The following is a 110,733-nucleotide window of genomic DNA, read 5'->3' as shown; positions in this document are numbered from 1 at the left end:
CACGTCGGCCAAGCCGTACACCACCGCGTGCCCCCTCCCGTTCCAGGCCGACTCGGTCAAGACGGCAAGAGACGTCACCCGCTCCACCCTCGCCCGCTGGGGCCTGTCCGAGCTGGGCGACGACGCCGCCCTGGTGGTCTCCGAGCTTGTCACGAACGCCGTCAGGTACGGCATGTACGCGCACGGCAGCAACGAGATCACCCTGCTGCTGATGAGGGTGGCGCCGCACGTGCTGCTGGCGGTCGCCGACCCCAGCGACGACGTGCCGCGGCGCAAGGAGCCCGACTTCATCTCGGAGAACGGCCGCGGGCTCTACATCGTGGAGACGTACAGCCAGTGCTGGGGCTGGGACCCGCTGAGGCGCGGCGGCAAGGCCGTCTGGGCGCTCTTCCACGCCGGCCCCTGACAGACCGGCCCTAGGAGCCGCGGCGGTCCAGGAAGAACCACGCGCCCAGGCAGAGCAGCGCCATCACGCAGAGGAACGCCACCAGCCCTCGCCCTTCCACGACGAAGGCGGTCACCACGAACACCGCGGCCGCGCCGGCGGCCAAGGAGGAAGTGCGTATCACAGGGGCATTGTGCCGCACCGGGCGAACCATGCGACTCCGGACCGGCCTCTCAGGCCACGGCGGACGAGCACACCACCCGACCTCCTACGACCCGGGCCAGGCGTCCCGGCACAGGGTCGTCCGAGAACCTGTGACGGCCGGCTCCGCCGGTCGCTCCCGGTCTCAGGAAGCGGCTTTCAGGCTGGTCGGGGCGACAGGATTTGAACCTGCGACTTCTTGCTCCCAAAGCAAGCGCGCTGCCAAGCTGCGCCACGCCCCGTGGCGCCGGGGTACGCACGCGCTCCGGGACTCCGGTACGCTTACGCCCTGACGACCGGATGCAGTCTAGACCAGACTTCGACCGGTTCGCGCGGACGTAGCTCAATGGTAGAGCCCTAGTCTTCCAAACTAGCTACGCGGGTTCGATTCCCGTCGTCCGCTCCGCATGCGAAGGCCCAGGCCAGGGAGACGATCCCGCCGCCTGGGCCTTGCTGTTGTCTGATGGAACCCCGGGTCGCCTATGATCAGCACGACGGCAGGAGGCCCCGTGATCTTCCATCCGTACGCGCTCTGCGCCCTCGTCATCATGCTCGGCGGAGTCGCCCTGTTCGTCGTGATGAGCATCCATCTCTGGAAGCTGTTCTGCGGAAGCGCCCCCGGCGGGGACACTCGGCTCTCGGACGATCGCGAAGACTCCGGGTAGTCAGTGGCCGGGGTGAAGCCAGTGCGATCTATCACAAGGCACTCGGTGAGGCCCGCCGTCCTGGAGCGGGCGGCTCGTAGGCTCGGGTGATGGGTGTACGACCGATCTCGGCCGAGGGGCTGGCCGAGGAGCTCGCCGACAGGGTCGCGGGGTGGCCGCGCGAGGCGTGGGTGCGGGTGGTGGTCGACGGGGCGCCGGCGGCCGGGCCGGGCGAGCTGGCCGATCGGCTCGCGGGGCCGTTGCGGGTGCGCGGGCGGGAGGTGCTGCGGGTGTCCGCGGACGACTTCCTGCGGCCCGCGTCGCTGCGGCTGGAGTTCGGGCGCACGGATCCGGACGTGTTCTACGACGAGTGGCTCGACACCGGGGCGCTGCTGCGCGAGGTGCTGGAGCCGCTGGGGCCGGGGCGCTCGGGGAGGGTGCTGCCCGCGCTGTGGGACAGCGGGGCCGACCGCGCCTACCGCGTGCCGTACCGGACGCTGCCGCCCGGCGGGGTGCTGCTGCTCGACGGCACGCTGCTGCTGGGCCGGGGGCTGCCGGTCGAGCTGGCCGTGCACGTGTGGCTGTCCAGGGGCGCGCTGGAGCGCCGCACGCCCGCGGAGGAGCGGTGGCGGTTGCCGGCGTACGAGCGGTACGAGCGCGAGGTGCGGCCGCAGGAGGCCGCGGATGTGGTGGTACGGGCGGACCATCCGGATCGGCTGGCGATCCGGGCCGTGAACGGGTAGGTGACGGTTATGGCTGATTATGGACGTCCGCTGGAGTTCGGCTACTTCCTGGTGCCCTATGCCGATGATCCGCTGGTCGAGTACGCGCGGCTGGCCGACGGACTGGGGCTGGACCTGATCGGTGTGCAGGATCACCCGTACCAGCGGCGCTACGTGGAGACCTGGACGCTGCTGAGCGTGATCGCCACGGCCACCGAGCGGGTGCGGGTGTTCCCTGACGTGGCCAGCCTGCCGATGCGGCAGCCGGCCGTGCTCGCCAAGGCGGCGGCCAGCCTCGACCTGCTCAGCGGCGGCCGGGTGGAGCTGGGGCTGGGCGCCGGGGCGTTCTGGGACGCGATCGAGGCGTACGGAGGAGCGCGGCGCACGCCCGGGCAGGCGATCGGCGCGCTGGAGGAGGCCGTCGCGGTCGTCAGGGCGATCTGGAGCGGCGAGCGCAACCGGCGGTTCGACGGCGAGCACTACCGGCTCAGCGGCGCCCAGGCGGGGCCTGAGCCCGCGCACCCGATGGAGATCTGGCTCGGCGTCGGCGGGCCGCGGGCGCTCGCGCTCACCGGCAGGGCAGCCGACGGGTGGCTGCCGTCCTCGTCGTGGGCGCCGCCGGAGCGGCTGCCCGAGCTGCAGGAGCGCATCGACGAGGCCGCGGAGAAGGCGGATCGCCGGCCGCGGGACGTGCGCAGGCTCTACAACGTCAACGGCACCATCACCGGAGGCCCGAGCGAGGGCTTCCTCAAGGGCCCGGCCGGGCAGTGGGTGGACGAGCTGACCGACCTGGCGGTGGCCTACGGGATGGACACGTTCATCCTGTGGCCGGAGGGCGACCAGCGGGAGCAGCTGACCAGGTTCGCCGAGGAGGTCGTGCCGGAGGTGCGCCGCCAGGTCGACGCGGAGCGACGCGCCTGACGGGACTGGATCGTGACCGGCGGCGGGAGCAGACTGGGACGATGATCCCCAGCAACTGGTACAACATCGTTCCCGATCTGCCCGTCCCGCCTCCCCCGCCGCTGCACCCGGCGACCAGGCAGCCGATCGGTCCCGATGACCTGGCGCCGCTGTTCCCGATGGAGCTCATCCGTCAGGAGGTCGGCCAGGAGCGGTACGTGCCCATTCCCCAGGAAGTGCTCGACGTCTACCGGCTGTGGCGGCCGACCCCGCTGATGCGGGCCCGCAACCTGGAGAAGTCGCTGGGCACGCCGGCGCGCATCTACTACAAGTACGAGGGCGTCTCCCCGGCCGGCTCGCACAAGCCGAACACGGCCGTCCCGCAGGCGTTCTACAACGCCCAGGAGGGCGTGCGCAGGCTCACCACCGAGACGGGCGCCGGGCAGTGGGGCAGCTCGCTGGCCTTCGCCTGCGCCCAGTTCGGCCTCGACTGCGAGATCTGGATGGTGCGCGCCTCCTACGACCAGAAGCCGTACCGTTCGGCGCTGATGCGCGTGTACGGGGCGAGCGTGCACGCCAGCCCGTCGCCCGTGACGCAGGCCGGCAGCAAGGTGCTGGCCGAGTACCCCGGCTCCCCCGGCAGCCTGGGCATCGCGATCAGCGAGGCGGTCGAGGTCGCCGCGTCGGCCGACGACACCCGGTACGCGCTCGGGTCGGTGCTCAACCACGTGCTCATGCACCAGACGGTGATCGGCGAGGAGGCGCTGGGGCAGCTGGAGGAGATGCCGGACGTCATCGTCGGCTGCACCGGCGGCGGGTCGAACTTCGGCGGCCTGGTCTTCCCGTTCCTGCGCGAGAAGCTGGCCGGGAAGATCGACCCGGTCATCCGGGCCGTCGAGCCGGAGGCGTGCCCGTCGTTCACGCGCGGCCGCTACGCCTACGACTTCGGCGACACGGCGGGCCTGACCCCGCTGATGAAGATGCACACGCTGGGCCACGACTTCGTGCCCGACCCCATCCACGCGGGCGGGCTGCGCTACCACGGCATGTCGCCGCTGCTGTCGCACATGTACGAGCTGGGGATGTTCGAGGCGGTCACCCGCTCGCAGAGGGAGTGTTTCGAGGCGGGGGTGCGCTTCGCCAGGACGGAGGGCATCCTGCCCGCGCCGGAGCCGACGCACGCGCTGGCCGAGACCATCGCGGAGGCGCTGCGCTGCAAGGAGAGCGGGGAGGAGAAGGTGATCCTGACCGCGCTGTGCGGGCACGGCCACTTCGACCTGGCCGCCTACGAGCGCTACCTGTCGGGCGAGATGGAGGACTTCGCGCTGCCGCAGGAGCGCATCGACGAGGCGCTGAGCGGGCTGCCGGCGTGAACGAGGACCCGCCGCCCGCCGGGCGGGCGGCGGTGTCCGTCAGCGCGCGGTGGGGCGCTTGCCGTGGTTGGCCTTCTTCTTCTTGCGTGCCTTGCCTTTGCGTGCGCGCCTGGCCATATGGTCACCTCCCGGTGGTCGGGGTACGGGATCCGACCCAACGTCCCTCTTCACCGGCTTCCCGGCAAGGCCTGGGGTTACCTAACATTCCCCAACATATTCGTGTCATAATTTGGTGGAATCTGTTGGAAGGAGCGGGGGCGTGCTCGCACAGCAGCGCCAGCAGGCGATCCTCGAACGCGTGCGCAGCAAGGGCGGTGTCCGGGTGGCCGACCTCGTGCGCGAGCTCGGCGTCTCCGACATGACCATCCGCCGGGACCTGGAGGTGCTCGCCGACCGGGGGCTGCTGGAGAAGGTCCACGGCGGCGCCACCGCGGTCGGCCCCGGCTCCACCGAGGAGCCCGGCTTCACCGCCAAGTCGGCCAGGCAGCAGCAGGAGAAGGAGGCCATCGCGCGCCGCGCGGCCCAGCTCGTGCGCCCCGGCACCGCGGTCGCCCTGTCCGCCGGCACCACCACCTGGGCGCTGGCCCACCATCTGATCGGCGTGCCCGAGCTCACCGTGATCACCAACTCGATCCCGGTGGCCGACGTCTTCCACCGCAACGCCCGCGCCGACCGCACGGTCGTGCTCACCGGCGGCGTGCGCACCCCCTCCGACGCGCTCGTCGGCCCGGTCGCGGTGGCCGCGATCCGCCGCCTGCACGTCGACACGCTCTTCCTCGGGGTGCACGGGATGAGCCTGCGCGCCGGGTTCACCACTCCCAACCTGCTGGAGTCCGAGACCGACCGTGAGCTGGTCAGCGCCGCGCACCGGCTCGTGGTGCCGGCCGACCACACCAAGTGGAACACGGTCGGCATCAGCACCATCGCCGAGCTGACGGAGGCCGACGTGGTCATCAGCGACGCGGGGCTGCCCGAGGAGGCACGCAGGGAGCTGGCCGACAGGGCCGGAGAGTTGATCATCGCAGAGGGGGCGGCGTGAAGCGCACCATCACCGAGCTGGCCGACGGCCGGGAGCTCATCTACTTCGACCGGAGCGACGGCGCCGACCGCAGCGCGATCGACCGGCGGCCGCTGGACCCGCGGCCGGTGGCGTCGGAGCTGCGCTACGACCCGCTGACCGAGGAGTGGATCGCGATGGCGGGCCACCGGCAGACCCGGACGTTCCTGCCGCCGCCCGACGAGTGCCCGCTGTGCCCGTCGTCCGACACGCGGGCGTCGGAGATCCCGGCGTACGACTACGACGTGGTCGTGTTCGAGAACCGCTTCCCCTCCTTCTCCGGCAATCTCGGGACTTATCAGGATGTCGGGGGGCTGAGCGAGGTCCGGCCGGGCATGGGGCGGTGCGAGGTTGTGTGCTTCACCTCGACGCACGACTCGTCCTTCTCCCAGCTCTCCGACGACCGGGTGGAGCTGGTCATGGAGGCCTGGGCCGACCGTACGGCCGAGCTGTCCGCGCTGGAGGGCGTCGAGCAGGTCTTCTGCTTCGAGAACCGGGGCGAGGAGATCGGCATCACGCTCTTCCACCCGCACGGGCAGATCTACGCGTACCCGTACGTGACGCCGCGCACCAAGCTGCAGCTCGGGGCGGCCCGGCGGTACGCGGAGCGGCGACAGGGCCGCAACCTGTACGCGGACGTGCTGGCCGCCGAGCGGGTGGCCGGGGTCCGGGTGGTGGCGGCCAACGAGCTGTGGACGGCGTTCGTGCCGGCGGCCGCGCGCTGGCCGTTCGAGGTGCACCTCTACCCGCACCGGCAGGTGCCCGACCTGGCGGCGCTGTCGGAGGCCGAGCGGTCCGCGTTCGCCCCGCTCTACACCTCGGTGCTGCGCGCGCTGGACGGGCTGTTCGGGGTGCCGATGCCGTACATCTCGGCCTGGCACCAGGCGCCGGTCCGGCAGGACCGCGAGCTGGGCTACCTGCACCTGGAGCTGTTCTCCATCAGGCGGGCCCCGGGCAAGCTGAAGTATCTGGCAGGATCCGAGTCGGCCATGGGCGCGTTCGTCAACGACGTGCTCCCCGAAGAAGCCGCACGCATGCTTCGATCACAGGTAGATCACTAAGAGATTTCCGTTTGACTCGCATTACTTGTGATCTACCACTACTATCCCTTCCAGCACGACCGTAAAGCGCCGTGTGAACATGCCTAATCCTGGGCGAGTTGCCCAGGAGCCGGGGACCCAATCGCACTTGGGGTGAATCCACTTCGGTGGTAGGGAGCGCTCCCGTACCCGAACCCGTCAGCTAACCCGGCCGGCAGAGGGAGAGGACCCATCACGTGGCGGCAGCGTCCCCCGCGCATCTTGCCATCGGTTTCGTCACCGCCGCGGCGGTGCTTTTCACCCCGGCCCTTACCACGTCCGCGGCGGCGGACCCCAAGCCCGGCGAGCAGCAGCTCCGCAGGGAGCTGAAGCAGCTCAACGCCAAGGTCGACAAGCTGATCGAGCGCTACAACCTCAAGCGCGTCGAGCTGGCCGAGGCCCGCAAGGCGGCGGAGGAGGCCGACAAACGGCTGGCCACCGCCGAGCAGACCCTGAGCTCCGCCGAGGACCGGGTCGCCGAGCTGGCCCTGCTGCAATACCAGAGCGGTGGCATGCAGCTGCCGAGCCTGATCCAGTTGCCCGACGGCCGCAACGCCGCCCTGCTGGCGCAGCTCACGGCCGAGCAGCAGGCGCTGGTCGACAAGGTGGCCGAGGCCCGCGACGAGACGAAGAAGGCGGCCGACGAGGCCACGGCGCTGACCAAGGAGATCGAGTCCGACGCCGCCGAGGTGGCCGGCCAGCGCGAAGAGGCCGAGGGCGTCATCAAGGACATCGAGAAGAAGCTGGAAGATCTGGTGCCGATCGCCACCGGCCGCCGTTCCGACGGCACCTGGGCGCCGCAGCTCCCGTCGGGCGCCGACAACATCACGCCCCGCACCCGGCTGATGAAGACCGAGATCGCGAAGAACTTCGCCCTGCCGTTCAGCGTGGGCTGCTTCCGCTCCGGGTCGAGCGGCGAGCATCCGCTGGGCCGGGCCTGCGACTTCATGATGAGCACCGGCGGCTCGATGCCGTCAGGGACCAACACGGCCCTCGGCGACCGCATCGCCGAATGGGCCGTGCAGAACCGCGGCAAGCTGGGCGTGAAGTACGTGATCTGGAAGCAGCGGATCAACCACGGCTCGGGCTGGAGCGGCATGTCCGACCGGGGCAGCATCACCGAGAACCACTTCGACCACGTGCACATCTCGATGCACTGAGAAGGGGGTCTCCAGCGTCATCGCGGGACGAGCAGCCCTCGGTTGAACGCCTCGGTGACGGCGGCGGCGCGGTCCCCCACGCCCAGCTTGGCGTAGATGTTCAGGAGGTGACTCTTGACCGTGGCCTCGGTGATGAACAGCCGGGCGGCCGCCTCACGGTTGGTGTTCCCGGCCGCCACGAGTTCGAGGACCTCGAGCTCACGACGGCTGAGCAGCTGCGGCGCGGGGGTCCTGACCCGGTTCATCAGCCGTGCCGCCACCGAGGGGGACAGCACGCTCTCTCCCTTGGCGGCGGCCCGCGCGCCTCGCAGCAACTCCTCCCGGGGGGAGTCCTTGAGCAGGTAGCCGGTCGCACCCGCCTCGATCGCCGGGAGGACGTGGGTGTCGGTGTCGTAGGTCGTCAGGACCAGCACGCGCGCGGTGACGCCCAGCCTGGTCAGCTCGTTGATCGCGGTCAGCCCGTCCATGCCCGGCATGCGCAGGTCCATCAGGATCACGTCGGGCCGGAGCTCCTGGGCGAGCCGTACGGCCGCGGCGCCGTCCGCCGCCTCGCCCAGCACCTCGAATCCCGGCGCGGAGGCGAACATGCTGCTCAGCCCGTCCCTGACGACGGGATGGTCGTCCGCGATCAACAACCGGACCGTGGCCGCGTGATCGGTCATGCGTGGCTCCCGGCCGGCAGGGTGGGGACGCAGGCCGAGATCCCGGTGCCGGCGCCGGGCTCGGACTCGATCCGCAGCGTGCCGGACAGTCCTTCGACGCGCTGACGCATGATGGTCAGGCCGAATCCGCCGCCGCGGGGCGGCGGTGACCCGTCGTCCGTGTCGAGACCCGCGGGGTCGAAGCCCCTGCCGTCGTCACGTACGTCCAGCGCGACCTCGTGGTCCAGGTAGGACAGGGTCACGCCGACCCTGGTCGCGTGCGCGTGCTTGGCCACGTTGGCCAGTGCCTCCTGGGCCGTGCGCAGCAGCGCGAACTCGGCCTCCGGTGTCATCGGCAGCGCCGTGCCGGTCGTCGTGACGTGAACGGCGAGCCCGTGCAGCCTCGACCACCGGCCGGCGACGTCGGCGAGGGCGTCGCTCAGGCGCGCGGTCCGCAGCGGCTCGGGCCGGAGCGCGTCGACCGAGCGCCGCGCCTCGGCCAGGCTCTCCCTCGCCAGGTTCTTGACGGCGTCGAAGGGCCGGCGCCACGGCGCCGGGACCTCGTGCATCTGCTCGGCCGCCTGGAGCTGCGCGATGATGCCGGTGAGCCCCTGCGCCAGGGTGTCATGGATCTCGCGGGCCATCCGCCGACGCTCGTCGAGCACGCCCGCCTCCCTGGCCTGGGCGAGCAGCTGGGCGTGCAGGCCGGCGTTCTCGGCGAGCGACGCCTCCAGCAGCCGGTTCGTCCGGCTCAGCTCTCCGAGGGTCTGCTCGCGCCGCTCCTCCTCCTTCTCGGCGAGCCACAGGCCCCAGGCGCAGGCGCACATCATGGCGATGTTGAAGGCGATGACGATCACGGCCAGCGTCAGGCCGAGGACGTCGGTCGTGGGGATGTTGGACGCCTGCGCCGTACCGGCCAGGACCGCCGTGGCGGCCACCCCCAGCAGCCGCCACGGCCAGCGCAGGACCGTGAAGGAGTAGATGTAGGCGGCGGGGGTGAAGAGCCCGAAGAGGGGATGACGGATCACCAGGACCGCGGTGATCACGAGCAGCCCCGCGACGAACACCCCCATGGTCCGTGGCCGGCCCCACCAGCCGGGACGCAGGGTGAACATGCCGAGCATCCACGCGGCGGCCAGGGCGCACAGGCCGAGGTCGACGAGCAAGGAGCCCGTCCAGTCCTCCACGACCAGCAGGATCGCGACGAGGAGCGCCAGCAGCGCGTAGGGCACCACGTTGACCAGAAGCAACGGCGGCTGTGGCGAAGTCTTCAAGGCTCCCTCTCCCTTGCGGGATTCTATTCCGGGCGGCTATTCCCAGCGGAACCAGCGGATCGCGACGGACGCGCACACCACCGCGTAGGCCGCCAGGGTCAGCAGCGGCACGGCGGACGGGAAGTGACCCTGGTACGCGTCCTGGAACGCCCCCATGCCCGCGCCGAGCGGGGTGTAGTGGGCGATGTCCCGCAGCAGCGGCGGCATCTGCGAGATCGGCACCCACAGTCCGGCGAAGAACATCATCGGGAAGAACAGCACCGTGCCGATCGCCGTGGCCGGGCCGCGCCCGGGCGCGAGTGCGGTGATCAACAGGCCGATCGCGAGCAGCGCGGCCGCCGCGAGCAGCCAGGCGAGGGCGAAACCGGGAAGGTGCTCCGGCAGGCCGACGCCGAAGCCGAACCCGGCCACCGCGAGGAACAGGACCATCGCGACGACCGCGATGGCGAAGTTGGCCACGAGCTGGGCGGCGAGCACGCGGGCCGGGCCGACCGGCGTGGTGCGCATGCGCCGCAGCACGCCGTTCTCCCGGTATCCCGCGAGCGTGGTCGGCAGGGAGGCCGTGGCCAGGATGGCCAGGTTGAACAGAACCAGAACAGGGACGTAAAGGTCGAAGTACGTCAGGCCGCCGCCGCCTTCCACGGGCGTCCGCAGATCGGAGACGCTGCCGAGGATGACCAGCAGGATCAGCGGGAAGCCGATGCCCCACAGGGGGCCGACCTTGTCCCGGACGCACAGCGTGCTCTCGGCCTTGATGAGCCGCCAGGTCGCGGAACCCCGCTCGGCGGTCTTCGATGCTGACATGGGCATGGGGGCCTCTCTCTGATGTGTCACCGGGGGCCGGGGCGCTTGCCGGTCAGCCGGACGAACGCGTCCTCCAGGCTCGCCTGCTCGACGCGCAGTTGATGGGCCACGATCCGGTTACGGGCCAGCACGGTGGTGACGGCGTTGAGCGCGTTGTCGTTGCCGTTGACGATGACCAGGTCTCCCCGGCGGGTGACGCCGGAGACGTCGGGCAGGCTCGTCAGCAGGCGGTCGTCCATCGGCCTGGACGGGCGGAACTGGATCCGCTGCCCGGCGCACGCCCGCTCGGTCAGACCGGCCGGGGTGTCCACCATGACGACGCGGCCGGCGTCGATCAGCGCGAGCCGGTCGCACAGCCGCTCGGCCTCCTCCATGAAGTGGGTGACCAGCACGATCGTCACCCCGCGAGAGCGCACGCCCTCGATCAGGTCCCAGGTGTCGCGCCGGGCCTGCGGGTCGAGGCCGGTGGTGAGCTCGTCGAGGATCGCCACCCTGGGGCTGCCGACGAGCGCCAGCGCGATCGAGAGCCGTTGTTTCTGGCCGCCGGACAGCTTGGCGTACCTGGTCTTCGCCTTGTCCGCCAGGCCGAGGCCGTCCAGCAGTCCGCGCCAGTCGGCGGGCTCGGGATAGAAGGAGCTGTAGAGCTCCAGGGCCTCGGCGACCTGGAGCCGCTCGGGGAGGTGGCCGGCCTGCAACTGGACGCCGAGCCGGCGGGTCAGCTCGGCGCGGTCACGGAGAGGGTCCAGCCCGAGCACCTTGATCTCACCGCGGTCCGGGGTGCGGAGGCCCTCGACGCACTCCACGGTCGTCGTCTTGCCGGCGCCGTTCGGGCCGAGGATCCCGAAGATCTCACCCTCCTGGACGGTGAGTGAGACGTCATCGACCGCGATCTTGTCGTCATAGCGTTTGTGGAGGTCGCGTACCTCGATCACTGGTGGCATGCGCGCGTCCCTTCGGTGGTTGGCGCATTCAGCCTGCTACGACCGGCACTTCCGCCGACACCGACCAGGAGACGGGACCTGGCCGCCGGACGGCGGAGGCGGCGATCCACCGATCGGTGGATCGCCGCCCGGACGTAGCCCAGTGCCCTGCGGGTCAGGACGGGAACGGCGGCGCTGTCGGCGCTGCCGGCGCGCCCGGCAACCGGGAACCCGCGGGCAGCAGTGGCTCGCACGCTTCGACCGCCGCCCCGTACTTCCCCGACAGGACGTCGACGCGCTCACCCTTGATGTCGAGGTTGACCAGCCCGTCCGAGGAGAGCGCGACCTCGGGGAAGCCGGGCAGCCCGTGAGCGCGCATGCAGGCGGTGAACTGCTCGCCGTCCCTGACGGGCTCCTCTTCCGAGCCGGCCATCCAGCCCACGCCGGCGGCCAGGACGACGGCGGCCAGGACGAACCTGCTGATCTTCGAGCCGAACATGATGTCTCCGTTTCGGTCGGCCGTGTGTGCCTCCAGGAAAGGCGGGGGCCGGTTACAGGGTCGGAACGGTGACGGTTACCCCGCTGTAACCGGCGATGGGGGCATTCTGGGGATCATGAGGGTGTTGGTGGTCGAAGACCATGAGGAGCTGGCCCTGACGGTCGCGGCGGGGCTGCGCCGCGAGGGCATGGCCGTCGACGTGGTCCTGGACGGCCGGAGCGCGCTCGACCGCACCTCGGTGACCCGTTACGACGTGATCGTGCTCGACCGGGACCTGCCCGGCCTGCACGGTGACGAGGTGTGCGGGTCGCTGGCCGGCGCCGGCTATCCGGCGCGGGTGCTGATGCTCACCGCCGCCGGGACGATCGACGACAGGGTGACGGGGCTCGGCGCGGGCGCCGACGACTACCTGCCCAAGCCGTTCGCCTTCGCCGAGCTGGTCGCCCGGATCAGGGCGCTGGCCAGGCGGTCGCACCGCGCTCTCCCGCCGGTGCTCGTCCACGGCGACCTGCGGCTCGACCCGTCCACCCGGATCGCCGTCCGCGACGGGCGCCGGCTGCCGCTGAGTCCCAAGGAGTTCGCCGTCCTGGAACTGCTGCTGACCGCCGGAGGCGCGGTGGTCTCCGCCGAGGAGTTGCTGGAGCGCGGCTGGGACGAGTTCGCCGACCCGTTCACCCACACCGTGAAGGTCACGATCAGCCGGCTGCGCCGCAAGCTCGGCGATCCGCCGCTGATCGAGACGGTCCCGCAGGCGGGATACCGCATATGAGGCGGACCGTACGGCTTCGCCTGACCCTGCTCTACGGTGGCCTGTTCGCGCTGGCCGGGGTCGTGCTGGTCGCGCTCATCTACCTGCTGGTCCAGTACTCGCCCTTCCCTGCACCGCCCGCCGCGCCCGCGCCGCCCGGCGGGTTCGACGTGTCCGTCCGGACGCCCGCGGTGGAGCGGGTGGCGGACCCGCTCCGGCTGCTGGTCAACTCCCTGATCGCGCTGGCCTTCATGACCTGCGCGGCGATGTTCCTCGGCTGGCTCATGGCCGGGCGGGTGCTGCGGCCGCTGGGCGAGATGACGGACACCGTCCGGCGCATCACGGCCGACCGGCTCGACCGGCGGCTCGCCGCCTCCGGGCCCGACGACGAGCTGAAAAGGCTGGCCGACACCTTCGACGCGCTGCTGGACCGGCTGGAGGCGGCCTTCACCGCGCAGCGGCGCTTCGTCGCCAACGCCTCCCACGAGCTGCGCACGCCGCTGACGCTGCAACGGGCCATGGCCGAGGTCGCGCTCGCCGACCCCGAGGCCCACGCCCGGGCTCTGCGGGCCGTGCTGGAACGCGTCGTCGCCGCGGGGAAGCATCAGGAACGGCTCATCGAGGCCCTGCTCGTGCTGGCCCGCAGCCAGCAAGGGCTGGACCACCGCCGCCCCCTCGACCTGGCCGCGATCACCGGACAGGCACTCGGGCGATACGAGGACGCGGAGATCCGCGTCGACTCCTCCCTCCGCCCGGCGCCCGCCTCCGGTGACCCCGCCCTGATCGAGCGCCTGGTCACGAACCTGCTGGACAACGCCGTACGCTACAACGTGCCCGATGGGTGGATCACGGTGGAGACGGCCGGGCGTTCCGGCCGCTCCGTCCTCCGGATCTCCAACAGCGGCCCGCTGATCCCGCCCGAACGGGCGCACCTGCTCACGCGGCCCTTCCAGCGCCTGGAGACCGGCAGGAAGGCCGGCGGCGACGGGTCGGGGCTCGGGTTGTCGATCGTGGCCGCCGTCGTCGAGGCCCACCGCGGCACGCTGGAGGTCCGGCCGCTGCCGGACGGCGGGCTCGACGTGACCGTCACCTTGGTGACACCCGGCCCAGCATGAGGGCCGCCGTCAGGGCAGGCGGGCGAGGAGCGACTTGGGCGCCGTCTGCCGGTAGGCGTCGGTGACGAGTTCGGCGATCTCGTCCCAGTCGACGCCCTCGACGTCCAGGTAGACGCCCAGCCAGCCGCGGTGTCCCACGTACGGCGGGCGGAAGAAGCGGGCCGGGTCGTGCGCCACCAGCTCCTCCTGGGCGCCGGGCGGGGCCGCGCACCAGAAGGCCAGCCGGTCGTCGTGGTGGTGGTCGGCGTACATGACGAACGTCTTCTTGCCGCGCACGAACCAGGTGGGCTCGCCGTGGCTGAGCCGCTCGGTGACCTCGGGCAGGGCCAGGCAGACGGCGCGCAGCCGCTCCAGGGGGTCCATGCGGGTCAGCCGGTGAGGCGCAGCGGGTTGATCAGGTCGGCGTAGACGAGCAGCCCGGCCATGACGATCATGACGATGGCCAGCGCGTACGTCAGCGGCAGCACCTTGGCGATGTCGACGTAGGACGGCTCGGGGCGGCGCAGGATGCGCGCCCAGGCGCGCTTGAGGCCCTCCCACAGCCCGCCGGCGATGTGGCCGCCGTCGAGCGGCAGCAGCGGGATCAGGTTGAACATGCCGATCGCCAGGTTGAAGCCGGCCAGCAGGTTGACGAAGACGAACAGCTTCTGCACGCCGGTCAGGTCGGAGGCGAGGATCTCGCCGCCCATGCGGCCCGCGCCGACGACGCCCACCGGGCCCTCGGGATCGCGTTCGGCTCCGGAGAACGCGGCGTCCCAGACGCCGACCATCTTCTCCGGCAGGTTGACCAGCGAGACCGCGACGCGGCCGGTCAGTTCGGCCATGTAGGGGAAGACCGCGCCGAAGCTCTGCTGCTGCATGACCTCGGTCGGCAGCACGCCGAGGAAGCCGACGTTCTTCTCGATCACGTCGGGCTCGCCGGGCTTGGGCCGGTCCTGGGCGATGAGCGTGGTCTGCAGCGTCATGGGCCGGCCGTCGCGGATGATGGCCAGCTCGGCGGGGCCGGCGCCGTGGGAGCGGATGACCCGGGTGGCGTCCTCCCACGTCTCGATCTTGTGGCCGTCGAGGGCGACGAGCTTGTCACCGGCCTTGAGCCCGGCCTGCGAGGCGGGCGTCGGCTGGTCACCGGGGCGGCACTCGGTGCGGTGCTCGCTGATCGGGATGACGCAGGTGTTGGTTTCGGGCGAGACCACCGGCGCGTAGGTGGGCACGCCGATGCCGACCAGCAGGAGGGCGTAGAGGATGAAGGCCAGCACGAAGTTCATCGCGGGGCCGCCGGACATGACGATGACCTTCTGCCACCACTTCTTGCGGTAGAAGACGCGGTTCTCGTCGCCGGGCCTGACCTCCTCCAGGGCCACCTCCCTGGCCTGCTCGATCAGGGCCTGGAACGGCCCGGTGGAGCCGCCGCGCAGCTTGCCGGGATCCTCGCCCGGCTTGGGCGGCAGCATGCCGATCATCCGGATGTAGCCGCCGAGCGGGATCCACTTGACGCCGTACTCGGTCTCGCCCTTGCGGCGGGACCACATCGTGGGCCCGAAGCCGACCATGTACTGGGTCACCTTGATGCCGAAGAGCTTGGCGGGCACCAGGTGGCCGATCTCGTGCAACCCGATGGACGCCATCAGCCCGATGAAGAAGATGGCGATCCCCAGGAGGAAGAGCCAGTCCATATACGCGCGCTCCAGACCGGACGATTCGACGTCCCAAGCGTAGTCGAACTCGACGGGCCCGGACGCTTACGTGACATACGGGGTATGCGAAGGACGGCTACGGGCGCCAGATCAGCACCAGCGCGCAGTCGTCGCTGTGGCCCGAGGCCATGGCGTTGACCAGGGCGCGCGCCCCGTCGCGGAACCCGGAGGGCAGCAGCCGCTCGGCCTCGCCGAGCAGCCGGTCGAGCCCGGCGTCGATGTCGCGCCCCGGCTGCTCGATCAGGCCGTCGGTGTAGAGCAGCAGCGCGTCGCCCTTGTGGAGGGTGCCGGTCTCGGGCTCGCAGTGGAGGTCGGGCACCACGCCGAGGACCACGCCCTTGGCGGAGGCGACCTCCCAGTTGCCGGTGCCGGCGTCGAACTTCACGACCGGCGGGTGGCCGGCGGAGGTGATGGTGTAGTCGCCGGTGGCCAGGTCGAGCCGGACGTGCACGGCGGTGACGAACCCCTCGTCGCCGCGCTGGCGGTGGAGGTAGGCGTTGCAGGCGGGCAGGAAGTCGTCGACGGAGCCGAGCAGCCCGCCGAACGTGCCCGACAGCAGCAGCGCTCTGGTGCCGGCGTCGACGCCCTTGCCCGAGACGTCGACCAGCGCGATGTCGACCCGGTCGCCGTCGCGCATGGACACCAGGAAGTCGCCGCCGAAGGAGGAGCCGCCGGCCTGCTTGAGCACGACCTTGCCGCCCCAGTCCTTGGGCAGCGGGGGCAGCTCGCCCTGGCTCTTGAGCCGGTCGCGCAGCTCCAGCAGCATGGCGTCGCCGCGCAGCCCCTGGACGCCGAGCTTGCCGCGGGTGCGGGCCATGAGCAGCGCCAGCACGGCGGTGAACCCGATCGTCACGGCGAGGCCGACGCCGACCCTGCCCGCGCCGAGCGTGACGGCGATGTAGCCCAGCGAGACGGCCACCGCGACCAGCAGCGTGACCAGGCTGCGCACCCGCAGCTGCAGGCCGCCGACCAGGGTGACGAGGATGAGCAGCGAGGGCGAGAACCACTCGGTGGACACCTGGGCCGCGAGCAGCCCGACGACGAGCGTGACCACGGTCAGCGCGACCAGCAGGTTGCGGTCCCTGGCCGCCCCGCGCCTGAGGAACCGGACGAGCTGCACCAGGAACGGCACCCGCACCAGGATCGCGCGGAGCCGTGGCGGGATCAGCGGCGCCGGTCGGGTACTCATGATGCGCTCGACTGTATCGGTCCGGCTCGCGTTTGGGCAGCCGACTTGACCAGAGCCTTGATCGTTTACCAGGGATATTCGGTGGCCCCGGCGAGGGCTCGCTCGTACCGTGGACGGATGACGTATCCGATCCGTCCGATTGCCGAGAGCGAATGGCCGGCGTTCGCCGGCGTGCTCTCCGAGGGCTTCAACTGGACGCCGCATCCGCGGCAGACCGAGCGGTGGAAGGCGCAGACGGAGTTCGACCGCACACTCGCCGTCTTCGACGGTGACACGATGGTGGCCTCCACGTCGGTGCACAGCTTCACCATGACGGTGCCGGGCGGGCGGCTTCCCGTCGCGGGCGTGACGGCCGTCGCCGTGCTCTCCTCGCATCGCCGCCGCGGCATCCTGTCGTCGCTGATGCGCAGGCAGCTCGCCGACGTGCGCGAGCGCGGGGAGCCTGTGGCGGCGCTGTACGCGTCCGAGGCGCCGATCTACGGCCGGTTCGGTTACGGGCGCGCGGCGGGGCAGATGTCGTTCACGATCGCCAGGCACGGCGCGGCGTTCGTCCCCGGCGCCCCGGTGGACCCGTCGCTGCGGCTGCGGGTGGTCAAGCCGGCCGAGGTCCGCGGCGAGTACGAGCGGCTGTTCGGCTCCGTCGCCGGCTCGCGGCCCGGCCTGTACGACCGGAACGCGGCGTTCTGGGACGCCATCCTGGCCGACGAGGAGTTCGACCAGAACGGCGCGGGCCCGCTGCGGTCGCTGCTGGCCGAGGACGACGACGGGGTGCGCGGTTACGCGCTGTTCCGGATCAAGAGCGGCTGGGACGGCGACGGCATGCCCGACGGCGAGGTGCGGCTGCAGGAGCTGTTCGCCGCCGATCCGGCCGCGTACGCGCTGCTGTGGCGCGGGGTGCTCGACCGTGACCTGGTGACGCGGATCGTGGCCCACGCCAGGCCGGTGGACGACCCGCTGTTCGCGCTGATGGCCAACCCCCGCCAGCTCCGCCCCAGCTGGTCGGACGAGCTGTGGGTACGCCTCGTGGAGGTCGACAGGGCGCTGGAGTCGCGCGCCTACGCGGCGCCGGTGGACCTGGTGCTGGAGGTCGCCGACGAGGTGTGCCCGTGGAACGCGGGCCGCCGGCGCCTGCGCGCCGACACCGCGGGGGCGGAGTGCAAGCGGGTGGACGAGGAGCCGGACGTCACGCTGGACGTGGCGGCGCTGGGCTCGGCCTACCTCGGCGACGGCGATCTGGGCGCGCTGCACGCGGCCGGGATGCTGGGCGAGCGGACGCCCGGCGCGGTGCGGGCGCTGGCGACGGCCATGGCCTGGCAGCCGAAGCCGTTCGCCGGTCTCGTCTTCTGACGTACAGTCGCCGTATGGCCCTGCAGAGCTTGCAGATCACCGCGATCACGGCGATGCGCGCGCGTGACGTGTCGCGCCCGTCGAAGGAACAGCAGGAGACCGCCGACCGGCGGCCCCTGCGTGACGAGACGCCCAGGCGCGAGGGCAAACGGCGGGGTTAGCCCGGGAGCGAGGGCAGCTGCCCTATGGTCTCGTAGGCCTCGACCTGGGCGATGCGGCGGCTGTGGCGCTCGCTGCCGGAGAACGCGGTGGTGAGGAAGACCTCGACGAACCTCGTCGCGTCCTCGGTGGAGTGCATGCGCGCGCCGATGGAGACGACGTTGGCGTTGTTGTGCTCGCGGGCCAGGGAGGCGGTCTCCTCGCTCCAGGCCAGCGCGGCCCGGATGCCGCGCACCTTGTTGGCGGCCATCTGCTCGCCGTTGCCGGAGCCGCCGATGACCACGCCGAGGCTGCCGGGGTCACCCGCGACGCCCTCGGCGGCGCGCAGGCAGAAGACGGGATAGTCGTCCTCGGCGTCGTAGACGAAGGGACCGCAGTCGGTCACCTCATGACCGTGGTCCTTCAGCCACGACGCCAGGTGGTTCTTCAGCTCATAGCCGGCATGGTCGGCACCGATGTAGACACGCACCTCACCAGTCTTCCACAGCGGGGCAGAGGCGGCTCCGACCGCGGCCCTGATCGCTAGAGTAAGGAACTCCTTTGGCCACTGGTCCTTACTGAGAGGGGAGCCCTCATGCGCGAGATCCGCGTGCTCGGCGATCCGGTCCTGCGCACGCCCGCCGAGCCCGTCGGGAGCTTCGACCGCGAGCTGCGCCGGCTGATCGACGAGATGTTCGAGGCGATGTACGCGGTCGGCGGGGTGGGCCTGGCGGGCCCGCAGATCGGGGTCGCGCGGCGGCTGTTCGTCTACGACATCAGCGGGCGCAAGGGCCACGTGGTCAACCCGGTGCTGACCGTCGACGACCCCGCGGAGGTCGTCGACGAGGAGGGCTGCCTGTCGGTGCCCGACCGGCGGACGAAGCTGCCGGCCTACGCGCCGGTGGCCCGCGCCGCGGGGGTGACGGTCACGGGCGTCGACCGGCTGGAGCGGCCCGTACGGATCAGCGCGCGCGGCTCGCTGGCCCGCTGCTTCCAGCACGAGACCGACCACCTCGACGGCCGGCTGTTCGTGGACCGGCTGCCGAAGAACGACGCGCGCGAGATCATGCTCCGAACCTAGGCTGGGCGCATGACTGTGCTTTCCGGAAAGGGCGCTCTGGTGACCGGGGGCTCGCGCGGCATCGGCAGAGCCGTGGTGGAGCGGCTGACGTCCGACGGGGCCGAGGTGGTCTTCAGCTACCGGCAGGACGCGGCGGCCGCCGAGCGGGTCGCCAAGGAGACGGGCGCCCTCGCCGTGCGCTGCGACCAGGGCAGCGAGGACGACCTCGCCCGGCTGCTCGCCACGGCCGAGGACCGGCTGCCGGGCGTCGACATCCTGGTCAACAACGCCGCCGAGACCGGGCCGGCGCTGATCGCCGACGTGACGCCGGAGCTGTACGAGCGGATGTTCGCGGTCAACACCCGGGCCGTCTTCCTGGCCGTCCAGTGGGCGGGCAGGGTGATGCGCGACGGCGGCCGGATCATCAACGTCTCGACGCTCAACACCGAGGTCCCCGCGCCCGCCATCGCGCTGTACGCCGCCACCAAGGCCGCCGTGGAGCAGTTCGCCAAGGTGGCGGCGCGGGAGCTGGGCGGGCGCGGCATCACGGCCAACAACGTGCTGCCGGGCGCGACCGACACCGACATGCTGCGCGCCGCCAACCCGCCGGAGGCGCTGGAGCAGGCACCGCAGTTCACCGCGCTGCGACGGCTGGGCACGCCCGGCGACGTGGCGGCCGTGGTGGCGTTCCTGGCCGGCCCCGACGGGCGATGGATCACCGGGCAGAGCATCCGGGCCACCGGCGGGATGGTGCTGTAGCGGCTAGAGCTGCAGCGCCTTGATCTCGAAGAACTCCTCCAGCCCGTACTCCCCCAGCTCGCGGCCGATGCCGGAGCGCTTGTAGCCGCCGAAGGGGGCCATCGGGTTGAAGTTGCCGCCGTTGACGGCGACCTGCCCGGTGCGCAGCCTGCGCGCCACCGCGACGGCGCGCTCCTCGGTGGCCGCCCACACCGCGCCCGCGAGCCCGTACGGGGTGCCGTTGGCGATCTCGACGGCCTGGTCCTCGGTGGTGTAGGGGATGATCGACAGCACCGGGCCGAAGATCTCCTCCTGCTCGATCACCATGCCGGGCTCGACCCCGGCGAAGACGGTCGGCTCGACGTAGTAGCCGCGCGGCAGCGGCCGGTCGGTGCCGCCGGCCACGAGCCTGGCGCCCTCCTCCTGGCCGCGGTTGATGTAGCGGACCACCCGGTCGCGCTGCGCCGCCGACACCAGCGGGCCGACCCTGGTCGTCTCGTCGAACGGGTCGCCGACGGTGTACTTGGCGGTCGCCTCGACGGCCAGGCGGACGGCCTCGTCGTAGCGGTCGCGGTGCACGATCATGCGGGTCAGCGCCGAGCAGGTCTGGCCGGCGTTGATGAAGCAGTTGGCGACGCCCACCTTGACGGCCGCGCCGAGGTCGGCGTCGGGCAGGATGACGTTCGCGGACTTGCCGCCGAGCTCCAGCGCGACCCGCTTGACGCCGTCGGAGGCCAGGGCTGCGACCCGCCGCCCGGCGACGGTGGAGCCGGTGAAGGAGACCAGGTCGACGTCGGGGTGGCCGGCCATGGCCTCGCCGACGACCGGGCCGCGCCCGCTGACCAGGTTGAACACCCCGGCGGGCAGGCCCACCTCGTGGAAGATCTCGGCCAGCGCGTACGCGGCCAGCGGCGCCACCTCGCTGGGCTTGAGCACGACCGTGCAGCCGGCGGCCAGCGCGGGGGCCACCTTGGCGACGATCTGGTGCAGCGGGTAGTTCCACGGCGTGATCGCGGCCACCACGCCCACCGGCTCCTTGACCACCAGCGAGTTGCCCACGCGGGTCTCGAGCGGATGGCTGTCGGCAAGCTGGGCGTAGGAGGCCAGCACCCCGGCGGGCATGAGCGTCTGCACCTTCAGCGCGAACCCGAGCGGCGAGCCCATGTCGGTGGCGATCGTCCTGGCCACCTCGTCGGCCCGCTGCTTCAGCAGCTCGGCGGCGGCGGCCAGCAGCTTGCCCCGCTCGGCGGGCGGCATGGCCGACCAGCCGGGGAAGGCGCGCCGCGCGGCCGCCACCGCGGCCTGGACGTCGGCCGGCGCACCCGCCGGCACCCGGTCGATGATCTCCTCGGTGGCCGGATTGACGACATCGATGGCCTCTCCCGAGGCGGAGGCGGCCCACGAACCGCCGATGTATAGCTGACGCATAGCTTCATCCTGGCGTGCCGCGGGTCACATGGCGAGACCGCGGCTCACCACGGAGTGAGCTGTATCAACCGGCTTGTCACGTTCTCCTACCGAGTGGAGTCGAAAATCAGTCGAAGCGGGGCTCGCTCGTACGGGAGCGCTTGAGCTCGAAGAACTCGTCGAAGCCGGTGACGAGCAGGACGCCGTCCCACATGCGTCCGGCGTCCTCGCCGCGCGGGATGGAGGTGATGACGGGGCCGAAGAACGCGTTGTCGCCGACGCGGATGACGGGCGTGCCGACCTCCTGGCCGACGAGGCCGATGCCCTCGTCGTGGGAGCGGCGCACGGCCTCGTCGTGTTCGGTGGAGTCCATGGCGTCGGCGAGGGCGGTGTCGAGGCCGGCGGCGGCGAGAGCGTCCTGGACCGTGTCGCGCAGGTCGCCGAGGCGCCTGATCGCGCGCTGGTTGTGGAAGCGGGTGCCGAGCTCGGTGTAGAGGGGGCCGACGACGTGGTCGCCGTACTTGGCGGCGGCCGCGGCCACCACCCGGACCGGGCCGATGGCGCGGACGATCTGCTCGCGGTAGGCCTCGGGGATGTCCTTGCCCTCGTTGAGCACGTTGAGGCTCATGATGTGCCAGCGCGGCTCGATGGGGCGAACCTTCTCCACTTCGAGAAGCCATCGTGACGTCACCCAGGCGAACGGGCAGAAAGGATCGAACCACAAATCCACAGGAGTCTTCTCGCTCATGTGGGCCATAACCTGGGGAGGCTCGAATCCTATTCCAGGGATCCGGCTGACCCCGACGAAGTGGTTGAAAAGGAGCGCAACTTGGCAGGCAACCTGACCCGGGACGAGGCACGCGAGCGGGCCCGCCTGTTGAAGGTCGAATCTTACGCGGTGGCGCTCGACCTGACAGCGGGCGAGGAGCGCTTCGACAGCGTGACCACGGTGCGTTTCGCCTGTACCAGGCCGGGCGCCGACACGTTCATCGACCTGCACGGCGCGCGCGTGCGCAAGGTGACGCTCAACGGCGCGGACCTCGACGTGTCCGCCTACGACGCCGACCAGGGCCGCTTCCCGCTGCCCTCGCTGGCCGAGTCCAACGAGCTGGTCGTCGACGCCGACTGCGTCTACATGCGCACCGGCGAGGGCCTGCACCGTTTCGTCGACCCGGTCGACCAGAAGGTCTACCTGCACAGCCAGTTCGAGACGGCCGACGCCCACCGCATGTACGCCTGCTTCGACCAGCCGGACCTCAAGGCGGCCTTCCAGCTGACGGTGCTCGCGCCGGGCGACTGGGAGGTGGTCTCCAACGCGGCGGCCTCCGCCGTGGACGAGCAGGGCGCCACCAAGCGGTGGACGTTCCCGCCCACAGCGGTGATGTCCACCTACATCACCGCCCTGGTGGCCGGGCCGTACCACAAGGTGACGTCCGAGCACGACGGCATCCCGCTGGGCGTCTACTGCCGGGCCTCGCTGGCCGAGCACCTCGACGCGGACAACATCCTGGAGGTCACCCGCCAGGGGTTCGACTTCTTCCACAAGGTGTTCGGGGTCCGTTACCCGTTCGGCAAGTACGACCAGCTGTTCGTGCCGGAGTTCAACGCGGGCGCGATGGAGAACGCGGGCTGCGTGACGTTCCTGGAGGACTACGTCTTCCGGTCCCGGGTCACCGACGCGGTGGTGGAGCGGCGCGCCGAGACGATCCTGCACGAGATGGCCCACATGTGGTTCGGCGATTTGGTCACCATGCGCTGGTGGGACGACCTGTGGCTGAACGAGTCGTTCGCCACCTACATGTCCGTGCTCGCCCAGGCCGAGGCCACCCGGTGGGGCAAGGGCGCGTGGACCACGTTCGCGAACGTCGAGAAGGCCTGGGCCTACCGGCAGGACCAGCTCCCGTCCACCCACCCGATCGCCGCCGACATCCCCGACATGCAGGCGGTCGAGGTCAACTTCGACGGCATCACGTACGCCAAGGGCGCCTCGGTGCTCAAGCAGCTCGTCGCCTACGTCGGGCTGGACAACTTCCTGGCGGGCGTGCGCGACTACTTCAACGAGCACGCCTGGGGCAACACCGAGCTGAAGGACCTGCTCACCGCCCTGGAGCGGACCTCGGGGCGTGACCTGTCCGCGTGGTCGAAGGAGTGGCTGGAGACCGCCTGGGTCAACACGCTGCGGCCGTCGTTCGAGGTGGCCGACGGCAGGTTCACCCGGTTCGAGGTGCTCCAGGAAGCGCCGGCCGACTACCCGACGCTGCGCTCCCACCGGGTCGCGATCGGCCTCTACTCGCTGGCCGGCGGGGAGCTGACCCGGACCGAGCGGGTCGAGCTGGACGTGGTGGGCGCCCGCACCGTCGTGGCCGAGCTGGCCGGCGAGGAGCAGCCCGACCTCGTGCTGATCAACGACGACGATCTCACGTACGCGAAGATCCGGCTGGACGAGCGGTCGCTGCGCACGCTCGTCGACGGCGGCATCGCGAAATTCACCGAGTCGCTGCCGCGGGCGCTGTGCTGGTCGGCGGCGTGGGACATGACGCGCGACGGCGAGATGTCCACCCGCGACTACGTCAAGCTGGTGGCCTCCGGCGTGGGCACGGTCAAGGACCTGACCGTCCTCCAGACCGTGCTGCGGCAGGCGCGGCAGGCCGTCCAGCAGTACGCCGACCCGGCGTGGCGGCCCGAGGGGATGGCGCTGCTGGCCCGCGAGCTGCGCGCGCTGCTGGCGGCGGCCGAGCCCGGCTCCGACCACCAGCTCGCCTACCTGCAGGCGTTCGCGCCCGTCGCTACCTCGGCCGAGGACCTGGCCGTGCTGCGGGCCATCCTCGACGGCACCGACGTGCCCGACGGGCTGAGCGTCGACGCCGACCTGCGCTGGACCCTCACCTCCGCGCTGGTCAGCGGCGGCGAGCTGGGCCCGGACGACATCGAGGCCGAGCTGCGGCGCGACCCGACGGCGACCGGCGAGCGGTCGGCGGCGCTGTGCCGGGCCGTCGTCCCCACGGCCGAGGCCAAGGCCGCGGCGTGGGAGCGGATCGTCGGCGGCGAGCTGCCCAACCACATCGCCCGCACCACGATCACCGGGTTCCAGGACCCGCACCACCCCGAGCTCCTGGCGCCCTACCGGGAGAAGTACTTCGCCGAGGTGGGGCGGATCTACCGGGAGTGGACGTTCGACCAGGCCTCCACGTTCGCGGTCGGGTGCTTCCCGTCGCTGCTGATCGAGGAGGAGACGGTCCGGGCGGCGCAGGCGTACCTGGACGCGGAGCAGCCTCCGCAGGCGCTGCGCCGGCTCATCCTGGAGGGCGCCGACGGCGTGAGCCGCGCGCTGCGCAACCGCGCGCGCGACGCGGCCTAGCGACCCTCCGTAACGGCCCTCTCCCCCACCGGGAGGGGGCCGTTACACGTGCGCCCAGCCCCTCCCGGCGAGTGGCTGGGCCTTACATGTCTCGCCCCTTTCCCTGATGGGAGAGGGGCTTTTCGTGTTTCCGGGGGTTGACAGGGGTGTTGCGCGGGGCTCATATTTTCAGCACTAACTTTATTGCTGAAGAAAGTGAGCTCATGGCCGGTAGCGACCGCGGAGATCTCACCCGTACGGCGATCCTCGCCCTGCTCGGCACGGTGGGGCCGCTCAGCCGCAGCGAGATCGCCCGCGAGCTGGACGTCAGCCCGGCGACCGTCACGCAGCTGACGCGCGAGCTGATGGGGCACGGCATGGTCGAGGAGCTCGACCTCAAGCCGTCGCGCGGCGGACGGCCCGCCCAGCGGCTGGGGCTCGTCGGCGGCGCCGGGCACGCGCTGGGCGTGAAGGTGACCGCCGACCACCTCGTGCTGGTGGACGTGCGGCTGGACGGCGAGGTGCTCGGGTCGTGGGTGCGGCCGTTCGACCCCGGCGCGGCGGACGCGCCCGGCGACCTGGCGGACGCCATCGAGTCGGTGCTGTCGGCGATCACCGACGGGCCGCCGCTGCTCGGGGTGGGCGTCGGGGTGCCCGGCGGGGTGGACGACCAGGGCGTGGGCACGGTCAACGCGCCCACGCTGGGATGGCAGGCCATGCCCGTCGGGGAGCGGCTGCGGCGGCGGCTCAACCTGCCGGTGCTGGTGGAGAACGACGTGAACGCGCTGGCGGCGGCCCAGCGGCTGTACGGCAGGGGGCGTACGCACCGGGACTTCCTCGTCCTGACCATCGGGCGCGGGGTCGGCGCGGCGATCGTGGCCGACGGGCGGGTGTACCGGGGGGCGCGCGGCGGCGCGGGCGAGTTCGGCCACCTGTGCGTGGACCCGCGGGGGCCGGCGTGCGGGTGCGGGGCCCGCGGGTGCCTGGAGGCGTTCGTGGGCTCCGCGGGGCTGCTGGCGGCGGCCCGCTCCAGGTCGGGCGACGCGCCGGCCCCGGACGGCGTGGCGGATCCGCTGGGGGCCGTGGCCGCGCTGGGGCGGGCGGCCGTGGGCGGTGACCCGGTGGCATGCGAGGTGTTCGCCGAGGCCGGGGAGATCCTGGGACGGGCCACCGCCGGGCTGGTCAACGTGGTGGATCCGGAGGTCGTGGTGGTGCTCGGCGAGGGCACCGCCGACTGGCCGTTCTGGCAGGTGGGGTTCGACCGGGCGCTGCGGGCCCAGCTCTACCCGGGGCGGCGCGACATCTCGGTCGAGGTCGAGAGCTGGGACGAGACGAGCTGGGCGCAGGGGGCGGCGGCACTGGTGCTGGCCACCCCGTTCGACGCGGCGGGGGCGGCCGGTGAGCAGGGCCGCCTGGTCCGCGCCCGCCTGATCGGGACGACACCGTGACCGCAAGGTCCCCCGCCACGGGCGTGACGCTGACGGCGAGCCCGCCGGAGGTGGAGACACGGCGGGAGCCGCGGCGGCGGTGGCGGTACGCCGCGACCGTGGCCGTGTTCCTGCTGCCCAGCCTGGTCCCGCTGACGCTCTACACGCTGGTGCCGATGGTCGCGTCGCTGTGGACGAGCCTGCACGAGTGGGACCTGATCACCGAGATGCGCTGGGTCGGCCTGGACAACTACGCCGAGCTGCTGGGCGACCCGGGGACGAGGGCGGCGTTCGGCCACACCCTGTACTTCATCGCGGGCTACCTGCCGCTCGTCTACGCGGGCGGTCTCGGCCTGGCGCTGCTGCTCAACAGGGCCATGCCCGCCAGGAGCCTGCTGCGCGGCGTCTACTTCCTGCCGGTGATCACGAGCTGGGTCGTGGTCGCGCTGATGTGGAAGTGGCTGCTCAACCCGGCCTCCGGCATCGTCAACTGGGCGCTCGGGCTGGTCGGGGTCAGCGGGCCCGGCTGGTGGACCGACCCGGACTGGGCGATGCCGTCGATCATCCTCGCCTCGGCCTGGAAGGACCTGGGCTTCGTGATGATCATCCTGCTGGCGGGCCTGCAGGCGATCCCCCGCGAGTACCAGGAGGCCGCCATGGTCGACGGGGCGGGGGCGGTGCGCCGGTTCCGGCACATCACGCTGCCGCTGCTGTCGCCCTCGACGTTCTTCGTCGTGGTGATCTCGCTGATCAACGGCTTCCAGGTGTTCGACCAGGTGCAGATCATGACCGGCGGCGGGCCCGGCGGGGCTACTCAGGTGGTGGTGTCGCAGATCTACGACCTGACGTTCCGTTACGGGCGCGCGGGGGCGGCCTCGGCGCTGTCGTGGCTGCTGTTCGCGCTGGTCCTGCTGGTGACGATCGTCCAGATCCGCGGCCAGAAGCGGTGGGTGACCTATGGGTAAGGCACTGCGTCACCTGGTGGTGGGGCTGGGCGCGGTGGTGATGCTGTTCCCGTTCGCGTGGGCGGTGATCACCTCGCTCACGCCCGGCGACGCGGTGCTGGCCGTGCCGCCCGACCTCACCCCCGAAGGGGCGAGCCTGGACGCGTACGGGAAGCTGCTGGAGACGCTGCCGTTCTGGCGGATCGTGGCCAACAGCGCGTGGATCGGCGCCGCGTCCACGACGATGCAGCTGGTCACCAGCGCGATGGCCGCCTACGCGTTCGCGCGGCTGCCGTTCCCCGGCCGGGGCGCGCTGTTCGCCGTCTATCTCGCGACGCTGATGATGCCGCTGCCCGTGCTGGTGGTGCCGCTCTTCATCGAGATGCGGATGTTCAACCTGGTCGACACCTACTTCGCGCTGCTGGCGCCGACGATCGCCTCGGCGTTCGGGGTGTTCCTGCTGCGGCAGGCGATCAACCAGGTGCCGAAGGAGTTCGACGAGGCCGCCGTCCTGGACGGCGCCGGACATTTCAGGATTTTTCTGTACGTGGTGCTCCCGCTGATCAGGCCGGCCCTCGCCACCTTCGCCATCTTCGGCTTCATGGCCAGCTGGAACAGCTACCTGTGGCCGCTGATCATCATCCGCTCCCCCGAGTTCATGACGCTCCCGCTGGGCCTGGCCACGCTGCACGGCCAGTTCACCACCGAGTGGGACGTCGTCATGGCGGGCTCGGTGATCAGCGTCGTCCCGATCCTCATCCTCTACGTCTTCGCACAGAAACACGTGATCGCCAGCGTCGCGCAAAGCGGGCTCAAGTAAAGGAATCCCCCCATGCTCAGTAGAACCAAGGTCGCCGCCCTCCTCGCGACCGCGCTGCTCGCCTCCGCCTGCTCCCAGGGCTCGGCCACCCGGGCCCCCGCCGCCGGGGACGACAGGACGACGCTGCGGTACTTCACGTTCTCGGCGGCGCCGGACCACGTGAAGGACCTGGACGCCATCGTGGCCGCGTTCGAGAAGGAGAACCCGAAGGTCGACGTGGTGGTGGAGACCGCGCCGTTCGACGAGTACTTCACCAAGCTGCAGACCGGCATCGCGGGCGGCACCGCGCCCGACACCTTCGAGCTGAACTACGAGAACTTCGTCACGTACGCGAGCGCCGGGTCGCTGCTCGATCTCGGCACGGTCGCGGGCGACGGCGACACCTCGGTGTACGCCGGGGAGTCGCTCGCCGCCTTCCAGCGCGACGGCAAGCAGTACGCGCTGCCGGCCTCGTTCTCGACCGTGGTGCTCTTCTACAACAAGGACCTGTTCGAGGCGGCCGGGGTCGAGCCGCCCACGAGCGACTGGACGTGGGCCGACGAGAAGGCGGCCGCGGCCAAGCTGACGGACCGGAAGAAGGGCGTGTTCGGCGACTTCCAGCCGGTGCAGTTCTTCGAGTTCTACAAGACGCTCAAGCAGGCGGGCGGCGAGTTCCTGTCGGCGGACGGCAAGAAAGCCGCGTTCGACAGCCCCGAGGGCGCGCGGGCGGCCGAGTGGCTGGTGTCCAAGGTGGGCGAGGTCATGCCGACCGAGGCCGAGATCGGCGGCACCGCCGACTACGACACGAACCTGTTCAAGTCCGGCAAGCTCGCCATGTGGCACAACGGCATCTGGCAGTTCGCGGGCATGAAGGACGCGCCGTTCCAGTGGGACGTGGTCGTCGAACCCGGTGACAAGGCCAAGGCCAGCGCCGTCTTCCACAACGCGGTCGCGGTCTCGGCCGGCGCCAAGGCGGGCAAGGAGGCGTACGCCTGGGCAAGGTTCCTGTCGTCGTCCGACGTCGCGGCGCGGACCCGTATCGAGAGCTCGTGGGAGCTCCCGCCGGTGTCCGACCAGCAGCTCCTGTCCGGCTACCTGCAGGACCCGGTGCCGGCCAACCGGCAGGCGGTGTTCGACTCGCTGGAGTCGATCGCGCTGCCGCCGGTCATCGAGCGCCAGCAGGAGATGCAGGACGCGGTGACCAAGGAGCTGACCGAGGCCGCGTCCGGCCGCAAGTCGGTGGCGGACGCGCTCAAGGCGGCCGCCGCCGAGGTCGACGCCCTGCTCGGCTGAACCACTCAACATCCAGGAGACAGATCCCGTGACGCTCGTGTCGCACAGCCTCGACCTCATCCGCCGGCTGCAGGCTCCCACCGGGGCCTACCCGGCCTCGCCCACCTTCTCCGCCTACCGGGGCTACTCCTGGCTGCGCGACGGCGCGTTCATCGCCGAAGGGGTGAGCAGGCACGGGGACGCGTCCGGCGCGGACGCCTTCCACGCGTGGTGCGCCCGCGTGGTGGGCGACCGGGCCGGGCAGGTGGACGCCCTGGTCTCCCGCGCCGCCCGGGGTGAGACCGTCTCGCCGGCGGAGATGCTGCCGACCCGGTTCACGCTGGAGGGGGCTGACGGGACCGAGGAGTGGTGGGACTTCCAGCTCGACGGGTACGGGACGTGGCTGTGGGCGCTGCTGGAGCACGCGCGCAGGCACGGGCGGACGGTGGCGGGGACCGACAAGGGGGTGCGGGCGGCGGCCCGCTACCTGACGGCGTTCTGGCACCTGCCCTGTTACGACTGGTGGGAGGAGCACCTCGACCGGCGGCACGTCGCCACCCTGGGCTCGGTGCACGCGGGCCTGCGCGCGGCGATCGGCCTGGGCGTGCTGAGCCGGCCGGAGACGGAGGCGGCCGAGGGTGCGGTGGCGGGCATCGCCGCCCTGGTCGCCGCCGAAGGCGTCACCCGGCCGGTGGAGGGTCGCCCGCATCTCACCAAGTGGCTCGGCACGGACGCCGTGGACGCCAGTCTGCTGGCGTGCGTGACGCCGTTCGGGCTGTACGGGGCCGACGACCCGGTGGGCGCGGGCACCGTGGCCGAGGTGGAGCGGCGGCTCGCCAGGGACGGCGGGGTGTACCGCTACCTGGACGACACCTTCTACGGCGGCGGCCGGTGGGTGCTGCTGGCCGGGTTCCTCGGCTGGAACCACGCGCGGGCCGGGCGGCCCGGGGAGGCGCGGCGGTATCTGCGGTGGATGGAGGCGCAGGCCACCCCCGCGGGCGACCTGCCGGAGCAGGTGTCCGACCTGCTGCTCGATCCCGGACGGCGGCAGGAGTGGCTGGACCGCTGGGGGCCGGTGGCGACGCCGCTGCTCTGGTCGCACGGCATGTACCTGATCCTCGCGGACGAGCTGGAGGTGGGGGCATGATCCGGCACCACCCCTTCGGGTCCGGGCACCCGTACGCCGAGACCGAGGACCAGCGCGTCCCGGCGCGGCCCCTGGACGGCGAGCCGGTGGAGCTGCGCGTCCGGGCGGCGCCGGGGGTGACGTCGGTGGTGTGCGAGTGGGTGACGGACGGCGGCCCGCCCGTGGAGCTCCCGCTCACCCGAGCCGGGTCCCCCGGGGCGGAGGCGTCCGTCGGGGACGGCGGGCATCTGGCGGCGGCGCAGGCGCGGGCGACGAGGGCCGCCGCCGGTGCGTGGGCCGTCAGGACTCCCGCGCTGGAAGCGGGCCGCCGGTACTCCTACCGGTTCCGGGCCGCCGACGGGCGGGGCGGGATCCGTACCGGCAGGTGGTTCCACGTGACGGCGGCGCGGTGGTCCGGCGGCGGCGGGAAGCTGGTCGTGCGCGGGAGGGACCGGGTGGTGCCGGGGAGCGTGCGGTGGCTGGCCGACGGGGACGGGCCGCTGCGGGTCCGGTTCGCGCTGGAGCTCGGCCGGGAGGCGCACGTGGTCGGGTTCGGGGAGCGGTTCGACGCGGTGGACCAGCGCGGGCGCACGCTCGACGCGGTCGTGTTCGAGCAGTACAAGAGCCAGGGCGCGCACGGCAGGACGTATCTGCCGATGCCGTTCGCCCTGGTGGTGGACGCCGGGGCGGCCTGGGGGTTCCGGATCGACACCTCGCGCAGGACCTGGTACGACGTCGGCGCGTCCGAGAGCGACCGGATCGCGGTCGAGGCCGAGGTGGGGCCGGACGGCGAGGTGGCGGTCGACCTGTACGACGAGGGGACGCCGGCCGGCGTGCTGCGGCGGTTCCTGGACGACGTGGGGAGGGCTGAGGAGCTGCCCGCGTGGGTGTTCAGGCTGTGGGCCAGCGGCAACGAGTGGAACACCCAGGCCAGGGTAATGGCCGAGATGGACCGGCACCGCGAGCACGGCGTCCCGGTCGGCGCGGTGGTGATCGAGGCGTGGAGCGACGAGACCACGTTCACCGCCTTCCGAGGCGCGGAGTACGAACCGTCCGAGGAGCCGCACCGGCTGGCCGACTACACCTTCCCGGCGGACGGCCCGTGGCCGGACCCCAAGGGCATGGTGGACGAGCTGCACCAGCGCGGGATCAAGGTGCTGCTCTGGCAGATCCCGCTGCAGAAGACGCGCCCGCACCCGAGGCACCAGGCCGCCGTGGACGCCCGTCAGCTCGTGGAGCGCGGCTACGGGGTCAAGGAGGCCGACGGCCGGCCGTACCGGAACCGGGGCTGGTGGTTCCCGCTGGCGCTGATGCCGGACCTGTCGTCGCGTGAGGTGCGCGACTGGTGGACGGCCAAGCGCGCCTACCTGGTGGCGGAGGTCGGCGTCGACGGGTTCAAGACCGACGGCGGCGAGCACGCGTGGGGCCACGACCTGCGCTACGCCGACGGCCGCCGGGGCGCGGACGGCAACAACCTGTTCCCCGTCCACTACGCGCGCGCGTTCGGTGACCTGCTGCGGCGGCACGGGAAGGCGCCGGTGACGTTCAGCCGGGCCGGGTTCGCGGGTTCGCAGCCGCACGGCGCCTACTGGGCGGGGGACGAGGACTCGACCTGGGAGGCGTTCCGGGCCTCGATCAGGGCCGGGATCACCGCCTCGGCCTGCGGGGTCGTGTACTGGGGCTGGGATCTGGCCGGGTTCTCCGGTGACGTGCCGGGCGCGGAGCTGTATCTACGGGCGGCGGGCGCGGCCGCGTTCATGCCGATCATGCAGTACCACTCCGAGTTCAACCACCACCGCGAGCCGCTCCGGGACCGCACGCCGTGGAACGTCGCGGAGCGGACCGGCGACGAGCGGGTGGTCCCGGTCTTCAGGCGGCTCGCCGAGCTGCGCGAACGGCTGGTGCCCTATCTGGCCGAGCAGGCCGGGCGGGCGCTGGACGGGCCGCCGCTGATGCGCGGGCTGTTCTTCGACCACCCGGACGACCCGGCCGTCTGGCGGTATCCGCTGCAGTTCAAGCTGGGCGACGCGCTGCTGGTCGCCCCGGTGACCGATCCCGATGTCTCGGAGATGCCGGTCTACCTGCCCGGGGGCGACTGGGTGGACGTCTGGACCGGCCGCCCGCTGCGCGGCGGCCGGGAGGTCGTGCTGCCCGCCCCGCTCGACCGTCCCCCGGTGGTCTGCACGGCGGCGCACTGGCCCGGTCTGTCCCCCGTTTTCACGACCTGAGCCGACGACCCGTGGCAGGACCGCTCCTGCCTCGGGAAACGGTGGTGTGACGACCGGATCGTTCCGAGCGCGGGCACCTCCGAGCCGGTGTTAGCGTGGATGACGTGCTGGGTGCCGGAACCACGCTGAACGACCGCTACCTGCTGACCGAGCGGGTCGGCGGTGGCGGCATGGGCGAGGTGTGGCGTGCCACCGACACGGTGCTCGGCCGCACGGTCGCCGTCAAGGTGCTCATGCCCGCGCTGAGCGAGGACGCCGCCTTCCTCCAGCGGTTCCAGAACGAAGCCAGGGCCATGGCCACGCTGCGCCATCCGGGCGTGGTCGACGTCTACGACTACGGGAGCTGCGAGGTCGGCGGCCGCCAGGTGACGTTCCTGGTGATGGAGTTCGTCGAGGGCGAGTCGCTCGACAAGCACCTGCGCCGGGCCGCGCTCGACCCGGTGGCCACCATGCGACTGGTCGCCGAGGTGGGCGACGCGCTGGCCACGGCTCACGCGCAGGGCATCGTGCACCGCGACGTCAAACCCGCCAACCTCGTCGTGCGGGCCGACGGCTCGGTGGCGCTGACCGACTTCGGCATCGCCCACTCGGCGTCGGCCGCCCAGCTCACCGCCACCGGGTCGATGCTCTGCTCGGCCGGCTACTGCGCGCCCGAGATGGCGACCTCCAGCGAGATCACCCCGGCGGTCGACGTCTACGCGCTCGGCGTGGTGGCCTACGAGTGCCTGACCGGCCGCCTGCCCTACGAGGGCGACACCCCGGTCCAGATCATCTACAAACACCTGCACGCGCCCGTCCCGCCGCTGCCGCCCGAGGTGCCGCGCGGGCCGCGCGAGGTGGTGGCCAGGGCGCTGGAGAAGGCGCCCGACCGGCGCTACGCCTCCGCCGAGGACATGGCGCGGGCCGCCCGCACGGCCATGACCTCGCCGGGCGCCGCGCCCGCGCCGCGGCGCAGGCGCGCGATGTCCGCCATGCTCGCGACGGTGCTCGCGATGCTGGTCACCGCGGGCGTCGCGGCCATGGTGTGGATGCGCCCGGCCGAGACCGCCCAGCAGAACCCCGTCCTCCCGCCCGCGAGCTCGTCCGAGCCGCACACCTCGGCGACGGCGACCGGGCGGCCGACCGAGGCGGGCAACCAGGCGTCCGACGGCAGGCCGACGCGGGTCCCGCCGCCGGCCGTCACCGGCAGGCCCAGCCCGACCGGCACCCCCACGGTGTCCCCCTCCCCGACGGACCCGCCGACGACCCCCTCCCCCGACCCGACCACCGAGCCGGAGCCCGACCCCACCGGCGAGCCGACCGACGAGCCGTCCGAGCCGGACCCGCACGAGCCGACCCAGGAGCCCACGGCCAAGCCGACCGGCGACATCCAGTGCATCACGACACCCTGTCCTTGACGGTCCGGGTGACAGCGGTCAAGATCGGCTATCGTCGCGTCTGACCACCGTCGCTCACCCCCTGGAGCCCTTGGTGAAGAGGCCCGCCAAGCAGAAGTCGGTCATCGTCGATCCGGTCCTGATCATCGGCACGGTCCTCTCGGTCCTGCTGGCGGTGATCTTCTACGTGCGTGAGGACACCGCGCAGGCCCTCGGCACCGTGGCCGGCCTCCTCGGCGGCGTCATCACCCTCCAGGTCCAGACGCTGCTGCGGGAGCGGCGCCGGGTCGACCACGAGACCCGGGTCGGCGCCATGGTGTCCACGATCGAGAAGATCCCCTGGCTGCCCGACCTCATGGAGCCGATGCTGCGCGCCGCCAAGCACGTCGAGCGCCAGTACAAGGGCACGCCCGCCGACGACGCCTGCCGCGACGCCTTCGAGGAGTGCCTGCGCACGCTCGCCGACCTGGAGCGCGGCCACTTCCGCGCCCCTTATGGCGACAACGGGGTGTTCCTGCGGCTCATCCGGCAGGCGAAGCGGCAGATCTGCGTCACCAGCGTGCCCTCCGTCGACCTGGAGTGGTGGCTGGAGCCGGTCGGCCGCGAATACTGGCGGGCGCAGGCCGACGCGCTGGCCCGGGGCGTGGTGATCAGGCGGGTGTTCATCTACCGCGAGTGGAGCGACGCCCTCGACGCGCTGGCCCGCGAGCAGGCCGAGGCGGGCGTGAAGGTGCGGCGCATCCACGCCGACCGGCTGTCGCCGGCGTTGCGGGTGATCAGCGGCCTGTGGGACGACGCCTGCGGCCACGAGCTGAGCTACACGGCCGGGGGCGAGGCGGTGTACGACACGTTCACCGTGTCTCCTCCTGATCTCGAACGGCTGATGCGGCAGTTCGAGATGATCGAGCGGATCGCGGTGGAGCTCGACGATCCGCGCTCTCCCGAGCCCGTCGCCTGAGGCCGTCGGCCGCCAGCAGCGCGAGCGCCGCCCACAGCACCGCGAACGCGAGCCACCGGGTCGCCGGCATCGGCTCACGGAAGACCAGCAGCCCGACGAGGAACTGCACGATCGGCTCGATGTACTGCAGCATGCCGGTCACGCTCAGCGGGATCTTGGTGGCCGCGGCGCTGAACAGCAGCATCGGCACGATCATCACGAACCCCGACCCGACGCCCAGCAGCGTGTTGGCGGCCGACACGTGCCCGAACGTCGCCTGCCCGCTCGCCTGCAGCACCACCGTGTACGCCAGCGCGAACGGGAACAGCACGGCGGTCTCCACCATCAGCCCCTCCACGGCGCCGACGGCCACCCTCTTCTTGATCAGCCCGTAGGTGCCGAACGTCACGGCCAGGCCCAGCGCGATCCACGGCGGCCCCCCGTACTCGATCGTGAGCACCACCACGGTGACGGCCGCGAGGCCGATCGCCGCCCACTGTGCGGGGCGCAGCCGCTCCCTGAACAGCACCACCCCGAAGGCGATGCTGACCAGAGGGGTGATGAAGTAGCCGAGCGAGGCGTCGACGACGTGGCCGTTCATGGTCGCCCAGATGAACAGCGCCCAGTTGACCGAGGTCAGCACGCTGGCGACGCTCAGCAGGGCCACGTCGCGGGGCCTGCGCAGGATCGCCGCCACCTTGCGGCGCCTGCCGAGAGCGAGCACCAGCAGGCCGATCGCGACCGGCGACCACAGCACCCGCAGCGCCAGGATCTCCACCGGCCCGGTGGGCTCCACCAGCGGCCAGTAGAGGGCGGACAGCCCCCACAGCACGTACGCCGCCGCGCCCAGCAGGACCCCGCGCCGCGCGACAGACATCGCCCCACCCTAACCCGGGGATTCCTCGCCGAGGGACCCGCCGGTGTCCGGTCTGAGTAGGGTGATCCGGTGGAGACGACTCGTGATCTTTTCGTGGCGCTGGCGCGCCGCTACGCGTTCGCCGACCTCGGGGCGCTGTCGCCCGACCCCCGGATCGCGGAGGCCTGCGAGTTCGGGCAGCGGTTGCTGTCGCTCGACGCCGAGGACTTCGCCGTCGACACCAAGGCGGTGCCCTCGTCGCTCAGGCGGCAGGCCCGGGCGTGCCACATGCCGCAGACCCCGCGCGAGCAGCCGCGCGGGGCGCTGGAGTCGCTGCGCCCCGCCTACGGCCTGCTGCTGGAGGTCATCGCGATCCGCTGGCACCGCCGCGAGCTGAGCCCGATGATCGCCGCGGTGCACATCGCCGCCGAATACCTGCCGCTGCTGGCGTTCGAGCCGCACCTGGGCCACGCGGGCGACCCCGCCCGCTGGCCGGAGGGCCTGAGCGCGACCGGCAGCCGGTTCGGCGTGATCGGCGACCGCGACTGCGACCACACCAAGGCGGAGCAGTCGGCCACCAACCGGACGCTGCGGGTGGCGGGAGAGCCGTCCGAGGGCTGGCGCGCGTACTTCGACCGGCAGCACAGCCAGGTGGCGGGCGCGCTCGCGGTGTGCGTGGCCACCTGCCGCAACCCCTGCACGGCGATGGATTGGATCGCTCCCGAGCCGCGCGCCGGCCTTCAGGAGCGCGCCCGCGTCGCGCTCGCGTTCGCGGAGACCCCGCTGGTACGCCTGCGCCACGCGGCGCCGGTGGGCCACGGCTTCGGCGTGCCGTCGCCGGAGGAGGTGCTCGACGCGTGGGAGCGCAGCCGGAGCACGCTCGGCAAGAGCCCGGTGGGCGCGGCCGCGGCCCGCGACGACGGTTTCCCGCTGCCGGGCCTGCCGTCGTTCTTCGCCGCCGTCGCCGCGGCGCCGATCGAGCCGTCCACGCTGCTCAGGGGCGTGAGCGAGCACATCGCCGCGCTGATCGACGGCTAGCGGCGGGCGCCGGCCTGCTCGGCCAGGGCGCCGATCCCGTACAGCAGGCCGCCCACCAGGTCGCCCGCGCTGAACGCGGTGGCCATGGACATCGCCGTCAGCCGGCACGACGCGTCGGAGAGCCGGCGCCTGGCGTGCTCGCCGGTGACGATCTCCAGGGCGCGGCCCCGTACGTCGACCATGATCACGACGGCGTCGTCCGCCTCCTCGTCGAGCGCGGCGTGCAGCCGCTCGGCGAAGTGGCGCCGGCCGCCGACGGGCGAGCCGAGGAAGAGCGCGAAGCGCAGGGCGCAGCGCCGCTCCGCGGCCCGCAGGGCCTGCCGGACGTCGTCGGCCTGGGCCGCGGAGAGAGTTCGCATCCCGATCACCATCCCGCCGACGCGCCACCGACCCGCATGCCGGGCTCGGCGGTCTCCGCCGCCGCGACCCAGTCGGCCTCTCCCGGCGGCGCCCACTGCGGCGGCCGGTCGACCAGCACGAGCCCCGACGTGCTCACGCCGCGGTCGCCGCGGCCGGGGCCGCCGATCCACACCGGCCCGGCCTCCGCCTTGCGCGCGGCACCGCGCCCCGGCATCAGCACGAGCAGGCTGATCAGCACGAACAGTCCCAGCGACACCCCGATGAGGAAGAGCAGGATCTCCAGCGCGCTGTTCACATCACGAACGTAATCCCGGTCCGCCGGTCCGGCCAGACCCAGGCACGAGAGTCTCGACAGGAGATGGCCAAGACCCGGTCAACATGATCGCCACACCCTCCGGCAGGGCTAGGATCGCCTCGGGCTCTCCCTACCTCTCTAGAGAGGAACGTAATAAGTACCCGGAAACCGGGCGTAGGACACGGTGAGCCGGGCCATAAAACTATGGACAAGGCAGCACTAGGAATGCATCAGAACCCCGGGCTACGGTGAATCACGTGGACTCCGACCCTCAGCGTGAAGACGGTCACAACACGTCCCCGATCTGGGTGAGCGACAGACCGGAAAACGAGCAGACCGCCAAACCTGCGGCGCCCACCACCACCTATGCGCCGGTCGAGCGGGCCTCCATGCGCGAGCTGCTCCAGCAGCCGCGCTTCCGCCGCATGCGCAACCGCGCGCTGCTGGCCCTCGCCGTCGGCGTCGCCGTAGGTCTCCTGGTCATGGACTGGCGGGTGGGCGTGACCGCGGGCGTGCTCGCCGCCATCGGCGAGGCGATCTACCGCGCGCGTTCCAACTCGACGGTGCCGGCCTGGCGGCGCTCCTCGGTGGCCGAGCGCCGCACCGAGGCGCAGCTGCGCCAGCTTGAGCGCCGCGGCTACCGCACCCTCCACGCCCGCGCCATCCCCGGCACCGAAGCGCAGATCGACCACCTGGTCGTCGGGCCGACGGGCGTGTACGCGGTCGACTCGGAGAAGTGGGACAAGCGGCTTCCCGTACGGGTGCAGATGGGCAAGAAGCTCTTCCACGGCCCCTTCGACAAGAAGGACCGCCTCGTCGAGGCCAGGGGCGAGGCGACCCGGGCCGCCGAGCTGATCAGCAAGGCCTACGGCCACCAGGTGTCGGTGGTGCCGTCGCTGGCGATCTATGGCCCGCCGGTGCCCTGGAAGATCATGACGATCAAGGGCGTGGACGTCTACGAGGGCGTCCGGGCCCGCCGGTGGATCACCAAGCGGGAGCGCGCGCTCACCGACACGGAGATCGACAAGATCTACGAGATCGCGGCCCAGGTGCTGCCCCCGCGCTACGGCGAGGGCTGACGGGCAGGCGGAGAGGCCTCACGGGCACACCTGTGCCTCTCCGCGGCGGCCTTCCTTCTCGCGGATACGTCCCCGTACGCGTCGCGCCCACATAAGCGGGCCCCGGCGGGGAAGCGGAAACCGGAACACCGGGGCGGCGCGTGCCGCCCCTGATGACCGTCCGGACCCGCAGAAGGAGTGTCTCCCCATGGCCAGACTCGGTTTCCACGCCTCGCACGAACAGCTCGCGCCGAGCGCCCTGCTGGAGGCGGTGCGCCGGGCCGAGGAGGCGGGTTTCACCACCGCGATGTGCTCCGACCACTTCGCGCCCTGGAGCCACGCCCAGGGCCACTCCGGCTACGCCTGGTCCTGGCTGGGAGCCGCGCTGGCCGGCACCGGCCTGCCGTTCGGCGTCGTCACCGCGCCCGGTCAGCGTTACCACCCCGCGGTGGCCGCACAGAAGGCCGCCACGCTCTGCGAGATGTTCCCCGGCCGGTTCTGGATGGCGCTGGGCAGCGGCCAGGCGCTCAACGAGCACATCACCGGCGACAGGTGGCCGGCCAAGCCGGAGCGCAAGGCGCGGCTGCGGGAGTGCGTCGACGTCATGCGGGCGCTGTTCGCCGGGGAGTGCGTGTCGCACCGCGGGCTCGTCACGGTGGACCGCGCTCAGCTCTACACCCTGCCCGAGACCCCGCCCCCGCTGATCGGCGCCGCCGTCAGCGCCGAGACCGCCCGGTGGGCCGGCTCGTGGGCCGACGGGCTCATCACCGTCAACCAGGACGTGCCGCAGCTGCGCCGGGTCGTCGAGGCGTTCCGCGAGGGAGGCGGCGCGGGCAAGCCGGTCTACCTGCAGGTCCACCTGTCGTGGGCCGAGGACGAGCAGACCGCGCTGCGGATCGCGCACGAGCAGTGGCGCACGGGCGTGCTCGGCGGCGAGGTGCCCTGGAACCTGTCGACGCCGGAGGAGTACGAGCAGGCCTCCGCCACCGTCAGGCCCGACGACGTGCGGCGGGCCGTGCTGGTCTCCGCCGACCTCGAACGCCATGCCGGCTGGCTCGCCGAGTACGCCGACCTCGGCTTCGACACGCTCTTCCTGCACCACGTGGGCCAGGAGCAGCGCGGTTTCATCGACGCCTTCGGCCAGAAGGTGCTGCCGCAGCTGCGGGAACCGGCTTGAGCGCACGCTTCCCTCCGATCGACGGATACGCGTTCCTGTCGGACACCCACACCGCCGCGCTGGTCGCCCCGGACGGGACGGTCGAGTGGTTCTGCGTGCCGGCCTTCGACGGCGAGAGCTGTGTTCGCGCGCCTGCTCGACCGCGACCGCGGCGGCGCCCTCGGCATCGAGGTGGCGGACGCGGGAGCGCCGGAGCGCCGCTGTCTCGGCGACACCCTGGTGCTGGAGAGCGTCCACCGCACCGGCGACGCGGCCGTGACGGTGACGGACTTCCTGGCCGTCGCCGACGACGGCGACCCGGCCGGCCCGCTCGCCGCCCGGCACCGGCTCGTCCGCGTGGTGCGGGCTACCGGCGGGACCGCCGACGTCCGGATCGGGATCGACGCCCGGCCCGGCTACGCCCGGGAGACGGCCCGGTGGCGGCCGGATGGCGACGGGACGTGGCTGCACGAGGAGCCCCGGCTGTGGGCCGCCGCCGACCGGCCGCTGCTCCGCTCCGGCTCCGTCCTCGGGATCGAGACGTCGCTGGGGCCCGGTGAGGGGTTCGCCGTCGTGCTCGGGTACGCGGACGCGCCACGGCGTGCCGTCGGCGTCCGCAGGGCCGACGAACTGCTGCGCGCGACCCGTACCGCGTGGGAGACGTGGTCGAGCCGGGGCGACGACATCGGGACCGGGCGGGCGCACGTCCGGCGCAGCGCGCTGGTGCTGCGCGGGCTGATGTACGACGAGTCGGGGGCGCTGGTGGCGGCGCCCACCACCTCGCTGCCGGAGACGATCGGCGGCGAGCGCAACTGGGACTACCGCTACACCTGGCACCGCGACGCGGCGCTGACGGTGCTCGCCCTGTTCCGGCTCGGCCACGCCGACGAGGGCGTGCGCTACATGCGCTTTCTGCTGCACGAGTGCGTGAGCGGCTCGGGCCGGCTGCGTCCCATGGCCGGCATCAGGGGCGAGCAGGAGGGGGCGGAGGTCGTCCTCGACCATCTGGAGGGGTACGCGGGCTCGCGGCCCTGCTGCGCCGGTACGTCGACACGGTGAGCACGCTCTGGCGGGAGCCGGATCACGGCGTCTGGGAGATCCGCGGCCCGCTCCGCCACTACGTCGGCTCCAAGGTGATGACGTGGGTGTGCCTGGACCGGGGCGTGCGGCTGGCCGGGCTGCTCGGTGACGAGAGCGCGCCGGCGCACCGCTGGCGGCGGGCCGCTGCGCGTTCCTGCTCTGCTCCTTCGAGCTGGTCTCCGCGCTGGTGCTGGCGGGACGGGTCGAGCAGGCCGGCGAGCTGTTCCACCGGCTCTGCGCCGAAGCGGGGCCGCTCGGCCTGTTCTCGGAGGAGATGGCGCCCGACGGCACGGCGCTGGGCAACTACCCGCAGGCCTTCACCCATCTGGGGCTGATCGAGGCGGCGGCCAACCTGGACATGGCCGGCTCCAGGGAGGCCCTGCACCAGTGGGCGACCGGCAGGAGTCAGGGCCGCTCCGGGAGCTGATCACCGAGGCGGGCCTCGAAGGCGTCCAGCGCGGCGGCGAGCTCCCGGCTGGGCGGCAGGGCGCCCGCCATGCGCGGGCCGAGCGCGGCGCCGAACCCGCTGATCCGGACGATCAGGTCGATCATCGCGTCCCGGTCCGGCCAGGGGAACGACGGCTGCGCGATGAGCAGCGCGGCGCAGCCGTGCGCCGCCGACCACAGGGCCAGGGCGAGCCGTTCGGGCTCGCCGCGCATCACCCCCGCCTCGACGCACGCGCGCACGGCGTCGACCATGTAGCCGAAGCACGCCTGCGCGGCGGGCGGCACCCCCTCGCCCGCCGATGGGGTCATCATCAGCACCCGGTACTGCACCGGGTGGTCCAGCGCGAAACGGATGTAGGCCCGGCCGCACCGGCCCAGCCGTAGAAACGGGTCGGGGTCCCGGCACTCGGCCACGAGCCTGCCGAGCTCGTCCCACACCCGCAGGCACACCGCCTCCAGCAGTTCCTCCTTGTCGGCGAAGTGCAGGTAGACCGAGGGCGTGGAGACTCCCGCGCGGGCGGCGACCGCGCGGACGGTGAGCGCCTCCTCGGTGCCGGTCTCGTCCAGCAGTTCCTCGGCCGCGCGCAGGAGCTCCTCGCGCAGCAGCGCGCCGTCGCCGCGCCGGGCGCGGACCCGTTTCTCCGTCACCTACCTAGGTTGACGCCGTTAGGTTAACGATGTCAATCTGATCCTCTGCGAAGGGGAGCACATGACGCGATTCGACGAGGCGACGGCGGTCAAGACCACCGGCCAGGGCACGTACGAGGCCAGGCTGGACGCGACGTGGAGCGTCGGCGACAAGCTGCACGGCGGCTACCTGATGGCGGTGCTGGCCAGGGCGGCGCTCGAAAGCGCGGCGGGCCCCGGGCACCCGCACGTGACCGCCGTGAGCGCGTCGTTCGCCGAGCCGCCGGAGCCGGGGCCGGCCGAGGTCCTGGTCGAGGTGCTGCGCGCCGGGAGGACCGTGACCCAGGTCAGGGCGGAGCTCGCGCAGCAGGGCAGGCCGCGGGTGGCCGCGCTGGTGACGCTCGGCCTGCTGGACGACGCCGATCCGCGCTGGACGTCGGCGCCGGCGGTCGAGATGCCCCCGGAGGAGTCCTGCTTCCTGGCGCCGAGAGAGGTGCCCGGCAACGCCTTCCCGGTGCCGCTGATGGACGTGCTGGAGCTGCGGCTCCACCCCGAGCAGGTGGGTTTCGTGTTCGGCGAGCCGTCCCTGCGCGGGCGGCTCGACACCTGGCAGCGGCTCAAGGACGGCGCCGCGTGGGACCCGCTCAGCCTGCTGCTGGCCCTCGACCCGGTGCCCCCGGCCTCCTACGACCTGGGCCTGCCGGGCTGGGCGCCGACGATCCAGCTCACCGCGCACGTGCTGCGCCTGCCGGCCCCCGGCCCGGTCAAGGTACGCCTGTCGGTCACCGAGGTGGGCGGCGGGAGGATGGACGAGACGGCCATGGTGTGGGACTCGCGGGACCGCCTGGTGGCGCAGGCGACCCAGCTCGCCGCGATCCGCGTCCCCGCCTGACGCCGTATCGGGTCGTGGACATCCGTCTCAGTTACCGGGCGGCTGGCCGTACCATGGATGGACGCTCGACGATGGGAGAAGCTCCATGCCCGCCCTCAGGTCTCGTACCGTCACCCACGGCAGGAACATGGTCGGTGCCCGGGCCCTGCTCCGGGCGACCGGCGTAGCCGGGAGCGACTTCGGCAAGCCGATCATCGCGGTGGCCAACAGCTTCACCCAGTTCGTGCCCGGCCACGTCCACCTGCGCGACGTCGGCGACGTGGTGTCCGGGGCGATCCGCGAGGCGGGTGCCATCCCCCGCGAGTTCAACACGATCGCGGTCGACGACGGCATCGCCATGGGCCACGGCGGCATGCTCTACTCGCTGCCGTCGCGCGAGCTCATCGCCGACGCCGTCGAGTACATGGTCAACGCCCACTGCGCCGACGCGATGATCTGCGTCTCCAACTGCGACAAGATCACCCCGGGCATGCTGCTGGCCGCGTTCCGGCTCAACATCCCGACGGTCTTCGTCTCCGGCGGTCCGATGGAGGCCGGCAAGACGCCCGGCCGCAAGCTCGATCTGATCGACCCGATGATCGCCTCCGCCGACGACTCCGTCACCGACGCCGAGCTGCTGGAGATGGAGGAGAGCGCCTGCCCGACCTGCGGCTCGTGCTCCGGCATGTTCACCGCCAACTCCATGAACTGCCTGGCCGAGGCCATCGGCCTGGCGCTGCCCGGCAACGGCACGATCCTGGCCACCCACAAGGCGCGCAAGGACCTCTTCGAGGAGGCCGGCCGCACGCTCGTCGAGATCACCCGGCGCTACTACGAGGAGGGCGACGAGTCGGTGCTGCCGCGCTCGATCGCCACCCGCGAGGCGTTCGAGAACGCGATGACGCTCGACGTCGCCATGGGCGGATCCACCAACACGATCCTCCACATCCTGGCCGCGGCCCGCGAGGCCGAGGTCGACTTCGGGCTCAAGGAGATCAACGAGATCTCCCTGCGGGTGCCGTGCCTGTGCAAGGTCGCCCCGGCGACCAGCAAGTACCACGTCGAGGACGTCCACCGGGCCGGCGGCATCCCCGCCATCCTGGGCGAGCTCGACCGGGCCGGGCTGCTCCACCGCGACGTCCCGACGGTCAACGGCGGCACGCTCGGCGACCTGCTGGCCGCCTGGGACCCGATGTCGCCCTCGGTCAGGCCCGAGGCGACGGAGCTGTGGCACGCCGCGCCCGGCAACGTCCGCACCGTCAAGCCCTACTCGCAGGACAACCGGTGGGACTCCCTCGACCTCGACCGCGCCGACGGGTGCGTGCGCGACCTAGAGCACGCCTACACCGCCGACGGCGGCCTCGCCGTGCTCTACGGCAACATCTCCCGCGACGGCGCCGTGGTGAAGACCGCCGGCGTCGACGAGTCGATCTGGAAGTTCACCGGGCCGGCCGTCGTGTTCGAGTCGCAGGAGCAGGCGGTCGAGGGCATCCTCAACGACCGGGTCAAGGAGGGCGACGTGGTGATCGTCCGCTACGAAGGCCCCAAGGGCGGCCCCGGCATGCAGGAGATGCTCTACCCGACCTCGTTCCTCAAGGGCAAGGGCCTGGGCAAGGCGTGCGCGCTGATCACCGACGGGCGCTTCTCCGGCGGCACGTCCGGGCTGTCGATCGGCCACGCCTCCCCCGAGGCGGCCGAGGGCGGCACGATCGCGCTCGTCGAGGACGGCGACATCGTCGAGATCGACATCCCCGCCCGCAAGCTGGAGCTGCACGTCCCCGAGGCCGAGCTGGCGGCCCGCCGCGAGCGGCTGCTGGCCGAGCTGGGCGGGTTCCGGCCGCGCGACCGCGACCGGCCGGTGAGCGCGGCGCTGCAGGCGTACGCGGCCATGACGACCTCGGCCTCCACCGGCGCCTCGCGCGACCTGTCGCAGCTGTCCAAGTGACCCTGTACGGCAGGCGACACTCCTGTCGCCTGCCGTACACACTTTCGAAAATGTCAGTGGCTTTACCTATGCTTGGGGTATGGCTGAAGTCGTGAAGCCCCAGACGCAACCGCTGACGACCGCCGAGATCGCCGCCCTCGCTCTGTCCCTGGCTCACCTGGGGTCGGGCCCGCAAGCCGTCACCGCCCGGCGCGGCCTGCAGCACGCCCTCGATCATCTCGACCTCGACGACGACGTCATCGCCGCCACCCTCGACACCCTCGTCGAGCCGCTGCCCGCCGAGGTGGCCGCGCGGGCCCGGCTCATCGCCGACGCCATCACCGGCCGCATGATGGTCCGCCTCCACTACCGCGACGCCGCCGGCACCGTCACCAGCCGCGAGGTCGAGCCGGTGACCTGCCTGGTCCACCGCGACTTCTGGTATCTCGTGGGAGTGTGCCGGATGCGCCGCGCGATCCGCGCCTTCCGCTTCGACCGCATCCTCGCCGTCGAGCCCACCCTCACCCCGTCCCGCCCCCACCTGGCCGACCGCTTCCTGCCGTTCCAGCGCCGCAAGCGCACCAGGGCCGCCTGACCTCCCCACGGGCGGCGCGCCCATCCCACCAGGCACGCCGCCCACCCTTGGGGATGTTCGCGGGGCCCAGTCTTCTACAAAATCACGGTGTCGATCCCCCTCCGGCCTGGGCGAAGCTGGTTAGGGTGCTTCTCGATCAAGTGGCGATGCTTGTTCGCGCTCAGCACCGGGGATATCGTGCGCTCTCCATCAGTTGTCTCGCCTGCTGTCACCGCTTCCGACACACCCTGCCCTCGAAGATCCCGGACCGGCCCGCCGCGTATGGAAGGGGTCCGTGAGCGGCTGCGCCGCCTGGACCCCGGCATCCAGCACGGCATCCGGCGGGTGGCGACGCTGGTGCTGCTGTTCCCGCTGCTCCTGCTTCTCGGCCGCGCCATCCCGTCCCTGCTCCAGGCTCCGCTCCTGCTCGGCTACGGCTGCCTGGTGCTCACCTCCACGATCGTGATCTTCTATCTCGCCTACACCAGGTACGCCGACCCGGCCGTGCATCCGCCACACGCGCAGCGCCGCGGTCGCGACACAGACCTGTTCGTCCCGCTGCCGGCTCAGCCCACCGTCAGTTTCCTGGTCGCGGTGCGCAACGAGGAGTCGGGCATCGAGGCGTGCGTACGGTCCATGGTGGCGGGAGACGCCGAGGGTGTGCAGGTCATCGTGGTGGACGACGCCTCCACCGACGGCACGCCGGACGTCCTGCGGGATCTCGCCCGCCGGTTGCCCATCGAGGTCCTCTTCCTGGAGGAGAACGTAGGCAAGAAACGGGCGCTCGTCCGCGGCATGGAACGTGCCACCGGCGACGTGGTCGCCTTCACCGACTCCGACTGCGTGCTGGCCGCGGACGCCCTGTCCCGCTGCGTCACGGCGCTCGTCCGGCACCCTGAACTGGGCGCGGTCAGTGGGCACACGCGCGCGCTCAACGCCGATCAGAGCATGCTCTCGCGTGCGCAGGACGTGTGGTACGAGGGCCAGTTCCGGGTGATCAAGGCGGCCGAGTCGGTCTTCGGCGCGGTCGTCTGCGTCTCCGGGCCGCTGGCGGTCTTCCGCCGGGACGCGATCTACAACTACCTTCCCGCCTGGGCCGAGGACCGTTTCCTCGGCGCGGAGTTCCGGTTCGCCACCGACAGGCAGCTCACCGGATACGTCCTCGGCCAGCGATACCGTGGGCGCGCGTTGAAGCGGCGACACGCCGATTCGCCGTTCGTGCGTGACGTCGACTACCCCGAGCTCGCCTGGCGCACGTCGTACGTCCGCTCGGCCTGTGTCTGGACCACGGTGCCCGCACGGTTCCGGCCGTTCCTGCGCCAGCAGATCCGATGGAAGAAGAGCTTCATCCGCAGCCTCTTCTTCACCGGCACGTTCATCTGGAGGCGCGGGGCGGGGGCCGCCGCCCTGTATTACGGGCATGTGCTGTGGGTGCTCGCCGCGCCGGTGCTCGTGCTCCGCCACCTGGTGTGGGAGCCGCTCAACGGCATGTGGCTGCTGACCTCGCTGTATCTGTCCGGAGTGGTGATCAAGGGATGCTTCTGGGGCCTGGCGTTCAAGTTCGGTGAGGGCGGCTCATCGCGCTGGCGTTATCGGCTGGTGATGAGCCTGCTGTCCTCGGTGCTGCTGTCGTGGCTGCTGCCGTATGCCGCCGTGACGATCCGGCGCAGGATCTGGTTCCGGGGCGCCTCGTGAAGCGGCTGCTCGGCGCCGTCGCCGGGGTGATGCTCGCCATGGCGATCGGCGCACTGTACGTGTTCGTGCTCAGCCGAGGTGGGTGGTCGCCATGGCAGAGCCTGTGACCGGACGCGGCGCCGCCGTGCGGGTGGTCAGGGGGAGCCTCACGCTCTTGGCGCTGGCTGCTTTGGCCGCGCCCCTTCGTGCTGTCATGGCGGCTGCACGAGCATCTGAGGTCGGTCGCCGAACAGGAGACCACCAGCCCTGTCCCGCTCCCGGCCGACGCGGTGGCCGGCTGGCGCGGCCTGACCGCCGGCCTGCCTGACCGCGCCGCGCCGGTCGTCCTCACCTACCACGACATCCGTCCCGGCGACGGCGGCCCGTACACGGTGACGCCGCGGCAGTTCGAGTCGCACATGAGCGCCTTGCGCGCGGCGGGATACGACACGCTGTCGGCGGCGGAGCTGGCCGCGTACGCGCGAGGCGGGCCGGTGCCTCGACGTTCGGTCGTGATCACGTTCGACGACGGGGCACGCGGCCTGTGGATCCACGGCGACGCGATCCTGGCCCGTCACGGCATGCGGGCCTCGGCGTTCCTCATCACCGGCCTGGTAGGCCGCAGTCCGTACTACCTGTCCTGGGAGGAGATCTCCCGGATGGCGGCATCGGGACGGTGGGACTTCCAGAGTCACACCCACGACCTGCACGCCCGGATTGTGACCGGACCCGGCGGGCGGATCGGATCGCCGCTGACCAACCGGGTCTACTCCGCCGCGGCCGGCGAGTGGGAGAGCCTCGCCCGCTATCAAGCGCGCATCCGAGCCGATTTCGCGGCGATGTTCCGCGCGTTCCACCAGCATGGGCTGCCCCGGCCGGTCCTGTTCTCCTACCCTTTCTCCGACTCCGGCGACGCGGCCATGGGAGCCCATGGCATGGAGCCGCGCGAGGCGCGGTTCTCGGTCAGCCCCGGGGCGGGGATCTCCACCGAAACGCCCACGCCAGAGGCGGAACGGCACGCGTCCGCCTTCGCCGACCGTGTGATCAAAGACTCGTTCGCGCTGGCGATGAGCAACCACGCCTCGCGTCCGATGCCGCCCAGCCGCAGATCCTCGGTGGCGCAGGAGTACGAGCGGCTGGAGGTCCGGGCGGACACTACGGCCGACGTCCTGATGCGCGAGGTGGTGCGGCGCACCGAGATCCCGCCCCGCGGGACGCCGCTGGAAGACCACGAGCGGTGGACGTCCGTCAGTGGAGAACCCGTGGGGCCGGGCGACTTCCCGTTGACCGGCAGGCGCTCGCCGGCGGGCCGCGACACCTTCAGATACGCCGCCTACGCCCCCTACGGCTCGGCGGACTGGGACCACTACGCCGTGGACGTGCGGGTGTCCCGGCTTGCCGCGAACACGAACACCGCCGGCCTTTACGCCCGCGTCGGCGGGCGGGCGCCGGTGGCGATCCGGCTGTCCGCCCACACGGCCCAGCTCATCCGCGGCCGGAGCGGGGGGCGCGTCCTCGACGAGCAGCCGCTCGCACCCGGTGCCGCCCACCATGTGCTGCTCACGGTGCGAGGAAGCAGGATCGTCGCGCTGGTCGACGGAACGGTCCGGCTCAGCGCGCCGAGCCGCCACCGCGCCGGCGACACCGGCGGCATCGCGCTGTCGATCGTTCGCGACCGCGCCGACCGGCGCTGGCCGGTCTTCACCGGCCTGCGCGTGACTCCGAGGGGAAACCTGGCGGCATCCGCCGAGAGCTAGCCGCAGCAACCGCCGCCGCAGCAGCCACCGCCCGAGGCAGGGGGCGGGGTGGCGGCGGAGCCGGTCATGGCGACGGTGGAGAGCAGTTTGACCGTGTCGTCGTGGCCCTCCGGACAGGCGGCCGGGTCGCTGGACGCCGACATCGGCCGGGACACCTCGAACGTGGAGCCGCAGGCGCGGCAGCGGTAGTCGTAACGCGGCATGCCATCAGAGTAGCCCGGAACGCCGTCAGGGCTGGAAAGTCACCCGGGCGTAGCCTGCCGGTTCGGTGAAGAGCACGAGCCGGCCCGGCACCTGGGAGTAGCCCGAAGGGCACGCGGGCCCGGCACGAGGTGCCGGGCCCGGGTCAGGCAGCCGCTTCAAGGTAGGGCGCCCATTGGGGGTCGCCGACGAGCGAGGCGCCGATCAACCGCCAGTGAGCGCCCCGTGGCACGGACGGGGCGACACTCAGGGTCCACCCCAGCTCCTCCAGGTACTTGTCGGCCTTCCTGTGGTTGCACGGCGAGCACGAGGCGACGCAGTTCTCCCACGTGTGGGCGCCGCCCCTGGAGCGGGGGACGACGTGGTCGATGGTCTCGGCCCGCTGCCCGCAGTAGGCGCACCGGTAGTCGTCGCGCCGCATGAGGGCGGCTCTGGTCAGGGGGATACGGGATCGGTACGGGATGCGGACGTATCTCCTGAGCCGGATGACCGACGGCACGTCGAGCGTCCGGCTGGTGGAGCGCAGCACGGCTCCGCGGCCGTCACGGTGGATGATGTCGGCCTTCTCCCGCAGCACGAGCACGATGGCGCGGTGCAGGGAAAGCGTGGTCAGGGGCTCGTAGGTGGCGTTGAGCAGCAGGACTTGGCGCATCATCGGGCCTCTCCCCGCCGCACCCAATTCGAAGGAGACATGCCGTGGCATGTCCCGGCTATTCGCCCCTCCTGGGGCTTCGGCACAACCATCACGTGGACCTCCGCCGGACGGCCCAGCGGATGGACACCACGGCACCGTCCTGTCAGCAAGTCTGGCGTTCACCGCAGCGTCCCCGCCACCCCTTAACGTCCGGCCCGGAATGACCAGAGGGACGCACGTTACGGTTTATTCCCGTATCACCAGGCCTTTACGCCAACCTCCGGGCCTCGTGCTTTGCCGTAGGGTTCGAGCATGACGCGAGAGTCCTATCCGGCGGCGCCACGCGAGGAAACCGCCGACGTCCTGCACGGCATCACCGTTCCCGACCCGTACCGCTGGCTGGAGGATTCCGAGAGCCCGGAGACGGAGCGGTGGCTGGTCGCGCAGGCCGAGCTGTTCAAGCGGGAGAGCGAGCCGCAGCGGTTCAAGTCGCGGATCGCCGAGCTGCTGAAGTCGGGGTCGGTGGGCGCGCCCGCGTGGCGCGGCGACCGCTACTTCTTCAGCCGCCGCACGCCGGAGCAGGAGCACGCGGTCTACTACGTGGTGGAGCCCGACGGGGCCGGCGGCACCGAGCGGGCGCTGGTCGACCCGATGGCGCTCGACCCGTCGGGGCTGACGACGCTGGACGCGGTGCAGCCCGACAAGGAAGGGCGGCTGCTGGCCTACCAGATCTCGGTGGGCGGCGACGAGGAGTCGGTGCTCTACGTGATCGACGTGGCGACGGGCACGCGGATCGAGGGGCCGATCGACCGCTGCCGCTACTCGCCCATCGCGTGGCTGCCGGGCGGCGAGGCTTTCTACTACGTACGCAGGCTGCCGAGCACGGAAGTGCCCGAGGACGAGCGTCAGTTCCACCGCCGCGTCTATCTGCACCGGGTCGGCACGTCCACCGAGGACGACGTGATGATCTTCGGTGACGGCATGAAGATGACCAACTACTACGGCGTGTCGGTGTCGCGCGACGGCCGCTGGCTGCAGATCTCGGCCAGCGAGGGCACCGCCCCGCGCAACGACCTGTGGGTCGCCGACCTGACCGCCTCCCCCGCCGACCGGCCGGAGCTGCGGGTGGTGCAGGAGGGCGTCGACGCGCAGACCGGGCTGGTGTTCGGCCGCGACGGCAGGCTGTACGTCCACACCGACCGTGACGCGCCCCGGGCCCGGGTGTGCGTCACCGACCCGTCCCGGCCGGAGTTCGAGGCGTGGCGCGACCTGATCCCGCAGGACCCGGAGGCGGTGCTGTCCGACTTCGCGATCCTCGACGACCTCGACAGCCCGGTGATGCTGGTGGGCTGGACCCGCCACGCGATCAGCGAGATCACCGTGCACGACCTGGCGACGGGCGAGCGGATCGGCCAGGTGCCGACGCCCGGCCTGGGCAGCATCGGCGGCATCTCGGAGCGGCCGGAGGGCGGCCACGAGGCGTGGTTCGGCTACACCGACAACACCACCCCGCCGACCATCCAGCGCTATGACGCGCGCACGGGCGAGACCACGCTCTGGGCGGCCTCGCCGGGCGCGGTGGACGTGCCGGAGGTGCGCACCGAGCAGGTGGTCTACCGCTCCGGCGACGGCACCGACGTGCGCATGCTCATCATCTCGCCGGCCTCCGGCGAGGGCCCGCGCCCGACGATCCTCTACGGGTACGGCGGGTTCGGCATCTCGATGACCCCCGGCTACTCGGCGTCGATCCTGAGCTGGGTCGAGGCGGGCGGCGTGTACGCGATCGCCAACCTGCGCGGCGGCGGCGAGGAGGGCGAGGACTGGCACCGGGCGGGCATGCTCGCCCACAAGCAGAACGTGTTCGACGACTTCCACGCGGCGGCCGAGCACCTCATCGAGACCGGGGTGACCACGGCCGGGCAGCTCGGCATCTCGGGCGGCTCCAACGGCGGCCTGCTGGTGGGCGCGGCGCTCACCCAGCGCCCCGACCTCTACCGGGCCGTGGTGTGCTCGGCGCCGCTGCTCGACATGATCCGTTACGAGAAGTTCGGGCTGGGCGCGACCTGGAACGTCGAGTACGGTTCGGCCGACGATCCCGAGCAGTTCGGCTGGCTGCGCTCCTACTCGCCCTACCACCACGTCGAGGAGGGGGTGCGTTACCCCGCGACGCTGTTCACGGTGTTCCAGTCCGACACGCGGGTGCATCCGCTGCACGCGTGGAAGATGTGCGCCGCGCTGCAGCACGCCACCGCCGGCGACGGGCCGATCCTGCTGCGCAACGAGACCGAGGTGGGCCACGGCGCCCGCTCGATCAGCCGGACCGTCGACCTGTCGGCGGACACGCTCACGTTCATGGCCAGGCAGCTCGGCCTATAGTCGAAAGCATGAGCGAGCGGGGGCTGACCATGACCGGGTCGGCCCCCGGTCCTGCCCTGCGGCCGTACGTCCACCGCCTGGCCGCCTACCGCGAAGACCACGGCGAGCCGTTGACCCGGGCCGAGGCGGCGGTCACCGGCGGAGTGCTGATCCTGGGGTTCGCCGCGGCGATGGAGGTGGACGGCGAGCGGCTGACCTCGTTCGGGGCGGGGCCGTCCGACCGGTTCACGCTCACCCGGATGACCAGGCCGACCGAGGGGGTCGAGGTCGCTCTGACCCCGTTCGGGGCCAGGCGGCTGTTCGGGATGCCGCTGCGGCTCCTGGTCAACCTGGCGGTGCCGGCGGAGGAGCTGCTCGGCCCGTGGGCGGCGGAGGCGGCCGGTCGGCTGGCCGCGGCGCCGTCCGCGCCTGAACGGCTGGCGCTGGCCGAGCGGCTGCTCACCGAGCGGTTCGCCGCCGGGCCCGAGCCCGATCCCGAGGTGCGGTGGGCGTGGGCGCGGCTGCTGGAGTCGGGCGGCGCGGTCCCGGTGGCGTCGCTGGCCGTGTCGCTGGAGCGCAGCCACCGCCACCTGGTGTCCCGCTTCCGTGACCAGGTCGGGCTGACGCCGAAGGCGGCGGCGCGGGTGATCCGCTTCCACCGGGCGGCGGCGCTGCTGCGCTCGGGCAGCGCGATCGCCGAGGCGGCGGCCGCGTGCGGCTTCTACGACCAGGCCCACATGAACCGCGAGTTCCGCACGCTGGCGGCGGTCACGCCCGGTCAGATTTCTCCAAGACCCCAGGCCGGCGGCCGTCCGACACTGGGCCCATGAAGGTTTACGCACTCGCCCGCTACCACGACTGCGCGGCCGCGGTCGACTTCCTCACCGGCGCCTTCGGCTTCGAGGTGCGCGAGCTGTCCAAGAACGACGAAGGCGTGGTCAGCCATGCCGAACTCCTGGTCGGCGACGACGTCATCATGCTCGGCCTGGGCAGCCCGGGCGGCCCGGGCGTCTACATCGCGGTCGACGACGCCGACGCCCACCACGACCGTGCCAGGAAGGCCGGCGCCCGGATCACCATGGAGCTGGTGGACCAGCCGTACGGCTCCCGCGAGTACGCCGCCGCGGACCCGGAGGGCAACATCTGGTTCTTCGGCACCTATCGCCCGTGATCCGGCCCGGGGGCAGTGATCACGCATGCGCGTGCTCACCATGAACCTCCGGGCCCGCCACGGCGACTGGCCCGCCCGCCGGGAGGTGCTGGCGGCGCCGGGCTGCGCGAGCTGCGGCCGACGGCACCCGCGCGTCGATCGCGAGCCGGCGGCCGCTGACCGAGGCACGCCAGGATGCCCGTGACGGGGCGGGTCGACCTGGCGGAGTTCGCCGCGTGGGTGGGCGTCGTGGAGATCCGCGGACCCGTACCGATGATCTTCGTCAACCACAAGCCGTCGTTCCGGCTCGGCCACGAGCGGGAACGCGAGCTGCAGGCGTTGGCCGCCGCCCGGCTCGCCGAGCGGGTGCTCTCGGGGCGGGACCTGCCGGTCGTGGTGGCGGGGGACTTCGACGCCACGCCCGAGTCGGCGAGACTGCGCTTCTGGCGAGGGCTGCAGTCGCTGCGGGACGTGAGCGTCTGCTACCGGGACGCCTGGGAGTGGGCGTGCCCGGGCGACGACGTTCAGCCCGGTGAACCCGCTGGTGACCGGGGGCCACTGGCCCCTGGAGACCGGGCGGCGGATCGACTACGTGCTGGTGCGCTGCTGGAGGCGTGTTTCCGTGTGTTCGACCGGCCTGTGGGCGGTGTGTGGGCGAGCGATCACTTCGGGGTGGTGGCCGACTTCGGGAGGATGCCGTAGACCCGTGAGATCAGGTGGTCGGCGTTGCGTACCGTCCTCTGAAGTAGTGGCGCAGCACCCGGTGCCAGGGGTTGGCGCGGACGTCCAGCAGGGCGGCGACGCCGAGGCAGTACTTGCTGACGCTCACCGGGCGGACGCCCAGGCGGCGCAGCACGCGGTCGGCGGCGGCGTCGCCGTCGGCGGACTTCGACTCCAGCAGGACCCGGTCGCGCCGGGCCGGGAGCGCGCGCCGGCCGTCGTGGCAGACGAGGCCGCTGTCGCAGGTCAGCCGCGCGGCCCCGGACCGGTCGACCAGCGTGACCCGGCGGTAGTCGGTGGACAGCACCGGGCCGAGCGACACCGGGCGGGGCAGCCGCAGGCCGGTGGCCAGGGTGGTCGACAGGTAGTCGAGCGCCTCGGGGGTGAGCGCGTGCGCGGGCGCGCCGTCGTACGGGACGCGGTGCTTGTCGGTGCCGCCGCCCGCGCCCTTCAGCTTCACCTCCAGCCAGCGCCCGCCGCCGTCCAGGTACGTCCGCGTACGGATCTTGAAGCGGCGGCGGCGCTGCTGGCGGTGCTGACGGAACGTGAGCAGGTCCGGCGTGTCGAAGTAGGTGGAGGTGTAGCGGAACTGGCGCCGCCCGCCGATCTCCAGCACCTCGAACCGGTCGCCCAGCTCGCCGGCCAGGCGGGTCATGACCGAGGCGGGCACCAGATACTTGTGGTCCACCCGGGTCATCAGCTTGGCGCGGGCGCTGGCCTCCTCCAGCGTGACCGGGTCCAGGCCGGCCGCCACCCCGGCGAGCAGGACTCCCGCGTCGGGCCACTCGGTCATCGCCACGCCTCCGCCCGCCGCTCCGCCGGGACCTCGTAGCGGACGTCCACCACGGTGACGTCCCGTACGTAGTCGACCTGGCTCACCACGCACTGCAGCACCCGCCCGCCGAGCCGGCTCTCCAGGTCGGCGCGGAGCAGCGCGGGGTCGGTGTGCACCACGTCCAGCGTCACCAGCTGCTGATGGGTACGGCCCAGCAGGCGGGGATGGTCGGCCACATACATCACCGCCAGCAGCACCACGTCGAGGAAGAGCGCGGTCAGCGGCCAGCTCGCGGCGATGCCGTTGACCAGGCCGAGCGCGATGGCGACGAAGTAGTATGCGATCTCCTGCTGGGTGATCTCCGAGGAGCGGAGCCGGATGATGGCCAGCACGCCGAACAGGCCGAAGCCGACCGCCAGGTCCACCCGCTGGACCAGCATGAGCGAAACCACGGCGAAGATGCCCGTGTTCAGCGCCACGTAGGCGAAGAGCAGGTCGCGCCGGTGGTGGCGGCGGTAGTACAGGCCGTAAGCGAGCGTGACGATCGCGGCCAGGTCCATCGCGAGGGCGAGGAGCGTGGTCAGTCTCAAGAGGTCCTCCCGGGTCTTTCGCTGTCATGAACAGCGTCTCGCCCGGCGGTGAAGCGCCTGTGAGCCGATCGTGAGGACGTTCTCATCGAAGAAGTGCCGCCGGGGGCCCGGCGGCACTTCCGTTGTCAGCGGGCGAACACCACGACGTTGTCGCGGTAGCTGCGGCGGGCGCGGTCGAACGTGCCGCCGCAGGTGATGAGGCGGAGCTGGGCGCCCTCGCCCGAGCCGTACACCTCGTCGGGCACGCGGTCCTTGGGGTAGCGGGCCAGGCGTGACACGGTGAAGGTGACGGTGCTGCCGTCCGCCCTGTCCACGTGCACGCGGGCGCCCTTGCGCAGGTCGCGCAGGCGGAAGAACACGGCGGGGCCCGTCCTGGAGTCGACGTGGCCGGCGATGACGGCCACGCCCCGCTCCCCGGGCTCGGGGCCGCCCTCGTGCCATCCCACCCGGTCGAACGGCTCGGGTGCGATCAGGCGGCCCGCCTTGTCGAGCTTGAGCGGGATCACCTTGGTCGAGACGCCGATGGACGGGATCCGCAACCGCACGGGGTTCGCCGCCTGCGGGACGACCGCACCGTCAAGGGCACCCGCCACCTGTGGGGCAGCCGCACCGGCCAGGACACCCGCCGCTCGCGGGGCGCCGGGGGCGCACGCGACCGTCGCAACGAGAGCACCCGCCACCAGGGCGAGACTCCGGCGCCGCACGCTCACCGCCTGACCAGCCTGCGGCCGGCCCACGCGCCACCGGCGATCAGCACCGCTCCCACGCCCGAGGCGAGCGCGAGCGGCAACGCCGCCCCATCCTCCCCACCCATCACCAGCGCCGCCCCTCCGGCCCCGGTCTCGACCCCACCGGTCGGCCGATCGTCGTCATCGTCGGCCGCCCCACCTGCGCCCGTGTCCACTCCGCCCTGCGGACGATCGTCATCGTCGTCGGCCGCCCCACCGACCCCCGTCTCCACCCCGCCCCTCGGGCGGTCGTCGTCATCGTCGGCGGTCGTTGTGGCGGTTGACGGGGTGGTGGCGGTCGCCGGGGTGGCGAGGGCGGTGGCGGTGACGCCCATGCCCAGCACGATCCCGATGGCCGCGAGCGCGCGCCGCAGTTCCTGGCTCATCTCGTCCTCCTGGATTCCTCCGCACTCCCCGTGCGGACGACTCCAAGCCTGGGATCCACCGGTTGGCCCCCCGTGAGCACGTGATGAGAGTCCCTTCACCTAGGGGCGCCCTCGGCCTTCAGCCGGTAGCCGGTCCCCCGTACCGTCTCGATGCGGTCGGCGCCGAGCTTGCGGCGCAGGTAGCGCACGTACACGTCCACCACGTTCGAGCCCGGGTCGAAGTCGAACCCCCACACGTGGCTCAGCAGCTGCTCCCGCGTCAGCACCTGGTCGGGATGGCGGCAGAACACCTCCGCGAGCGCGAACTCCCGCGTCGACAGATCCACCGACCGCTCCCCCACGTACGCGCGCCGGGTCCGCAGGTCGAGCGCGAGGTCGGCGACCCGCAGCACGGTCACCTCGGGGCTGCGGTCGGCGCGCAGCCGCAGCCGCACCCGCGCCAGCAGCTCCTCGAAGGCGAACGGCTTGGCGATGTAGTCGTCGGCCCCGCCCTCCAGCCCCGCCACCTTGTCGGTGACGCTGTCACGGGCCGTCAGGATGATCACGGGGATGCCGACCTTGGACTCCCTGAGCCGCCGCAGCACCGTGAACCCGTCGCTCAGCGGCAGCCCGATGTCCAGGATGAGCAGGTCGAAAGCGCCGCTTCCCGCCATGTCGTAGGCGGCCAGGCCGTCGCTGACCACGGCGGTGACGAAGCCGTTGCCGCGCAGCCCTTTCTCCACGAAGGAGGCGATCCGCGCCTCGTCCTCGGCGATCAGGATCCGGTTCACCGCAACTCCCGCATCGGAATGGTCATCACGAAGCACGCCCCGCCTCCGGGGGCGTCCTCCACCTGGACGGTGCCGCCGTGGGCCTCGGCGATGGACCTGACGATGGCCAGGCCGAGCCCGGCGCCCTCGTGCGTACCGGAACGCTCGCCGGCGCGCATGAACCGCCGGAAGATCCGCTCCCGGTCGGCCGGCGGCACTCCCGGCCCGTCGTCGCGCACCCACAGCCGTACGAAGCCGTCCTGGACGGCGGAGCCGACGGCGATCTGGCCGTCGTCGGCGGTGTGGCGCACGGCGTTGGCCGCGAGCTGCATGAGCGCCTGTGTGAGCCGCTGCCGGTCGGCGGGGATGCGCGCCTCGGCGACCTCGTCGACCCGCCAGCGCCGTTCGCCGAGCGCCCGTGCCTTGGCGACGACGCTGACGGTCAGGTCGGCCAGCTCGACCTCGTCGATGTCGAGGAAACCGGGCTGTTCGGCCTTGGCGAGCGTGAGCAGGTCGTCGACCATGCGGTTCATCCGGTCCAGCTCGTCGGTGACCAGGGCGAGGGTCTCGGCCCTGTCGTCGGGGTCGTCGCCCATCAGCTCCAGGTGGCCGCGGATCACCGTGATGGGGGTGCGCAGCTCGTGACCGGCGTCGTCGACGAAGTCCCGCTGCACGGCGAAGGCGTGCTCCAGCCGGTCGAGCATCCGGTTGAAGGTGCCGGCCAGCTCGGACACGTCGTCGTCGCCCGGCACGTCGAGCCGTCTGGTGAGGTCGGAGGAGCCGCTGATCCGTTCGGCGGTCTGCCCCACCAGCCGGATCGGCGCCAGCACCCGCCCCGCCACGAACCAGCCGGCCGCGCCGGCCAGCGCGAGTGCGGCCAGCGAGGCGAGGGCGAGCACGCGGATGGCGTTCAGCACCTCCTCGCGGTAGTGGTCGTAGAAGACGGCGATGACCAGCTGGCCCCGGCGGGCGTCGCCGTTCACCTGGACCGGGATGACGGCGTAGCGGACGGTGCCGGCGGCGCTCTCGGTCTCGCCGCTCGCCGGCTCGGTGACCTGCCCCAGACGCGCCACCAGCGCGTCGTCGGTGTCGAGCCGGGCCAGCGGCGGAATCCCGGTGATCTTGTGCGGCCGGTCGTCGAGGATCGTGAAGAACGTCTCCCATTCGTCGGGCGGGTTGTAGGAGAGGTATCCGCTGAGCAGGGTGTCCACGTCCCGGACGTCGACGGCGGTCGCGGCGTAGCGGCGCAGCTTCTCCGCCTCGTTGCCGAACTCGGCGTCGATCCGGTCGTCGATCAGGCGGTCGAGGATCGCCCAGGTCGCGAAGATCGCGATGAACAGGGCGAGGGAGACGACCGCGAGCATCCAGCCGACGATCCGGCCGCGCGCGGTCACCCGCATGCCGGCGAGCCGTCAGTCGTCGTCATCGTCATCATCGTCGTCGTCATCGTCGTCGCCGCCCGGCCTGGGTGACGGGGGCCTGACGGGCTCGGCCTTCGTCTCGCGCGGCGACGGAGACGCTGACGGCGTCTTCTCGGCGGTGGCGGGCGTGGCCGTCTCAGCGGCGGCGGACGTCTCGGTCCCGGCGTCCGGCGTCGCGGCGCCGTCCCCGGTCTCCGTGGCCCCCGGCGGCTCGTTCGAGACCACGACGGGCCCGCCGAGCTCGGGGCCGCCGGCCGCGACCCGCATGAACCCGATCGTCACGGCCACGGCCACGAGCAGCCCGGCCAGGATGGCGAGGAGAGGTGCTCGGCTCTTCATACGCTCCAGCATGCCGGGACATGAGGAGAGAGACCTGAGTCTGAGATGAGAGAACTCTCATCTGACGTGGTCAGCCGGGCAGCGTCTCCCCGCCGATCGGGGCCAGCACCTCGCCCGTGTAGTACGACGACATCAGGTCCGAGGCGAAGAACACGTACGAAGGAGCGATCTCGTCGGGGTCGGCCGCCCGCTTCATCGGCACCTGCTTGCCGAACTGCTCGACCTTCTCCTCGGGGAAGGTGGCGGGGATGAGCGGTGTCCAGACCGGCCCAGGCGCCACCGCGTTGACCCTGATACCCCGGTCGACCAGGTTCTGCGCCATCGCGTAGGTGAAGGCGTTGATCGCGCCCTTCGTCGCGGAGTAGTCGAGGAGTGTCTTGTTGCCGCGCAGGCCGTTGATCGAGGAGGTGTTGACGATGGCCGAGCCCTCCCCGAGGTGGGGCAGCGCGGCCTTGGTGACGCGGTAGTAGCTGTGGATGTTGACCGCGAACGTGTGCTCCCACTGCTCGTCGGTCAGCTCCTCCAGCGAGTCGACCGGCTGCTGGTAGGCGACGTTGTTCACGACGACGTCCAGGCCGCCCAGCTCGGAGACGGCGCGCTCGACGACCTGCACGCAGTGGTCACGGTCCGCCAGGTCGCCGGGGAGCAGCACGCAGCGCCGCCCTTCGGCCTCCACCAGCTTCCTTGTGTGGTCGGCGTCGTCGTGCTCGCTCAGGTAGGCGATCGCGACGTCGGCGCCCTCCTTGGCGAAGGCGACGGATACGGCGCGGCCGATGCCGGAGTCGCCGCCGGTGACGAGCGCCCGTTTGCCGGACAGCAGGCCCCGGCCCTCGTAGCGGCGCATCTCGTCGCGTGGTTCCGGAGCCATCTCGCCGGTGCCGCCCGGGTACTGCTGGGTCTGCGGCGGTGGTGTGGAGTTCGGTTCTTCAGGCATGTCCAGCGCGTGCCCCGGCTGGGGCACGGCTAACACCGGGGTCAGCGGGGGAACACGATGGTCTTGTGGCCGTCGAGCAGGACCCGCTGCTCGGTGTGCCATTTGACCGCCCTGGCCAGGGTCAGGCTCTCGACGTCGCGCCCGATGGCGGCCAGGTCTTCCGGTGAGTGGCTGTGGTTGACCCGGGCGACCTCCTGCTCGATGATCGGCCCCTCGTCGAGGTGGGACGTCACGTAGTGGGCGGTCGCGCCGATCAGCTTGACGCCGCGGTCGTGGGCCTGGTGGTAGGGCTTGGCGCCCTTGAAGGACGGCAGGAACGAGTGGTGGATGTTGATCGCCCGCCCGCTCAGCTTCGCGCACAGCTCCTCGGACAGCACCTGCATGTAGCGGGCCAGCACGACCAGGTCGACCTGGTAGCGCTCGACCAGCGCCAGCACCTCGGCCTCCTGCTTCGGCTTGGTCTCGGGCGTGACCGGCAGGTGGTGGTAGTCGATGCCGTGGGACTGGGTGAGCGGGCGCAGGTCGGGATGGTTGGACACGACCGCGACGACCTCGAGGTCGAGCGCGCCGCTGCGGACGCGGTAGAGCAGGTCGTTGAGGCAGTGGTCGAACCGGCTCACCATGATGAGCACCTTGGGCTTCCTCGCCAGGTCGCGGAGCTGGAACTCCATGCGGAGGTCCGAAGCCAGGGCGGCGAAGGCGGCCCGCACCTCGTCCTCGCCGACCGGCGAGGTGAACTGCACCCGCATGAAGAACCGCTCGCTCTCGCGGTCACCGAACTGCTGGCTCTCGGTGATGTTGCAGCCGTGCCTGGACAGCAGGCTCGACACGGCGGCCACGACTCCGGGCCGGTCGGGACAGGACAACGTGAGGACGTACTCGGCAACGCTCATGGATCGCTCTCGGTGAGGTCTGCGCGACTGAATCCATCGAGGTTACCGCCCCCGGGAAGCGCGGTCTCCCCTGCCTTATGCGCCCGATCTTGGGTAGATATCCGCTATACACAGCTTTTGCAGGAGGTTGCCCATGCCCGCGGACGTCGTCGTGCTCGTCGCGGTCGCAGGGCTGTTCGCGATCGTGTCCGGCATGAACGACGGCGGGGCGCTCCTGGCGACCGGGCTCAAGCTGCCGGCGATGCGACCGGCGACCGGGATCCTCGCCATGGTCGTGGTGATCGCGCTGGTTCCGCTGGCCACCCACCAGGTGGCGCTGACGTTCGTGAACCGGCTGGCCTCCTTCGACGGGCCCGGCGGGCGGGTGGCGACCTCGATCGCCGTGCTGAGCGCGATGGCCGTGGTCACCTTCCTGACCATGAAGGGCCGCCCGACCAGCCTCACGCTGGCCCTCGTCGGCGGGCTCACCGGGGCGGGCCTGGGCTGGGGCCTGCCGGTCTCGGGGCCGTACGTGGCGCTGGTGCTGGCCTTCGGCCTGGCCGCGCCGATCGTGGGCGGCCTGGTGGCGTGGGCGGTGACGACGCTGGTGGTGCGGTTCGCCAGCGCCGACCGGCTGAGCGGCCTGCACCGCGCCGGGTTCGTGGTGCAGATCGTCGCGTACGCTGCCAACGACGGACAGAAGATGCTCGCCATCTTCATGATCGCGCTGAGCTTCTCCGACGCGCCGCTGCCGTACACGACCCTGACGGCCGTGCTGTTCGGGCTCGGAGCGATGTACGGGCTCCCGAAGGCGGGCCGCACGCTCAGCCGCGAGATCATCGCCTTCCGCCCGCTGCACGGCGTGGCGGCGGAGCTGTCGGCAGGGTCGGCCGTGCTCGGCTGCTCCGCCGTGGGCATGCCGGTCAGCATGACGCAGGCGATCGCCGGCGGGCTGATCGGCGCGGGGGTGGTGCGCGGCAGCGGCCGGGTCCGCTGGTACGCGGCCGTGAAGATCGTGGTCGCCTGGCTGCTGACGCTGCCGGCCAGCGGCGTGCTGGGCGCGGTGGCGGCCTACGCCGGAAAGGGAGTGATGATGTGAAGGGCGGCAGGCTGGTGAGGCGGCTGCGCAGGATCCGTGACCTGCTGACGGGGCACATGGACACCGCGCTGTCGGACGCGCTGCTCGGGCAGTTGAAGGCCACCAAGGAGGGCGCGTGGCTGGCCATGGCGATGATCGGCGGCGAGGTGGGCAGGACGGGCGCGCACGAGCAGATGCGCACCATCGAGCACCTCGGCGACGAGGAGCGCCGCCAGCTCGTCGAGGAGCTGGAGTCGGCCCTGATCACGCCCATCGACCGGGAGGACCTGTTCAGGCTGTCGCGCTCGATCGACGACGTGCTGGACTCGCTGCGCGACTTCGTCCGCGAGTCGCACCTCTATCGCGTGCCCGACCAGATCCGCTTCACCCCGCTGCTCGACCAGGTGATCGTCGGCATCGACGCGCTGGAGACCGCCGTCCGCGACCTCGTCTCCAGCCCGTCGGCCGTGCCGCACGACGCGCTGGAGGCCAAGAAGGCCGGCAGCGCGATCCGGCGGATGTACCAGTATGAGATCTCGCGCATCTTCTCCGGGGAGCTCACGAACGACCGCATGAAGGAGCGCGAGCTCGTGCGCCGTCTGGAGATCGTGGGCATCGCCATCGGCGAGGCGGCCGACGCGATCGCCGACGGCGCGATGAAACGCTGAGTCATGCCGGGCCGCCCGGCGCCCACGCTCCCCGGACCGTCTTCAGGACGTCACAGGTCCCTCACCGCAGGCCGAGCGCGGGGGCGAGGAGCTCCAGCTGGCGCAGGGCGTCGTCGAGGTCGGGGCCGCCGGGCGACAGCGGCTGGATCGCCACGTGGTCGGCGCCCGCGCCGAGGTGCGCCCGCACCCGCTCGGCCACCGCGTCCGGGCTCCCCCAGCCCACGATCGCGTCCACCAGCCGGTCGCTGCCGCCGCCGGCGAAGTCGTCGTCGGTGTAGCCGAGATCGCGCAGGTTGTTGAGGTAGTTGGGCAGGGAGAGGTAGACGGACATGTGGTCGCGGGCGATCTCGCGGGCCCGCGTGGGATCGGTCTCGACGAGCACCGCCTGCTCGGGCATGAGCAGCTTGCCCGGCCCCAGGATCTCCCTGGCCCGCTCGCTGTGCTCGGGCGGCACGAAGTAGGGGTGGGCGCCGTCGGCGCGGTCTCTGGCCAGCTCCAGCATGCCGGGGCGGAGCGCGGCGAGCAGCCGGGGCGCGTCGACCTCCCGGTGGTGCTTCGCCGTCTCGTCCATGCCATCCAGATAGCGGCGCATCGCGGTGAGCGGCTTGGCGTAGTCGTGGCCGCGCGCGTTGACCAGCGGCGCGTGGCTGACGCCGAGCCCGGCGATGAAGCGGCCGGGGAAGGCTTCGCCCAGCGCGAACCTGCTGCCCGCCATGGCCGCCGCGTCGCGTGACCAGATGCTGGCGATGCCGGTGCCGACGGCGATCCGGCGGGTGGCCGCCAGGAGGATCGCCGCGGACACGAGCGGGTCCTTGCTGCCTGGGCCCTCGCCCACCCAGACGGACCCGTACCCGAGCTCCTCGGCCCGGGCGGCCGCCCGGCCGCCGGTCTCGCCCGGCGCGTTGCCGAAGAGGGGATGCCAGACCCCGACATGTCCGATGTTCACCGCGCGCTCCTCGCGACTAAGATGTTCGATCGAGATGGAACACTACACCGACGTTCGATCCCCATCGAACACGACACGCGGCCCCGTCCACGTCTCCCCCGCCGAGGCGACCCTCCAGGCCGCCCTCGACGCGCTCGGCGACCCCGTCCGCCGTCGCATCGTCCGCGAGCTGGCCGGGGTGCCCGACTGGAGCCGCGCCTGCGCCGCCTTCCACCACCTGCCGGTCGCCAAGTCCACGCTCAGCCACCACTTCGCGGTGCTGCGCGGCGTGGGGCTGCTGGAGCAGCGCGAACAGGGCGCGCGCCGGCTCAACCGGCTGCGCCGGCCCGAGTTCGACGCCCGCTTCCCCGGCCTCCTGGCCCTGGTCCTCGACGAGGACGAGACGTGACGGCCGTCAGCGCCCGCCCGGCCGCCAGGGTCGTCTGCCTCGACCGCGACGGCAGGGTGCTGCTGCTCCACTGGCACGACAAGGTCAGCGGCGCCGACCTGTGGGAGCCGCCGGGCGGCGGCCTCGACCCCGGTGAGACGCCCCTGCAGGCCGCCCGGCGCGAGCTGACCGAGGAGACGGGCCTGCCGGGCTCGGCCGTCGAGGACCGCTGGGTCGCCGTCGACCGCGACTTCCCGTGGCTGGGCGTACGTTACGTCAAGAGCGAGCGGTTCTACCTCGCCCGCTTCCCCGAGGCCCGCCCGCCGGTGGACCCCGGCGAGCTCACGGAGGAGGAGCGCGAGGCCTACCTGGGCTGCGTCTGGGCGGAAGACCTGCCGGGCAGCGTGCAACCGCCGAACCTGGCGGAGGTGATCGGCGAGCTCACCGGCGTCCGGCCCCGCTGAGGGCCCACAGCTCACCGCCGGCACGGATTCGGGCGGTGCGACCGTCCGGACGGTCACGCCTGGTAGCCCAGTTCGGTCAGCGACATGGTCAGGAGCGAGCGCAGGAGGGGCCCCGCCACACGCTCGTGCTCGGCCTCGACGGACAGCCCGGCCAGCACGTCGGCGCGGTAGGCGTCGCGTTCGCCCGCGTCCGCGTAGGGCTGCGCGGTCAGCGCGACCACCACCGTCGCGCGGGTGTCCTCCGACGGCAGCACCGCCACGGCGTGGGTGCGCAGGCAGGTCTCGTCGGGCTCGCCGAACCAGCCGCACTTCACCCCCGACCCGGGCGCGGCCAGCGCCTCCCTGACGCCGAACGCCTGCTGACCCTCCACCTGCCGCATCCACTCCAGCACGTCGCCGGCCACCGGGTCGCCGGCCAGCGCCGCCTGGGCGAGCGCCGCGTACGCCGTCGCCACCTCGTCGGCGGCCACCTCGATGGACCCGAACCTGGACGGGTCGCCGTTGTGCATCGGCCAGGAGACCCCGGTGCGCTGGTAGATGTCGTCCAGGATGACCAGCGGCCCGACGGCCAGCCACAGGCTGCGGGTGTCGGCGTTGGACGAGATGACCACGGCCGGCTCGGCGTGGCGTCGCCATCGCTCGGCGTCGGGGATGCGACCCGCGGTGACCCACGCGTACAGCGGCTTGAGCAGGGAGGCGCAGCGCAGCCGGTGCGGGCCGGAGCGGACGGCGAGGGTCCGGGCGGGCGGGCCGCCGTGCCCTCGGCTGATGCCCGCCGTCTGCGCGCTCGCGCCCGGCTGGAGATCGCGTAGCAGCTCGTTGAAGCCCACGCACCCACGGTAGTCCCCAAGGCCCGTCCGGGCAGGGCATTCCGATGCCTCACGAAGTGTCGGGGGTCCAGCGGCCTTCGTACCAGTCGAGTGACGGCGGGTCGCCGGGCAGGGGCGTGGCGCCCGGGGCGCGCAGGCCGTCGAGCGCGATGGCCAGGAGCCGCTGCTTGAACCGGTCCTGCAGCTCGTCCGGTGGCCCGGGAGCCGGCCTGCTGAACTGCTCGATCAGCAGCGACACGTCCAGCTCCGTCACGTCAGCCCGCAGCGCCCCGGCCTCGCGGGCCCGCGCGACGAGCCGGCCGGCCAGCTCGGTGGCCTGTCTCGCGGTGCGCGACATCTCGCCGGTGACCTCGATGGTGCCCGCCACCGGCGCCAGCGCCCCGGACCCGAAACCGACGCAGGCCCGCACGTACCCGGCGAACCCCTCCCACGGGTCGTCCTCCGCGAGCCCGGCCGAGGCCGCCTCCACCACCCGCTCCATGGCGATCAGGCACAGCCGCTGCAGCAGCTCCTCCTTGGTGCGGTAGCGGCGGTAGAGGCTGCCCATGCCCAGCCCGGCGCGCTTGGCGATGGCCGACACGGGGGCGTCGAAGCCCTGGGTGGTGAACACCTCGTGCGCGGCCCGCAGCAGCCGCAGGTCGTTGCGCGCCGCCTCGGCCTGCCTGCCGCGCCTGCTCATGCCGTACAGGATAGCCGCCTTGCGGAGCGCAGCGCTCCGATATACCGTCGCGATCGGAGCGGAACGCTCCGGTTGAGGAGAGGTGTGTCATGCGTGCGGTGATGTTGAGGAAGTTCGGCGGCCCGGAGGCGCTGGTCGCCGAGGAGGTGCCCGATCCGGTGCCCGGGCCCGGGCAGGCGCTGATCGAGGTGGCGGTCGCCGGTGTGACGTTCGTGGAGACGCAGGTACGGGCCGACCGGGGGCCGCGCACCGCCGAGCTGCCCGCGATCCTCGGCAACGGCGTGGCGGGCACCGTGCGGGCGGTGGGCGAAGGCGTGACGGGGTCGCTGGTGGGCGCCCTGGTGGTGAGCACGCTGGGCGGCTACGGCGGTTACGCGGAGCTGGCCGTGGCGGGCGCCGGCGACCTGATCCCGATCCCCGGCGGCGTCTCGCCGGAGCATGCGGTGGCGTTGCTGGCCGACGGCCGCACCGCCACCGGCCTGGCCCGCGCCGCCGGGCCGAAGCCGGGCGAGTGGGTGCTGGTGGAGGCGGCGGGCGGCGGCGTCGGCAGCCTCCTGGTCCAGCTCGCGGTGGCCGCCGGCGCCCGGGTGATCGGTGCGGCGAGCAGCGCGGCCAAGCGCGGGCTCGCCGCCGAGCTGGGCGCCGAGCTGACCGTGGACTACACCGAGCCGGGCTGGGCCGACCGGGTCCGCGACGCGGCCGGTGCGCTGGACGTGGTCTTCGACGGGGTGGGCGGCGAGATCGGCGCCACCGCCGAGACGCTGCTGCGCGACGGCGGCCGGATGAGCGTCTACGGCATGGCGGGCGGCCCGATGACCACTCCGGGCCCGCGCGTGACGGCGGTCCCCTGGCCCGCCACCGACCTGCGCGAGCTGTCCAGGGCCGCGCTGGAGGTGGCCGCGGCGGGACGGCTCCGCCCCACGATCGGCCTGGTGCTCCCGCTGGAGTCAGCCGCCGAAGCACACGCCGCCATCGAGGCCCGCCAGGTGACCGGCAAAACCCTCCTCATCCCCGCATCCTCCGCCGACGCCTGACCCACGTGGCGGGCAACCGGGGGACGCTTTCCCTCGGCGAGGGGACGTGGCAGTGGAGCCGGGGTTGGCTCAGTGGTGGGTCGCGCGGGCTTCGTCGGCTTCGGCCTCTTCGGTGCGGCCGAGTGCGCGCAGGGCGACCGCGCGGTTGGCGTACAGGTCGGGCTGGGGGCCCAGCTCGATCGCCCGGGTCAGGTCGGCGACCGCCCCGGCCGGATCGCCGGCCTCGTACCGGAGCACCCCCCGGTTGCCCCAGGCGGCCACCAGCGAGGGCGCCCGGTCGATCGCCAGGTCCAGCGCCCGGCGCGCCTCCCGCAGCCGTCCCGCCGCGGTCTCCAGCTGGCCGAGCACCGTGAGCAGGTGCGGGTTCCCGGGCGCGCAGGCGAGCCCGGCCTCGACGTCCGCCCGCGCCTCCGCGTCCCGCTCCAGCGCGGCGAGCAGCCCGGCCCGGTTGATGTACGCGTCCACGTAGGCGGGATCGAGCTCGATCACCCTGGCCAGGTCCGCCAGCGCGCCCGTCACGTCGTCCTGGGCGATGCGGAGCTCCGCCCGGTTGTAGTGCGCCTCGGGCAGCGGCGGCCCGGCGGCCAGCGCCGACTCGTAGTCCGCCAGCGCCTCGGCGTGCCGGCCCAGCTTGAACAGCAGGTTGCCGCGGTCCACGTAGTAGTCGGGGAACATCGGGTCGACGGCGATGGCGGCGGAGAAGTCCTCCAGCGCCTCCTTGGTCCGCCCCAGCCCGGCCAGCAGCTGGGCCCGGTTGGCCAGCAGCACCATCCGGTGCACCGGGTGCCGCTCCCCCAGCTCCCCGGCCAGCTCGATGGCCGACTCGACCAGCGCCAGCGCCTCGGAAAGGCGGCCCTCGCGCAGCTCGACGAGCGCCAGCCCGTTGCGGTCGAAGCCGAGCTTGAACGCCCGCTGCCCGGGGTCGGGCAGCAGCGTCGAGATGGCGATCGCCTGGTTGATCCACCCGCGCGCCCTGCCCAGGTCGCGCCGCGCCCGGTCGGGGTCGCGGGCGTCCAGCATGGCCAGCCCGTACGCGGTCGCGGCGTGCACGGCCGGGTCCTGGCTGGACCGGCGCGCCCCCTCCCACACGACGCGCGCCTCGGCCCGCCGGTCGAGGCCGCCGAGCGCGGTCGCGGTGCGCTGGGCGAGGCGCCACCACGGCTCGCCGCCGGGCCCGGCCAGCGTCAGCGCGCGCTGCCCCAGCTCGGCCACCGCGTGCAGGAAACCCTCCCGTACGCACCGGTCCACGAGCGTCCACAGCTCGGCGGCGTCCCGCGTGTCCGGCGGCGGCTCCGGGCCGTCCGCGTACACGGTGATCGCCAGGACGGCCGGCGGGATCCTGCGCATGAGCACGTCGAGCAGCTCGGTGTCGGTGGGGTCGGCGTGGTCCCCGTTGCAGACGGCCAGGGTGAGGCCGGGCTGCACGACCTGCCGGACGAACTCGGCGATCCCGTTGGCCAGCCGGAGCGTGCGGCGGGGCGCGGGGACGAGGATGCGCTCCTCGTCGGACAGCCGCGCGTCCAGGGTCACCCGCCTGGCGGGTACGAGATCCGCGAGCGCGGGCGCGACGGCCCTGATCTCGATGTCATGCTCGGCCACCAGCTCGGGGCGCCGGTCGAGGGCCTCCGGCACCAGTCCCCCCAGGAGCGCCGCGCCGACGGTGTAGGGGCCGAGCGGCTGCCGATGACCGTCGATCACGGGCATCAGCAGCCGCGCGTTCCCGAACCGTACGGGCGGACCGCCCGGAGCTCTGAGGTGGGACCGTTCCTCTGTCACCCCTTGTGAATGACGCTGGAGGTCCCACCGAGCCGCGCGGTTCCGGGCTTGCGGACGACGATGCGCTTCATCATGCACCTCTTCACTGGAGTAATATTCATTATTCGGACACTCCAGCGAATATCAAGATATATACCCAATAAGTCAGAGTATAATTACTGAGAAGCGTTCAATATTTCTCCCGCCTATAGCCCTATTGTGACCGAAACCGGCAGGGGTACGTCGCCCCCGATCTTTTGTCGCCGGGTTCGTTCATGAGCTCACACAGGCAACGGCCCAGCCGCGGCTCCGAATCGCAGCACCCCTCCGCGTTCTCGTTCCTGGCCCGGACGATGCGGCTGGCCCGCTCGATGAGCCGCTCCAGGCTCGGCTCCCCCGTCCCCTTGGCCGCACGGCCAGGCCACAGGCACGCGTCGGCGCCCCCGCACGGACCGGGCGGGAGCGCCGGCGGCACCTTGCCGTTCAGCATCAGCGGGTCCCCGCGCTTGACCTTCAGCTCGCCCAGCACCCGGGACGCCCGCCGCGAGACCATGAGCAGGTCACGGCGGCGCGACTGGGGCTCGTCCAGCGCGGCCCCGGGCGACGGCACCGCCAGCAGCATCGCCGCCGCCATCAGCCCGCCGCCGAGCAGCATGCTCCAGCCCAGCTGCTCGCCGAACCAGATCACCGCGATGGCCGCCACCCAGAAGGGCTGCGACGACATCAGCACGGCACTGGGCACCGCCGACACGTACGCCTGCCCGTACGAGCGAGCCAGGAAGCCGAGCGCGCACGACACGACGGACAGGTGGCCGAGCACCACCCAGTCGGACGTCTCGCCAGGCAGCGTGATCCCGTCGCGCACGGCCAGCCCGCCGGTCAGCAGGCCGATGACCCCGAGCTGGATGACCGTCAGCGCGTACGCGTCGAACTGCTCGCCCTTCCTGGACAGGCGGCCCAGCAGCAGCGTGTGACCCGAGTACAGCGCCGCGGCGCAGAGCGTCACCCCGAGGGCCAGGAGCGAGAAGCCGCCGTACTCGATGCCGCGCAGCAGGGTGAACACGGTCATGCCGGCCATCGCCAGCACCACCCCGATCCACACCCGGTACGGCACCTTGGCCTTGAACAGCGCCAGCGCCATGACCGGTGTGATCACGACACTGCACCCGACGGCGAACCCCGAGACCGCCGCGGGCAGGCTGTAGAGGGCCACGGCCTGCGCGCTCTGCCCCACCCCGAACATGACCCCCAGGATGACCCCGTTGATCCACGTCCGCCGCGACAGCCCCCACAGGCACCTGGGACGGATGAGGAGCAGCGTCAGAGCCGCCAGCGTGTAGCGCTCGGCGAGCAGATCCTCGACTGGTAAGCGGTGGATGAGATCCTGCATCAGCGGGAAGGCCGACCCCCATGCGGCGCTGACGAACAACAGAAGCACGGCTCCCATGAGGGGTCGGGGAGCGGGCACGACTGCCATGTTCGGAAGCATCTCACTACGGATCACGGCGGCCGGATCGCCGATGGTCTGCGGTGATGTTCCTCTACCACCGGGAGTGAAGAGCCTCACTCGAAGGACCGGACATCCTTATCCTCTAAATCCGGAGATCCGGCAATTCCCCACATACCACCGCCCCCTCTTCGGCCGTATCTGCCAACCGCCCAGCGCGTCCATCAAAAGGAGAAAGCGCCCGAAACGGGCGCTTTCTCTGACATATCCTTAAATTTCAGCAGGTGCGGGCGTCAGTCGCTTCTCCCCGTAGACGACCGTGAGCTCGCCCACCTGCTCCCGCGCGACCTCCCGCCACCCGTGCCGCTCGTACAGCACCAGCGCGGCCCCCTGGTTGAGCGTGGTGTCGCCGCTCAGCCGGCGGAAACCCAGCTCGGCCGCGCGCTGTTCAAGCGCGGAGAGCATGGCGGAGCCGAGGCCGCGCCCCTGGAACGCCGGGTGCACGCGCAGCCGGCACACCTCGGCGGTCGCGCTGTCGACCGGTTTCAGCCCGCCCATGGCGACGACCCTCCCGTCGGCCTCGCCGACCAGGAAGTCGCCCCCGCACGCCAGGTAGATCTCCTGGATGCGGGGGAAGTCGTCGTCGTAGTAGACCCCGTCGCCCGGCACCAGCCCCACCTCGGCGAGGCAGATCTGATGGAGGGCGAGGATGGTGTCGAGGTCAGACCACCGGTAGCGGCGGATCCTCATGCACCGCCGGTCCCTTCTCCCCCGACGGGCTGCGGGAACCGCACCTGCTCCTCGTAGGCGGCCAGGCCCGGGTGGCCGGGCTCACGGGCCCGGATCGCCTGCAGCAGCGCGAGGGCCGGACGCATGATGAAGTCGGTGCGGTATTCGGGCCCGAGCAGGCGCAGCGCCTCGGTGCCGATCCGCAGCGCCTCGCCCGTCTCGCCCTCGATCAGCCGGCACTGCGCCTGGTCCAGCCTGATCAGCGTCTGGTCCAGGATGTGGTCCTGGTACTGGTGCAGCGCCTGGTCGAGCACGAGGTCGGCCTCCAGCGTCTGCCCCAGCTTGGTCAGCACGTCACCCTGGTAGAAGTAGAGCTGCTTCTCCGTGTAGCCGAAGGCCATGTCCTCGCGCTCCTTCCCCTTGATGTGGGAGAAGGCGTTGCGCGCCCGCGCGAGCGCGCGCTTGGCCTGGTCGACGACCTCCTTGCGGCTGTCGGTGCCCGAGAGCATGGCCAGCGCCCTGGCCTCGACGACCGGAGCCATGGCCTGCGCCGCGCACGGCGTCTGGCCTGCCAGGTCGCGGCTCTTCTTGGCGAGGTTGAGCGCCTCGCGGGCGTCGCCGTAGTAGAGCGGGACGAGCGCCTCGCGTGCGGTCACCCACGCGCGCAGGGCCCGGTCGCCGGTCTCGTCGGCGGCGGTGCGGCCGGTGCGGAAGAACGACCGGGCGAGCCGGTGGTCGCCCAGGTTGATCATGATCATGCCGCTCAACCCGGAGAGCTGGGCGGCCATCCGGCACAGCCGCTCCTGCAGGTCGATGGGCTGGCGCCGGGTCATCGCGTTGCGTACCGCGCTCAGCTCCAGCAGCACGTCGCAGAGCAGCCGGAGCGGCGCCGTGGTCGTGTACTGCCGGCCGAACGCGAGCGTGGCCTCCTCCCACTGGTCGAGCATGGCGGGAGAGACGGTGGACGACACGAGCGTGTAGTCCATCCGCCGGCGGATGCCCTCGCAGGCGCCCAGCACCGGGCCGGTGAGCTTGGTGGCCCCTGCGTCGTTGTTGGTCAGCAGGTTGAGGAGCGCGCGCCGGAGGATGTTCTCGTCCTCCTCGCTGTCGACGTTCTTGTCGGGGTGCAGCGACGGGGTGCGCAGCTCGGTCGGCTCGGGCAGCGCCGCGCCGTGACGGCCGTTCACGTCGGCGCCGCCCGCGAGGACGCCGGGCATCCGGTGGCCATGGCCGCAGATGCACGGCCCGTCGTAGCCGAGCGAGGGGGGCTCGACGCGGTAGACGGTGCACAGATAGTGGAGGTATTCGGGGCCTGGGCGTTTCAGCCCGCTCTCGTACGCCGACAGCAGGGTCTCCCCGATGCCCGGGGCCGGCTTCTCGTCGCGTTCGAACAGCGCTCTGACCTGTTCGATGACGTCGGCGAGCGCGATGCCGTGGGCCAGGCGGTGACCCTTGATCTTGGTTGTGCCGAACTGCGCGCCACAGGCCTCGTGGATCTCTTCAGCGATCTGGGCAGCGGTGCGGCCGACGGCAAGGCCCTTGGCCCTGATCCGACGAGCCATTTCCGTTTCCCTGTGCTGTCTGCCGGACATCCCGGCCCCTCTCACGCATGTGTCCCGACCGGCTCATCACCCTAGTCACTGAGAGTAGCGTCCAGGTTGCGGTCCGCCTAGCCTCGACTATGGCCTAATGATGGCGTGTTGAAAACGCCTCCTTGAAGGCTAGGGATAAGGATCGTCCTCCGGCGGACTGTTTCTTACATTCCGGGAGTGACAAGGCGACTCCCCGTGAGCATGTATGTCGCGTTGCGCAACCAGCCGACATGAGTCATCTTTGGCCCACCGCAACGATTCGAGGGAGGACGAAAGGTGGGGGACGACAACTTCGGGCATCTTGAGCGCCTGGTGTCGGAGCTCGACGCCCGCGGGTTGCTCGCGCGAGTGGTCCGGACCCAGAGTGGCAGGGTCTTCGTCAGGGTCATCAATCCGAAGGCGACGAGCCTGTCCGAGAACGTCACCTGTCGCGTCGCGACCGACATTCCCGACTGGTGGTACTGCTGGTCCTGGGGGGAACGGCTGCACACCGTCGACGACCCGGCCGGTGCGGCGACCAAGGTCGCCCGCGTGCTCGCCGCGGTGGGAGAGTGACCGGGCGGTGAACCGGGTGGAGCGCAGCCACCGCGGCTCACCGTCATCACCGCGGCTCCACGGAGCCGGCGGGACGGCCGGTGCGGAGAGCCGCGCACCAGCGCGGACTCTGGCCGTCCCGCCGACTCCGGTTACTCTGCGTAACTATCGAGACCCGCTTTTCGGCCTGGCCGGAAAGCGCTCGGGGCCCCCTCCCCGGAGACGGCACGGGACACGCTTCCGGGTGCGTGACCCGTCCGAGCCGACCGTCATCGGAGCGTCAGGTTCCTCCCTCCGCGGCCCAGGGCCTGATGACCCCGTCTTCCCCGGCGTGATGTGACGGCGGCCGGTTCGACCGGCGGTAAATTTGGGGCGTATCCGGCCCCGTACCGCCGGTCGAATCGTTTTCCCGGAGGAGGACCCTTCAGTGTTCCTGCTGTCGCCGCCGTCGCCCGAACCGACCACCTCCATGGTCCCGGACCTCGACGAGGTGAGCACCAAGATGGCGGAGATCTGCGAGGGGGACACACTCCTCTGCTCAGTGCTGGCCGGCTGGATGGACAACGCGAGCTGGGCGCCGCTGGTGGCCAGCGCGATCACGATCGTGCTGATCCTGATCATCGGCTTCCTGGTGCGCAACATCGTCAACCGCGTCATCACGCGGGTCATCAACCGGGCCGCCAGCCGCCCGGTGGGCCGCTTCCGCAAGGGCACGGTCACGGCCGGCGTGGACGCCCTGCTGCACGAGCGCCGCAAACAGCGGGCCGAGACCATGGGCTCGGTGCTCCGGCACATCGCCACCATCGTCATCATCGGCACGACCCTGCTGACCGTGCTGGACCGGCTGACGATCCCCATCGCGCCGCTGCTCACCAGCGTCGGCATCCTCGGCGTGGCCATCGGCTTCGGCGCCCAGGAACTGGTCAAGGACTTCATCGCGGGCATGTTCATGCTGCTGGAGGACCAGTACGGAGTGGGTGACGTGATCGACGCGGGCGCCGCCATCGGCACCGTCGAGGCGGTCACCCTGCGCGTCACCCGGCTGCGCGACGAGGACGGCCGGGTGTGGTACGTGCGCAACGGCACCATCACCCGCGTCGGTAACGAGTCGCAGGGCTGGTCGCGCGCCTACGTGGACGTGCCGGTCCCCTACGACAGCGACATCACCACCGTGCGGGTGGTGCTGGAGAACGTCGCCGAGGAGATGTGGGCCGACGCCGAGCTGCGCGAGGCGGCCGTCGTGGAGCCCCCGCAGGTGTTCGGCGTGGAGCAGCTCTCCGACAGCAGCATGGTCTTCCGCCTGTCGGCCAAGACGCTGCCGGCCAGGCAGGAAGAGGTGGCGCGGGAGCTGCGGCTGCGGGTCAAGGCGGCGCTCGACGCGGCGGACATTGCGATGGTCGGCTGAGCATAGGCTGGGGTCGTGACTGAAACCTCCTTCTACGAGGCCGTCGGGGGCGAGGAGACGTTCCGGCGGCTCGTGCGCCGTTTCTACGAAGGGGTGGCGGAAGATCCCCTGCTGCGCCCGATGTATCCCGAGGCCGACCTCGCCGGCGCGGAGGAGCGGCTGCGCATGTTCCTCGTCCAATACTGGGGCGGCCCCGGCACCTACAGCCAGCAGCGCGGGCACCCGCGGCTGCGGATGCGCCACGTGCCGTTCGTGATCGGCCAGCAGGAGCGCGACGCCTGGCTCAAGCACATGCGTGACGCCGTCGACGACCTCGGCCTGACCGAGGAGCAGGAGAGCCGGCTCTGGACCTATCTGGTCAACGCCGCCCATAGCCTGGTGAACTCTCCGACGTAGCGGGCATGACACGCCACATGGACATCCCCTGGTGGCGTGATGCCGTCGTCTATGAGATCTACGTCCGCAGCTTCGCCGACGCCTCCGGAGACGGCGTCGGCGATCTCGCGGGGATACGTGAACGCCTGCCCTACCTGAGAGACCTGGGGGTCGACGCCGTCTGGCTGACCCCCTTCTACCCCTCCCCCATGGCCGACGGCGGCTACGACGTGGCCGACTATCGCGGTGTCGACCCGCTGTTCGGCACGCTGGCCGACTTCGACGCGCTGGTGGCCGACGCGCACGCGCTCGGCCTGCGGGTGCTGGTGGACGTCGTGCCCAACCACAGCTCCTCCGAGCATCCCTGGTTCCAGGCCGCGCTGCGGGGCGAGGGCCGCGACCGTTACATCTTCCGCGACCGGCCCAACAACTGGCAGTCCACCTTCAGCGGCCCGGCCTGGACCCAGGTGGACGACGGGTCGTGGTACCTCCACCTGTTCGCGCCCGAGCAGCCGGACTTCAACTGGCGCAACCCCGAGGTCCGGGAGGAGTTCCTGGACATCCTGCGGTTCTGGCTGGACAAGGGCGTCGACGGGTTCCGCATCGACGTGGCGATGGGGCTGTTCAAGGCGGAGGACCTGCCGGACGTGCGCGACCAGTCGTTCATGTCCAAGTCCCCGGTCTGGGGTCAGCCGGAGGTCCACGACGTCTACCGCGACTGGCGGGCGCTGCTCGACACCTACCCGGACGAGCGGATGGCGGTGGGCGAGGTGTGGACCGACACGCTGGAGGACCTCGCGCTGTACGTGCGCCCGGACGAGCTCCACCAGAGCTTCAACTTCGCCTGGCTGCAGGCGCCCTGGTCGGCGACCGCGTTCAGGAAGGTGATCGACGACACGGTGGCGACGGTCCCGTTCGCCACCTGGGTGCTGTCCAACCACGACGTGGTACGCCACCGCACCCGTTACGGCACGGCCGACCCCGGCACCGGCATGGCGCGGGCGCGGGCCGCTCTCCTGGCGACACTTGCCCTCCCCGGGTCGGCATATCTCTACCAAGGGGAGGAACTCGGACTCCCTGAGGTAGAGAATCTTCCTCCGGAGGCGCGGCAGGACCCGGTCTTCAAGCGCTCGAAGGGCGAGCTGCCGGGCCGCGACGGCTGCCGCGTGCCGATCCCGTGGTCCGGCCGGGGCGACTCGTACGGGTTCTCGCCCGAGGGGGTGAAGCCGTGGCTGCCGCAGCCCGACGAGTTCGCGGAGCTGAGCGTGGCCCGGCAGACCGGCGATCCCGGTTCGATGCTGGAGTTCTACCGGCGCGCCCTGGCCTGCCGGCGGGAGCTGGCCCGGACCGTACCGTACGGGCTGGAATGGCTGGAGTCGTCCGAGGACGTGCTCGTGTTCGCGCGCGGGCCGCTGGTGTGCGCGATCAACTGCGGCACCGAGCCGGCGCCGCTGCCGCCGCACGAGAGCGTGCTGCTGTCCAGCGGCCCGGTCGGCGGCAGCCTGCCGCCCGACACGGCGGTCTGGCTCCGGCGCGCCGTCAGCTAGCCCGGGTGGCGCGCTCGTCGCGGACCGGGATGACCGGTAGCGAGACCAGCGCGCACGCCAGACCCGCGGCGAAGGCTGCCCAGTAGCCCGACTGGGTGATCAGCAGTCCGGCGAGGGGGGTGACGGCCAGCGCCACCGTGTTCTGCACCGTGTTGTGGACGCCGAGCACCCGGCCGGCCGCCGCGGGCCCGGCCAGCTCGCCGGCGGCGAGGTAGGCCAGCCCGTTCCCGGCCACGGTGATCACCGCGGCCAGCGCCAGCATGGCCACGCCCAGCCCGGATCCCGCGTACGTGCCGAGCACCAGCAGGCCGAGGGCGGCGAGCGCGGTGAGGGTGAGCAGGCGCAGCGGCGCCATCCGCAGTCCGGTCACGTCGGACCAGCGGCCCGCCGCGACCCGCGTGGCGGCCCCGGCGACGGCCGCCCCCGCGAACAGCTGCCCGGCCGCCACGCCGTCCCACCCGTACACCTCGACCAGGCAGGCGACCCCGTACGTGCCGACGACGACCTGCGGCACCACGTGCAGCCCGCTCGTGGCGTGCACGCGCCAGAGCGCGGGCTGCCGGTACGGGGACCCGGCGGGCTTCCTGGCGGCCCCGGCGACGGCGTGCGGCGGTTCGGCCAGGAACACGCCCGCCAGCACGGCGGCCAGCAGGCTCACGCCCGCGCAGACCAGCATGACGCCGGAGATGCCGTACGCCCGCGCCACGGGCGGCAGCGTGAACCCGGCCACGGCCATGCCGAGCGTGTACGAGACCTGCCGCACTCCCATGGCCACGCCGCGCTCGGGCGGCTCGAACCAGCGCAGCACGATGCGTCCGCCGCCCACCATCGCGGCGCAGCCCGCCGCCCCGGCCCCGGCGAGCAGCGCGACCACCGCCCAGGCGTTCCCGGCGAAGGAGGCTACGGCTAAGAGCAGGGCGGCACCGCCGACGCCCAGGCCGAGGATCAGCCGCTCGCCGTACCGGTCGGCCAGCGCGCCCCAGGCGACCAGGGCGAGCAGGATGCCGATGCCGGGCGCGTTGGCGATGATCCCGGCCACCGGCAGGGAGACGCCGAAGTGACGCTGGATGTCGGGGATGACCAGGGGGAGCCCGGCCAGGCCGAGGGTGACGCCGGCGTGCGCGTTGACCCCGAGGGCCAGCATGAGCCAGCGCCGTCGGTGCGGGGCGCTCACGCGAAGCGTTTGAGGTACGCCATCTCGTCCTCGGTGAGCCGGCGCGGTGCCGCCCGCTCGGCGTCGTAGGCCACCAGCTTGGAGGTGGCCGTGACGTACAGCTCGTCGTCGTCGAGGATCTCGTACTTGAGTGTGAAGCGCACCGGGCTGATCTCGGTCACCCACGACTCGACCCGGACCGGCTCCGCGCGGAGGCCGAGGGGCCGCAGGTAGTCGATCTCGTGGCGGGTCACGACCAGGCCCTTGAAGGGGGGTTCGCCCGCCTTGTACGGGTCGACGTGGAGCATTCCCCAGCGGGCGTCCTCAAGGTAGTCGAAGAAGCGGACGTTGTTCACATGTCCTTGCGAGTCGATGTCCGCGAATCGCACCATTCGGAGGAAGACGTGCCGTTGCGCCAGGGAGTGTTCAACCACGAGGCAACGGTACCGGTTCGCCGTCAAGACACCGACAGGGCCTACCATTTCTAGATTTGCTTACTAGAATTTTGTTCGCATCAGTCAGCCGAGGGATCGAGGTGTCGAGATGAGCGGGATCGCCGAGGGCCGCGTGGTGATCGTCACGGGCGCGGCCAGGGGCATCGGCCGGGGGCACGCGCTGGAGTTCGCCCGGCAGGGCGCCAAGGTGGTGGTGAACGACCTGGGCGCCGAGGTGGACGGCACCGGCTCGTCCGGGGCGGCGGCGGAGGTCGTCGCGGAGATCGAGGCCATGGGCGGGGAGGCGATCGTCGACGGCGAGGACGTCGCCGACTTCGACGGCGCCAGGCGGCTGGTCGAGGCCGCCGTCGAGCGCTTCGGCGACCTGCACGTGCTGGTCAACAACGCCGGGATCCTGCGCGACCGGATGCTGTTCAACATGAGCGCCGAGGAGTGGGACGCGGTGGTCCGGGTGCACCTCGGCGGCACGTTCGCCCCGCTGCGCCACGCCGCCGCCTACTGGCGCGAGCAGGCCAAGGCCGGTCGGCCCGTCGACGCCCGGATCATCAACACCACCTCGTCCTCCGGCATCTACGGCAACCCCGGCCAGGGCAACTACGGCGCGGCCAAGGCGGGCATCGCGGGCCTGACCGTGATCGCCGCCAGGGAGCTGGAGCGCTACGGCGTCACGGTCAACGCCATCGCGCCGACCGCGCTGACCCGGATGACCGACGGGATCATCCCGGGCGACGCCGACGCGGACCCCGACGACGTGGCGCCGCTCGTGGTCTGGCTGGGCAGCGCCGAGTCGCGCGGCGTCACCGGCCGGGTGTTCAACGTGCGGGCCGGGCGGATCAGCGTGGCCGAGGGCTGGCACGCGGGCCCGGAGGTGGACAAGGGCTCCCGCTGGGACCCGGCGGAGCTGGGCGCGGTGATCCCGGCGCTGGTGGACAAGGCCGCGCCGAACGCGCTGACCAACGGGAAGATCCCGGGCCGGGAGGCTAGCGGATCCTGAGCGGGTCGAGGCGGCGGATCAGCGTCATCGCCGCCTCGGCCACCTCGCGCGCGTCCTCCTCGGAGTCGCTGGTGGCCACCTCCCGGGCGGCCTCGCCGATGATGCTGGTCAGCACCGTCACGGTGAACCGGTCGAGCGGGTCGCCGCCGGAGCCGAGCAGCACGGCGTTCTGCCGTACCCACTCGCGGTTGCGCGTGCGGCGGATCAGCTCGAAGCCGGGCGGCCCGTCGCCATCGATGAACAGCCGGACCAGGTCGCGCCGCTCCCACGCGCCGTCGAGGTAGGCGCGGGCGCCGGCGATGAGCAGCTCGACCGGGTCGGTGACGCCCTCCTGCTTGGCCCGCGCCACGCTGGCGCCCGCGGCCTGCTCGTGGGCCGCCTGATGGTCCTCGTAGAGGGCGAGGAACAGCTCGGTCTTGCCGCCGAAGTGGTGGTAGAGGCTGCCGACGCTGGAGCCGGCGCGGGCGACGACCTCGGAGACCCCGGCCTCGGCGAAGCCGTGCTCGCCGAACACCTCCCGCGCCGCCTGGAGCATGCTCTTGCGGGTCTGCGCCGTACGGCTCCATTCCCACGAGGTCTTGCGTGCCATGCGAACATCTTAGAGGCGAGAAATTCTAGAATCATATTCTTGACAGCCTGCCGCACGAGAGCCGAACCTTCTCCTAGAGGTTTGTTCTAGAAAGTGAGGCGGCCGTGGACTTCTCGCTCAGCACCGAGGAACGGCAGATCAGAGACACCGTCCGGGCCTTCGTGGAGAAGGAGATCATGCCGCTGGAGCCGGACGTGCTGCGCAACGAGCGCGCCGGCCGCCCCGCGCTCGACCCCGGCGTCAACCAGGAGCTGCGGGACAAGGCGCGCAAGACCGGCCTGTGGGGCATCAACACCCCCGAGGAGTACGGCGGCGCCGCGCTCGGCCCCATCATGTCGGCGATCATCGCCATGGAGGTGGGCCGCACGTTCGTGCCGTTCACCTTCGGCGGCAGCGCCGACAACATCCTGTACGCCGGCACCGACGAGCAGAAGCGCCGCTACCTGATCCCCACCATCGAGGGCGAGCGCCGCTCCTGCTTCGCCATCACCGAGCCGGGCGCGGGCTCCGACGCCCGCAACATCAGCGCCAGGGCCGTACGCGACGGCGCCGAGTGGGTCATCAACGGTGAGAAGACGTTCATCACCGGCGGCAGCGAGGCCGACTTCGTCATGGTGTTCGCCGTCGCCGAGCCGTACGGGGTCACCTGCTTCCTCGTCGACCGCGATATGGGCTGGACGTCCGAGCCGATCCCCACGATGGGCGAGTGGGGGCCCGCGTCGCTGGTGTTCCAGGACGTCCGGGTGCCGGAGGAGAACATCCTGGGCGAGCTGGGCAAGGGCTTCGAGCTGGCCATGCAGTGGATCGGCCAGGGCCGTTACATGATCCCCGCCAGGGCCATCGGCTCGGCCGAGCGGATGCTGGGCATGGCCGTCGAGTACGCGAAGATCCGCAAGTCCATGGGCCAGGCGATCGCCGGATACCAGGCGATCCAGTGGATGATCGCCGACTCGCAGGTGGAGATCGAGGCGGCCAAGTGGCTGACGCTCTACGCGGCCTGGCGCGTCCAGCAGGGCATGGACGCCCGGCACGCCTCCTCGATCGCCAAGCTCAACGGCGCGGTCATGGCGAACCAGGTGGTCGACCGGGTGCTGCAGATCCACGGCGGCATGGGCTACACCAAGGAGCTGCCGATCGAGCGGTGGTACCGCGAGCTGCGGCTGCTGCGCATCTTCGAGGGCACCGACGAGATCCAGCGCCGCACGATCGCGCGCAACCTGATCAAGGGCCACGCCCGGCTCGGCACGATCGGGGAATGACCCTGCCCAGGAAGCGGCGGTGTACCACCGCTTCCTGAAGCCTCACGGCAGCCGGTTCGACAGCACCAGCGTGGCGGCCGAGGCGAACATGCCGCCGTTCCCCAGCACGACGCTCACCTCCACCCCCGGCACCTGCGCGGCCGCCTCACCGCGCAGCTGCCGCACCGCCTCCTGGATGGCGAACATCCCGTACATCCCGGTATGCGTGTACGACAGGCCGCCGCCGTTCGTGTTCAGGGGCAGCCGGCCGCCGGGTGAGGTGTGACCCTCGGCGATGAACGCGCCGGCCTCGCCCCGCTTGACGAACCCCAGGTCCTCCAGCCCGTAGATCGGCACGTGCGCGAAGGCGTCGTACACCATCAGGTGGTCCACGTCGTCGTGCGAGATGCCCGCCTCGGCGAACGCGGCCTCCCCCGACAGGCGGAACCCCTTGGCCGTGGTGAAGTCCTCCATCTGCGAGATCATCGGCGAGTCCATCGCCTCGCCCGAGCCCAGCAGGTAGACCGGGTCGTCCCGCCGGGCCAGGTCCTCGCTCGTGACGACCAGCGCGCCGCCGCCGTCGGTCACCAGGCAGCACTCCAGCAGGTGGAACGGGTAGGCGACGATCCGCGAGGCCAGCACGTCGTCCACCGTGATCAGGTCGCGGTGCATCGCCCGCGGGTTCAGGTGCGCCCAGCGCCGCTGCGCCACCGCGACCTCGGCGAGCTGCTCGTGGGTGAGGCCGAACTCCTTCATGTAGCGCAGCGCCGTCAGCGTGAACGTGGTCGTCGGGCCCATCACCCCGTACGGCATCTCGAACTGGCCCATCAGCGAGTCGGGCGCCATCGAGAACCGCGGCGCCCCGATCCGGGACCGGCCCGACTCGCCATGCGTGATCAGCACCGTACGGCAGAGCCCCGCCCGGATGGCGGCGGCCGCGTGGCGCACGTGGAACAGGAACGACGAGCCGCCGACCCCGGTGCCGTCGAGCCAGGACGGGGTGATGCCCAGCGCGTGGGCGACCTGGATGGGGCCCGGGGTGCCGACGGTGGCGATGCCGTCGATGTCGTCCTTGGTCATGCCCGCGTCGGCCAGCGCGTTGCGCGCGGCCTCCAGGTGGAGCTCCATCGTCGAGTGGCCGGGCAGCCTGCCGACCGCGTCGGTCTCGGCCGCGCCCGCGATCACCGGGTTCACTGGGCACCGCCCGCCGGCTCGAAGAGGGGCACGTGCACCTCGCCACGTTCCTCGAACGTCACCCGCAGCGGCATGTCGAGCTCCAGGTTCTCGGGCGCGGGCTCGACGCCGACCAGGTTCGTCATCATCCGCACCCCCTCCTCCAGCTCCACCACCGCGATCGCGTACGGCCCCTCGAACCCGGGCGCCGGCCGGTGGTTGATCACGTACGAGTAGAGCGTGGCCCTGCCGCTGGCCCGCACCCACTCGACGGAGCCGGAGCCGCAGCGCGGGCAGCTCGGCCGGGGATAGAAGTAGTGACGCTCGCAGGCCAGGCAGCGCTGGATCCTGAGCTCTCCGGCCGCCGTCCCGTCCCAGAAGGGCTGGGTGTCGGGAGTGGGGCGTGGTACGGGCTTCATGGGGCTCCCGCCTCTCGGTTTTAGAACCCCACTCTAGATTTTTCTTCTGCGTTTGCTCAAGGGCTCGGTATCCCGTTCCCGTTCCTGCCTTCGCCGGCCAGCACCTCCTCCAGCGTCGCCCTCGGCCCGTCCGGCCGCGGACCCACCTGGGCGAGCTGGATCAGCACCCCGTGCGCCTCCTTCGGATGCAGGAACACCTCCCGCCAGCGGGGATCCGACAGGTTCAGCCCGTGCAGCCGGTAGCCCTTCCCCTTCAGTCCGGCCACGGCCGCGTCGATGTCGCTCACGTGGAAGTTGAGATGGTGCACGCCGCCCCTGCCCCGGGTCAGCTCGAAGAAGCTGTCGAAGAACGTCGAACCGGGCAGCGGCTCCATCAGTTCGATCTTGCTCCCGTTGGTGTAGGTGAGCTGCAGGGTTCGGTATCCGGCCTGCCGGTTGTCGCCCCCGCCCCCGAGGTGCCGCCCACCGAGCAGGTCGCGGTAGATGGGCAGCAGGTCCCTGATGCGCGGCGCGGCCACGGCCGTGTGGTCGAAGGCCACCTCGACGCCGTCCAGTTCGAGCTCCACCCGGACTCCTTCCCCTTAGCGAATCTAGAATCTGATTCTAGACATCCCTCGTGCACCCAGGAAACGCGAGATCCCGCACGGAGACGGTCTCCGTGCGGGATCCGGGGTGGAACCACGTGATCAGTCGCGGTGCAGCTTGCGGTAGGTCACCCGGTGCGGGCGGGCCGCGTCGGCGCCCAGCCGATCGATCTTGTTCTTCTCGTAGTCGGCGAAGTTGCCCTCGAACCAGAACCAGTTGGACCCTTCCTCCCACGCCAGGATGTGCGTGGCGATCCGGTCGAGGAACCACCGGTCGTGGGAGGTGATGACGGCGCAGCCAGGGAACTCCAGCAGCGCGTTCTCCAGCGAGGACAGCGTCTCGGTGTCGAGGTCGTTGGTGGGCTCGTCGAGCAGCAGCACGTTGCCGCCCTGCTTGAGGGTCAGCGCCAGGTTGAGCCGGTTGCGCTCGCCGCCGGACAGCACGCCCGCCTTCTTCTGCTGGTCGGGCCCTCTGAACCCGAACGCGGCGATGTAGGCGCGCGACGGCATCTCGACGTTGCCGACCTTGATGTGGTCGAGCCCGTCGGAGACGACCTCCCACACGTTCTTGTTGGGGTCGATGCCGCCCCGGCTCTGGTCGGCGTACGAGATCTTGACGGTGTCGCCGACGGTGATGGCGCCGCCGTCGGGCTGCTCGTCGCCCGTGATCATGCGGAAGAGCGTGGTCTTGCCGACGCCGTTGGGGCCGATGATGCCGACGATGCCGTTACGCGGCAGGTCGAAGGTGAGCTTCTCCATCAGCAGGCGGTCGTCGAAGCCCTTGGTGAGATCCTCCGCCCTGATCACCGTGGTGCCGAGGCGCGGGCCCGGCGGGATCTGGATCTCGTCGAAGTCGAGCTTGCGGTGCTTGTCGGCCTCGGCCGCCATCTCCTCGTAGCGCTGGAGCCGGGCCTTGCTCTTGGTCTGGCGGGCCTTCGGGTTGGACCGGACCCACTCCAGCTCGTCCTCGAGGCGCTTCTTGCGCTTGACGTCCTTCTGGCCCTCGACCCTGAGCCGGGCCGCCTTGGCCTCGAGGTAGGTCGAGTAGTTGCCCTCGTAGGCGTAGGCACGGCCGCGGTCGAGCTCGAGGATCCAGGTCGCGACGTTGTCGAGGAAGTAGCGGTCGTGGGTGACGGCCAGGACGGTGCCGGCGTACTTCTCCAGGTGCTGCTCCAGCCACTGGACGCTCTCGGCGTCGAGGTGGTTGGTCGGCTCGTCGAGCAGCAGCAGGTCGGGCGCCTCCAGCAGCAGCTTGCAGAGGGCCACGCGGCGGCGCTCGCCACCGGACAGCGTCGTCACGTCGGCGTCGGGCGGCGGGCAGCGCAGGGCGTCCATCGCCTGCTCCAGCTGGCTGTCGAGATCCCAGGCGTTGCGATGCTCAAGCTGCTCCTGCAGCTTGCCCATCTCGTCGAGCAGCTCGTCGCTGTAGTCGGTGGCCATCTGCTCGGCGATCTCGTTGTAGCGCTCGAGCATCCGCATCGTCTCGGCGACGCCCTCCTGGACGTTGCCGAGCACGGTCTTCTCCTCGTTGAGAGGCGGCTCCTGCTGGAGCATGCCCACGGTGAAGCCCGGCATCAGCCGCGCCTCGCCGTTGGACGGCTGCTCCAGACCGGCCATCATCCGGAGCAGCGTCGACTTGCCCGTGCCGTTGGGCCCCAGGACACCGATCTTGGCCCCTGGCAGGAACGACAGGGTGACGTCGTCAAGGACAACCTTGTCGCCATGCGCCTTGCGCACGCGCTGAAGCGTATAGATGTACTCCGGCATGGTATCTAGCTTAGGGGCTCCCGCCCGAGCTTCCGAACGCGACGGCGAAGGGCCTTCCTGGCCGGGCCTGCCAGGGGGCCGCGAGGTCAGCCGGCCGGGTCGCCCTGGAGACGGGGCGGGACGGCGGGGACGCAGACGCGGTTTCTGCCCAGCTCCTTGGCCCGGTAGAGGGCCAGGTCGGCGGCCGCCAGGAGCTCGATGAGGTCGTCGCCGTGCTCCGACATCAGGGCGACGCCCGCCGAGACCGTGACCGAGATGACCGCCTCGTCGGCGGGGACGGACATGCGGCCGATCCGGGCACGCAGGCGCTCGGCGACCCGGCGGGCCTCGTGCAGGTCAGCCCCCGGCAGCAGCACGACGAACTCCTCGCCGCCGAAGCGCCCCACCAGGTCGTAGTCGCGCAACTGGCCGCGGAGCACGTCCGCCACGTTGACCAGCACCAGGTCTCCGGCCAGATGCCCGTGGGCGTCGTTGACCCGTTTGAAGTGGTCGATGTCGATGATCAGGAGCGCGAGCGTCTCTCCCGTACGGCGCGCGCGGACGATCTCGGTGTCGGCCTCCCGCTGCCAGGCGGCGGCGTTGAGCAGGCCGGTCTTCGCGTCGGTGCGGGCCGCCGCCTGCAGCTGGGCGTGCAGGAGGCTGCGCTGGAGCAGCACGACCGGGGGGAGGGCGAGCAGCAGCAGGATGGGGTGCAGGCCGCACCCGACGGTCACCGTGACGCCGAGGCACAGCTCCACCACGTCCAGTGTGAAGCTCTCCCGGTCCCAGAGCACCGCGCGCCAGCCGAGGTCGGGGTTGGCGGTGTGGGCGGCGATCGCGATCAGGGCGGTGTTGATGAGCGCGAACACCACGGCCGCCAGGATCGCCAGCATGATGGTGGCGCTGTCGCTCCCCGAGAGCGGCCAGGCTTCCGGGGCCAGCCCGTGGAACAGCAGGGACGCCGCGCACCCGGCCAGGCCGATCGCGGCCGCGCTGAACACCCGCCGGTGCAGCACCGCCGCCCGGACCCGCAACTGCAGCAGCGTCTGCAGCACGATCGGCGCGAGCAGCGCGTACACCGGCGGCAGCAGCAGCGCTACGGGCAGCCACCAGGCCGACAGCAGGTCACGCGACACCCCTGCCGGCATGCCGAGCCGTCGGGTGGCCTCGATGCAGACCGCGCCGCAGCCCATCAGCGCCGCGAAGACCATCAGGCTGCGCCAGTGGAAGGGGGTGGTGAGAGCCGTCGCGGCGATCGCGGCCAGGTCGGCGACGACGATCACGCTGATGTAGGCGACCAAGGCCCGGCGTTGGCCGAGAAATGGCCATCGGGAGACCAATGCGGACAGACCGTCACGTCGCTTTATCGAGGTGTGACTGGCCGCCGCCATGTGGTCTCCCCTCCCACTAACGATGTGTAACACAATAGTTGCGGAGTGTGCGGTGCGCGATGGGAAACGATAGCTTTGCCAGAGAAACCGCAGAGGTTATGTGGTTGGCTAGATGTGGACACGGTTCGCTTCCGCGAACAAGCCACTGCGAAGGGAGCACATCATGATGCGGGGCGTCATCTGGACTTGACGACCGCCCTTGCCCTCCACGCGGGCGACCCATCGGCCCCGGCGCTCACCACTCAGCGCGCCACCGATGCCCCCTCCCCCCACCTTCCCGGGGCCCGGTTCGTCTTCCCGCATCCCTCGTGTTCCAGCATCACCCGCGCGACCTCTCGCCAACGCCGAGGTCATCTCATCGACCTCTTCGGGAAACCCCGGGCTAGGCACCGTGAGGCATGCCCCCGGCCCGCTCATCCCGCCGTAACCCCGGGGGCGCATGCGGAGAGCCGGTGAGATCCCGGCCGGACGCCGCCACCGACTACGCGACATCGGCGCGCCGTTTCGGCACCGGACCTCCTGGTCGGACGCCGGGATCGGCGCGCCACTTCCGGCACCGGACCATCTGACCGGACACCAGGATCGGCGCGCCACCACCAACACCGGACCACCTGACCGGGCACCAGGATCGACGCGCCGTTCCGGCACGGGCCCTCCTGGCGGGACGCCGGAGGCAGCGCGCCACTTCCAGCGCCAGACCACCCGACCGGACACCAGGATCGGCGCGCCACCGCCGGCACCGGACCACCTGGCCGGACGCCGGAGGTGGCGCGCCGCCATGGACGGGGCATCAGGCCGCGGCCCGCTCCTCCTGTGGCCACTCGGCGTCTTCGGACTCCTTCTCGTTGTCGTCGGCGCCGATGATGCGCACCGCGGCCTCGTCCGCCGGGATCTCCCTGACCACCATGCCGGGCCCCTTGCGGGCGGCGCCCATCGCCCAGTCCTGGGTCTCCTCGTCGAGGCGGTCGCGCATCTCCCTGCTCACCGGGCCGCCGCCCGCCCGCTCGGGCTTGACGAAGGTGCCGGTGCCCCAGCGCAGGTCGTGGCCCACGGCCGAGGCCTCGACCTCGGGCATGAAACGCCGGTCACCCTCCGGGCCGAACTCGCGGATGCGGAGCTTGCCCGACACCACCACCGGCTGCCCGACCCGTACGGACTGGGCGACGTTGTCGCCCAGCGCGCGCCAGCAGCGCACCGCGAAGCAGACCTTCTCGCCGTCGGCCCACTGGCCCGACTTCCTGTCGAAGTAGCGATGGGCGGTGAGCACCCGGAGCGAAGTGACCTTGGAACCGTCGTCGAAGGTGTATTGACGCGGCTCCGCCGCGACGTTGCCGGTGAGCGTGACGTAGATGTCGTTCATCCGTTGCCTCCCCTGTGGCGGGCCGGACGCCCGCGACCTGGGACCACGGTGCCGACCACGGCCCGCCCGCGAAGCCGCCGAGCGGTGTTCTGGGGATGACCGCCCGGCGGGCGCGGAGGCTGTGGAAGGTCAGCTCGACAGGCCGCGCATCGCGGTGTAGAAGGCGTGGTGGCGGGCGAGTTCGCGCTCCACCGGCTCCACCACCATCTTCTCCGCGATCGCCGCCACCCGCCGCCGCATCTCCCGCTCCAGCCGCTCCCGCTCGCGCGAGGCGCCCAGCTCGACGAAGTTGCGTGAGGCGATGCCCGACAGGGCGCCCAGCCCGAGCACCGACACCGTCATCAGCGCCGCCCACGGCAGCGCCGCGGTGTCGCCCATCAGCTCCAGCGCCGGCGGCAGCGCGCCCGGTATGAGCAGCCCCAGCAGGAGCCAGAGCACGCCGCACCCGAACGCCGCCACCAGGGCGTACTGCCACGCCTTGAGCAGCCGCCACCAGGCGGGCACCCGGTCGAGCTGGGGCGCGACCTCGGTGAGGTCCTCGGTCAGCGCCGACGGCACCTTGCCCAGCCGGGAGCGGGCCGCGTGGTGGAGCGACGACCGCCACACCGGGTGCATGGTGCCCGACAGCCCTTCGGCCAGCGCCTGGACGGCGTTGGTGACCTCGGCCGCCTGCGCGGTCACGGTGCCGGCCGCGATGCCCTTGATCTCGTCGCTGACGTCCTCCAGGCGGAGGCTCTTGATCGGGTCGGGGCGGAACCGGTCGGCCCAGCGCGGGAACGGCCAGCCCACCCACCGGTTGGAGCGCTCGACGTAGATGTTCTCCATGGCCTCGCCCACGGCCGGCACGCCGACGGCGTCGCAGAGCGCGTCCACCAGGCCCATCTTGCGGGCCTCGTCCACCGCGGCGGGGATGGCCAGCGCCTCCCCGACCGGCATGGCGGCCGTCATCCGCTGCTCCAGCTTGCGGAGGTCGGCCTCCAGCCTCTGGATCGCGGCCCGGCGGCGGGAGACGGCCGCCGCGACGACGCTCTTGAGGCTCTCGACGCCGCGGCCGGTGACGGCCGAGGTCGGCACGACCGTCGGGTGCTCGACGCCTTCGCGGCGGAGCAGGTCGTTGAGGTCGATGACCAGCTCGGCCAGTTCCTCGGTGGAGAGCCGGTCGGCCTGGTTGAGCGCGAACACGGTCACCGCCTCGTGGCCCGCCAGCTCGGTGACGTAGCGGCGGTGGGTGGAGGCGTCGGCGTACTTCTGCGGGTCGAGCACCCACACCACCAGGTCGGCCAGCCCGATGAGCCGGTCGGCCTCGTTGTCGTTGAGCGCCCTGATCGAGTCGTGGTCGGGCAGGTCGAGCAGGATGAGCCCGTGCAGCTGACTCTCGCCCTTGTCCAGCGCGCTGGCCCGGGCGAACCGGTGGCGCCACTGGATCTGCAGCCAGTCGAGCAGCGGCGCCGCGCCTTCGAGCCCCCACACGCAGGCGTGGGTGCGGGCGGTGGTGGGCCGCCGCACGCCGGTCGGCGACAGCTCCAGCCCCGAGACGGCGTTGAACAGCGACGACTTGCCGCTGCCCGTGCCGCCCGCGAGGGCGACCACGGTGTGCTCCGACGACAGCTTGAGCCGGTCACCGGCGCGCAGCAGCAGCGACTCGGCCTCCGACATCAGCTTGGGGTCGAGCCGTCCGGGGCCGAGCTCCACGACCTTGGACAGCGCGGACAGCCGGGACGAGAGCCCCGGCCTGGGCGTGGTGACGGTGGTCATCGTGCGACCTCAAGGTTGTACGTGGCCTGGTAGAGCCGCGTCGCGGCGGACTCGTCGGGGATGCCGGCCGAGTCGAGCGCTTGCACGTATCGCATGGACTCCTCGTCGAACAGCATGCTGATCCTGGCCCGCAGGTCGCTCAGCGCCTTGGCGCCGATGCCGCGCAGCGACTCGGCGCCCAGCAGCGCCTTGACCAGCCGGTGCGGCACCCCCTCGACCTGGCCGCCGCTGAACATGGCGACCATGAAGATCAGCGACAGCGAGTCGGCGTCGAACGACACCAGCTTCGACACCGTCCGCTTGGCCACGCCCTCGGTGCGGACCAGCTCGGTGACGTGTTCCTGCCAGGCCGCGACAGCCCGGCCGGCGTGCCGTACGAGGTCGTCGGAAGGCCGCTCCAGGCCGTCGGCGAGCGCCGCCCCGACCTCGGCGCGGTGCCGCCAGCGGGCGGTCACCTCCTCAGCCGCGCGGGTGGCGGCGGCCACGATCACGGACTCCAGGCCGGCCCGCAGCGCCGCCCTGAACGCGATGATCCGCTCGGGCGTCTGCCTGCCGCTCCTGGCGCGCTTGCGCAGTTGGAGCGAGCGCATCAGGTCGCCGGAGCCGGCGAAGTCCTGCCAGCGGGCGAGCACCTCGCCGTGGATCAGCGCGCCGCTCCTGAACGCCTTGTCGAGGTCGGTGAGGGCGCCGAGGTAGGCGGCCTCCACGTCGCCGCGCAGCTCACCGCGGAAGGCGACCTGCGCCTCCAGGTGCTTGGCCAGCGCCGGCACGCGGGTGCGGAAGCTGTCGAGCACGCCGTTGAGCGTCTCCCTGACCGCCTGGGCGCGGCGGGCCCCGTCGACGGACAGCTCGGCGAGCCACAGCCGCAGCTCGGTCACCTCGCTGTCGGGCAGCCGACCGTCGGCGACCTTCGACTCGCTGATGACGAACCGGTCGATCTCGCCCAGGCCGTACTCGGTGAGCATCCGGACGAAGTGCTTGAGCACCACCTCGCGGGCCCTGTCCTGGACGCGGGAGAGCACGATGGCCAGCCGGGCGCCGCGCTCCTTGGCCAGGCGCAGCAGGTTCCAGGCGGGGGCGTCGGCGTAGCGGGCGGCGGTGGTGACGAAGATCCACAGGTCGGCGGCGTCGAGCATGCGGTGGGCGATCTCGTGGTGCTCCTCGACGACCGAGTCGATGTCGGGGGTGTCGAGCAGCGCCACGCCCTGGGGCAGCTTCTCCGTGGCGCTGATCACGATGCCGCGCTGGCCCGCCTCGGGCCTGGCCTGGTCGAACCGTCGCAGGCCGCCCAGCAGCTCGCCCTCGGCGAACCACTGGCGGTCGTCGGGATGGCAGACCAGGACGGGCACGCCGGTGGTCGGCCGCCGCACGCCGGTGCGCGACACGTTCTTCTCGGCGAGGGAGTTGACCAGCGTGGACTTGCCCGCGCCGGTCGAGCCCGCGACCACGATCAGGGCGGGCGCGGTGTTCATCCGCACCCTCGGCAGCACGTAGTCCTCAAGCTGGGCGAGCAGCTCGCCGCTCGCCTGGCGCGCCTCGCCGGCGCCCGGCAGGTCGAGCCCGAACCGCAGCGACGCCACGCTCTCGCGCAGCGCCCCGAGCGCCGCCGCCATCGCCTTCACGGTCTCAGGCGGCAACTCCTCCTCACGTACGCCCTCCGCCTCGGGCCCCTCAGGTACGGAGTCCGCCTCGGCCCCGGGCTTGTCATCGGGCCCCTCAGATACGGAGTCCGCCTCGTCCCCGAGGTCCTCCGGTACGGACTTCGCCTCGGGCTCCTCCGGTACGGAGTCCGCCTCGTCTTCGTCGGCGACGGCCTCCTGTTCAGCGCTGTCCCCGGGTGCTTCGGCCGGAAGGCCGGGCTCGGCGGCCTCGGATGCGTCGGACTCGGCGGGTGCCTCCGGCTCGGAGTCCTCGACGGCGACCGGTTCGCGTTTGGCCGCAGGAGTTTTCTCCGGAGCCTGGTCCGTCTCCTCCCCGGTCGCGGGCTCCGGCTCGGCAGCCGCGGCTCCGGAGCCCCTGACGACCGGGCCGAAGGCGTCGAACTGGGGCTCAGCGGGCGCCTCGGGACCCGGCTTCGAGTCCCCGGAGGCGAACGGCGCGAAGGCATCGAACTCGGGCTCGGAGCGCTCGGCGACACCCGGCTCACGCCTCGCGGCGGGAGACTCCGGCTCGGAGCGCTCGCCGGCCCGGCTCCCGGCAGGAGAGTCCCGCCCGGGTCGGGCGGCGGAGCTCTCCGGCGGGCCGGAGACTTCGCGTTCCGGCTTCGCGCCTGGCGGGCGGCCCGCAGCCCGCTTTGGCTCGGCGGGTAGGTCCGCCGGGGGGCCCGGGGGCGCGTCGGTAATGGCGGGGAGGCTCAGGGTCTGCTCCCCTGGCCGCTCTCCGCGCCCGTCATCCATGGCGGTGTTCAAGGCAGGCGCTCCGCTCGAACCATCTCGACCTCCTGGCCGACCTCGACGACATCGCCGACGACGATGATCGCCGGTGGCCGTATCCCAGCCGCGGACACGCGTTCGGCCACGGTGGAAAGCGAAGCGGTGACCGCCCGCTGGGTCGGAAGGGTACCGTCCTGCACCACCATTACGGGAGTCTCCGGTGGACGTCCGTCTCGGATGAGGGCCTCGGCGACCGCGGGCAGCCGCTCGACGGCCATCATGAGCACCAGGGTGCCACGGGAACGCGCCAGGCCGGGCCAGTCGACGGTGGACCGGGGGTCGTCCGGCGCGACATGCACCGAAATGACGTGGAACTCCTGGCTCACCCCGCGGTGCGTGACGGGGACACCGGCCGCGGCGGGCACCGCGACGGCGCTGGTGATGCCGGGCACGACCAGCACGGGGATGCCGGCTCGGGCGCAGGCGATCATCTCCTCGCCGCCGCGCCCGAACACGAACGGGTCGCCGCCCTTGAGCCGGACCACGAACTTGCCCTCTCTGGCGCGCTCCACCAGCAGCTCGTTGATCTTCTCCTGGGAGAGTGACCGGCCGTAGGGCACCTTGGCGGCGTCGACCAGCTCGACGTCGGGGGCCAGCTCGTCGAGCAGGGCGCGGGGCGCCAGCCGGTCGGCGACGACCACGTCGGCCTGCGCGAGGAGCTGGCGGCCGCGTACGGTGATCAGCCCGGGGTCGCCGGGCCCGCCGCCGACGAGCGCCACGCCCACCGGCTTGGTGCGGTTGCGCCGGGCGTCGACGGTGCCGTCGCGCAGCGCGCCCACCACGGCGTCGCGGATGCCGGCCGCCCTGCGCGGGTCGCCGCCCGCGGTGACGGCCACGCTGATCTCGTCGACCCGGCCGGAGGCCGGGGTCCAGGCGGCGGAGGCGTCCTTGTCGTCGGCGCGCACGCACCAGATGCGCTTGGCCTCGGCCTCGGCGGCCACCGCGGTGTTGACCGGCCGGTCGCCGGTGCACGCCTGGACGAGCCAGGCGCCGTCGCAGTCGCCCACCTGGTAGGGCCGGGCGTGCCAGGTGACCCGGCCCGCGGCGATGAGGTCGTCCAGAGCGGGGGTGACGGACGGCGAGACCACGGTCACTTCCGCGCCGGCGTCGAGCAGCGCGGGCACCCGCCGCTGAGCGACTCTCCCGCCACCCACGACGAGGACCCGGCGACCGGAAAGCCGCAGGCCGAGGAGGTAGGGGCCCATGGTGGGTGAATCTCCCGTTCGCGAACGTTGTGTGCTAGGTGGATAAACCTACCGGCTCTCAACGCGTCATTTGTTGCGCAGGGGTCAACGGCCGTCGAGCAGAGGCCGGCGGGGGTCCCAGCGCTCTCCGCCCGCTTCGTCGGCGCGCCGTCTGGCCATCGCCGAGAGCGCCTCCAGGACGACCCTGTTGCCGAGGAGCGCCGTGATGTCGGCGTGGTCGTACGGGGGCGCGACCTCGACGATCTCCATGCCCGCGACGGGCAGCTCGTAGCAGATGCGCCGCACCGCGTCGAGCAGTTGCCGGGCCGTGAGCCCGCCCGGTTCGGGGGTGCCGGTGCCGGGCGCGTGGCCGGGGTCGCACACGTCGATGTCGATGGACAGGAAGATCTGGTCGCACTCGTCCAGGGCGATGCGGAACGCCTCCGTGAGGCACTCCTCCAGGCCGCGGGCGACGATCTCGGTCATCTCGTAGGAGCGCATGTCCTGCCGGGCCATCCACTCCAGCGTCTCCGGCTCCGGCCAGTAACCGCGCAGCCCGATCTGCAGGAACCGGTCACCGCGGATCGCGCCGGACTCGATCAGCCGGCGCATCGGCTGGCCGTGCCCGTACAGGTGGCCGAAGGAGATGTTCCCGGTGTCGGCGTGCGCGTCGAAGTGGATCATCGAGGTGCGGCCGGGAGCGTGCGCGCGGGCGGTGCCGCGGGCGTCCGGCAGCGCCACCGTGTGGTCGCCGCCGAGCACCACCGGGACGGCGCCGGAGGCGGCGATCCGGTGCACCGCCGACTCGATGGCCTCCAGTGAGCCCTCCACGTCGCCCGAGTAGCACTCGACGTCGCCGGCGTCGAGCACCCGCAGGTCGCGCAGGGCGTCCACGCGCAGCGCGAGGCTGGGCCTGGAGCCGTCCTGCGGCAGGTAGCAGGCCTGGCGCAGGGCCATCGGGCCGAACCTGGCGCCGGGGCGGTGGGAGGTCCCGCCGTCGAAGGGGGCGCCGAGGATGACGACGTCCGCGTCCGCGTAGCTCGCGGGGTCGTCGACGTCGCAGCGTTCGACGCCGAGGAAGGTGAGGTCCGGGCCGTACATCGGTCCGTATCTGGGCACTGGTCACCTCATCTGGTGGTTCCTGTCCCTTTCATCATCACATGTGCTTCTCGGTGACTCCGGCCGAGTCGAACGTGGCGACCTCGTGCATGACACGGACGGCGGCGCAGACGAGCGGGTGGGCCAGCAGCCCGCCGGTGCCCTCGCCGAGCCGCAGCTCCAGGTCCACCAGAGGGCGCAGGCCGAGGTGCTCCAGCGCGGCGGAATGACCGGGCTCGGCGGAGCGGTGGCCCGCGACGCAGTGGTCGACGGCGGCGGGTGAGAACGCGGCGGCGGCCAGCGCGGCGGCCCCGGCGATCACGCCGTCGAGGATCACCGGCACCCGCGCCGCGGCCCCGCCCAGGATGAAGCCGGCGATGGCGGCGTGCTCGAACCCGCCGACGGCGGCCAGCACCCGCGACGCCTCCTGCAGCTTGAGCCCGTGCGGATCCGGCCGGCCCTCCATGAGGATGCCGTTGACCTGGAGCGCCTCGCGGACGACGGCGATCTTGCGGGCGTGGGTCTCCTCCGTGACGCCGGTGCCGAGGCCGGTCACCGCGGCGGGGTCGCGGCCGGTGAAGGCCGCGATCAGCGCCGCCGAGGCCGTCGTGTTGGCGATGCCCATGTCTCCCGTGATCAGGCACCGGGCGCCGGACGCCACCAGGTCGCGGGCCACGCCGATGCCCGCCTCCAGCGCGCGTACGGCCTCCTCGCCGCTCATCGCGGGGCCCCGCGACAGGTCGGCGGTGCCGTACGCGATCTTCCGCTTGACCAGGCGGGCGTCGTCGGGCAGGTCGGCGGCGACGCCGACGTCCACCACGGTGACCGACGCCCCGATCTGGGCGGCGAAGGCGTTGGCCACCGCCCCTTCCGCCAGGAAGTTGTGCACCATCTGCACCGTGACCTCCTGCGGCCACGGGGTTACGCCGCGGGCGTGCACGCCGTGGTCGGCGGCGAAGATGGCCAGCGCGGCGGGCTCCGGCATGGGCGGCGGGCTGACCCCGGCCGCCCCGGCGAGCCGCACGGCGACCTCCTCCAGCGCGCCGAGGGACCCGCGCGGCTTGGTGAGCCGGTCCTGGTGGGCACGCGCGTCGGCGATCGCGCGGGGGTCGGCGGGGCGGAGCGCGGCGAGTGTCTCGGCGAGCACGGAACCTCCGGGGGTTCAGGGGACCAGCTGCTGGAGGGCTTCCTCGTAGCGGTCGATGACCACGTCGGCCAGCGTCTCACAGTCGCCGATCACCTCGGCGCAGCGGATGTCGAGCTCGGGGTGGCCGGCGCCGTACGCGAGCGCCTGCGCCCACACGCGCTCCAGCGTGCCGCCCGCGAACAGCAGGTAGGGCACGACGATGACGCGCTTGGCGCCGAGGCGGCGGCAGCGCTCCAGCCCGCCGGGCACACCGGGCGGGGTGAGGGAGACGAACGCGGTCTCCACGGTCATGAAGTCGTACGCGTGCGTCTCCCAGAACAGCCGGGACACGCGGTGCACGTCGGCGTTGGCGGCCGGGTCGGTGGAGCCGTCACCGACCAGCACGACGGCGGTCTCACCCGGCTCGACGTGCGGCGGGACGCCGTCGGACGCGGCGCCGTCGACGGCGCGCAGCCGGGGGCGGGCGCCGACCAGCTCCAGCGGGCGCGGCCTGGGCATCTCGGTGGCGGCGTCGTTGAGCCGCTCGGCGAGCAGCGCGAGCACGCGCGGGTCGGGGCCGACCGGCCGGCCGTGGTCGTACACGAGGGTGGGGTGCCGCTGCTGCTCCAGGGCCAGGGCGGCGGGGAGTTCGCCGTTGGTCCGGCTCAGGGTCAGCGGCAGCGCCACCAGGCGGTGGTGGCCGCGGGCGACCAGGGAGGCGACGGACTCGCTCAGCAGGGGCGTGGCCCGCTCGAGGTAGCCGCCCGACACGTCGGCGGCGGTCTGGTCGAGCCGGCAGCGGAGCCGGTGCACGAACCTGCCGAACTCGGCGGAATCGGCGTCGTCGTTCGAGCCCTGCCCGACAAGCAGGAGCGGCGGCTTCATGGGGAAGGTTCTCCGGTGCGTAGAAGAGGACACGCGAGGATAACCGATGTGCGGCACTGAGCGACAGGTCAGGAAGTGCCCGCGGGTGTCGCGTGCACGACGAAGACCGGGTCGGCGGAGCTCAGGCTGTGCGCGCCGTCGGGGCCGATGACGAGCCCGGAGGCCAGGATCTGGGTGCCTTCGGCGCGGTAGCCGTGCTCGCGCAGCAGGTCGAGCACGGCGGACACGCGTTCGACGGTCTTCAGCGCGCACACCAGCGAGCGGGGTCGGCGGGCGGCGCAGGCGACGATCACGTCGGGGCCGCCGCCGCCGACGAAGACGGCGTCGGGGTCGGGCAGCGGTTCGAGCGCGGGCGGCGCCTGCCCCCGGGTGAGCGCCACCTTGACGCCGTGGCTCAGGACGTTCTCGCGCAGCCGGGCGCAGGCGTCGGCGTCGCGCTCGACGGCCATCACCGCGGCGCCGAACCTGGCGCACTCCACCGCGATCTCGCCGTTGCCCGCGCCCACGTCCCAGACCAGGTCGCCGAGCCGGGGCCCGAGCTTGGCGAGCACGTACGCGCGCACCTCGGCGGGCAGCCTGGACTCCAGCGGCAGCGCCCATCCGGCCGGTCCCGGCTGGGCGCCCGCCACCCAGCCGGGCTCCTTCCGGCGGTGCAGCGGGTCGATCACGAGCACCACGTCCGGGTCCTTCCACGGCCGGGTGGTGGCCTCGCCCATGCGGCTGTGGGTAACGCGCTCGTCGGGCCCGCCGAGGTCTTCGCAGACGACGAGCGCGCGCGGGGTGGTGGGCGCGAGCTCCCTGGCGATCTCGCCGGGGCCGACGCCGGGGGTGACGAGCAGCGCCACCTTGGGGTGCGCCCGGCAGGCGTTGACCACGCGGGCGAGCTGGTGGGGGCCGGCCGGGGCGACCACGAGGGCGTCGTCCCAGTCGAGCCCGGCGCAGGCGAAGGCGCGGGTGACGATCGAGGTGGCGGGCAGCACGTCGGGCTCCAGCCCGTGGCCGCGCAGCGTGCGCACCACGCCGAAGAAGCCGGGGTCGCCCTCGGCGATCACGACGGCCGGGCCCTCGCCCCGCTCCATGTGGGCGTCGAGGGCGTCGAGCAGGCCGCCGGGAGAGGCCGTGGCGGCGGACGGGGCGAGCCGCCGGGTCAGGTGGTCGGGGCCGATGACCAGCCTGGCGGCCTTCAGCCGGTCGACCGCCTTGGCCGACAGTCCCGAACCGTCCCACCCGACAACCGTGATCATGGGCCTCACCGTCCTCACCCACCAGATTGACGGTTGCACCACCGTTTCACCAAGAGTTCTCGCTCAGGAAAGGTCGGACGGGATCAGGCTGAAGACGACGAGGTCCTCGCCGCGCAGCGCGTTGCGTTCGACGCCCTCGCGGACGAAGCCCGCCTTCTCCGCGACCCGCTGGGAGGCGGGGTTGGACACCGCGGCCCGCAGCTTGAGCCGCTGGAAGCGCTGCTCGCGCAGCAGCCAGCGGGCGATGGCGGCGACGGCCTCGGTGGTGTAGCCCCGGCCGCGCGCCCACGGCGCGGCCATGTAGCCGATCTCGCACGACCGGTTGGCCCAGTCCACGTCCCTGAGGTCGACGTTGGCCGCGAACCGGCCGCCGGCCAGCTCTTCCACGGCCCAGGCGATGCCGTCGCCGCGCAGCCGCATCCGCTCGGAGGTCGCGACGAAGGCGCGGGCGTGGGCCTGGCCGTAGCGGCGCGGCACGCCGGTCATGGCCTGGGTGAGCGGGTCGGCGCCGGTGACGGCCAGGTCCGGCACGTCCTTCTCGGCGGGCGGGCGGATGAGCAGCCGTTCGGTGCGCAGCTCGGCCCTGGGCAGGTTCTCGCCAGGGGTCCGGCCGTCGTCGCGGAGCATCCCGAAGATCACCAGATCGTGCGGCCCGTCGTCTTCGAGCACCGCGGCGCGCAGCACGCCTTCCCAGGTGAAGCCAGCTTTCCTGGCCACATGCAGGGACGGCAGGTTGTCCAGGTTGGCCGTCAGGTCGACGCGGCGCAGCGTGGTCTCGGCGAAGACGTACGCCACCAGCCCGCGCAGCGCCTCGGTGGCGGGGTGCACCCGCCCCCGGTGGAGCGGGTGCACCCCGTAGCCGACCTCGGTGGTGCCGGCGCCCCACGCGGTCTTGAACAGGCTGGTGACTCCTCCACTTCCTCAAGGAAGCGGCTTCTCGCTTTCCCCTGCCGAGGTAGGCGACGGACAAGCCCTGCCCGTTTCGAACAAAGAAACTATAACAGGGAAGCGATTCCCCTGCCGGGTGAACCCGGCAGTCCCCTCGCTAGAGACGCCCGACTCGACGACGGATCTGATCCGGTCCACGTCCGAGAGGCCGAACGGGCGCAGAACGAGCCGCTCGGTGGTGATGGTCAGCCGGGGATCGAACACGTCGGCAGCGTACACAATCAGCCATGTTTGCCCACGAAAGCGGGGGTAGGGGGGCGCAACGGGAGGAGCGATGATGAAAGAGCACAGCCCTCGCATGGACGAGCAGCGAAGGCACGAGCCGGACGGGTTCGACGGTCCCGACGGCAACCCACGCGGCGTCGGGACGGTACCCGCCGAGGAGTGGCGGGAGCCCGAGCCGGGCCAGCTGGAGCGCGTGCACCGCTACACGCCCGGGCAGGGAGGCCCCGCAGGCGTCCGCGGCGACCTGGCCGCGTGGCTGAGCGACGCCGACTTCCCCGCCACCCCTTACGACCTGATGCGGCACGCCGAGCGGATGGGCGCCCCCGACGAGGTGGTCACGTTGCTGCGCGCGCTGCCGGCCCGCCGCTACATGACCGTGCCCGAGGTGTGCCGGGCCGTGGGACCCGGCGCGGCAAGGCGGAGGTGATGACACGTGCGACTCGACTTCATCCGGCCGCTCTACGAGCGCCCGGGGCCGTACGCGTCGGTGTACGTGGGCGGGCTCACCGCGCGGGACCGGTCCGCCCTGTGGACGAGCCTGTGTGACGAGCTGGAGCGGGCCGGCGGCACCGAGTCCGAGGCGCTGCGTGAGGAGGTGCTGAGCCCGGGACCGGGACGGGCGGTGTTCGCCGTGCACGGCGACGTGGTGCTGTCGGAGCCGCTGCCGGAGGCGCCCCGCCCGCTGGCGGCGTTCTCGCCGCTGCCGCTCGTCACCCCGATGCTGATGCAGCGGGGCGAGAGCGTGCCGCACCTGCGGGTGATCATCGACCACGCCGGCGCGGACGTCTCGGTGCACGGGAACGGCTCGCCGCGCAAGACGACCGTCGAGGCCGAGGAGTGGCCGCTGCAGAAGACCGCGCAGGGCGGCTTCTCCCAGCGGCACTACGAGAAGGCGGTGGAGGAGACCTGGGAGAAGAACGCCGTGGCCGTCGCCCAGGAGGTCGACGAGCAGGTGCGGCGCACCGACGCCCAGCTCGTGCTGGTGGCGGGCGAGCCGCATTCGCGCTCGCTGCTCTGCGACCACCTCGGCCCCCGGTCCACCGGCCGCATCCAGATGCTGGAGCGCGGCCACCGCAACGCGACCGGCGGGTTCGAGCAGGACGTGGAGACCGCGCTCGGCGGCTGGCTGGACGACCGCAGGGCCGAGCTGCTGAACCGCCACGGCGAGCAGGACGGCCCGACCGGGGTGGCCCGGGTGGCGCAGGCGCTGCGCGAGGGCCGGGTGCACGCGCTGCTGATGCCCGGCGAGCTGCCGCGCACCGTCTGGATCGGCGAGGGCGCGACGCAGGTGTCGCGCGACGCCGGGGAGCTCCGCACGTGGGGGGTGGAGCACCCGGTGCAGGAGCGCGCCGACTCGGCCCTCGTCAGGGCGGCGGCGATGACCGACGCCGAGATCTGGTTCACCGACCAGGTGGAGGACGTCGCGGCGGTGCTCAGGTACTGACGATCACTTCCAGGGTCCTGGGGCCGTGCACGCCTTCGACCCGGTTCAGCTCGATGTCGCTGGTGGCGGACGGGCCGCTGATCCAGGTGAGGGGGCGTGACGGGTCGAGACGGGCCACCGCCTCGGGGACGCCCGCCACGATCTGGCCGGCCAGCACCACGCACAGGTGGTAGTCGGGCACCAGCGTCTGCGCGCGGGTGCCCTGGCCGGGGCCGGTGTCGAGGACGATGGTGCCGGTCTCGGCGATGGCGACCGCGCAGCCGGTCACGACGCCGTCGGCGGCGTCCAGTTCGGCCAGCGACCCGCCGGCGGGCTCGGCGCCCCCCGACCATTCGGGCGGGAGTCCGTCGGGGATCACCATGCGGCGCCCCCGTACCAGCTCGGTGATCGCGGCGGGCACCTCGGCGGCGGGCAGCACGTGCACGATGGCGCGGTAGTCGCGCACCCGCTCGGCGAACAGGCCGGCCAGGTCGTCCACCGGCGGCGCGGTGCGGTAGGCGCGCGGGATCTCCACCTCGGGCGCGCCGCGCACGGCCTGCCGGATCCGGCCGAGTATCTCCTCACGGGCGCCCATGCCGCTCCTCTCTTTCCCACCAGTCCCTGAACGGTTCTTCCGGGATGTCCGGCAGGTCGCGGGTGTCGGTCCAGGCCGACAGCGGGCCGGGCAGCCTCTTCGGCACCAGCTTGCGCAGCCGCGAGGCCAGGCGCTGGACCCCTGCCAGGCGTGCCCGGTCGCCGAACACCCAGCCGGCCAGCCGCATGCCCGCGCGCTCCGCGGCCCCGTGCGGTGCCTCGGCACGCAGGTGGACGAGCACCTCGGGGATGTCGATCGCCACCGGGCAGGCCTCGAAGCAGGCGCCGCACAGGCTGGACGCGTACGGGAGCGAGGCGTCCAGGTCGGAGCCCATGCCACGCAGCTGCGGGGTGAGGATGGCGCCGATCGGGCCCGGGTAGACCGAGCCGTAGGCGTGACCGCCCGCCCGCTCGTACACGGGACACACGTTCAGGCAGGCCGAGCAGCGGATGCAGCGCAGCGCCTGGCGGCCCACCTCGTCGGCGAGCACGCCGGTGCGGCCGTTGTCGAGCAGCACCAGGTGAAACTCCTGGCCCTCGGCCGAGCCCGTCCAGGTGCTGGTGTAAGGGTTCATCCGCTCGCCGGTGGAGCTGCGCGGCAGCAGTTGCAGGAACACCTCGAGGTCGCGCCAGGACGGCACCAGCTTCTCGATGCCGACGACGCTGATGAGCGTCTCGGGCAGGCTCAGGCACATGCGGCCGTTGCCCTCGGACTCCAGCACCACGAGCGTGCCGGTCTCGGCGACCATGAAGTTGGCGCCGGAGATGGCGACCTTGCTCCTGAGGAACCGTTCGCGCAGGTGGAGGCGGGCGGCCTCGGTCAGCGCGGCGGGCTCGTCGGTGAGCCCTTCGGGGGCGTCGCCCATCCGGTCCAGGAAGATCTCGCGGATCTCGGCCCGGTTGCGGTGGATCGCCGGCACCAGGATGTGGCTGGGGAAGTCGTCGCCGAGCTGGACGATCAGCTCGGCCAGGTCGGTCTCGTAGGCGGCGATGCCGTGCTCGGCCAGCGCCTCGTTCAGGCCGATCTCCTGGGTGGCCATCGACTTGACCTTGACGACCTCGGTCTCGCCGGTGGCCTTGACCAGATCGGTGACGATGCGGTTGGCCTCGGCGGCGTCGCGCGCCCAGTGCACGTGGCCGCCCGCCTCCGTGACGGCCTCCTCCAGCTGGAGGAGGTAGCGGTCGAGGTGGCGCAGCGTCTCGTCCTTGATGGCCTTGCCGGCCGCGCGCAGCTCCTGCCAGTCGGGCAGTTCGCCGACGACGCTCGCGCGCCTGCCTCGGATCGTGTGGGTGGCTTTGCGCAGGTTGTAGCGAAGCTGCGAGTTCTGTACGGCTTTTTCGGCGTTTTTCGGGAAACTCCCGGGCATGCCGAGGAAGGTGGCGCTCATCCGCCCGCCTCCGTGGCGGCCAGGATCTCCGCGATGTGCATCACCCGTACCCCCGTCTTCTGGCGGGCCAGCGTGCCGCCGATGTGCATCAGGCAGGAGTTGTCGGCCGCGCACAGCACCTCGGCGCCGGTGCCCAGCACGTTGCGCGCCTTGTCGGCGCCCATGGCTGCGGAGACGGCCGCGTTCTTCATCGCGAAGGTGCCGCCGAAGCCGCAGCACTCCTCGGCGCCCGGGAGCTGGACCAGCTCCAGCCCGCGCACCCGGCCCAGCAGCCGCACGGGGCGGTCGCCGAGATGGAGCCCGCGCAGCGAGTGGCAGGTCGGGTGGTAGGTCACCCGGTGCGGGAAGTAGGCCCCCACGTCCTCGACCTTCAGCACGTCCAGCAGGAACTCGGTCAGCTCGTGCACCCGCGGCACCACCCGCCCGACGGCCGCCGCTCCCTTGCTGCCGGGCTTGACCAGCTTGGGGTACTGCTCCCGGATCATCGCGGCGCAGGACCCGGAGGGGACGACCACCGCCTCGTAGCCGGCGAAGACCTCGGTGAAGTGGCGCGCCAGCCGCACGCCCTCCTGCGGGTAGCCGGTGTTGAGGTGCATCTGCCCGCAGCAGGTCTGCGCGGCCGGGAAGTCGACCTCGCAGCCCAGCCGGCGCAGCAGCGACACGACGGCCTTGCCGGTGCCGGGGAAGAGCGTGTCGTTCACGCACGTGAGAAACAGGGCGACTCGCACGCTTCTCCTTCCGGGTATGGTCTGACCACAGTATGGTCGGACCATAGAGGAACGCAATCCTCGAAGGAGGTCCCGTTGCCTGATACCCGCCCGAAGCGGACCCGCACGTTCGAGGACGTGCTCGCCCAGCTGGAGCGCCGGATCGCGGACGACGGGCTGACCGCGGGCGACCGGCTGCCCGCGGAGCGGCAGCTCGCCGAGGAGCTCGGCGTGAGCCGCTCGTCGGTGCGCGAGGCGATGCGCGTGCTGGAGACGCTCGGCGTGGTGACGTCCCAGGTCGGGCGGGGGCCGGACGCGGGCGCGGTGCTGATCTCCCGGCCCGACCACACGCTGACCGACCTGCTGAGGCTGCACCTCGGGCTGGCCAGTCTGGAGCCGCGCGAGGTGATCGACACCCGGCTGATGATCGAGCGCTGGGCGGCCGCCCGCGCCGCCTCGGCCGGCGCGGACACCACCGCGCTCGCCGTCGCGCTGGCGGGGATGGATGCGGCGCGGTCGGCGGAGGAGTTCGTCGAGCACGACACCGCCTTCCACTGCGCGATCGCGGACGCGTCCGGCAACCGGCTGATCGCCGCGTTCATGCGCTCGCTGCGCGACTCCATGCGGCGGCACGCGGTGGAAGCCGTCGAACAGCTGGGCGACACGACGGTGCTGCGCGCCGGGCACGTGCGCATCCTCGCCGCGATCCGCGCGGCCGACCCGGAGGAAGCGGCCCGCGCGGTCGCCGACCACCTGGCGGACGCCTACCCGTCGCTGTTCTGACAGTCAGCCGGGGGTCAGGGTGTCGGCGACCCGGCAGGCCGCGCCCGAGCAGGAACGCATCGCGTCCAGCCGGGCCCGCAGGTCCTTCAGCAGCGCAGGGTTCGCGCAGGCGGCGAGGTTGTGCAGCTGGTAGGGGTCCTTGCGCAGGTCGTAGAGCTGCTCCTCCCCCGTCTCGTACGCGACGTAGAGGTGGCGGCGGGTCCGCACGGCACGGTAGCCGGGCACCGGCGTCTGCGCGGCCGACCGGCGGTTGGCCGGTCTGGCGAACTCGACGAGCACGTTCTCCCGCCACCCGGCCGGCCGCCCGCCGCGCAACAGCGGCGTCATCGACCGGCCTTCGGCGAACGACGGCACCCGCGCCCCGCCCAGCTCCGCGATGGTGGGGGCCAGGTCGACGGTGGCGCTGAGCTCCCCGGCCGACGCCCCGGCCGGCACGCCGGGCCCGCGCACCACCAGCGGCACCCGGATCGCCTCCTCGAACGGCGTGGTCTTGCCCTGGGCCAACCGGTGCGTGCCCAGGTGGAACCCGTTGTCGGAGGTGAAGAACACGTACGTGTCACGCAGCCGGCCCGTCTTCGCCAGCGCGTCCATCACCGAGCCCACGAGGTCGTCCACCCCCAGCATGGCCCGCAGCCTGGTGCGGTACAGCTGGTCGGCCCTGTCCATCTCGCTCTGGCTCAGCGGGGGCCGGTCGCGCAGCCAGGCGGGCTCCTTGCTCACGTCCTCCTGGTTGAACGACGGCGGCCTGGGCGCCGTGGCCTCGGTGAACGCCTCCGCGTGCCGTACCGGAGGGTTGGCCGGCAGGTGGGGCGCGACCGGCGCCAGGAAGAGGAAGAACGGCCGTCCGTCCGCGGCGATGAAGTCGCTCGCCTTGCCGGCCAGCACGTCGGCGAGGTGGTCATGCTCGCCCCAGCCGTACTCGACCGGCCGGCCGTCGCTGTTGAGCCGGTAGCCGTACTCGTTGTAGAGGCCGCGCACGGGCACGTGCCAGGTGTCCCAGCCGGGCGGCACGTACGTCTCGGGCATCGGGCCTGGGTAGTGGTTGAGGTACTTGCCCATGTACGCGGTGCGATACCCGGCATCCTGCATCCAAGTCCCGATAGTGGAACGTTCCAGACCCAAGCCGTTGAAGCGCTCAAATCCCCCTTCCGGGGCGGTGTTCGTCCATACGCCATGGCTGTGGACGTACTGGGAGCGCAGGATGGACGAGCGCGACGGGCAGCACCAGGAGTCGGCCGTGAAGAACCGGTCGAACGACATGCCCTGCCGCACCAGATGGCGGGTGATCTGGGGAAAGTGCGCGAGGGTCCCGGCCTCCAGGTCGTCGGCCATGATGACCACGATGTTCGGCGACCTCCGGGAGGCGCCCGTGGGCTCGGCCGTGAGCGACAGCAGGAGCAGGACGCAGGCCAGACAGCGCAGGAGCACAGGGTCAGGCTTCCCCTGCCGACGACTCATTGACACCCCCGCCGCGGCCGGGGGTAATAGAACTAGATTCCGGAGGTGTCGATGAAGCTCGGCCTGAACGTCGGTTACTGGCAGCGCCACGCCGACGACGCGACCGAGTCGGTGCTGGCCGCCGAACGGCTCGGCTACGACTCGGTGTGGACCGCGGAGGCGTACGGCACCGACGTGTTCACGCCGCTGGCCTGGTACGGGGCGCGCACGTCGCGGATCAAGCTGGGCACCTCCGTCGCCCAGCTCTCCGCCCGCCCGCCGGTCACCACGGCCATGACCGCCATGACCCTCGACCACCTGACGGGCGGCCGGCTGCTGCTCGGCGTGGGCGCGTCCGGGCCGCAGGTGGTCGAGGGCTGGTACGGCCAGCCGTTCGCCAAACCGCTGGCCCGTACGCGCGAGTACGTCGAGATCATGCGGAAGGTGTGGCGCCGCGAGGAGCCCGTGACCAGCGACGGCCCGCACTACCCGCTCCCCCTGCCCGGCGGCCTGGGCAAGCCGCTCAAGCTCATCACCCACCCGCTGCGCGAGGACATCCCCGTCTACCTGGGCGCCGAGGGCCCGAAGAACGTCGCACTCGCCGCCGAGGTCGCCCAGGGCTGGCTCCCGCTGTTCGCGTTCCCTTCCAAGATCGAGGAGATGTACGGCGACGCGCTCGCCTCGCGCGACCCCGACTTCGACATCGCGGCCATGGTCATGGTGATCATCTCCGACGACGTGCGGGCGGCGCTCGACGGGGTCAAGATGATGCTGACCCTGTACATCGGCGGCATGGGGGCCAGGCACCGCAACTTCCACGCCGACATCATCGGCCGGATGGGCTACGCCGAGGCCGCCGAGCACATCCAGGCCCTCTACCTGGCGGGCCGCAAGGACGAGGCGTTCCGCGCCATCCCGGACGAGCTGGCCGACGGCATCTCCCTGGTCGGCCCGCCGGGGCGGATCAAGGAACGCCTGGAGCCGTGGCACAAGTCGCCGGTTACGTCGCTGCTCGTCATGGGCCCGCGCGACGAGCCGTCCCTACGGACCATCCGCGACCTGGTGCTCGGCTGAGCGGAGGACCCCACCGCAGCGGGCTGAATCGTCATCGCTCAACACAGGAGTGATGACAGTATGTGATTATGCGCGCACCCCGAGCGAAATCTTTCAATACCGCGGGCCCGTGTGACCCCCGGCTCCACTACATGATCCCGCCCACGCCCCGGCTTCCCGAGGCTCGGACGCTGATCGACATGGATCGCTACTTCGTGGTCCACGCGCCTCGGCAGACCGGCAAGACGACGGGTCTGCGCACCCTGGCGTCGGAGTTGACGGCCGAGAGGGACATCGCGGCCCTGGCGTTCTCCTGCGAGCGCGCCAAGGTGGCCGGTGACGACTACGCGGCCGCGGAGTCGATCCTGCTGCAATCCATCCGCGAGGCCGCCGAGCGATCGGGCTGGCCGAAGAAACTGCTCCCGCCGGACCCCTGGCCGGAGGCTACGCCGGGCACCCGATTCGGTACGGGTCTGAGCGCGTGGTGCCGCCGCAGTCCGCGCCGGGTGGTGCTGTTCTTCGACGAGATCGACGCCCTGCAGGGCAGCAGCCTGGTCAGCTTCCTCTGCCAGCTCAGGGACGGTCACAACGCCCGCCCGGACGGGCACCCGTTCCCCGCGTCCGTGATCCTGTGCGGGCTGCGCGACGTCCGCGACTACAAGACCGCCGTGGGTGCCGACCCGGGCCGGTGCAACCCCACCAGCCCGTTCAACATCGTCACCAAGTCGCTGCGCCTGGGCGACTTCACCGCCGGCCAGATCGGCGAGCTGTACGGCCAGCACACGGAGGCGACCGGGCAGGAGTTCACCAAGGACGCCGTGGAGCGGGTCTTCGAGCTGACCCAAGGACAGCCATGGCTGGTCAACGCCCTCGCCCACGAGATCATCGTGGAGATGGGGGTGACCGATGCCGTCACCGTCGCGCGGGTGGATGAGGCCAGGGAGCGGCTGATCCGGGCGCGGGCCATGCACCTGGACTCTCTGATGGCGCGGTTGCGCGAGCCCCGGGTCAAGCGGGTGATGGAACCGATCGTGGCCGGCGACCTCTACACCGACTCCGCCTTGTCCGACGATCTGTCCTACGTCCGTGACCTGGGGCTGATCAAGCAGAAACCCCCGCTGGAGGTGGCCAACCCGATCTACCGGGAGGTCATCCTGCGCGTGCTGGGCGATTCATCGCAACAGAACGTGCGCGCGGACCCGCGGAGTTTCGTGCTGCCGGACGGCCGGTTCGACCTGCCCCGGCTGCTGGAGGAGTTCGTGGTCTTCTGGCGCGAGCACGGCGAGGTGCTCATCCGTCAGGAGAACTACCACGAGGCCGCCTGCCAGATCATCCTCATGGCCTTCCTGCACCGCCTGGTCAACGGCGGAGGCTATCTCGATCGCGAGTACGCCGCCGGCACCAAACGCCTGGACGTGCTCGTCCGCTGGCCCTACACCGGCCCCGGCGGCGAGCGGCTGGTGCAGCGCGAGGCGATGGAGCTGAAGGTCTGGCGAGCCGGCAAGGACGACCCGCTGACCGAAGGGCTGGCCCAGCTCGACGGCTACCTGGACCGGCTCAGCCTCACCACCGGCGTCCTGGTGATCTTCGACCGGCGGCCCGAGGCCGCGCCATGGAACCAGAGAGGCACGTTCGAGCAGGCGACCACCCCGTCCGGCCGCCAGGTCACCGTGCTGCGGGCCTAGCGACGTGCTCCGCGATCACATCGCCGAGCCGGAGCGGCGCGTCGCCCGCGCACAGGCGGCCGAGGACCTGATCGAGCAGGCGCTCGACTGCCCGCTCCCGATCGACGAGTGCCCGCGAGCGCATCGAGGCCTGGGTCCCTCCTGCCCGGTCAGTCGGGGCGGGGTGACGGGTCGGTGGTGACCGCCACCAGCAGCGGCCTGCTCAGCGCCCCGGCCCCGAGCACGCCCGCGAAGCCCAGCGCCACGCAGATCCCCAGCATGACCGCCCCGCTCAGGTTCGGGGCGCCCAGCATGAACGGCGTCGCGCAGAACACCCCGGCCGCGATCGTGCCGCCGCCCATCACGGTGAGCGGGATCAGCGTCTCGGCCCGCCGTGCCCGGTCCAGCACGGTCAGCGGGGTGCCGGCCAGCCGCAGCAGTCCGTACGTCTGACGCCGGTCGAGGACCGACGAGGCCGCGGTGATCCCCGCGCTGGCGATGGCCACCAGGAACGACACCGACAGCACCACCACCGTGCCCACCCGGACGTCGTCCAGCAGCTGAAAGCCGAACCGCTGGTCGTCGGCCTCACTGGTCGGCGTCCGCCCGGGAACGAGCCCCGCCAGAGCGGTCCGCGCCCGATCGACGGCCACCACCCCGACACCGCCCCCGTCACCGGCGACCGCGTCGCCCTTGCCCGCGTCACCGGCAGCCCCGTCACCTGCGGCCGGGGCGGCGTCGCCGGTCACCGTCACCGTGACGAGCTTCTCCGAGTGCTCGACCCGGGCGGCGAGCCCGGCGTCCCGCATCCGCTCGCGCGCCTGCTCGGCGACCACCGCCGGCCGCCCCTCCACCACGGCGAGCCGGAACTCCGCGTAGGACGCCCCGCTGGAGAACGCCCCCGGGCTGAGCATCCCGAGGAACCCGGCGACGAACCCGGTGAGCGCGACCCCGCTGACCGTCCGCCAGGCCGAGCGCGGATCGTCCACGAGCCTGCGCCCCGCCAGCAGCAGAGCGGGCGTCCGGGCGAAGGCGGCGGCGACGCGGCCGATGAGGCCGACCACCCACGGCCCAGCCAGGTTGAGCGAGAGCAGGGCCAGCGCGATCGCGACCGCGATGACCGTCACACTGGCCTCCAGGCCCAGCAGGGGGAAGGCGGCCAGCACCACCAGCAGCGCGAGCACCCGCAGCGCCCGCATGCCGGGCGGCGTCTGGCGCCTGGCCACGCCCAGCGGGCTGACCACCACCCGCCGCAGCCCGGCCACCGCCGACAGCCCGACCAGCAGCGGCACCGCGACGAGCGCGCCGGCCAGCACCAGCGGGTGCGGCCACAGGTCGGCGGCGAACCACGGCCCGCCGCCGATCTCGATCCGCGTCAGCAGCGGCACGGCCGCCGCGTACGCCGCGGTCCCGGCGACCGCGCCGGCGAACGCCACGATGACCGCCTCGGCCACCGTCATCCCGACGACCTGCCCGGGCGTCGCGCCGACCAGCCGCAGCGCGGCCAGCCGCTGGTCGCGCCTGGCGACCGTGAGCCGGGCCGCGGCCCCGCCGAACACCAGCAGCGGCACCACCATGAGCACGCTCGCGATCAGCGCCAGCACCTGGTACGCCTCCGCGTCCTCCGACACCCTGCCGGTGAAGTCCGCGACGGGGGTGGGCGGCCGGCCGGCGATCCAGTCGTCGCTGCGCTCGGCGGTCATGACGGGCGCGTCCGGCCGGTGCCCGACGACGGCCACCAGCTCACCGGGGTAGGCCAGCGCCTCCTCGCCGAGCACGCCGGTCACGGCGGGAAAACGGGCCGCGAGCTGGTCGGCGGGCAGTTCGCGAGCCAGCTCGGCCAGCGCGGGCGACAGCCACGCCTCGCCCGGCGCGGGGAAGCGGTCCAGCCCCGGCGGCGGCGCGGGCGCCTTCCCGGGCAGCGCCGCCACGTCCACGACCGTCATCCGCTCGTCCCGTACGTAGTCGAACCGGGCGGCCTCCACGGCCGTCGCGCCGCTCCCCGCCGCCACCGGGTTGCGCCACGCGTCCCGGTCGCCCCTGGCCTGGAAGGCGAAGTTGGCCGTCACCGCGAACAGCAGCAGCGCCGTGGCCACCGCGACCGCCCCCAGCGTCAGCCAGGTGCCGAGCAGGCCGCGGCGGCCGCCGCCCTTGAGCAGCCGCCACGTCAGATCGAGGTTCACGCCGGCACCCCGCCCGCCAGCAGCCTGCCGTCGCGGACCTCGACCGTGCGGTCGCACCAGCCCGCCACGTTCGGGTCGTGGGTGACCACGATCAGGGAGGCGTCGTTGTGCTTGGTGGCCTCCACCAGCAGCCGCATCGTCTCGTGGCCCGTGGCCTGGTCGAGCGCCCCCGTGGGCTCGTCCGCGAACACCACGGCCGGCCTGGTCACCAGCGCCCTGGCGATGGCCACCCGCTGCGCCTGACCGCCGGACAGCTCGCCCGGCCGCCTGCCCTCCATGCCGCCCAGCCCGAGCGGGCCGAACCACTGCCGCGCGGTCCGCACCGCGTCCTGGCGGGCGACGCCGCCGAGCATGAGCGGGAGCGCCACGTTCTCCTCGGCGGGCAGCTCGGGCAGGAGCTGGCCGAACTGGAACACGAACCCGAACCGGGTGCGGCGCAGCGCGCTGCGCTTCCGTTCGCCCAGGTCGTCGATGCGCTGACCGAGCAGGTGGACCTCGCCCGCGTCCGGTTTCATGATCCCGGCCAGGCAGTGCAGCAGCGTCGACTTGCCGGAGCCGCTCGGCCCCATGATCGCCACCGCCTCCGCGGCGCGCACCGCGATGTCCACCCCGCCCAGCGCCACCGTCTGCCCGAACCGTTTGGCGAGAGCCCGCCCCACAAGCACGTCGTTCATGGCTCCGAGCCTGCCGGGACGGACGGGGGCGGCGGATCGGCCATGCGTACGGTCCGCATCGGCCGTTCGGTTGACTCTAGAGTTTGGGCGTGACTATTCGGGTTCTCATCGCCGATGATCAGGAATTGGTACGCACCGGATTTCAGATGATTCTGGATGCGCAACCGGACATGGAGGTGGTGGCGGCCGTCGCCGACGGCGCCGACGCGGTTTCCGAGGCCAGGCGGCTGCGCCCGGACGTGTGCCTGCTCGACATCCGGATGCCCAGGCTCGACGGCCTGGAGGCGACCCGGGCGCTGGCCGGGCCCGGCGTCGAGAACCCGATGCGGGTGGTCATCGTCACCACCTTCGACCTGGACGAGTACGTGTACGGGGCGCTGCGTGCGGGCGCCACCGGGTTCCTGCTCAAGGACAGCGGCCCGACGCTGCTGGTGGAGGCGGTCAAGGCGGCGGCCGGCGGCGAGTCGTTGGTGTCGCCGTCGGTGACGGTGCGGCTGCTGCGGCACCTGTCCGGGCCCCGCCGCTCCCCCGCGCCCCTGCCGGAACCGCTGACGGACCGCGAGCTGGACGTGGTGCGGCTGGTCGCCAGGGGACGCACCAACCAGGAGGTGGCGGCCGAGCTGTTCGTGTCGCTGTCGACGGTGAAGACGCACCTCGGGAGCATCTTCACCAAGCTGGGCACCAGGAACCGGGTGGAGATCGCCGCGTGGGCCTGGGAATCGGGTGTCGTGAGCTGATTAGCGGGTCAGCCTCCGGGATACAAGTGAATCAGAACCCACCGTATGGCCCGGGGGAGAACATCGTGCGCTTTGCCCAGGCACCGCCCACCAAAGCCGCTACCACGTCCGCGAGCAAGGTCGTCAGCAAGGCCGCCACCACCGTCTACGTGACGCTCGCCGCGCAGGTACTCTCCCTGGGCGCTCTGGTGGTCTTCGAGCAGGTGCGCGGCAGACAGCTGGCCGCCGAGCTGGCCGAGTTCGGCGGGCGGCCGTCGGGCCCCGACGCCGACGCGCTGGCCGGCGCGGCGACGGTGTTCGCGGTGCTGCTGCTGATCGCCCTGGCCACCACGATCGCCGCCGCGGCCGCCCACACCACGTGGCTGGTGCGCGTCCGCCAGGCCGGCGCCCTGCCCGCGGCCCGGAGCACGGTGGCCGCCGCCTGGCTCATCCCGGGCGTCAACCTGGTGGCGCCGGCGGTGCTGGTGTACGAGACGTGGCGGGCGACCGGCCCGGCGGAGGAGAGCCGGCGCGGCCGGGTGGCCCTGGT

112 protein-coding genes, 2 tRNA genes, 1 pseudogene and 1 riboswitch (2 of these 116 running past the window's edge) are annotated in these 110,733 nt (G+C 72.1%); of the genes and pseudogenes, 56 read left to right on the top strand and 59 right to left on the bottom strand.

Annotation, left to right across the window (positions count from 1 at the left end; genetic code table 11):
• Positions 1–406: the 3' portion of an ATP-binding protein gene (locus tag ACZ6YG_RS38395; RefSeq protein WP_148029960.1), read on the top strand. It extends 71 nt beyond the left edge of the window; the window shows 406 of its 477 coding nt (coding positions 72–477); the start codon falls outside the window, past its left edge; the stop codon is at positions 404–406.
• Positions 407–416: 10 nt separating this feature from the next.
• Here the strand turns inward: ACZ6YG_RS38395 and ACZ6YG_RS38390 are convergent, their stop codons facing one another.
• Positions 417–569: a hypothetical protein gene (locus ACZ6YG_RS38390; protein ID WP_187281012.1), complete on the bottom strand. Its 153-nt coding sequence runs from the start codon at positions 567–569 to the stop codon at positions 417–419.
• A 182-nt stretch (positions 570–751) separates the two neighbouring features.
• A tRNA-Pro gene (locus ACZ6YG_RS38385) sits at positions 752–828 on the bottom strand.
• Between the two features lie 90 nt (positions 829–918).
• On the opposite strand from ACZ6YG_RS38385, the gene ACZ6YG_RS38380 reads away from it, so the two are divergent.
• The 5 genes from ACZ6YG_RS38380 to ACZ6YG_RS38360 all read left to right on the top strand — a co-directional run bounded on the left by ACZ6YG_RS38380 (position 919) and on the right by ACZ6YG_RS38360 (position 4,225).
• A tRNA-Gly gene (locus ACZ6YG_RS38380) sits at positions 919–989 on the top strand.
• Between the two features lie 106 nt (positions 990–1,095).
• Positions 1,096–1,251 (top strand): hypothetical protein, encoded by a 156-nt coding sequence (locus tag ACZ6YG_RS38375; RefSeq protein ID WP_187281011.1) that lies wholly within the window; start codon positions 1,096–1,098, stop codon positions 1,249–1,251.
• Between the two features lie 89 nt (positions 1,252–1,340).
• Positions 1,341–1,973, top strand: a complete 633-nt coding sequence (locus tag ACZ6YG_RS38370) for a nucleoside/nucleotide kinase family protein (RefSeq protein ID WP_148029957.1) — start codon at positions 1,341–1,343, stop codon at positions 1,971–1,973.
• 9 nt (positions 1,974–1,982) lie between these two features.
• Complete coding sequence (locus tag ACZ6YG_RS38365; RefSeq protein ID WP_466020680.1) at positions 1,983–2,873, top strand: LLM class flavin-dependent oxidoreductase; 891 nt, start codon at positions 1,983–1,985, stop codon at positions 2,871–2,873.
• A gap of 41 nt (positions 2,874–2,914) precedes the next feature.
• Positions 2,915–4,225, top strand: a complete 1,311-nt coding sequence (locus ACZ6YG_RS38360; protein WP_219547083.1) for a TrpB-like pyridoxal phosphate-dependent enzyme — start codon at positions 2,915–2,917, stop codon at positions 4,223–4,225.
• A gap of 39 nt (positions 4,226–4,264) precedes the next feature.
• Here ACZ6YG_RS38360 and ACZ6YG_RS38355 read toward each other — a convergent pair whose 3' ends face one another.
• Positions 4,265–4,342 (bottom strand): 50S ribosomal protein bL37, encoded by a 78-nt coding sequence (locus tag ACZ6YG_RS38355; RefSeq protein ID WP_371252575.1) that lies wholly within the window; start codon positions 4,340–4,342, stop codon positions 4,265–4,267.
• A 142-nt stretch (positions 4,343–4,484) separates the two neighbouring features.
• Here ACZ6YG_RS38355 and ACZ6YG_RS38350 point away from each other — a divergent pair, with 142 nt between their 5' ends.
• The 3 genes from ACZ6YG_RS38350 (at position 4,485) to ACZ6YG_RS38340 (ending at position 7,521) form a co-directional block, all read left to right on the top strand.
• A complete protein-coding gene (locus ACZ6YG_RS38350) occupies positions 4,485–5,264 on the top strand; it encodes a DeoR/GlpR family DNA-binding transcription regulator (protein WP_148029954.1) in 780 nt (259 codons plus the stop codon).
• A complete protein-coding gene (gene galT, locus ACZ6YG_RS38345) occupies positions 5,261–6,343 on the top strand; it encodes a galactose-1-phosphate uridylyltransferase (RefSeq protein ID WP_466020679.1) in 1,083 nt (360 codons plus the stop codon). The genes ACZ6YG_RS38350 and galT overlap by 4 nt, the downstream gene beginning before the upstream one ends.
• A 70-nt stretch (positions 6,344–6,413) precedes the next feature.
• Positions 6,414–6,553, top strand: a riboswitch (cyclic di-AMP (ydaO/yuaA leader).
• Between the two features lie 5 nt (positions 6,554–6,558).
• Complete coding sequence (locus ACZ6YG_RS38340; RefSeq protein WP_364237156.1) at positions 6,559–7,521, top strand: coiled-coil domain-containing protein; 963 nt, start codon at positions 6,559–6,561, stop codon at positions 7,519–7,521.
• Between the two features lie 17 nt (positions 7,522–7,538).
• Here the strand turns inward: ACZ6YG_RS38340 and ACZ6YG_RS38335 are convergent, their stop codons facing one another.
• From ACZ6YG_RS38335 to ACZ6YG_RS38315, 5 genes are all read right to left on the bottom strand, one after another.
• A complete protein-coding gene (locus tag ACZ6YG_RS38335) occupies positions 7,539–8,183 on the bottom strand; it encodes a response regulator (protein WP_466020678.1) in 645 nt (214 codons plus the stop codon).
• A complete protein-coding gene (locus tag ACZ6YG_RS38330; RefSeq protein WP_466020677.1) occupies positions 8,180–9,436 on the bottom strand; it encodes a sensor histidine kinase in 1,257 nt (418 codons plus the stop codon). The genes ACZ6YG_RS38335 and ACZ6YG_RS38330 overlap by 4 nt, the downstream gene beginning before the upstream one ends.
• Positions 9,437–9,472: 36 nt before the next feature.
• Positions 9,473–10,240, bottom strand: a complete 768-nt coding sequence (locus tag ACZ6YG_RS38325) for an ABC transporter permease (RefSeq protein WP_466020676.1) — start codon at positions 10,238–10,240, stop codon at positions 9,473–9,475.
• Between the two features lie 26 nt (positions 10,241–10,266).
• Positions 10,267–11,181, bottom strand: a complete 915-nt coding sequence (locus tag ACZ6YG_RS38320; protein ID WP_466020675.1) for an ABC transporter ATP-binding protein — start codon at positions 11,179–11,181, stop codon at positions 10,267–10,269.
• 154 nt (positions 11,182–11,335) lie between these two features.
• Complete coding sequence (locus ACZ6YG_RS38315; protein ID WP_466020674.1) at positions 11,336–11,659, bottom strand: hypothetical protein; 324 nt, start codon at positions 11,657–11,659, stop codon at positions 11,336–11,338.
• A gap of 115 nt (positions 11,660–11,774) precedes the next feature.
• Here ACZ6YG_RS38315 and ACZ6YG_RS38310 point away from each other — a divergent pair, with 115 nt between their 5' ends.
• Together ACZ6YG_RS38310 and ACZ6YG_RS38305 are read left to right on the top strand one after the other, a co-directional pair.
• The gene (locus ACZ6YG_RS38310) at positions 11,775–12,428 is read left to right on the top strand and encodes a response regulator transcription factor (protein WP_148029947.1); all 654 of its coding nucleotides are present in this window, start codon (positions 11,775–11,777) and stop codon (positions 12,426–12,428) included.
• Entirely contained in the window at positions 12,425–13,522 is a 1,098-nt protein-coding gene (locus ACZ6YG_RS38305) for a sensor histidine kinase (RefSeq protein WP_466020673.1), read from the top strand. The genes ACZ6YG_RS38310 and ACZ6YG_RS38305 overlap by 4 nt, the downstream gene beginning before the upstream one ends.
• 9 nt (positions 13,523–13,531) lie before the next feature.
• On the opposite strand, the gene ACZ6YG_RS38300 is transcribed toward ACZ6YG_RS38305, so the two are convergent.
• The 3 genes from ACZ6YG_RS38300 to ACZ6YG_RS38290 form a co-directional block, all read right to left on the bottom strand.
• Complete coding sequence (locus ACZ6YG_RS38300; protein WP_148029945.1) at positions 13,532–13,885, bottom strand: MmcQ/YjbR family DNA-binding protein; 354 nt, start codon at positions 13,883–13,885, stop codon at positions 13,532–13,534.
• A gap of 5 nt (positions 13,886–13,890) precedes the next feature.
• A complete protein-coding gene (locus ACZ6YG_RS38295; RefSeq protein WP_364237173.1) occupies positions 13,891–15,195 on the bottom strand; it encodes a M50 family metallopeptidase in 1,305 nt (434 codons plus the stop codon).
• Between the two features lie 97 nt (positions 15,196–15,292).
• Positions 15,293–16,405: a PP2C family protein-serine/threonine phosphatase gene (locus ACZ6YG_RS38290; RefSeq protein ID WP_148029943.1), complete on the bottom strand. Its 1,113-nt coding sequence runs from the start codon at positions 16,403–16,405 to the stop codon at positions 15,293–15,295.
• A 117-nt stretch (positions 16,406–16,522) separates the two neighbouring features.
• On the opposite strand from ACZ6YG_RS38290, the gene ACZ6YG_RS38285 reads away from it, so the two are divergent.
• Both ACZ6YG_RS38285 and ACZ6YG_RS38280 read left to right on the top strand, forming a co-directional pair.
• Positions 16,523–17,752, top strand: a complete 1,230-nt coding sequence (locus ACZ6YG_RS38285; protein WP_466020672.1) for a GNAT family N-acetyltransferase — start codon at positions 16,523–16,525, stop codon at positions 17,750–17,752.
• 14 nt (positions 17,753–17,766) lie between these two features.
• Positions 17,767–17,913 carry a hypothetical protein gene (locus tag ACZ6YG_RS38280; protein WP_187281010.1) on the top strand — a complete coding sequence of 49 codons (147 nt, stop codon included), beginning with the start codon at positions 17,767–17,769 and terminating at the stop codon, positions 17,911–17,913.
• On the opposite strand, the gene ACZ6YG_RS38275 is transcribed toward ACZ6YG_RS38280, so the two are convergent.
• On the bottom strand, positions 17,910–18,380 hold the full coding sequence (locus tag ACZ6YG_RS38275) for a ribose-5-phosphate isomerase (protein ID WP_148029941.1): 471 nt from the start codon (positions 18,378–18,380) through the stop codon (positions 17,910–17,912). The genes ACZ6YG_RS38280 and ACZ6YG_RS38275 overlap by 4 nt on opposite strands.
• Positions 18,381–18,485: 105 nt before the next feature.
• Here ACZ6YG_RS38275 and def point away from each other — a divergent pair, with 105 nt between their 5' ends.
• Both def and ACZ6YG_RS38265 read left to right on the top strand, forming a co-directional pair.
• Complete coding sequence (gene def, locus ACZ6YG_RS38270) at positions 18,486–18,971, top strand: peptide deformylase (protein WP_364237180.1); 486 nt, start codon at positions 18,486–18,488, stop codon at positions 18,969–18,971.
• Between the two features lie 9 nt (positions 18,972–18,980).
• On the top strand, positions 18,981–19,709 hold the full coding sequence (locus ACZ6YG_RS38265) for an SDR family oxidoreductase (protein WP_466020671.1): 729 nt from the start codon (positions 18,981–18,983) through the stop codon (positions 19,707–19,709).
• A gap of 3 nt (positions 19,710–19,712) precedes the next feature.
• Here ACZ6YG_RS38265 and ACZ6YG_RS38260 read toward each other — a convergent pair whose 3' ends face one another.
• A complete protein-coding gene (locus tag ACZ6YG_RS38260) occupies positions 19,713–21,116 on the bottom strand; it encodes an aldehyde dehydrogenase family protein (RefSeq protein ID WP_364237185.1) in 1,404 nt (467 codons plus the stop codon).
• Positions 21,117–21,222: 106 nt separating this feature from the next.
• Positions 21,223–21,843, bottom strand: coding sequence for a mycothiol-dependent nitroreductase Rv2466c family protein (locus tag ACZ6YG_RS38255; RefSeq protein ID WP_466020670.1), 621 nt, complete (start codon positions 21,841–21,843; stop codon positions 21,223–21,225).
• Between the two features lie 81 nt (positions 21,844–21,924).
• Between ACZ6YG_RS38255 and pepN the strand changes: the two genes are divergently transcribed.
• The 9 genes from pepN to ACZ6YG_RS38210 all read left to right on the top strand — a co-directional run bounded on the left by pepN (position 21,925) and on the right by ACZ6YG_RS38210 (position 34,562).
• A complete protein-coding gene (pepN, locus tag ACZ6YG_RS38250; RefSeq protein WP_466020669.1) occupies positions 21,925–24,453 on the top strand; it encodes an aminopeptidase N in 2,529 nt (842 codons plus the stop codon).
• Positions 24,454–24,656: 203 nt separating this feature from the next.
• Complete coding sequence (locus tag ACZ6YG_RS38245) at positions 24,657–25,880, top strand: ROK family protein (protein ID WP_397198612.1); 1,224 nt, start codon at positions 24,657–24,659, stop codon at positions 25,878–25,880.
• Positions 25,877–26,824, top strand: coding sequence for a carbohydrate ABC transporter permease (locus ACZ6YG_RS38240; RefSeq protein ID WP_466020668.1), 948 nt, complete (start codon positions 25,877–25,879; stop codon positions 26,822–26,824). The genes ACZ6YG_RS38245 and ACZ6YG_RS38240 overlap by 4 nt, the downstream gene beginning before the upstream one ends.
• Positions 26,817–27,623: a carbohydrate ABC transporter permease gene (locus ACZ6YG_RS38235; RefSeq protein ID WP_148029934.1), complete on the top strand. Its 807-nt coding sequence runs from the start codon at positions 26,817–26,819 to the stop codon at positions 27,621–27,623. Before ACZ6YG_RS38240 ends, ACZ6YG_RS38235 begins: the two co-directional genes overlap by 8 nt.
• 12 nt (positions 27,624–27,635) lie before the next feature.
• Positions 27,636–28,895, top strand: coding sequence for an ABC transporter substrate-binding protein (locus tag ACZ6YG_RS38230; protein WP_466020667.1), 1,260 nt, complete (start codon positions 27,636–27,638; stop codon positions 28,893–28,895).
• Between the two features lie 28 nt (positions 28,896–28,923).
• Entirely contained in the window at positions 28,924–30,021 is a 1,098-nt protein-coding gene (locus ACZ6YG_RS38225) for a glycoside hydrolase family 15 protein (RefSeq protein WP_364237198.1), read from the top strand.
• Positions 30,018–32,228: a glycoside hydrolase family 31 protein gene (locus tag ACZ6YG_RS38220; RefSeq protein WP_466020666.1), complete on the top strand. Its 2,211-nt coding sequence runs from the start codon at positions 30,018–30,020 to the stop codon at positions 32,226–32,228. The genes ACZ6YG_RS38225 and ACZ6YG_RS38220 overlap by 4 nt, the downstream gene beginning before the upstream one ends.
• A 104-nt stretch (positions 32,229–32,332) precedes the next feature.
• Positions 32,333–33,625: a serine/threonine-protein kinase gene (locus ACZ6YG_RS38215; RefSeq protein WP_466020665.1), complete on the top strand. Its 1,293-nt coding sequence runs from the start codon at positions 32,333–32,335 to the stop codon at positions 33,623–33,625.
• Positions 33,626–33,698: 73 nt separating this feature from the next.
• Positions 33,699–34,562, top strand: coding sequence for a hypothetical protein (locus tag ACZ6YG_RS38210; protein WP_364237206.1), 864 nt, complete (start codon positions 33,699–33,701; stop codon positions 34,560–34,562).
• Here the strand turns inward: ACZ6YG_RS38210 and rarD are convergent.
• Positions 34,456–35,418, bottom strand: a complete 963-nt coding sequence (rarD, locus tag ACZ6YG_RS38205; RefSeq protein ID WP_148029928.1) for an EamA family transporter RarD — start codon at positions 35,416–35,418, stop codon at positions 34,456–34,458. The genes ACZ6YG_RS38210 and rarD overlap by 107 nt on opposite strands.
• Before the next feature lie 69 nt (positions 35,419–35,487).
• On the opposite strand from rarD, the gene ACZ6YG_RS38200 reads away from it, so the two are divergent.
• Positions 35,488–36,435 (top strand): hypothetical protein, encoded by a 948-nt coding sequence (locus ACZ6YG_RS38200; RefSeq protein WP_148029927.1) that lies wholly within the window; start codon positions 35,488–35,490, stop codon positions 36,433–36,435.
• Here the strand turns inward: ACZ6YG_RS38200 and ACZ6YG_RS38195 are convergent.
• Both ACZ6YG_RS38195 and ACZ6YG_RS38190 read right to left on the bottom strand, forming a co-directional pair.
• Positions 36,432–36,794 carry a DUF5130 family protein gene (locus ACZ6YG_RS38195; protein ID WP_466020664.1) on the bottom strand — a complete coding sequence of 121 codons (363 nt, stop codon included), beginning with the start codon at positions 36,792–36,794 and terminating at the stop codon, positions 36,432–36,434. The genes ACZ6YG_RS38200 and ACZ6YG_RS38195 overlap by 4 nt on opposite strands.
• Before the next feature lie 5 nt (positions 36,795–36,799).
• Positions 36,800–37,090, bottom strand: a complete 291-nt coding sequence (locus ACZ6YG_RS38190) for a hypothetical protein (RefSeq protein ID WP_148029925.1) — start codon at positions 37,088–37,090, stop codon at positions 36,800–36,802.
• 257 nt (positions 37,091–37,347) lie between these two features.
• On the opposite strand from ACZ6YG_RS38190, the gene ACZ6YG_RS38185 reads away from it, so the two are divergent.
• From ACZ6YG_RS38185 to ACZ6YG_RS38170, 4 genes and pseudogenes are all read left to right on the top strand, one after another.
• Positions 37,348–38,169 (top strand): nuclease-related domain-containing protein, encoded by an 822-nt coding sequence (locus tag ACZ6YG_RS38185; protein ID WP_148029924.1) that lies wholly within the window; start codon positions 37,348–37,350, stop codon positions 38,167–38,169.
• 187 nt (positions 38,170–38,356) lie between these two features.
• Positions 38,357–39,325: a TIGR03885 family FMN-dependent LLM class oxidoreductase gene (locus ACZ6YG_RS38180; RefSeq protein WP_466020663.1), complete on the top strand. Its 969-nt coding sequence runs from the start codon at positions 38,357–38,359 to the stop codon at positions 39,323–39,325.
• Between the two features lie 717 nt (positions 39,326–40,042).
• Positions 40,043–40,473: pseudogene (locus ACZ6YG_RS38175) on the top strand (glycoside hydrolase family 15 protein); the annotation flags it as partial.
• 98 nt (positions 40,474–40,571) lie between these two features.
• On the top strand, positions 40,572–40,811 hold the full coding sequence (locus ACZ6YG_RS38170) for a glycoside hydrolase family 15 protein (RefSeq protein WP_466020684.1): 240 nt from the start codon (positions 40,572–40,574) through the stop codon (positions 40,809–40,811).
• On the opposite strand, the gene ACZ6YG_RS38165 is transcribed toward ACZ6YG_RS38170, so the two are convergent.
• Positions 40,790–41,479, bottom strand: a complete 690-nt coding sequence (locus ACZ6YG_RS38165) for a TetR/AcrR family transcriptional regulator (RefSeq protein ID WP_466020662.1) — start codon at positions 41,477–41,479, stop codon at positions 40,790–40,792. The genes ACZ6YG_RS38170 and ACZ6YG_RS38165 overlap by 22 nt on opposite strands.
• Positions 41,480–41,540: 61 nt before the next feature.
• Here ACZ6YG_RS38165 and ACZ6YG_RS38160 point away from each other — a divergent pair, with 61 nt between their 5' ends.
• From ACZ6YG_RS38160 to ACZ6YG_RS38140, 5 genes are all read left to right on the top strand, one after another.
• Entirely contained in the window at positions 41,541–42,350 is an 810-nt protein-coding gene (locus tag ACZ6YG_RS38160) for a thioesterase family protein (protein ID WP_219547036.1), read from the top strand.
• Between the two features lie 85 nt (positions 42,351–42,435).
• Positions 42,436–44,274, top strand: a complete 1,839-nt coding sequence (ilvD, locus tag ACZ6YG_RS38155; protein WP_364237221.1) for a dihydroxy-acid dehydratase — start codon at positions 42,436–42,438, stop codon at positions 44,272–44,274.
• Positions 44,275–44,353: 79 nt separating this feature from the next.
• Positions 44,354–44,848 (top strand): helix-turn-helix transcriptional regulator, encoded by a 495-nt coding sequence (locus ACZ6YG_RS38150; protein WP_148029918.1) that lies wholly within the window; start codon positions 44,354–44,356, stop codon positions 44,846–44,848.
• A 261-nt stretch (positions 44,849–45,109) separates the two neighbouring features.
• A complete protein-coding gene (locus tag ACZ6YG_RS38145) occupies positions 45,110–46,522 on the top strand; it encodes a glycosyltransferase family 2 protein (protein WP_466020661.1) in 1,413 nt (470 codons plus the stop codon).
• A gap of 185 nt (positions 46,523–46,707) precedes the next feature.
• Positions 46,708–48,258 carry a polysaccharide deacetylase family protein gene (locus tag ACZ6YG_RS38140; protein WP_466020660.1) on the top strand — a complete coding sequence of 517 codons (1,551 nt, stop codon included), beginning with the start codon at positions 46,708–46,710 and terminating at the stop codon, positions 48,256–48,258.
• On the opposite strand, the gene ACZ6YG_RS38135 is transcribed toward ACZ6YG_RS38140, so the two are convergent.
• Together ACZ6YG_RS38135 and ACZ6YG_RS38130 are read right to left on the bottom strand one after the other, a co-directional pair.
• Positions 48,255–48,461, bottom strand: a complete 207-nt coding sequence (locus ACZ6YG_RS38135; protein WP_148029916.1) for an FmdB family zinc ribbon protein — start codon at positions 48,459–48,461, stop codon at positions 48,255–48,257. The two genes, ACZ6YG_RS38140 and ACZ6YG_RS38135, sit on opposite strands and share 4 nt — an antisense overlap.
• A 143-nt stretch (positions 48,462–48,604) precedes the next feature.
• Positions 48,605–49,111: an HNH endonuclease gene (locus ACZ6YG_RS38130; RefSeq protein WP_148034362.1), complete on the bottom strand. Its 507-nt coding sequence runs from the start codon at positions 49,109–49,111 to the stop codon at positions 48,605–48,607.
• Positions 49,112–49,405: 294 nt separating this feature from the next.
• Here ACZ6YG_RS38130 and ACZ6YG_RS38125 point away from each other — a divergent pair, with 294 nt between their 5' ends.
• The 4 genes from ACZ6YG_RS38125 to ACZ6YG_RS38110 all read left to right on the top strand — a co-directional run bounded on the left by ACZ6YG_RS38125 (position 49,406) and on the right by ACZ6YG_RS38110 (position 53,300).
• Complete coding sequence (locus ACZ6YG_RS38125) at positions 49,406–51,469, top strand: prolyl oligopeptidase family serine peptidase (RefSeq protein WP_466020659.1); 2,064 nt, start codon at positions 49,406–49,408, stop codon at positions 51,467–51,469.
• An 8-nt stretch (positions 51,470–51,477) separates the two neighbouring features.
• On the top strand, positions 51,478–52,278 hold the full coding sequence (locus ACZ6YG_RS38120) for a helix-turn-helix domain-containing protein (protein ID WP_466020658.1): 801 nt from the start codon (positions 51,478–51,480) through the stop codon (positions 52,276–52,278).
• Entirely contained in the window at positions 52,275–52,619 is a 345-nt protein-coding gene (locus ACZ6YG_RS38115; RefSeq protein WP_466020657.1) for a VOC family protein, read from the top strand. Before ACZ6YG_RS38120 ends, ACZ6YG_RS38115 begins: the two co-directional genes overlap by 4 nt.
• Positions 52,620–52,799: 180 nt before the next feature.
• Positions 52,800–53,300 carry an endonuclease/exonuclease/phosphatase family protein gene (locus ACZ6YG_RS38110; RefSeq protein WP_466020656.1) on the top strand — a complete coding sequence of 167 codons (501 nt, stop codon included), beginning with the start codon at positions 52,800–52,802 and terminating at the stop codon, positions 53,298–53,300.
• Between the two features lie 10 nt (positions 53,301–53,310).
• Here the strand turns inward: ACZ6YG_RS38110 and ACZ6YG_RS38105 are convergent, their stop codons facing one another.
• The 9 genes from ACZ6YG_RS38105 to purU form a co-directional block, all read right to left on the bottom strand.
• Positions 53,311–54,111, bottom strand: coding sequence for a polyphosphate polymerase domain-containing protein (locus ACZ6YG_RS38105; RefSeq protein ID WP_466020655.1), 801 nt, complete (start codon positions 54,109–54,111; stop codon positions 53,311–53,313).
• Complete coding sequence (locus ACZ6YG_RS38100; RefSeq protein ID WP_148034361.1) at positions 54,108–54,653, bottom strand: DUF4956 domain-containing protein; 546 nt, start codon at positions 54,651–54,653, stop codon at positions 54,108–54,110. Before ACZ6YG_RS38100 ends, ACZ6YG_RS38105 begins: the two co-directional genes overlap by 4 nt.
• Before the next feature lie 155 nt (positions 54,654–54,808).
• Positions 54,809–55,387 (bottom strand): class F sortase, encoded by a 579-nt coding sequence (locus ACZ6YG_RS38095; protein ID WP_466020654.1) that lies wholly within the window; start codon positions 55,385–55,387, stop codon positions 54,809–54,811.
• A 2-nt stretch (positions 55,388–55,389) separates the two neighbouring features.
• Positions 55,390–55,797: a hypothetical protein gene (locus ACZ6YG_RS38090; RefSeq protein WP_466020653.1), complete on the bottom strand. Its 408-nt coding sequence runs from the start codon at positions 55,795–55,797 to the stop codon at positions 55,390–55,392.
• Between the two features lie 95 nt (positions 55,798–55,892).
• Positions 55,893–56,567, bottom strand: a complete 675-nt coding sequence (locus tag ACZ6YG_RS38085) for a response regulator transcription factor (RefSeq protein WP_271279716.1) — start codon at positions 56,565–56,567, stop codon at positions 55,893–55,895.
• Positions 56,564–57,946: a sensor histidine kinase gene (locus ACZ6YG_RS38080; RefSeq protein ID WP_219547011.1), complete on the bottom strand. Its 1,383-nt coding sequence runs from the start codon at positions 57,944–57,946 to the stop codon at positions 56,564–56,566. The genes ACZ6YG_RS38085 and ACZ6YG_RS38080 overlap by 4 nt, the downstream gene beginning before the upstream one ends.
• A gap of 12 nt (positions 57,947–57,958) precedes the next feature.
• Positions 57,959–58,306: a hypothetical protein gene (locus ACZ6YG_RS38075; protein WP_148029908.1), complete on the bottom strand. Its 348-nt coding sequence runs from the start codon at positions 58,304–58,306 to the stop codon at positions 57,959–57,961.
• A 70-nt stretch (positions 58,307–58,376) separates the two neighbouring features.
• Entirely contained in the window at positions 58,377–59,240 is an 864-nt protein-coding gene (locus ACZ6YG_RS38070; protein ID WP_148029907.1) for an SDR family oxidoreductase, read from the bottom strand.
• A 41-nt stretch (positions 59,241–59,281) separates the two neighbouring features.
• Complete coding sequence (purU, locus tag ACZ6YG_RS38065) at positions 59,282–60,133, bottom strand: formyltetrahydrofolate deformylase (protein ID WP_148029906.1); 852 nt, start codon at positions 60,131–60,133, stop codon at positions 59,282–59,284.
• Positions 60,134–60,266: 133 nt separating this feature from the next.
• On the opposite strand from purU, the gene ACZ6YG_RS38060 reads away from it, so the two are divergent.
• Both ACZ6YG_RS38060 and ACZ6YG_RS38055 read left to right on the top strand, forming a co-directional pair.
• Positions 60,267–61,211, top strand: coding sequence for an inorganic phosphate transporter (locus ACZ6YG_RS38060; RefSeq protein WP_466020652.1), 945 nt, complete (start codon positions 60,267–60,269; stop codon positions 61,209–61,211).
• Complete coding sequence (locus ACZ6YG_RS38055) at positions 61,208–61,858, top strand: DUF47 domain-containing protein (protein ID WP_261808368.1); 651 nt, start codon at positions 61,208–61,210, stop codon at positions 61,856–61,858. Before ACZ6YG_RS38060 ends, ACZ6YG_RS38055 begins: the two co-directional genes overlap by 4 nt.
• Before the next feature lie 61 nt (positions 61,859–61,919).
• On the opposite strand, the gene ACZ6YG_RS38050 is transcribed toward ACZ6YG_RS38055, so the two are convergent.
• Complete coding sequence (locus ACZ6YG_RS38050) at positions 61,920–62,804, bottom strand: TIGR03620 family F420-dependent LLM class oxidoreductase (protein WP_148029904.1); 885 nt, start codon at positions 62,802–62,804, stop codon at positions 61,920–61,922.
• A gap of 34 nt (positions 62,805–62,838) precedes the next feature.
• On the opposite strand from ACZ6YG_RS38050, the gene ACZ6YG_RS38045 reads away from it, so the two are divergent.
• Positions 62,839–63,192 carry an ArsR/SmtB family transcription factor gene (locus ACZ6YG_RS38045; RefSeq protein WP_148029903.1) on the top strand — a complete coding sequence of 118 codons (354 nt, stop codon included), beginning with the start codon at positions 62,839–62,841 and terminating at the stop codon, positions 63,190–63,192.
• Positions 63,189–63,635: an NUDIX hydrolase gene (locus tag ACZ6YG_RS38040; protein ID WP_466020651.1), complete on the top strand. Its 447-nt coding sequence runs from the start codon at positions 63,189–63,191 to the stop codon at positions 63,633–63,635. Before ACZ6YG_RS38045 ends, ACZ6YG_RS38040 begins: the two co-directional genes overlap by 4 nt.
• Before the next feature lie 53 nt (positions 63,636–63,688).
• Here ACZ6YG_RS38040 and ACZ6YG_RS38035 read toward each other — a convergent pair whose 3' ends face one another.
• Both ACZ6YG_RS38035 and ACZ6YG_RS38030 read right to left on the bottom strand, forming a co-directional pair.
• Complete coding sequence (locus ACZ6YG_RS38035; protein WP_148029901.1) at positions 63,689–64,465, bottom strand: hypothetical protein; 777 nt, start codon at positions 64,463–64,465, stop codon at positions 63,689–63,691.
• 49 nt (positions 64,466–64,514) lie between these two features.
• The gene (locus ACZ6YG_RS38030) at positions 64,515–65,144 is read right to left on the bottom strand and encodes a TetR/AcrR family transcriptional regulator (RefSeq protein WP_271279710.1); all 630 of its coding nucleotides are present in this window, start codon (positions 65,142–65,144) and stop codon (positions 64,515–64,517) included.
• A gap of 89 nt (positions 65,145–65,233) precedes the next feature.
• On the opposite strand from ACZ6YG_RS38030, the gene ACZ6YG_RS38025 reads away from it, so the two are divergent.
• Positions 65,234–66,178: a zinc-binding dehydrogenase gene (locus ACZ6YG_RS38025; RefSeq protein WP_466020650.1), complete on the top strand. Its 945-nt coding sequence runs from the start codon at positions 65,234–65,236 to the stop codon at positions 66,176–66,178.
• Between the two features lie 69 nt (positions 66,179–66,247).
• On the opposite strand, the gene ACZ6YG_RS38020 is transcribed toward ACZ6YG_RS38025, so the two are convergent.
• The 4 genes from ACZ6YG_RS38020 to ACZ6YG_RS38005 all read right to left on the bottom strand — a co-directional run bounded on the left by ACZ6YG_RS38020 (position 66,248) and on the right by ACZ6YG_RS38005 (position 71,671).
• On the bottom strand, positions 66,248–67,954 hold the full coding sequence (locus ACZ6YG_RS38020) for a tetratricopeptide repeat protein (RefSeq protein WP_466020649.1): 1,707 nt from the start codon (positions 67,952–67,954) through the stop codon (positions 66,248–66,250).
• 193 nt (positions 67,955–68,147) lie between these two features.
• On the bottom strand, positions 68,148–69,371 hold the full coding sequence (locus ACZ6YG_RS38015; RefSeq protein WP_466020648.1) for a DMT family transporter: 1,224 nt from the start codon (positions 69,369–69,371) through the stop codon (positions 68,148–68,150).
• A 279-nt stretch (positions 69,372–69,650) separates the two neighbouring features.
• Positions 69,651–70,130, bottom strand: a complete 480-nt coding sequence (locus tag ACZ6YG_RS38010) for a GNAT family N-acetyltransferase (RefSeq protein WP_466020647.1) — start codon at positions 70,128–70,130, stop codon at positions 69,651–69,653.
• The gene (locus tag ACZ6YG_RS38005; protein WP_466020646.1) at positions 70,127–71,671 is read right to left on the bottom strand and encodes an XRE family transcriptional regulator; all 1,545 of its coding nucleotides are present in this window, start codon (positions 71,669–71,671) and stop codon (positions 70,127–70,129) included. The genes ACZ6YG_RS38010 and ACZ6YG_RS38005 overlap by 4 nt, the downstream gene beginning before the upstream one ends.
• Positions 71,672–71,977: 306 nt before the next feature.
• On the opposite strand from ACZ6YG_RS38005, the gene ACZ6YG_RS38000 reads away from it, so the two are divergent.
• The 4 genes from ACZ6YG_RS38000 to ACZ6YG_RS37985 all read left to right on the top strand — a co-directional run bounded on the left by ACZ6YG_RS38000 (position 71,978) and on the right by ACZ6YG_RS37985 (position 75,562).
• Entirely contained in the window at positions 71,978–72,256 is a 279-nt protein-coding gene (locus ACZ6YG_RS38000) for a hypothetical protein (RefSeq protein WP_148029896.1), read from the top strand.
• 406 nt (positions 72,257–72,662) lie between these two features.
• Complete coding sequence (locus tag ACZ6YG_RS37995) at positions 72,663–73,640, top strand: mechanosensitive ion channel family protein (RefSeq protein ID WP_466020645.1); 978 nt, start codon at positions 72,663–72,665, stop codon at positions 73,638–73,640.
• A gap of 15 nt (positions 73,641–73,655) precedes the next feature.
• Positions 73,656–74,036 (top strand): globin, encoded by a 381-nt coding sequence (locus tag ACZ6YG_RS37990; RefSeq protein WP_148029894.1) that lies wholly within the window; start codon positions 73,656–73,658, stop codon positions 74,034–74,036.
• Between the two features lie 5 nt (positions 74,037–74,041).
• Positions 74,042–75,562, top strand: a complete 1,521-nt coding sequence (locus ACZ6YG_RS37985; protein WP_466020644.1) for a glycoside hydrolase family 13 protein — start codon at positions 74,042–74,044, stop codon at positions 75,560–75,562.
• On the opposite strand, the gene ACZ6YG_RS37980 is transcribed toward ACZ6YG_RS37985, so the two are convergent.
• Positions 75,555–76,736 (bottom strand): MFS transporter, encoded by a 1,182-nt coding sequence (locus tag ACZ6YG_RS37980; protein WP_466020643.1) that lies wholly within the window; start codon positions 76,734–76,736, stop codon positions 75,555–75,557. The two genes, ACZ6YG_RS37985 and ACZ6YG_RS37980, sit on opposite strands and share 8 nt — an antisense overlap.
• Positions 76,733–77,149: an acyl-CoA thioesterase gene (locus ACZ6YG_RS37975; RefSeq protein ID WP_261808363.1), complete on the bottom strand. Its 417-nt coding sequence runs from the start codon at positions 77,147–77,149 to the stop codon at positions 76,733–76,735. Before ACZ6YG_RS37975 ends, ACZ6YG_RS37980 begins: the two co-directional genes overlap by 4 nt.
• Before the next feature lie 109 nt (positions 77,150–77,258).
• On the opposite strand from ACZ6YG_RS37975, the gene ACZ6YG_RS37970 reads away from it, so the two are divergent.
• The gene (locus ACZ6YG_RS37970; RefSeq protein ID WP_466020642.1) at positions 77,259–78,164 is read left to right on the top strand and encodes an SDR family oxidoreductase; all 906 of its coding nucleotides are present in this window, start codon (positions 77,259–77,261) and stop codon (positions 78,162–78,164) included.
• Here the strand turns inward: ACZ6YG_RS37970 and ACZ6YG_RS37965 are convergent.
• On the bottom strand, positions 78,151–78,753 hold the full coding sequence (locus ACZ6YG_RS37965) for a TetR/AcrR family transcriptional regulator (RefSeq protein WP_148029890.1): 603 nt from the start codon (positions 78,751–78,753) through the stop codon (positions 78,151–78,153). The two genes, ACZ6YG_RS37970 and ACZ6YG_RS37965, sit on opposite strands and share 14 nt — an antisense overlap.
• A 104-nt stretch (positions 78,754–78,857) precedes the next feature.
• Between ACZ6YG_RS37965 and ACZ6YG_RS37960 the strand changes: the two genes are divergently transcribed.
• Positions 78,858–80,012: an acyl-CoA dehydrogenase family protein gene (locus tag ACZ6YG_RS37960; protein ID WP_219546989.1), complete on the top strand. Its 1,155-nt coding sequence runs from the start codon at positions 78,858–78,860 to the stop codon at positions 80,010–80,012.
• A gap of 42 nt (positions 80,013–80,054) precedes the next feature.
• On the opposite strand, the gene ACZ6YG_RS37955 is transcribed toward ACZ6YG_RS37960, so the two are convergent.
• The 14 genes from ACZ6YG_RS37955 to ACZ6YG_RS37890 form a co-directional block, all read right to left on the bottom strand.
• A complete protein-coding gene (locus ACZ6YG_RS37955) occupies positions 80,055–81,185 on the bottom strand; it encodes a thiolase C-terminal domain-containing protein (RefSeq protein ID WP_466020641.1) in 1,131 nt (376 codons plus the stop codon).
• Positions 81,182–81,583, bottom strand: coding sequence for a Zn-ribbon domain-containing OB-fold protein (locus ACZ6YG_RS37950; RefSeq protein WP_148029887.1), 402 nt, complete (start codon positions 81,581–81,583; stop codon positions 81,182–81,184). The genes ACZ6YG_RS37955 and ACZ6YG_RS37950 overlap by 4 nt, the downstream gene beginning before the upstream one ends.
• A 56-nt stretch (positions 81,584–81,639) precedes the next feature.
• Positions 81,640–82,149 carry a VOC family protein gene (locus ACZ6YG_RS37945; protein ID WP_466020640.1) on the bottom strand — a complete coding sequence of 170 codons (510 nt, stop codon included), beginning with the start codon at positions 82,147–82,149 and terminating at the stop codon, positions 81,640–81,642.
• Between the two features lie 120 nt (positions 82,150–82,269).
• Positions 82,270–83,934, bottom strand: a complete 1,665-nt coding sequence (ettA, locus tag ACZ6YG_RS37940) for an energy-dependent translational throttle protein EttA (RefSeq protein ID WP_219546977.1) — start codon at positions 83,932–83,934, stop codon at positions 82,270–82,272.
• Positions 83,935–84,020: 86 nt separating this feature from the next.
• Positions 84,021–85,214: a GGDEF domain-containing protein gene (locus ACZ6YG_RS37935; RefSeq protein WP_246640523.1), complete on the bottom strand. Its 1,194-nt coding sequence runs from the start codon at positions 85,212–85,214 to the stop codon at positions 84,021–84,023.
• A gap of 880 nt (positions 85,215–86,094) precedes the next feature.
• Positions 86,095–86,664, bottom strand: a complete 570-nt coding sequence (locus ACZ6YG_RS37930) for a single-stranded DNA-binding protein (RefSeq protein ID WP_148029883.1) — start codon at positions 86,662–86,664, stop codon at positions 86,095–86,097.
• Positions 86,665–86,793: 129 nt separating this feature from the next.
• A complete protein-coding gene (locus ACZ6YG_RS37925) occupies positions 86,794–88,419 on the bottom strand; it encodes a GTP-binding protein (protein WP_466020639.1) in 1,626 nt (541 codons plus the stop codon).
• Positions 88,416–90,815, bottom strand: coding sequence for a dynamin family protein (locus ACZ6YG_RS37920; protein ID WP_466020638.1), 2,400 nt, complete (start codon positions 90,813–90,815; stop codon positions 88,416–88,418). The genes ACZ6YG_RS37925 and ACZ6YG_RS37920 overlap by 4 nt, the downstream gene beginning before the upstream one ends.
• Positions 90,816–90,823: 8 nt before the next feature.
• Positions 90,824–92,056, bottom strand: a complete 1,233-nt coding sequence (gene cobA, locus ACZ6YG_RS37915) for a uroporphyrinogen-III C-methyltransferase (protein WP_466020637.1) — start codon at positions 92,054–92,056, stop codon at positions 90,824–90,826.
• 84 nt (positions 92,057–92,140) lie between these two features.
• Positions 92,141–93,154, bottom strand: coding sequence for an agmatinase (gene speB, locus ACZ6YG_RS37910; RefSeq protein ID WP_148029880.1), 1,014 nt, complete (start codon positions 93,152–93,154; stop codon positions 92,141–92,143).
• Positions 93,155–93,191: 37 nt separating this feature from the next.
• The gene (cobT, locus tag ACZ6YG_RS37905; protein WP_466020636.1) at positions 93,192–94,280 is read right to left on the bottom strand and encodes a nicotinate-nucleotide--dimethylbenzimidazole phosphoribosyltransferase; all 1,089 of its coding nucleotides are present in this window, start codon (positions 94,278–94,280) and stop codon (positions 93,192–93,194) included.
• A gap of 15 nt (positions 94,281–94,295) precedes the next feature.
• Positions 94,296–95,144 carry a sirohydrochlorin chelatase gene (locus ACZ6YG_RS37900; RefSeq protein ID WP_219546971.1) on the bottom strand — a complete coding sequence of 283 codons (849 nt, stop codon included), beginning with the start codon at positions 95,142–95,144 and terminating at the stop codon, positions 94,296–94,298.
• A 68-nt stretch (positions 95,145–95,212) separates the two neighbouring features.
• A complete protein-coding gene (locus ACZ6YG_RS37895) occupies positions 95,213–96,388 on the bottom strand; it encodes a bifunctional cobalt-precorrin-7 (C(5))-methyltransferase/cobalt-precorrin-6B (C(15))-methyltransferase (protein WP_466020635.1) in 1,176 nt (391 codons plus the stop codon).
• A gap of 63 nt (positions 96,389–96,451) precedes the next feature.
• A complete protein-coding gene (locus ACZ6YG_RS37890; protein ID WP_466020683.1) occupies positions 96,452–97,288 on the bottom strand; it encodes a GNAT family N-acetyltransferase in 837 nt (278 codons plus the stop codon).
• A 346-nt stretch (positions 97,289–97,634) separates the two neighbouring features.
• Between ACZ6YG_RS37890 and ACZ6YG_RS37885 the strand changes: the two genes are divergently transcribed.
• Both ACZ6YG_RS37885 and ACZ6YG_RS37880 read left to right on the top strand, forming a co-directional pair.
• Positions 97,635–97,988 (top strand): DUF2795 domain-containing protein, encoded by a 354-nt coding sequence (locus ACZ6YG_RS37885; RefSeq protein WP_187281006.1) that lies wholly within the window; start codon positions 97,635–97,637, stop codon positions 97,986–97,988.
• 6 nt (positions 97,989–97,994) lie between these two features.
• Complete coding sequence (locus ACZ6YG_RS37880) at positions 97,995–99,005, top strand: baeRF2 domain-containing protein (protein WP_148029874.1); 1,011 nt, start codon at positions 97,995–97,997, stop codon at positions 99,003–99,005.
• On the opposite strand, the gene ACZ6YG_RS37875 is transcribed toward ACZ6YG_RS37880, so the two are convergent.
• From ACZ6YG_RS37875 to ACZ6YG_RS37865, 3 genes are read right to left on the bottom strand one after another with little or no spacing between them, the layout of a single operon-like run.
• Positions 98,995–99,579, bottom strand: coding sequence for a LutC/YkgG family protein (locus ACZ6YG_RS37875; protein WP_466020634.1), 585 nt, complete (start codon positions 99,577–99,579; stop codon positions 98,995–98,997). The genes ACZ6YG_RS37880 and ACZ6YG_RS37875 overlap by 11 nt on opposite strands.
• Positions 99,566–100,966 (bottom strand): lactate utilization protein B, encoded by a 1,401-nt coding sequence (locus ACZ6YG_RS37870; protein ID WP_364237426.1) that lies wholly within the window; start codon positions 100,964–100,966, stop codon positions 99,566–99,568. Before ACZ6YG_RS37870 ends, ACZ6YG_RS37875 begins: the two co-directional genes overlap by 14 nt.
• Positions 100,963–101,694 carry a (Fe-S)-binding protein gene (locus tag ACZ6YG_RS37865; RefSeq protein ID WP_219552497.1) on the bottom strand — a complete coding sequence of 244 codons (732 nt, stop codon included), beginning with the start codon at positions 101,692–101,694 and terminating at the stop codon, positions 100,963–100,965. Before ACZ6YG_RS37865 ends, ACZ6YG_RS37870 begins: the two co-directional genes overlap by 4 nt.
• A 75-nt stretch (positions 101,695–101,769) precedes the next feature.
• Here ACZ6YG_RS37865 and ACZ6YG_RS37860 point away from each other — a divergent pair, with 75 nt between their 5' ends.
• A complete protein-coding gene (locus ACZ6YG_RS37860) occupies positions 101,770–102,456 on the top strand; it encodes a FadR/GntR family transcriptional regulator (protein WP_271278040.1) in 687 nt (228 codons plus the stop codon).
• A gap of 3 nt (positions 102,457–102,459) precedes the next feature.
• Here ACZ6YG_RS37860 and ACZ6YG_RS37855 read toward each other — a convergent pair whose 3' ends face one another.
• Positions 102,460–103,884: a sulfatase family protein gene (locus ACZ6YG_RS37855; RefSeq protein ID WP_466020633.1), complete on the bottom strand. Its 1,425-nt coding sequence runs from the start codon at positions 103,882–103,884 to the stop codon at positions 102,460–102,462.
• A gap of 81 nt (positions 103,885–103,965) precedes the next feature.
• Between ACZ6YG_RS37855 and ACZ6YG_RS37850 the strand changes: the two genes are divergently transcribed.
• Both ACZ6YG_RS37850 and ACZ6YG_RS37845 read left to right on the top strand, forming a co-directional pair.
• On the top strand, positions 103,966–104,967 hold the full coding sequence (locus tag ACZ6YG_RS37850) for an LLM class F420-dependent oxidoreductase (protein WP_148034354.1): 1,002 nt from the start codon (positions 103,966–103,968) through the stop codon (positions 104,965–104,967).
• Between the two features lie 179 nt (positions 104,968–105,146).
• Positions 105,147–106,631: a P-loop NTPase family protein gene (locus ACZ6YG_RS37845; protein WP_466020632.1), complete on the top strand. Its 1,485-nt coding sequence runs from the start codon at positions 105,147–105,149 to the stop codon at positions 106,629–106,631.
• A gap of 149 nt (positions 106,632–106,780) precedes the next feature.
• Here the strand turns inward: ACZ6YG_RS37845 and ACZ6YG_RS37840 are convergent, their stop codons facing one another.
• On the bottom strand, positions 106,781–108,793 hold the full coding sequence (locus tag ACZ6YG_RS37840) for an FtsX-like permease family protein (RefSeq protein ID WP_466020631.1): 2,013 nt from the start codon (positions 108,791–108,793) through the stop codon (positions 106,781–106,783).
• Entirely contained in the window at positions 108,790–109,467 is a 678-nt protein-coding gene (locus tag ACZ6YG_RS37835) for an ABC transporter ATP-binding protein (RefSeq protein ID WP_148029866.1), read from the bottom strand. Before ACZ6YG_RS37835 ends, ACZ6YG_RS37840 begins: the two co-directional genes overlap by 4 nt.
• An 89-nt stretch (positions 109,468–109,556) precedes the next feature.
• Here ACZ6YG_RS37835 and ACZ6YG_RS37830 point away from each other — a divergent pair, with 89 nt between their 5' ends.
• Both ACZ6YG_RS37830 and ACZ6YG_RS37825 read left to right on the top strand, forming a co-directional pair.
• Entirely contained in the window at positions 109,557–110,204 is a 648-nt protein-coding gene (locus tag ACZ6YG_RS37830) for a response regulator (RefSeq protein WP_148029865.1), read from the top strand.
• Between the two features lie 65 nt (positions 110,205–110,269).
• Positions 110,270–110,733, top strand: the 5' portion of a protein-coding gene (locus ACZ6YG_RS37825; RefSeq protein WP_466020630.1) for a DUF4328 domain-containing protein. Its footprint extends 250 nt past the window's final position; the window shows 464 of its 714 coding nt (coding positions 1–464); it begins with the start codon at positions 110,270–110,272; the stop codon falls past the right edge of the window.

The organism is Nonomuraea sp. NPDC054003 (genome assembly GCF_055585125.1).
Note: the sequence above shows the minus strand (reverse complement) of the source record. Positions and strands in the feature narration are given on the sequence as shown.

What these genes read in the sequence shown, in the direction of transcription:
- ACZ6YG_RS38370 (WP_148029957.1), top strand. Translation starts at nt 1,341, where the DNA reads ATGGGTGTACGACCGATCTCGGCCGAGGGGCTGGCCGAGGAGCTCGCC.
- ACZ6YG_RS38365 (WP_466020680.1), top strand. Translation starts at nt 1,983, where the DNA reads ATGGCTGATTATGGACGTCCGCTGGAGTTCGGCTACTTCCTGGTGCCC.
- ACZ6YG_RS38360 (WP_219547083.1), top strand. Translation starts at nt 2,915, where the DNA reads ATGATCCCCAGCAACTGGTACAACATCGTTCCCGATCTGCCCGTCCCG.
- ACZ6YG_RS38355 (WP_371252575.1), bottom strand. Translation starts at nt 4,342, where the DNA reads ATGGCCAGGCGCGCACGCAAAGGCAAGGCACGCAAGAAGAAGAAGGCC.
- ACZ6YG_RS38335 (WP_466020678.1), bottom strand. Translation starts at nt 8,183, where the DNA reads ATGACCGATCACGCGGCCACGGTCCGGTTGTTGATCGCGGACGACCAT.
- ACZ6YG_RS38325 (WP_466020676.1), bottom strand. Translation starts at nt 10,240, where the DNA reads ATGTCAGCATCGAAGACCGCCGAGCGGGGTTCCGCGACCTGGCGGCTC.
- ACZ6YG_RS38320 (WP_466020675.1), bottom strand. Translation starts at nt 11,181, where the DNA reads ATGCCACCAGTGATCGAGGTACGCGACCTCCACAAACGCTATGACGAC.
- ACZ6YG_RS38315 (WP_466020674.1), bottom strand. Translation starts at nt 11,659, where the DNA reads ATGTTCGGCTCGAAGATCAGCAGGTTCGTCCTGGCCGCCGTCGTCCTG.
- ACZ6YG_RS38310 (WP_148029947.1), top strand. Translation starts at nt 11,775, where the DNA reads ATGAGGGTGTTGGTGGTCGAAGACCATGAGGAGCTGGCCCTGACGGTC.
- ACZ6YG_RS38305 (WP_466020673.1), top strand. Translation starts at nt 12,425, where the DNA reads ATGAGGCGGACCGTACGGCTTCGCCTGACCCTGCTCTACGGTGGCCTG.
- ACZ6YG_RS38300 (WP_148029945.1), bottom strand. Translation starts at nt 13,885, where the DNA reads ATGGACCCCCTGGAGCGGCTGCGCGCCGTCTGCCTGGCCCTGCCCGAG.
- ACZ6YG_RS38295 (WP_364237173.1), bottom strand. Translation starts at nt 15,195, where the DNA reads ATGGACTGGCTCTTCCTCCTGGGGATCGCCATCTTCTTCATCGGGCTG.
- ACZ6YG_RS38290 (WP_148029943.1), bottom strand. Translation starts at nt 16,405, where the DNA reads ATGAGTACCCGACCGGCGCCGCTGATCCCGCCACGGCTCCGCGCGATC.
- ACZ6YG_RS38285 (WP_466020672.1), top strand. Translation starts at nt 16,523, where the DNA reads ATGACGTATCCGATCCGTCCGATTGCCGAGAGCGAATGGCCGGCGTTC.
- ACZ6YG_RS38280 (WP_187281010.1), top strand. Translation starts at nt 17,767, where the DNA reads ATGGCCCTGCAGAGCTTGCAGATCACCGCGATCACGGCGATGCGCGCG.
- def (WP_364237180.1), top strand. Translation starts at nt 18,486, where the DNA reads ATGCGCGAGATCCGCGTGCTCGGCGATCCGGTCCTGCGCACGCCCGCC.
- ACZ6YG_RS38265 (WP_466020671.1), top strand. Translation starts at nt 18,981, where the DNA reads ATGACTGTGCTTTCCGGAAAGGGCGCTCTGGTGACCGGGGGCTCGCGC.
- ACZ6YG_RS38260 (WP_364237185.1), bottom strand. Translation starts at nt 21,116, where the DNA reads ATGCGTCAGCTATACATCGGCGGTTCGTGGGCCGCCTCCGCCTCGGGA.
- ACZ6YG_RS38255 (WP_466020670.1), bottom strand. Translation starts at nt 21,843, where the DNA reads ATGAGCGAGAAGACTCCTGTGGATTTGTGGTTCGATCCTTTCTGCCCG.
- ACZ6YG_RS38245 (WP_397198612.1), top strand. Translation starts at nt 24,657, where the DNA reads ATGGCCGGTAGCGACCGCGGAGATCTCACCCGTACGGCGATCCTCGCC.
- ACZ6YG_RS38235 (WP_148029934.1), top strand. Translation starts at nt 26,817, where the DNA reads ATGGGTAAGGCACTGCGTCACCTGGTGGTGGGGCTGGGCGCGGTGGTG.
- ACZ6YG_RS38230 (WP_466020667.1), top strand. Translation starts at nt 27,636, where the DNA reads ATGCTCAGTAGAACCAAGGTCGCCGCCCTCCTCGCGACCGCGCTGCTC.
- ACZ6YG_RS38220 (WP_466020666.1), top strand. Translation starts at nt 30,018, where the DNA reads ATGATCCGGCACCACCCCTTCGGGTCCGGGCACCCGTACGCCGAGACC.
- rarD (WP_148029928.1), bottom strand. Translation starts at nt 35,418, where the DNA reads ATGTCTGTCGCGCGGCGCGGGGTCCTGCTGGGCGCGGCGGCGTACGTG.
- ACZ6YG_RS38195 (WP_466020664.1), bottom strand. Translation starts at nt 36,794, where the DNA reads ATGCGAACTCTCTCCGCGGCCCAGGCCGACGACGTCCGGCAGGCCCTG.
- ACZ6YG_RS38180 (WP_466020663.1), top strand. Translation starts at nt 38,357, where the DNA reads ATGGCCAGACTCGGTTTCCACGCCTCGCACGAACAGCTCGCGCCGAGC.
- ACZ6YG_RS38160 (WP_219547036.1), top strand. Translation starts at nt 41,541, where the DNA reads ATGACGCGATTCGACGAGGCGACGGCGGTCAAGACCACCGGCCAGGGC.
- ilvD (WP_364237221.1), top strand. Translation starts at nt 42,436, where the DNA reads ATGCCCGCCCTCAGGTCTCGTACCGTCACCCACGGCAGGAACATGGTC.
- ACZ6YG_RS38150 (WP_148029918.1), top strand. Translation starts at nt 44,354, where the DNA reads ATGGCTGAAGTCGTGAAGCCCCAGACGCAACCGCTGACGACCGCCGAG.
- ACZ6YG_RS38145 (WP_466020661.1), top strand. Translation starts at nt 45,110, where the DNA reads ATGGAAGGGGTCCGTGAGCGGCTGCGCCGCCTGGACCCCGGCATCCAG.
- ACZ6YG_RS38135 (WP_148029916.1), bottom strand. Translation starts at nt 48,461, where the DNA reads ATGCCGCGTTACGACTACCGCTGCCGCGCCTGCGGCTCCACGTTCGAG.
- ACZ6YG_RS38130 (WP_148034362.1), bottom strand. Translation starts at nt 49,111, where the DNA reads ATGCGCCAAGTCCTGCTGCTCAACGCCACCTACGAGCCCCTGACCACG.
- ACZ6YG_RS38125 (WP_466020659.1), top strand. Translation starts at nt 49,406, where the DNA reads ATGACGCGAGAGTCCTATCCGGCGGCGCCACGCGAGGAAACCGCCGAC.
- ACZ6YG_RS38120 (WP_466020658.1), top strand. Translation starts at nt 51,478, where the DNA reads ATGAGCGAGCGGGGGCTGACCATGACCGGGTCGGCCCCCGGTCCTGCC.
- ACZ6YG_RS38115 (WP_466020657.1), top strand. Translation starts at nt 52,275, where the DNA reads ATGAAGGTTTACGCACTCGCCCGCTACCACGACTGCGCGGCCGCGGTC.
- ACZ6YG_RS38105 (WP_466020655.1), bottom strand. Translation starts at nt 54,111, where the DNA reads ATGACCGAGTGGCCCGACGCGGGAGTCCTGCTCGCCGGGGTGGCGGCC.
- ACZ6YG_RS38100 (WP_148034361.1), bottom strand. Translation starts at nt 54,653, where the DNA reads ATGGACCTGGCCGCGATCGTCACGCTCGCTTACGGCCTGTACTACCGC.
- ACZ6YG_RS38090 (WP_466020653.1), bottom strand. Translation starts at nt 55,797, where the DNA reads ATGAGCCAGGAACTGCGGCGCGCGCTCGCGGCCATCGGGATCGTGCTG.
- ACZ6YG_RS38080 (WP_219547011.1), bottom strand. Translation starts at nt 57,946, where the DNA reads ATGCGGGTGACCGCGCGCGGCCGGATCGTCGGCTGGATGCTCGCGGTC.
- ACZ6YG_RS38075 (WP_148029908.1), bottom strand. Translation starts at nt 58,306, where the DNA reads ATGAAGAGCCGAGCACCTCTCCTCGCCATCCTGGCCGGGCTGCTCGTG.
- ACZ6YG_RS38070 (WP_148029907.1), bottom strand. Translation starts at nt 59,240, where the DNA reads ATGCCTGAAGAACCGAACTCCACACCACCGCCGCAGACCCAGCAGTAC.
- purU (WP_148029906.1), bottom strand. Translation starts at nt 60,133, where the DNA reads ATGAGCGTTGCCGAGTACGTCCTCACGTTGTCCTGTCCCGACCGGCCC.
- ACZ6YG_RS38060 (WP_466020652.1), top strand. Translation starts at nt 60,267, where the DNA reads ATGCCCGCGGACGTCGTCGTGCTCGTCGCGGTCGCAGGGCTGTTCGCG.
- ACZ6YG_RS38045 (WP_148029903.1), top strand. Translation starts at nt 62,839, where the DNA reads ATGGAACACTACACCGACGTTCGATCCCCATCGAACACGACACGCGGC.
- ACZ6YG_RS38030 (WP_271279710.1), bottom strand. Translation starts at nt 65,144, where the DNA reads ATGAGCAGGCGCGGCAGGCAGGCCGAGGCGGCGCGCAACGACCTGCGG.
- ACZ6YG_RS38025 (WP_466020650.1), top strand. Translation starts at nt 65,234, where the DNA reads ATGCGTGCGGTGATGTTGAGGAAGTTCGGCGGCCCGGAGGCGCTGGTC.
- ACZ6YG_RS38010 (WP_466020647.1), bottom strand. Translation starts at nt 70,130, where the DNA reads ATGAGGATCCGCCGCTACCGGTGGTCTGACCTCGACACCATCCTCGCC.
- ACZ6YG_RS38005 (WP_466020646.1), bottom strand. Translation starts at nt 71,671, where the DNA reads ATGGCTCGTCGGATCAGGGCCAAGGGCCTTGCCGTCGGCCGCACCGCT.
- ACZ6YG_RS37985 (WP_466020644.1), top strand. Translation starts at nt 74,042, where the DNA reads ATGACACGCCACATGGACATCCCCTGGTGGCGTGATGCCGTCGTCTAT.
- ACZ6YG_RS37970 (WP_466020642.1), top strand. Translation starts at nt 77,259, where the DNA reads ATGAGCGGGATCGCCGAGGGCCGCGTGGTGATCGTCACGGGCGCGGCC.
- ACZ6YG_RS37965 (WP_148029890.1), bottom strand. Translation starts at nt 78,753, where the DNA reads ATGGCACGCAAGACCTCGTGGGAATGGAGCCGTACGGCGCAGACCCGC.
- ACZ6YG_RS37950 (WP_148029887.1), bottom strand. Translation starts at nt 81,583, where the DNA reads ATGAAGCCCGTACCACGCCCCACTCCCGACACCCAGCCCTTCTGGGAC.
- ettA (WP_219546977.1), bottom strand. Translation starts at nt 83,934, where the DNA reads ATGCCGGAGTACATCTATACGCTTCAGCGCGTGCGCAAGGCGCATGGC.
- ACZ6YG_RS37930 (WP_148029883.1), bottom strand. Translation starts at nt 86,664, where the DNA reads ATGAACGACATCTACGTCACGCTCACCGGCAACGTCGCGGCGGAGCCG.
- ACZ6YG_RS37925 (WP_466020639.1), bottom strand. Translation starts at nt 88,419, where the DNA reads ATGACCACCGTCACCACGCCCAGGCCGGGGCTCTCGTCCCGGCTGTCC.
- ACZ6YG_RS37920 (WP_466020638.1), bottom strand. Translation starts at nt 90,815, where the DNA reads ATGGATGACGGGCGCGGAGAGCGGCCAGGGGAGCAGACCCTGAGCCTC.
- cobA (WP_466020637.1), bottom strand. Translation starts at nt 92,056, where the DNA reads ATGGGCCCCTACCTCCTCGGCCTGCGGCTTTCCGGTCGCCGGGTCCTC.
- ACZ6YG_RS37900 (WP_219546971.1), bottom strand. Translation starts at nt 95,144, where the DNA reads ATGAAGCCGCCGCTCCTGCTTGTCGGGCAGGGCTCGAACGACGACGCC.
- ACZ6YG_RS37895 (WP_466020635.1), bottom strand. Translation starts at nt 96,388, where the DNA reads ATGATCACGGTTGTCGGGTGGGACGGTTCGGGACTGTCGGCCAAGGCG.
- ACZ6YG_RS37885 (WP_187281006.1), top strand. Translation starts at nt 97,635, where the DNA reads ATGGACGAGCAGCGAAGGCACGAGCCGGACGGGTTCGACGGTCCCGAC.
- ACZ6YG_RS37875 (WP_466020634.1), bottom strand. Translation starts at nt 99,579, where the DNA reads ATGGGCGCCCGTGAGGAGATACTCGGCCGGATCCGGCAGGCCGTGCGC.
- ACZ6YG_RS37870 (WP_364237426.1), bottom strand. Translation starts at nt 100,966, where the DNA reads ATGAGCGCCACCTTCCTCGGCATGCCCGGGAGTTTCCCGAAAAACGCC.
- ACZ6YG_RS37850 (WP_148034354.1), top strand. Translation starts at nt 103,966, where the DNA reads ATGAAGCTCGGCCTGAACGTCGGTTACTGGCAGCGCCACGCCGACGAC.
- ACZ6YG_RS37845 (WP_466020632.1), top strand. Translation starts at nt 105,147, where the DNA reads ATGGATCGCTACTTCGTGGTCCACGCGCCTCGGCAGACCGGCAAGACG.
- ACZ6YG_RS37835 (WP_148029866.1), bottom strand. Translation starts at nt 109,467, where the DNA reads ATGAACGACGTGCTTGTGGGGCGGGCTCTCGCCAAACGGTTCGGGCAG.